Here is a 101,246-nt window from a genome sequence, read left to right as displayed (position 1 = left end):
GGGAAGTGGGGCGAATTATAGACTTCCAGAATCTGCCGTCAAGCACTGATTTAGCATTTCTATCAGGATGCTTAAAATCCCGGCTTATATATAGACGCCACCGAAACGAATGCGCAGTATATTGCCCAACACATAAAACAATACTTTCGCTTCCTGCCTTGGACGATGCCTTGCAATGAATGACCAGCCCCGCAGCCTAGCCTCGACCCTCTTCTCGGTTGGCCTTTTAATAATAGCCATGGCATCGATCCAGTCCGGTGCTTCCCTGGCCAAGAGCATGTTCCCGATTGTAGGAGCCCAAGGGACCACCACCCTGCGATTGATCTTTGCCAGCGTGATCATGCTGCTGCTATTGCGCCCGTGGCGCGCGAAGCTCACCGCCAAATCCTTGCGCACCGTCATCATCTACGGGATGGCGCTGGGCGGCATGAACTTCCTCTTCTATATGTCCTTGCGTACCGTTCCGCTCGGCATTGCCGTAGCCCTGGAGTTCACCGGGCCACTGGCAGTCGCGATCTACGCTTCACGTCGCGCCATCGACTTTTTATGGATCGCTCTCGCCGCTGTCGGCTTGCTGCTATTGATACCTACGGGAGCGACAACTGCCGGAATCGATCTGCTGGGGGCGGGCTATGCGCTCGGAGCCGGTGCCTGCTGGGCGCTGTACATTCTGTTTGGTCAGAAGGCCGGCGCCGATAATGGCGTAACGACCGCCGCACTGGGCGTCATGATCGCTGCACTCTTCGTTGCGCCCATCGGCATCGTCCATGCCGGTGCCGCTTTATTGACCCCATCGCTGATTCCCGTCGCCATCGGTGTGGCGATTCTTTCCACCGCCCTGCCCTACACCCTGGAGATGGTCGCCCTGACCCGGATACCAGCCCGCACCTTCGGCACCTTGATGAGCATCGAACCAGCATTCGGCGCACTCTCGGGGCTGCTATTCCTCCATGAATACCTTTCTTTGTCACAGTGGATGGCCATCCTGTGCATCATCATGGCTTCCGTTGGCGCAACCATGACCATGGGGAGTGCTGCCAAGCCTGCGGTCGCGGCAGATTGATACCGGATTTGACGAAGGTCTGGTATTTGCCGCTCAATTAGGCCATGTTTACGCCGCAACCCAGTGCCATACATGGACTTTTTCAGATAGGGATATCGGAGCCCGTCAAGCAAAGCGAACGCGGCCAGACCCGGGCACAAGACCCGGGCCGCCATAAGGACAGTAATGAAACGAATTTTGATACTGATCGCCGTACTGGCAGTTGCGGGCTGCGCGGCGACCTCGAAAACCCAGGTCAAACACGGCAAGAAAGGGCTGCATATCAACTGTTCAGGGCTCTCGTCCTCTTGGGACAAGTGCTACACCAGCGCTGCCAATTCGTGTGCGCCCAAGGGCTACAAGGTCATCGCAAAGTCGGGGGACGCCGTGGAAGAGCCAGGCGACTATCCGTTCGGCCTCAACCCGGCTGGCTACACCAGTCGCAGCATGATCGTCATTTGCAAATAGCTTGAGGCCGCCCGGCAATCTGGCGGCCAATCTCGTCCTGACTGGATTGCAGCACGGTTCGCTGAATATCCGCCGTGGCCAACATTCGCGCCACCACCAGCGCACCGATGCATTGCGACAGAATCGCCCACGCCAGACTGTCGCTGTCCAGAATCCGCGCCCAACTCTCCTGAAGCCGGCAAATCCAGATCTCTGCCTGCTGGCGCACCAGGAGGTCCGAGCGGGCAATCTCGGCGCCCAATGCAGGCAACGCACACCCGGACTCAGGCTGCTCGACATGGGCCATGCTCAGATAATGTTTGAGACAACGCTCAAGCCTGGCGCGATCCTGCTCACCATGCCCACCCAACCGCGCCAAGCTCTGGCACAGCTCTCGCTCGACGATCGCAGCGAACAGCTCGTCCTTCGACGAAAAGTGACTGTAGAACGCCCCTCCGCTCAAACCGATCGCCTTCATCAAACCGTCGACGCCGACCGTTGCAAAACCGGACTTCTTGGCTGACACCGCACTGCTTTCCAACAGCTTTTCTTTGGTTTCCAGCTTGTGATTGGGCGAGTAACGCATTGCCTTGTCCTCAGGATTGATCGCCTTGACGTTGGCCGGATCGTAGCATAACGTTCGTTCAGTTAACGATCGTTTACCAAAGGGATCTACCCATGAATAACAAGAAGGTCGTACTGGTTGTCGGTGCCGGGGATGCTACCGGGGGTGCCATCGCCAAACGTTTTGCGCAGGAAGGCTTCATTGCCTGTGTGACCCGCCGCAGCGCAGACAAACTCCAGCCACTGGTGGATGCCATCAAGGCCAGCGGCGGCGAAGCTCATGGCTTTGCCTGTGACGCGCGCAAGGAAGACGATGTGATTGCACTGGTCGAACAGATCGAAACCCAAATAGGTCCCATCGAAGCGTTCGTCTTCAATATCGGCGCCAACGTGCCGTGCAGCATTCTCGAAGAAACCGCCCGCAAATATTTCAAGATCTGGGAAATGGCCTGTTTTTCAGGCTTCCTCAACGCTCGCGAAGTGGCCAAGCGCATGGCGACACGCCAACGGGGCACGATTCTGTTTACCGGCGCCACCGCCGGCATGCGCGGCGCGGCGGGGTTTGCGGCGTTCGCCGGCGCCAAACACGGCATTCGCGCTCTGGCCCAAAGCATGGCCCGAGAATTGGGCCCCATGAACATTCATGTCGCCCACATCGTGGTCGACGGCGCCATCGACACCGACTTCATCCGCGACAGCTTCCCGGAAAAGTACGCCACCAAGGACCAGGACGGCATCCTCAACCCCGAGCACATTGCCGAAAATTACTGGTACCTGCACAGTCAGCCGCGAGACGCCTGGACTTTCGAGCTCGATCTGCGCCCTTGGAACGAACGCTGGTAAGCCTCCCCACAACAACAATCAAGCAGAGCGCATCGACCATGAGCAAAACCGTAGAGTTTTTCTTTGATCTAGGCAGCCCCGCCACTTACCTGGCCTACACCCAACTGCCGAAGATCTGCGCACAGACCGACAGCCAACTAATCTACATCCCGATCCTGCTGGGCGGCGTCTTCAAAGCCACCGGCAACGCTTCACCAGCGACCATCCCGGCCAAGGGCCGTTATATGTTTGAGGACCTGGACCGCTATGCCAAACGCTATGGCGTGCCACTGAAGTTCAATCCGCATTTTCCGATCAATACCCTGATGCTGATGCGCGCCGTCACCGGCATACAGTTGCGCCACCCGGAGCGTTTCCAGACATTTATAGATTGTCTGTTCAATGCGCTCTGGGTTGAAGGCCGCAGCCTCGATGAGCCGACTACCGTCGCCGCCGTATTGACGCAGAACGGTTTCGACCCGAACGAAGTGCTGGCCTTGACTGCCGATGAGGAAGTCAAAGCCGTCCTCAGGGACAACACCGAGAAAGCCGTGCAACGCGGTGTGTTCGGAGCACCCAGCATGTTCATCGGTAATCAGCTGTTCTTCGGCCAGGACCGGCTGGACTTCGTCGTCGAAGCCTTGAGTTAAATCTCGACCACCAATCGCCCTTGGGCTACTCCGCTTGCGAGCACGTCATAGGCAACCTCGGCAGTTTGCAACGTGAACTGCCGAGGATCGAGTAACGGTTTCAGTTGCCCGGCCTCGATCAACTGCGCCGCTTCCCGAAGTATCTGTCCGTGGCGCTCGCCGCCCTTGCCTGTCAGCAGCGGCAACAATGTAAACACCCCGGAATAGGTCGCCCCACGAAACGACAGTGGCGCAAGGCTGTGCTGCCCCCAACCGAGGCAGCTCACCACATGACCGTGATAAACCCGCGCAGCCTTGAACGATGCATCCAGCGTTTCACCGCCCACGGTGTCATAGACGATATCGAACCCCTCCCCTGCGGTGTGTTCAGCCACATACGCTTCAACCGAAGATGCGCGGTAATCGATGAAGGTCGCCCCGAAGCCTTCGATGATTGCCTGCTGCCCCGCCGATCCGGTGGCAAACACTTCAGCCCCGAAAGCCCGCGCGATTTGCACGGCCGCATGCCCGACCCCACCCGCTCCGCCATGAATCAGCACCTTCTGGCCGGCCTGCACCCGCGCACGATCCACCAAGCCTTCCCACGCGGTAATCAACACCAACGGCAACCCCGCCGCCTCACGCATACTCAGATTCGCCGGTTTATGCGCCAAGAGCCGAGCATCGACCACGGCGAACTCCGCCAGGGACCCTTGAGCCCCACCGATCCCGGTCGCCATGGCGTAGACCTCATCATCCAGCAGCCATCCACTTACCCCCTCCCCCAACGCCGCCACGGTTCCTGCCAGGTCCATGCCCAATACCGCCGGCAACGGCTGGCGAGCATGCGCGGCCTGACCCGAACGAATTTTCCCGTCCAACGGGTTTACCCCGCTGGCCTTGATCCTGACCAATACCTGCCCCACTCCGGGCACAGGCCGTTGAAGCGAAGCCAAGCGTAACGGCCCATTGGCCGAGTCAACCATCAGAGCGCGCATTTCCAATGAGTCAGTCATTTCGCAAGTTCCTGTAAGAAGTGAGTCACCCATCTTCCTGCAAGCCACTCATGCCGATAAGACGCTATATAGCTATAGTGACCATGCCCATTTGGCATCAATGAGAGATTCCGTGGACAAACTCAACGCAATGGCGATTTTCGTGCGGGTGGTCGAACGCGGCAGTTTTTCCGCCGTTGCCCGGGAATTGCACACCAGCCAGCCCACCATCAGCAAAGTGCTGCGCGCGCTGGAAACCGAGCTGGGTGGAAAATTGATTTCCCGCAGTACCCGGCAACTGTCTCTGACGGATGAAGGTCAGCGGTATTACAGCGAATGTCGACAGATCCTCGCTGCCGTCGACGCCGCGGAACACAGCTTTCAATCCGGTCGCGAAACTGTCGCCGGGAATCTGAGGATCGGCTCATCCGTGAGTTTCGGGCGCCTGCAAATTGCCACGCGGCTACCAGGCTTCCTCAATCAATACCCACAGGTGCAAATCGACCTGCAATTGAGCGATCAGAACCAGGACCTGGTCAGCGAAGGACTGGACGTCAGTTTCAGGATCGGCGAATTGGGCGACAGCGGTCTGATCGCTCGCCACATTGGCACCACACATCGGGTAACCGTCGCAGCACCTGACTACCTCAAGCACTACCAAACGCCACAAACACCACAAGACTTAAGCCAACACAATTGCCTGCAATTCAACTTGCTGAACAGTCAAAACCTGTGGGTTTACGAGAGGCAGAACCAGCGCCACGAGGTGCGGATCAGGGGCAATGCACAGAGCAACAATTCCGAGGCTATCCGCGAAATGGTGCTGGGAGGATTGGGGATTGCGCTGTCACCGGTGTGGTTGTTCAGCGAGGATCTGAAGGCCGGACGCGTCATCGCAGTTCTGCAGGACTACACCGCGCAGCCACTGCCGATTCATGCCGTATCCCCGGCCAATCGTCGCCAATCCGCCAGGGTCAACGCGTTTGTCGACTACATGAGCCAGGCGCTGGCAACAGCGCCTGAACTCAAACCGATCAGATAGCCGCCGTCCGGGTGTTCAACCACTCCAGGGCGGCACCGTCGAGCAACGAACTCAAGCGCTCGCGCACTTCAGCGTGATAGCCGTTGAACCACTGTTTCTCGTCTTCAGTCAGCAACGACGGTTCCAGGCAGCGGGTGTCGATCGGGCACAGGGTCAGGGTTTCGAATTTCAGGAATTCGCCGAACTCGCTCTTGCCTGCTTCACGGTTCAACACCAGGTTTTCGATCCGCACACCCCAGCGACCCGGACGATACGTCCCTGGCTCGATGGACGTGATCATCCCCGGCTGCATCGCGGTTTGCGGTGCCGCGGCGGCTTGATAGGCAATCACTTGCGGGCCTTCGTGAACGTTCAGGAAATAACCGACGCCATGACCGGTGCCGTGGCCGTAATCAACGCTCTCGGCCCATATCGGCGCGCGGGCGATGGCATCCAGCAACGGCGACAAAATGCCCCGAGGGAATTGCGCACGGGACAATGCAATCACCCCCTTGAGCACCCGCGTGCAGTCGCGCTTCTGCTCATCGGTTGGCGTGCCGACCGGCACCATCCGCGTGATATCGGTGGTGCCGCCCAGGTATTGGCCGCCGGAGTCGATCAGCAACAGGCCATCGCCTTCGATCACCGCGTGTTCTTCTTCGGTGGCGTGGTAGTGCGGCATCGCGCCATTGGCGTTGAACGCGGCAATGGTGTTGAAACTCAGCGACACATAATCCGGGCGCCGGGTGCGGGCCGCGGTCAGGTGTTCGTCAATGGTCAGTTCGGTGATGCGCTCACGGCCCCAGGCCGATTCCAGCCAGGCGAAGAATTCGCACAGCGCCGCGCCGTCCTGCTCCATGGCCCGGCGAATGTGTTCAGCGTCGTCCAGGCTTTTCCGGGATTTGGCCAACGTGGTCGGGTTCAGCCCTTCCAGCAGTTTTACGCCGCCGTCCAGGTTATCCAGCAAACCGGCGGTGACACGGGCCGGATCAACCTGCAGGCTCGCACCGCTCGGCACGGCGCGCAGGGCATCCGCCACTTCGCTGTAATCACGCAGGGTCACGCCATCCTGTTCGAGGATGCCGCGCAGTTCGGCGCTGACTTTGCTCAGGGCCACAAACAAAGTGGCCTGCTGCTGATTGATCAAGGCGAAGGACACAAACACCGGGTTGAACGACACATCGCCGCCGCGCAGGTTGAACAGCCAGGCGATGTCGTCGAGGGTGGCGATGAAATGCCAGTCGGCACCGCGCTCTTTCAACACTTCGCGCAGCGTGGCCAGTTTCTCGCCACGACTGACCGTCGCTTGCGGCGGCAAGTGTTGATAAATCGGCTCGTTCGGCAGGCTTGGGCGGTCGCTCCAGACTTCACTCAGCAGGTCGATGTCAGTGCGCAAACGAGCACCGCGCTCTTCGAGTTTGCCGCCGAGCGTGCGCGCCGAGGCCACCGCCATCACCGCGCCATCGACGGCAACGACGCCGCCTTCAGGGGTTTGATCGGCCAGCCAGTCCAGCGGACCAGGTTGACCCGGTTGCAGCTTGACCAGTTCGATGCCGCTGCCCTTGAGTTCCTTACTCGCTTGTTCCCAGTAACGGCTGTCGGCCCAGACACCGGCGAAATCCGGCGTAACAATCAGGGTGCCCACCGAACCGTGGAAACCCGACAGCCATTGCCGACCCTGCCAGTAACCCGGCAGGTATTCGGACAGGTGCGGGTCGGCCGACGGCACCAGCAGGGCGTGAATGCCCTCCCGGCTCATCAGCTCACGGGTTTGCGCCAGGCGCTGGGGTACCAATCCATGGGTCAAAGGCTGCGTGCTCATCATGTCTCCTGCTAACCACTTCATCATTATTGTTGAGTGCCGATCTGAGTCGGCGCTTTAACGGCTTATTGCCAGAACGCCGGGGCGCTGGCATTGGCCGCTTTAATCAGTTCGATCGCTTGGTCAATGTCCTGCTCGGTGGTGAACCGCCCGAGGCTCAAGCGGATGGTGCGACCGGCCGAGCGGGCGTCGTGCCCCAGGGCGAGTAACACATGGGATGGCGCATTGCTGGCGGAATTGCAGGCCGAGGTCGCGGAAAACGCAATCGAATGGCCCAGCGCCGCCGCGTTGAATTCGCCTTCGCCGAAGGTCAGGCTCAGGGTGTGGGGAATGCGTTGGGTCGCGCTGCCGTTGAGGCGCACGCCGGGCAGGCTCAACAGGTGTTCGAGCAAGCGTTCCCGGAGATGAACGATGGTGGCTTTCTCGTCATCAAACAAGCTCGCCGCCAGCGCAAACGCTTCGCCCATGGCCACGATCTGGTGCGTGGCCAGGGTGCCGGAACGCAAGCCGCCCTCGTGACCGCCGCCGTGGATCTGAGCCTGCAACCGCTGTTGCGCTCGCGGGCCGACATACAGCGCGCCGATGCCTTTGGGGCCGTAGATCTTGTGCGCCGAAAACGACATCAGATCCACCGGCCATTCGGCCAGGTCGATCGCGACTTTACCCGCGCCCTGTGCGGCATCGACGTGAAACAACGCGTCACGATTACGCACCACCTGACCGATGGCCGGGATGTCGTTGACCGTGCCCAATTCGTTATTCACCAGCATCAGCGACACCAGAAAGGTGTCATCGCGCATCGCGGCGCTGACCGCTTGCGGGGTGATCAGGCCTTCAGCGTCCGGCACCAGATAGGTCACCGCCACGCCGGCGTCCTGCAATTGTTTCGCGGTGTCGAGAATCGCCTTGTGTTCAATCTGGCTGGTAATGATGTGGCCGCCGGACACGCCTCGGGCCTGGGCGACGCCCTTGAGCGCCAGGTTATTCGATTCGGTGGCGCCGGAGGTCCAGACAATCTGCTCGGCCTGCGCTCCTACCAATTCGGCCACCTGCTGACGCGCCTGCTCGACCGATTGTCGGGCCTGCTGGCCAAACGCATGGGAGCTGGACGCCGGGTTACCGAAATTGCCGTTGAAACCCAGACACTCGACCATAACCTTGATGACCCGCTCATCCACCGGCGTGGTGGCGGCGTAGTCGAAATACAACGGACGTTTATTCATAAAAAGACTCGCAGAGCGTGTTCCGGGATCAGGAGGCTCGTAGCTGAATAGTTCAAAGCGTCGCCTTGTGGGCGACGCCGAATTATCCGCACGTCAGCAATACCTGATCGGAGGCCGTTAAAGAAGAACAACTTCATTTAAAAGTGCGTAGGAACGCTCCTGAAGTCGAGCTTAACAGGCATCGGCCAACCGGTTGAAGCAATGCGTCAGCTAAAGCTTTCAATCAACAACGGATACAGCGAAGCCACCAGCAGCAAAGCCATGCCCCAGTTGAACACGCGCAACCAGCGGCGATCCTTCAACACATTGCGCAACAGTGTGCCGCAACCGGCCCAGACGCCGACACTCGGCAGGTTGATCAAGGCAAAAACCGCAGCAATCACGATCACATTGGTGAAATACCCCTGCATCGGCGTGTAGGTGCTGATGGCGCCAATGGCCATGATCCAGGCCTTGGGATTGACCCACTGAAACGCCGCAGCGCTGAGGTAGCTGATCGGTTTGCTCTCGCCCTTCTCACTCTCGGACACCGGCCCCGAGTGAGCGATTTTCCACGCCAAATACAGCAAATACGCCGCGCCGACGTAACGCAACACGGTGTAGAGCAATGGATAGGTTTGAAACACCGCGCCCAAGCCAAAACCCACCGCAACCACCAGCACGAAAAAGCCGCAGGTGATGCCGAGCATATGGGGAATGGTGCGGTTAAAGCCGAAGTTCACGCCCGATGCCAGCAACATGGTGTTGTTCGGGCCGGGGGTGATCGAGGTGACGAGGGCAAACAGGGCAAAGCCCAGCAGCAGATCGAGCGAGAGCGTCATCGGTGGCAGTCCGTCAGGGTCAGTCAGGTATTGACCCTATCGCACGCCTTGCGGGAAACCCACGGACAGTTGGGTAAAAGTTCGAGCGGTACAGTCGCGACTCAGCTTGGACGACCGTGAAGGTGTACGGCCCGCTCAGCGTTCATCTCGCCTTGGCTATCAAAGCCAAACGACTTCTGTGGCTGGCCGAGCAATGCGGCTTTTTTCGCGTGGTATTCCTCAAAGGACAAGCCCTGGCGGTTCAAGGCTTCCAGCGCCAGTTCCTTGGTTTCTTCGGCGGTGTAGGGGCGCAATTCCGGCGAAACATGGCTGGCACAGCCAGCGAGGACTGAAGCGGCGAGCAGCAAGGAAACAGCGAGTAAACGATTCATGGGGAGCGTCCTGACAATCTTGTGTTTGGCGATGGGTGAAGGCTACGCCCGGCCCGCGCCGGGCAGAAATCAACGCTCTCGATAGTGGGTATCAGGATCAAAAGTTCGCCACCTGCATATTCAATAAAGATCTATAAATATCTTTTAATGATCTTTTACGGAATAACAACAAGCCTTTATAACAACTGCATCGCTTCGCCCGCTGTTGCCCATGCAACTGTTCGCCTGGCAACAGTCATTCAACAAATGGCCCTGCTAATCGCACAGTCGCCATCGAAGGTAGCGCTGAAAGCCCCGGAATACGGGGCTTCGAAGGATTGGTACAGGTCTTGCTCAAGCCCAGTGACTCTTCACTGCTCCCTGAGCAACTGTTTAAAAAGGAACTGATCATGTCGCGTCCATTGAAAGTCGTTGCCCTCTCCGGCGGTACCTGGCGTCCGTCCCGCACCTTGGTGCTGACCCAAGCGCTGTTGGCCGAACTCGGTGAGCAATTGCCGATCGAGAGCAAGCTGATCGAACTGGGCGACATCGCCCGACCACTGGGCGCCGCCCTCGCTCGTCAGGAACTGAGTGCCGAGATCGAAGCCGAGCTGCAAGCCATCGAAAGCGCTGACCTGCTGATCGTCGCCGCGCCGGTTTATCGCGGTTCCTACCCGGGCCTGCTCAAGCACCTGTTCGACCTGATCGACCTCAATGCGCTGATCAACACCCCGGTGTTGCTGGCCGCCACCGGTGGCAGCGAGCGCCATGCGCTGGTGCTCGATCATCAGTTGCGGCCGCTGTTCAGTTTCTTCCAGGCCCTGACCTTGCCGATTGGCGTCTACGCCACCGAAGCCGATTTCTCGAATTATCAAATAACCAGTGAGCCCTTGAAGGCCCGCATTCGTCTTGCTGCAGAACGCGCCGCGCCACTGTTTGGCGTGCACCCCAAAAATCTGCTGAAAATCGCTTAAGGATCTCTTCATGGATGTTTTCTGGTTTCTGCCCACCCACGGCGACGGCCATTACCTGGGCACCACCCAGGGCGCCCGCCCGGTGACGCTCAACTATCTGAAACAAGTGGCCCAGGCCGCTGACAGCCTCGGTTACCACGGTGTGCTGATTCCCACCGGGCGCTCCTGCGAAGATTCGTGGGTGATCGCCTCGGCGCTGGTGCCGTTGACCGAACGCCTGAAATATCTGGTGGCGATTCGTCCGGGGATCATCTCGCCGACCGTCTCGGCGCGCATGGCTGCGACCCTGGATCGTTTGTCCAATGGCCGCCTGTTGATCAACGTGGTGACCGGTGGCGACCCGGACGAAAACCGTGGCGACGGGATTTTCCTCGATCACAGCGAACGCTACGAAGTCACCGACGAATTCCTGCAGATCTGGCGTCGGGTGCTGCAAGGCGAATCCGTCGACTTCGAAGGCAAACACCTGCAAGTGCAAAACGCCAAGGCTTTGTATCCGCCGGTGCAGAAACCCTATCCGCCGCTGTACTTCGGTGGTTCTTCCGAAGCGGCCCATGAACTCGCCGCCGAGCAGGTCGACGTGTACCTGACCTGGGGCGAGCCACCGGCCGCCGTGGCGCAAAAGCTTGCCGATGTGCGTGAGCGTGCCGCGCGTAACGGGCGCACGGTCAAGTTCGGGATTCGTCTGCATGTGATCGTGCGTGAGACCGCCGAAGAAGCGTGGAAAGCTGCGGACAAACTGATCGAGCACATCAGCGACGAGACCATCGCGGCGGCGCAGAAGTCGTTCTCGCGGTTTGATTCCGAAGGTCAGCGACGCATGGCGGCGTTGCATGACGGGCGTCGCGACAACCTGGAAATCGCCCCTAACTTGTGGGCCGGTGTCGGCCTGGTGCGCGGCGGTGCCGGGACCGCACTGGTGGGCGATCCGCAACAAGTGGCGGCGCGGATCAAGGAATACGCGGACCTGGGAATCGAGAGTTTTATCTTCTCCGGTTATCCACACCTTGAAGAAGCGTATCGCTTTGCCGAACTGGTGTTCCCGCTGCTGCCGGAGCCGTATGCCAGCCTGGCCGGACGTGGCGTGACCAACCTCACCGGGCCGTTTGGCGAAATGATTGCCAATGATGTGTTGCCGGCAAAAGCCACAGCCTGATCCCAGCCGCCGGATCTGGCTCCCTGTAGGAGCTGACGAGTGAAACGAGGCTGCGATCTTTTGACTTTAAAGATCAAGATCAAAAGATCGCAGCCTCGTTTCACTCGTCAGCTCCTACAGGGGGTCGATTGACATAGAGGAACCCCCGCGTGACGGCCAAACCACAAAGCGCCCTGCTCTCTCCCTTGCACACCGCCCGCCAATTGGCGGCGGAGTTTGCCCTGACCGCCGTCGAGCGCGACGAACGTGGCGGTACGCCCAAGGCCGAACGTGACGCCCTGCGCCACAGCGGCCTGCTCGCGCTGAGCATTCCCACCCAGTACGGCGGCCTCGGCGCCAGTTGGAGTGAAACCCTGACCATCGTGCGCGAGTTCGCCAAGGTCGACAGTTCGATTGCGCATGTCTTCGGTTTCCATCACCTGATGCTCGCCACCGTACGCCTGTTCGCCAAACCCGAGCAATGGCAGCCGTGGTTCGAGCAAACCGCGCGCAAGAACTGGTTCTGGGGCAACGCCCTGAATCCGCTGGACACCCGCACCGTGGTGAAAAACCTCGGCGGCTGGCGCGAGTTTTCTGGCAAGAAAAGCTTCTGCTCCGGCGCCAGCGATTCGCAAATGCTGATCGCCTCGGCGGTGGATGAAACTGCTGGCGGCAAGTTGTTGATCGCGGCCATCCCCAGCGGTCGCAGCGGCATCACCCTGCATAACGACTGGAACAACATGGGCCAGCGCCAGACCGACAGCGGCAGCGCCACGTTCGAACGGGTGCGCGTCGAAGAGTCGGAATTGCTGCTCGATCCGGGTCCGTTGAGCACCCCATTCGCCTGCCTGCGGCCCTTGATCGCGCAGCTGACCTTCACCCACATGTTCCTCGGCATTGCCGAAGGCGCCTTCGAAGAAGCCCGGCAATACACCCTGACCGAAACCCGGCCCTGGCATAAATCCTGCACCCAGGATGTGCGCGAAGACCCATATGTACTCGCCCATTACGGCGAATTCTGGGTAGCCCTCGAAGGCGTTCGTTTGCTGGTGGAACGCGCCGCCGACCTGCTCGACAAGGCCTGGGCCAAAGGCCCGAATCTCAGCGCCGAGGAGCGCGGGCATCTGGCGACGGCGATAGCCACGGCCAAGGTCGCCGCGACCCGCAATGGCCTGGAACTCTGTAGCCGTTTATTCGAAGTGACCGGCGCACGGTCAACCCACGCCTCGCTGCGGCTGGACCGCCACTGGCGCAACCTGCGCACGCAAACCCTGCACGACCCGGTGGATTACAAACTCCATGAACTGGGTGACTGGGCGCTGAACCAGTCCCTGCCGATCCCGACTTTCTATTCCTGACCTTCTCTTCATGGAGCCTGCCATGCAACTGCTGACCCTACCGCCCTCGCCCGCCCTGGCCACATCGATCCGCGCCACCGCGCAAGTGTTCGAAGACCCGAAATCCCAAGCCTTGCTCGCGCATTTGCAACAGGTCGCCCCGAGTGAAGCCAGCGTGCTGATCATCGGTGAAACCGGCACCGGCAAGGAGTTGGTGGCGCGGCATATCCACAACCTCAGCGCCCGGCGCAACCGGCCGTTCGTGGCGGTGAACTGCGGCGCGTTCTCTGAATCCCTGGTGGAAGCTGAACTGTTCGGCCACGAAAAAGGCGCGTTCACCGGGGCGTTAAGCGCCAAGGCCGGGTGGTTCGAAGAGGCGGATGGCGGCACCCTGTTCCTCGATGAAATCGGCGATTTGCCGATGGCGATCCAGGTCAAGTTGCTGCGGGTGTTGCAGGAGCGTGAAGTGGTGCGCCTCGGCTCGCGTAAAAGCATTCCCATCGACGTGCGGGTGCTGGCGGCGACCAACGTGCAACTGGAGAAAGCCATCAACGCCGGGCATTTTCGCGAGGACTTGTACTACCGCCTCGACGTGGTCAGCCTGGAACTCAGCCCGTTGCGCGACCGCCCCGGCGACATCCTGCCGTTGACCCGGCATTTCGTCGAAGCCTACAGCCAGCGCCTCGGCTACGGCACCATCACCATCAGCAAAGAGGCCGAGCTGAAACTGCGCAGCTACAGTTGGCCAGGCAATATCCGCGAACTGGAAAACGTGATTCACCACACCCTGCTGATCTGCCGCAACGGCGTGATCGAACGGGATGACTTGCGCCTGTCGAACATGCGCATCGAGCGTCAGGACGATCATCACGGCAGCGTCGACGATTCACCGGAAGCCTTGCTCGACCGCGCCTTTCAAAAGCTCTTCGAGGAACAGGCCGGGGCGCTGCACGAAAAAGTCGAAGACGCGTTGTTGCGCGCGGCGTATCGCTTCAGCCATTACAACCAGGTGCACACTGCCGCGCTGTTGGGCCTGAGCCGCAACGTGACTCGCACGCGGTTGATCAAGATCGGCGAACTGGCGGTGAACAAGCGCCGGCCCACGGAAAATGTGCAGGGCGAGCGCTTGATGCAGTTGTCGATCTAGGTTCTTACCCGGAATGCACAAGGTTGCAGTGCAGCGCATCATCGTGACTGCGCTCCAGGCTGTGCAGCACCTGGAATGAACCGAAGGTCACGGTTTTCGCCTGATGGGCGCGGATCAGTTGCCAGAAATCCTGCTCGCCGCTTTCAAAGCGCTGGAACGCGGCTTCCCCGGCCTCGCGGGACTGCCATTGCAGGTAATTGAGCACCCGCCGGCCATCGTCGCTGGCCTGGATGCTCGCGCTCAGGAAACCACTGAAATCCTGGGCCAGGCGCTCGGTCTGCACAGACAGCGCCGAGACCAGTGCGGGTTGTTGATGAGGCTCGATCTCAAATTCGATCAATTGGGTGAAACTGCGGTTTTTCTCTGACGTTTGCATGAATAGTCCCCACTCACCTTGAAACCGAATCTTGCGATCCGAAGGCCTGCAGGGTAAAACCTCAAGTTAACTAGAGGTCAAGAGGCTTTTTCAGATGGTCACCCCGGAAAACCTGCACAAGGAACTCACCGTCGGCCAGGTGGCCGCTCGCAGCGGCGTGGCCGTCACCGCCCTGCACTTCTATGAAACCAAGGGTTTGATCAAAAGCCATCGTAACCAGGGCAACCAGCGGCGTTATCCCCGGGAAGTGTTGCGCCGGGTGGCGTTGATCAAGGTTGCGCAGCGGCTGGGGATTCCGTTGGCGGAGATTGCCGAGGCGTTGAAGGCACTGCCGGATAATCGTGCGCCGACGGCGGCGGATTGGCAGGTGATGTCAGCGCAGTGGAGCCAGGATCTGGATCAGCGGATTCGTCAACTGACCTTGTTGCGGGACCGGCTCAATGGCTGCATCGGCTGTGGGTGTTTGTCGATGGCGGCGTGTCCGTTGCGCAACTTTGGCGATGTGCTCGGGGAGCGTGGGCCGGGGGCACGGCTGTTGGAATCGGGGGTTGATCCGGAATAGCGGCGCGGCCTTCGCGAGCAAGCCCGCTCCCACAGGGGATTTGTGAGCGCCACAGATCCAGTGTGGGAGCGGGCTTGCTCGCGAAGGCGTCCGCCCAGTCAGCGAAAGTCTAGAACCCCGGCGCAATCTGCCCTTTGTAACGGGTCAGGATGAACTGCCGAACCTCATCGGAATTCAGCGCCTTGGCCAGTTTCTGAATCCGCGGGTCGTTGATGTTGTCCGGGCGGGCGACGAGGAATTCGATGTACAGGCTCTTGCCCTTCTCGACAATCAACGCGCTGTTGGTGTCGATCCCCGCCTCCAATGCGTAGTTGGCAAACACAAACGCCAGATCCACCTGGCTCACCGACCGCGCCAGCAAGGCACCTTCCAGCTCACGAATCTTCAGGTGTTTCGGGTTGTCGATGATGTCGCGCTGAGTGGCCAGGGTGTTGCTCGGGTCCTTGAGTTTGATCAGCCCCGCTTCGTGCAGCAGCACCAGCGCACGGCCGGTGTTCACCGGGTCATTGGGGATCGACACCGTGGCGCCGTCCTTCAATTCGCTGATGTTTTTGATCTTGGTCGAGTAAGCGCCGAACGGTTCGATGTGCACGCCGACCACCGGCACCAGATCGGTGTGGCGGGTCTTGTTGAAATCATCGAGGAACGGTCGGTACTGGTAATAGTTGGCGTCGAGGTTTTTCAGCGCCAGTTGTTGGTTGGGCTGGATAAAGTCGGTGAAGACTTTGATGTCCAGGTCCACGCCTTCCTTGGCCAGGGTCGGTTTGACGAATTCGAGAATCTCCGCGTGCGGCACCGGAGTGGCGCCGACGATGAGTTTTTCGTTGGCGTGAACGCTGATCGACAGGACGGCAGCCAGAATGGCCAGGGTCTTTTTCATGCTGTGCTCCAAGGCAGATTGAGTGGCCGTCGTGGGGCGGACGTGGGGCCTGATTGTTTTGTTGAATCGAATTTTTAACGTCGGCTGTAGCGCGCCACCAATCGGTCGCCGGTCATTTGCAGGGCTTGCACCAGAATCAGCAGCAACACCACGGTGACCACCATCACGTCCGTTTGAAAACGCTGATAGCCGTAGCGGATCGCCAGGTCGCCCAGCCCGCCGCCACCGATCACCCCGGCCATCGCCGTGTAATCCACCAGCACAATCGCGGTGACCGTGACCGCCGCCAGCAACCCGCCCCGGGCTTCCGGCAGCAAGGTGTGGAGGATGATTTGCCACGTGGTGCCGCCCATGGCCTGGGTCGCTTCCACCACGCCGCGATCGACTTCGCGCAACGCGGTTTCCACCAGCCGCGCGAAGAACGGCGTGCAACCCACCACCAGCGGCGGAATCGTCCCCGGCACGCCCAAAGAAGTGCCGACCAGCAACGTGGTCAGGGGAATCAGCACGATCAGCAAAATGATGAACGGCAGCGACCGCAGCATGTTCACGATCACCGACAACACCCGGTAAACCCCGGCCGCTTCATGCAACTGGCGCTTGCCGGTGAGAAACAGCACCACGCCCAACGGCAACCCGAGCAACACGGTAAAACCGAGGGCAGCGCCGAGCATGGTCAGGGTGTCGAGACAGGCCTGGGCGATGTCGGCCCAATAGATGTTTTTAAACCACTCGGCCATGGTCACGACCAGTCGTGGCGTGGCGGTTTGACGCCGTTGAGCAGCCAGTTGCCAACCACGTGATATTTCCAGCGCACCGGATCATGCAACGTGTGAACCCGCGCGTTGCGCCAGTGACGGTCGAAGTTGTGCTTCTTCAGGGTCGAGCGGGTGCCGCCGAGTTCGAAGAGTTTGTTGCTGGCCTCGATGGCGATTTCGGTGGTCAGCACTTTGGCCTTGGCCACGGCCAATGAAGCGCGGGCGACGTTGTCTTCATCCGGTGCCGGACGCGCCGCATCCAGCGCCCAGCCGGCCCGTTCGAGCAAGGCTTCGGCGGCTTCCAGGCGAATCTCCAGACCACCGACCTGAATGATGGTCAACGGATCTTCGCTGGCCTTTTCCACCCCCGCATCGATCCATGGCCGGGCGAATTGCTGGACGAAGGCGATGGTGTCGCGCAGGGCCGCGCGGGCGATGCCGGCGTCGATGGCGGCGGTGGTCAGTTGCGCGAACGGACCGGCCAGGGTCGGGCTTTCGTAGGAGCGATAAGTCGGGAAGACATTGAACGGCAAGACGTACAGGTCCTCGGCCAACACCGTGCCGCTGGACGTGGTGCGCTGGCCGATGCTGTCCCAATCGTCGACGATCACCAACCCTTTCGTGCCGCGCTCGACGAACGACAACTGACCCTTCTCATCTTCATCCACGGCCAGCACCGCCAGCCAATGGGCGTAGAGCGAACCGGTGCAGTAACCCTTACGCCCGTTGATCACATGGCCATCACCATAACGGCGGATCGTCGCCTGGATGTCCTGCACATTCTTGCCGCCGGTTTCCGACAAGGCATTGGCAAAACGATGCCCTTGCAGCGCAAGGCCGAAGAAATGCGCTTGCTGCTCCGGCGTGCCTTGCAGGCGAATGTCTTCGAGCAGGCAATAGTGGTTTTGCGGGATCTGCCCCAGGGATGGATCGGCCGCCGAAATGATCGCAATCACCTGCGCCAGCACCGCGTAGGAGACCTGCGCGCCGCCGAATTCCTTCGGCACGCTGATGCCCCACAAACCGCTGTTGGAATACAGATCGACGATCTGCGCAGGCACGTGGCGACTGCGGTCGCGTTCGGCGTCCTGCTCCAGCAACACGGCAGCCACACGCTCGGCGACCCGCAGGGCTTCGGCTTCGTCGGCGATTCGATGGGCGGCAGGCGGGTTGATCGGATAAACGGCAGATTCAGGCATACAAGACTCTCGACAACAGGGTTTTGAGAGAGTCATTGCAGCTTCTGTGCCGACTGTGTCAGCCAATGTTTTCGGGGGTTTACTCGGGGTTCATGGTGATAAAGCCGAGCAATCTGCTGCTTCACTGTTGATGGCTGAACAGTGGCGTTTTTGCGCCGAACATTGGTAGGAGCTGCCGAAGGCTGCGATCTTTTGATCTTGATGTTTCGTCGGCATCGACGACGCCAAGGTCAAAAGATCGCAGCCTTCGGCAGCTCCTACTATATTTATTCGCTTGAAATATCCTTTTTCCATAACAAAAACAGGGAGAACCGTTATGAGCGTCAAACCCATTCCAGAGGGCTATCACAGCATCACCCCCTACCTCGGCATCCAGAAGGCCGCCGAAGCCATCGATTTCTACAAAAAAGCCTTCAACGCGATTGAAGTGATGCGCCTGAGCATGCCCGACGGCGGCATCGGCCACGCTGAACTGCGCATCGGCGACTGCCCGATCATGCTCGGCACACCGTGCGATCAAGGGCCGTTGAGCAACCCGGACAGCTCACCGTCCGTGGGGCTGCATTTGTATGTGACCGATGTCGACAAGTCCTATAAACAGGCGATTGCCGCCGGTGGCACGGTGGTGTCCGAGGTCAAGGATCAGTTTTACGGCGACCGCTCGGGGACCTTGAAGGATCCCTATGGGCATTTGTGGTTTCTGGCGACGCGCAGGGAGGATCTGACTCAGGAACAGATTGAGCAGCGGGCGAAGGAGATGTTTCAGCAGGGTTGAAATTTTCAGCGCCTGACCGGGCCTCTTCGCGAGCAAGCCCGCTCCCACATTTGATTTGTGGCGTACACAAATCCCCTGTGGGAGCGGGCTTGCTCGCGAAGGCGGCCTCCCAGACACCGTACGACCCTCGAACACACTTCATGAACAACCACCCCACGCTTTGCGCCTTGCCGTAACCGCTCAACAATTTCAGGATGCAGGCCACTACAACAAGGAGTCATTCCCCATGTTCGCCGGATTCCTGAAAGACCAGCGCCACGTCAACGGCGTGGACATTGCCTACCGCATCGGCGGCACAGGCCCGGGCCTGTTGCTGTTGCACGGTCACCCGCAAACCCACGTCATCTGGCACAAGATCGCCGAGCAACTGGCCGAGCATTTCACCGTGGTCGCCGCCGACCTGCGCGGTTATGGCGACAGCGGCAAGCCGCCGGCCAACGATCACCACACCAACTATTCGAAACGGGAAATGGCCAAGGACGGCGTCGAACTGATGAAGTCCCTGGGCTTCGCGCAGTTCTCGGTGCTGGCCCACGACCGTGGCGCCCGGGTCGCCCATCGCCTGGCGCTGGATCATCCGGCCACCGTGCAACGCATGGTGCTGCTGGACATCGCCCCGACCCTGTCGATGTACGCGCAAACCAACGAAGCGTTCGCCCGCGCCTATTGGCATTGGTTCTTCCTGATCCGTCCGGCGCCGTTGCCGGAAACCCTGATCGAAGCCGATCCCGAATCCTACCTGCGCAGCGTGATGGGCAGCCGCAGTGCCGGGCTCAAGCCCTTCACTCCGCAAGCGTTCGCCGAATACCTGCGCTGCCTGAAACTGCCCGGCAGCGCCCGGGGCATCTGCGAGGATTACCGCGCCAGCGCCAGCATCGACCTGGAGCACGACCGCGCCGATATCGACGCCGGCTGCGATTTGAACCTGCCACTGCTGGTGCTGTGGGGCGCTGAAGGCACCGTCGGCCGTTGCTTCGAGCCGCTCAAGGAATGGCAACGCGTGGCCACCGACGTGCGCGGCAAAGCGCTGCCGGCCGGCCATTACATCGCCGAAGAAGCCCCCGAGCTGTTGCTTACCGAAGCCTTGGCTTTCCTGCGCTGACAGCCGCAACAGCCTGACCTGAATCCACCTCCCACCGCGGGCCTTAACTGGCCCGCGCGGGATCGTCATGCCCAAAAACCGTCTCGAGATAATAAAAATGACAATCAGAAAACTGCTGGGAACCCTCTATGTGCAGGTGCTTATCGCCATCGCCCTGGGCATCGTGATCGGGCATTACTGGCCGCAGATCGGCATCGATCTCAAGCCGTTGGGTGACGGCTTTATCAAGCTGATCAAGATGATCATCGGCCCGATCATCTTCTGCACCGTGGTCTCCGGGATCACCAGCATGCACGACGTGAAGCAGGTGGGCCGGGTCGGTGGCAAGGCGTTGCTGTACTTCGAAATCGTCTCGACCATCGCGCTGCTGATCGGGTTGCTCGCGGCCCATGCGTTGCATCCGGGCGCGGGTTTCAACATTGACGTGAAGACCCTCGATACGTCGGCCATCGCCGGGTTTGTCGGCCAGGCCCAGCACGGTGAAGGCGTGACCGGGTTTCTGTTGCATGTAATTCCGACGACGTTTTTCGAGGCGTTTTCCCAGGGAGAAATCCTGCCGGTGTTGTTTGTGTCGGTGCTGTTCGGGATTGCCCTGGTGATGGTCGGGGAAAAGGGTCGGCCACTGGTCGGCATCATCAATCAGGCCAGCGAGGTGTTTTTCCGCATTGTCGGCATCATCAGTCGCGTGGCGCCGATCGGGGCGTTTGGCGCGATTGCGTTCACCATCGGCAAGTACGGCCTCGGCTCGTTGCTGCCGCTGTTGAAACTGATTGGCACGTTTTATCTGACCGCGTTTATTTTCGTCGCCTGCGTGCTGGGCAGCATCGCCCGTTACGCCGGGTTCAGCATTTTCAAGTTGCTGGCGTACATCAAGGCTGAATTGTTGATCGTGCTCGGCACCAGTTCTTCGGAATCGGCGCTGCCGCAGTTGATCCAGAAACTGGAAAGCCTCGGCGCGTCGAAAGGCGTGGTGGGCATCGTGGTGCCGACCGGTTACACGTTTAATCTGGACGGCACCAACATCTATATGACCCTGGCGGTGTTGTTCCTTGCGCAAGCGACCAATATCGATTTGACGCTGGAGCAGCAACTGACCTTGCTGGCGGTAGCGATGCTCACCTCCAAAGGCGCGGGCGCGGTGGTCGGCGCCGGTTTCGTCGCGTTGGCGGCGAGCCTGGCGGTGGTGCCGACCGTGCCGGTGGCAGCGATGGTGTTGATCCTCGGCGTCGACCGTTTCATGGCGGAATGCCGGTCCCTGACCAACATCATCGGCAACGCGGTGGCGGCGTTGGTGGTGGCCGCGTGGGAAGGTGAACTGGACCGCAGCAAAATGGCGCCGATTGCCCTCAAGCGCGGGCGCCATGCCCGGGCCGCTGCGGCGAAGGTTGCCGCTGAATAAATCCAACCAATGGCGATGCTATGCTGGCGGCTCATGCCGCCAGTGCTCGTTCTGTCATGACCCTCAAGAAAGACACCGTGCCCCTACCCGAAGACCTGCGCGTTCTGCTCACCGTCATCCGCAAAAACGGTTTCGCCGCGGCGGCCGATGAACTGGGACTGTCCCCTGCTTACGTTAGCAAGCGCATCCAGATTCTCGAAACCACCCTCGGTACTCGCCTGCTGCACCGCACCAGCCGCCGCATCGCCCTGACCGAAGACGGCGAGCGGGTGCAGCGCTGGGCCTTGCGCATTCTCGATGACTTCCAGCACCTGCATGACGAACTCGCCGACGCCCACGACAGCCCGCGCGGGCGTTTGCACTTGTGCAGCAGTTTTGGTTTCGGCCGCAACCATGTGGCGCCAGCGGTTTCGCTGCTGGCCGAGCGCTACCCGGAACTGGAGATTCGCCTGGACCTGTTCGACCGGGTGGTGGACATCGTCAGCGAAGGTTTCGATCTGGAAATCCGCGTCGGCGACGACATTCCCGGCCAACACATTGGCCGGCGTCTGGTGAGTAATCGGCGGGTGCTGTGCGCGGCCCCCGCGTATCTGCAACGCCACGGCACGCCGCAGGCCCTGGCGGATCTGGAACAGCATCATTGCCTGGTGATCAAGGAGCGCGACAACGCGTTCGGCATCTGGAACCTGGAACGTGACGGAACTCAGGAAAGCGTGCGGGTCAGCGGGCCGTTGTCGTCGAATAACGGTGAGATTGTCTTGCAGTGGGCACTGGACGGGCGTGGGGTGTTGCTGCGCTCATTGTGGGATGTGAAACCGTTGCTGGAGCAAGGGCGGCTCGTGCAGGTGCTGGCGGATTACACCCAGAGTGCGAATGTGTGGGCGGTGTACCCGACGCGGTTGGCGTATTCCGGGAAGCTGCGGGCGTGTGTGGAGTTTTTGCAGGAGCATTTCAAGGTGTTGTCGGTGTAGCAGGTCAAGATCAAAAGATCGCAGCCTTCGGCAGCTCCTACCGGTGTACACAAAACCCTGTAGGAGCTGGCGAAGCCTGCGATCTTTTCCTTCAAGACAACCAGGGATTCGCGGCCAGATGCTCGCGTTCGAAGTCCTTGATCTGTTCGCTGCGCTGCAATGTGCTGCCAATGGCATCAAGCCCCAGCAACAACGCAGTCTTGCGCAAGGTGTCGATCTCGAACGGAATGACTTGGCCATCGTTCAAGCGAATCTGCTGAGCCTCCAGATCGACGCTGATTCCAGCGCTCTCAGGCTGGCTGACCACCTGCCCCAACCGCTGCAACACCGCCTCGTCCAGCGTAATCAGCAACACCCCATTGCGCTGGCAGTTGTCATAAAAAATCCCGGCGAAGCTCGAGCCGATCAGCGCCCGAATCCCCATCTGCTTCAAGCCCCACACCGCGTGTTCCCGGCTCGAGCCGCAGCCAAAATTCGGCCCGACCACCATGAAACTCGCGCCCTGCCAGGCCGGTTGATTCAGAACGAATTCAGGATTAAACGAACCATCCGGCAAAAACCGCAGGTCGAAAAACAACCCTCGATCCAGCCCGGCGCGGTCGATGCCCTTGAGGAATTGCTTGGGCATGATCACGTCGGTGTCGATGTTCGCTGCCAGCATCGGCGCGGCTTTGCCACTGACCTGGGTGAAGGGTTGCTGGCTCATGCGCGTTCTCCAAAGTGGCGGATGTCGGTGAGGCGACCGGTGATGGCAGCGGCCGCGACCATCGCCGGGCTCATCAAATGCGTGCGGGCGCCGGCGCCCTGGCGGCCTTCGAAATTGCGGTTGGTGCTGGAGGCGCAGCGGTCGCCGGGGGCGAGCACGTCGTCATTCATCGCCAGGCACATCGAGCAACCGGACTGGCGCCATTCGAACCCGGCGTCGATAAAGATCGCCGCCAGGCCTTCGGCTTCGGCCTGATCCCGGACTTCGGTGGAGCCAGGCACGATCATCGCTCGCACATGCTCGGCGACGTGTTTGCCGCGCACCACGCTGGCGGCGTCGCGCAGGTCTTCGATGCGCGCGTTGGTGCAGGAACCGATAAAGGCATGGCTGATGACGATCTCGCTCAGCGGCATGCCGGCCTCCAGGCCCATGTAGTTCAGGGCGCGGCGCATGTCCTGGCGCAGGATCAGGTCGCTGACGTCTTGCGGATCCGGGACTCGCGCGCCAATCGGTGAGGCCTGATCAGGGCTGGTGCCCCAAGTGACCATCGGTTCCAGAGCGCTGGCGTCCAGATAAACCTCGCGGTCGAATTGCGCATCCGCATCGCTGTGCAAACTGCGCCATTTCTCGACGGCCCGGTCCCAAAACTCGCCTTTGGGTGCGCGGGGTTTGTCTTTCAGATACGCAAACACCTTCTCGTCCGGCGCCATGAATGCACCGCGAGCGCCCGCCTCCACCGCCATGTTGCAGATGGTCATCCGCGCCTCGACGCTCAACGCATCGATGGTCGAACCGCGAAATTCGATGGCGTAGCCCGTGGCACCGGAGGCACCGATCTGGCCGATCAGCGCCATGATCACGTCCTTGGAAGTCAGTCCAGTGGCCAGTTCGCCGTCGACGGTCACGCACAGGCTTTTCAGGCGTTTGTAGACCAGGGTCTGGGACGCCAGCAGGTGTTCGATCTCCGAGGTGCCGATGCCGAAACCGAACGCGCCGAGGGCGCCATAGGTGGTGGTGTGACTGTCACCGGCGGCGATGACCATGCCCGGCAGGATGAAGCCCTGTTCCGGGGCGATCACGTGTTCGATGCCCTGGCGCTTGTCGAGGATATCCAGCAGTTCGATGCCGAAGTCCCGGCAGTTTTCCGCCAGGTACGACACCTGCCGCGCCCCGCCGGCATCCGGCATCGCGGCGATGCGTATCGGGGCCGTCGGGTTGACGTGATCGACCACGGCCAACGCGGTTTCCGGGCGCCAGACCTCGCGCCTGGCCTCGCGCAAACCGCTGAAGGCTTGCGGGCTGGTGTATTCGTTGATGACTTGGCGATCGATGTACAACAGGACGTGGCCCTGGTCATCGAGGCGACACACCGTGTGGGAATCGATGTGTTTGTCGTAGAGGGTTCTTGCTGGGGTCATGGAAGTACTCGCTCAGAGGACAGTACGCTGCAGGCGTCTGAGTTCCATCTTAAGGAGCGGGGGTTGGCCATCAATGGCTGGAGAGTGATGGCTTGGAACATGGTTCGTGTTGGATCGCGCTCCCGAGTGAACACATATCCCCCTGTGGGAGCGGGCTTGCTCGCGAAAGCGGTGGGTCAGGCAAAGTGATGCTGACGGACACGACGCCTTCGCGAGCAAGCCCGCTCCCACAAGGGATCAGGGTAATTAGCGAACGCGAAACATTTACTTTCATATAAGCCTTCGGGATTTCCGTTGCTCATCCGTCTTATCTAGATGCAGCCCGGCCGCGTAGGCAAAAGCCACGGCCGGGCCTTTCAAGGACCATCGCGCTGCGAAGCCCGCAGTAGAGGCCCTTTCATCGAAACAAGACCTTTAATCATGTCGAAGAAATCCCGCTCCAAACTCTGGTTTCTCGTCCATAGCTGGCTGGCCTTGCCGATCTGGTTTTTCGTGTTGATCGTCTGTGTCACCGGGACCCTGGCCGTTGTCAGCCAGGAGATCGTCTGGCTGACCAACCCGCAAATGCGCGCCAGCCCGCCGTCGGACGATGCGCCGCGACTCAGTTACGACCAGATCCTCGCGGCCATGAAGCAAGCCGAACCCCAGACCCTGGTGCAATCGATCAAGCGGCCCGACGAGTCGCACTTCGCCCTCGACGTGGGCGTCACTTATCCCGACGGGCGCTCGACAACGGTCTACGTCAACCCGTACACCGGCGTGATCCAGGGCATCGCGCCGGCGTTCAACTTCAAACAATTCACCCGCGCCTTGCATGGCTGGTGGCTGGTGCCGTTCACCAATGGCTACAGTTGGGGCTGGTACCTGGTGTCGTTCCTCGGCCTGCCGCTATTGGTTTCACTGATTACCGGGCTGGTGGTCTACAAGAAGTTCTGGAAAGGCTTCTTCAAGCCGACCTTGCGCTTTCGTCACGGCGCGCGGATTTTCTGGGGCGACTTTCACCGCCTCAGCGGCATCTGGTCGATCTGGTTCATCGCCGTCATTTCCGTTACCGGCCTGTGGTTTTTGATTGAAGCCCTGCTGTACGACAACCAGATTTCCATCTCCAGCGAGCCGGTGATTCCGGCCATGTCCCGTGAAGCGGTGCCGCTCTCCGCTGACGGCTCGCCGCCACCGCGCATCGATCTGGATCGCGCGATTGACATCGCCATGCAGAAAATCCCCGGGCTCGAAGCCAGTTTTGTCAGCCTGCCGGGCAATGGCTACAGCCACCTCGATATCGGTGGCCGTGGTTGGTATCCGCTGATGTTCCAGACGGCGACCATCAACCCGTACAACGGTGAAATCGCCGCCTCGCGCCTGCTCTCGGACCGCACCGCACTGGAGTTCGTCACCGAGTCCATGCGGCCGTTGCACACTGGGGATTTCGGTGGCCTGTGGATCAAGCTGATCTGGTTCTTCTTCGGTCTGGTGCTGAGCATGATGGTGCTCAGCGGCCTGCTGATCTGGACCAAACGCACCGCTCTGGCGACCGCCAATGCGCTCAAGCGCAGCCACAAAAAACAGCAGGGCGCCACAGCGCAACTGATCCGCGAAACCTCGGAGGCCAGCCTGTGAGCCAAACCACCGTCGTCCCGCAGCCCTCGCGCCTGAGTGTGTTCTGGCACAAATGGCGTTTCCACCTGAACATCCTGTTGCTGCTGATCCCTTTGGGGTTCATGCCCAAATACTTCAACGAAGCCGCGCTGTTTCGGGGCGACAGTGGCTTGGGCGAACACGAAGTCGGCGAGATCCAGGTCGGCCCATGGAGCCTGCGCCTGGCTGAGCTGCGCGACGAAGCACCGCGCCCGGACGGCGCCGCCAGTCACCTGAAAGTCTTCAACGCCGCCCTGTGCAGCGCCTGTGTCGAACAGGTCAAGGCCACGTACCTGCGCATCGGCAAGCCCCGCAGCCTGCGCGCCGCCGGGGTGATTTTCTTCGGCACGCCGTACCGCATGGGCGCGTCGTTGCCCGTGCCGGTCAAAACCCCGGCCGACGCCGAACTGTGGATCACCATGGAAGGCTGGGACGGCAGCATGCACCAGGCCTCGATCCCCCTGAGTCAGGCATCCCCGGCCACCATTGCCTGGCTGAACAAACAAGGAGGCAAACCATGATCAATCTTTCTCGCCCGTTGCGCGCCACCCTGCTGGTGCTCGGCGCCGGTTTCAGCGCGAGCGCCCTCGCCCACAACCCGATGTGCGAATGCAAGGCCATCGACGCCGAGCAGATTAAATGCACCGGTGGTTTCTCCGATGGCAGCGGCGCACCGGGCGTGACCCTGGACGTGATCGGTTACGACGAAACCATTCTTGTGCCGGGCAAACTCGGCACCGACTCGACCCTGGTCTTCAAGAAACCCGCCGCCGAGTTCTACGTGCTGTTCGACGCCGGTCCCGGCCATGTGGTCGAGATCGACCAAGCCGACATCGAGGCGCCCTGATCATGAGCACACCCACTACCCAAGTCGTGCGCCCGGCCGGTGCCGGTCATGAAACCCTGTATGTGTTGCTGTTGTGCCTGTTGATTCTCGCGGTGGCGGGTTCGGTGGTCGCCTGGCGCCATGAGTCCCAGGCCGTGAGCACCATCAGCAGCCATCAACTGGATGCGCGCCGCGACCTGAGTGCTTCCGAACAAGGCATCTACGCCGATTTGCGGGTGACCCTGGACGAGATTCACTTGCTGCGCCAGGAGCAAACCACGCTGCCCACGCCGGAAGCATTGGCGGATGAAGGCTTCGCGCCGTTTGCCCAGGACGCCAGTTCCGTCAGTCGCGGCGGCCATGCCTGGCAGTTGCTCAGCGCCAAGGCCTATTTCGGTCAGAGCCAGGCGCCGAGCGTGGCCGGTTCGTTTCTGATGCGCCTGACCGCTGACGACGATGCCCCGGACGTCTGGCTCAATCGCGGCAAAGCCCTCACCGCGCCGGCCGACCTGACTGATGCCGCGCTGGAAAGCGCGGGCTGGCAGCAGATCGTCGCGCAATTCGATGCCGGCGTAACGCGCCAGCACCGGCACTGAACCCTCGCCTTCACCCGAGAGAAGACCGCTTTCCCATGCCTATTTCAGCTCATCGTTCGTTTTTGCGCCTGCTGGCGGCTGGCCTGTGCGCCTTGCTGCTGGCGCCGCTGGCCAGCGCCGATCAGGCCAAGCGCCTGCGCATCGGCATCACCCTGCACCCTTATTACAGCTACGTGGCCAACATCGTCGGCGACAAGGCCGAAGTCGTGCCGCTGATCCCGGCCGGTTTCAACCCCCACGCCTACGAGCCGCGCGCGGAGGACATCAAGCGCATCAGCGGGCTGGACGTGATCGTGCTCAATGGCGTCGGCCATGACGACTTCGCCGACCGCATGATCGCCGCCAGCGAAACCCCGAATATCCCGGTGATCGAAGCCAACGAAAACGTGCCGCTGCTGGCCGCCACTGGCACTGCCGCACGCGGCGCCGGCAAAGTGGTCAACCCGCACACTTTCCTGTCGATCAGCGCCTCGATTGCCCAGGTCAACAACATCGCCCGGGAACTCGGCAAGCTCGACCCGGACAACGCCAAGACCTACACCCAGAACGCCCGCGCCTACGGTAAACGCCTGCGGCAGATGCGTGCCGACGCTCTGGCCAAACTGACCCAGGCGCCGAACGCCGAGTTGCGGGTGGCCACGGTCCACGCCGCCTATGACTATCTGTTGCGCGAGTTTGGCCTGGAAGTCACCGCCGTCGTCGAACCGGCCCACGGCATTGAACCGAGCCCGAGCCAGTTGAAAAAGACCATCGATCAGCTGCGGGAACTGGACGTGAAAGTGATCTTCTCGGAGATGGATTTCCCGTCCACCTACGTCGACACCATCCAGCGTGAATCCGGGGTCAAGCTGTACCCGCTGTCGCACATTTCCTACGGCGAATACACCGCCGACAAGTACGAAAAAGAAATGACCGGCAACCTCAACACCGTGGTGCGGGCGATTCAGGAGTCGGGGTCATGACGGCGAAAGAAAGCATCAGTTCGAATAACCCCGAATCCCCTGTGGGAGCGGGCTTGCTCGCGAATGCGGTGGATCAGTCAACATTGATGTCGACTGACACGACGCCTTCGCGAGCAAGCCCGCTCCCACAGGTTTTCGGGCCGACTCTGGATTTTGCGCAGGTCTGTCTGACCCTGGGCCGCACGACGATCCTCGACCAGGTGACCTTCCAGGTCCAGCCCGGCAGCATCCACGCACTGGTCGGCCCGAACGGTGGCGGCAAGAGTTCGTTGATCAAGACCCTGCTCGGGCAGATGCCGCACCAGGGTCGCCTGAGCCTGCAATGGCCAGGCACTCCCGGCACCATCGGCTACGTGCCCCAGGCGCTGGAGTTCGACCGTGGCTTGCCGATGACCGTCGACGATTTCATGGCCGCGATGTGTCAACGGCGTCCGGCGTTTCTTGGCTTGAGCAAACATTACGCGGCGGCGATTGGCGAAGCGCTGGAACGGGTCGGCATGCAGGACAAACGCAAGCGGCGCATGGGCGCGCTATCCGGTGGTGAACGCCAACGGGTGTTGTTGGCCCAGGGGCTGATCCCGGCGCCACAATTGCTGGTGCTCGACGAACCGATGTCGGCTCTCGATGAAGCCGGTATTCAGGTGTTCGAACGGCTGCTCGGCGACTGGCGCCAGAGCGGCATCACCGTGCTGTGGATCGAGCATGACCTGGAAGCCGTCGGGCGTCTGGCGGATCGGGTCACCGGGCTCAATCGCCGGGTGCTGTTCGACGCCACGCCGCAACAGGCGCTGACCCCGGAACGCTTGCTGACCCTGTTCTCGACCCATCCCCGGAGCGCTGTCTGATGAGTTACGAAGCCTTTCGTTTGATGGTCCAGGGCTGGGCCTCTTCCGGTTATCTGCCGGAAGCGCTGGCCTATGGATTTGTGGTGAATGCGCTGCTCGCCGGATTGCTGATCGGACCGGTGCTCGGTGGTCTGGGCACGCTGGTGGTGGTCAAGCGCTTCGCGTTTTTCTCCGAAGCGGTGGGTCACGCGGCGTTGACCGGCGTGGCCATCGGCATCCTCCTCGGCGAACCCTACACCGGGCCGTATGGCAGCCTGTTCGGTTACTGCCTGTTGTTCGGCATTTTGCTCAACTACCTGCGCAACCGCACCGGGCTGGCGCCGGACACGCTGATCGGGGTATTTCTCTCGGTGTCCCTGGCGTTGGGCGCGAGCCTGCTGTTGATTCTGGCGGGCAAGATCAACGTGCATATTCTGGAAAACGTGCTGTTCGGTTCGGTGCTGACGGTCAATGGCAATGACCTGCTGGTGCTGGCCATCGTCGGTTCGCTGGTGATGGCCCTGGCCTTGCCGCTGTACAACCGCATCATGCTCGCCAGTTTCAACCCGCAACTGGCGGCGGTGCGCGGGGTCGCGGTGAAGACCCTGGATTACCTGTTCGTGATTCTGGTGACCCTGATCACCGTCGCGGCGGTGAAAGTCATCGGCGCGATCCTGGTCGGTGCCCTGCTGGTGATTCCGGCGGCGGCCGCGCGCTTGCTCAGCCAGTCGCTGAAGGGGTTTTTCTGGTGTTCGGTGGCGATTGCGACGGTCAGCACGTTGTGCGGGATTCTGGCGCCGATTGTCTTCGACCTGCCGATCCCGTCCGGTGCCGCGATCATTCTGGTGGCCGGTATCGCCTTCGCCCTCTGCGCCATCGCGCGCGGTGTCGTTCCAAGTCTGAAAGGGAACCTCGGATAAATGTCTTTTACTCTGCGTCAATTGAGCCTGGCCGTGGCCCTGTGCGGGACAGCCTCCTTCAATGCGTTGGCTGGCGACAGCTTTGAACCGATGCGTCTGGTGGCCAATCATGGGGTCGGTAATACCGCCCTCTTCGCCTCGTCGTCAGCGCACAAAACGCGGGTCTTGGCGTCGCTGCCGATCACCTATGGCCTGGGCACCGTGCTGCTGGACGGCACCGATGTCGCCATCGAGCGCGCGGCACCGGCCAACCTGCCCGGCACCCGGCAGACCGCTTATTTCATCGGGCGTGGCGCGGCGGAGCTGAGCAAACTGGCGGCCGACGCCGATGCGGTGATCGGCCTGCGCTCGTTGTGGCCGGACGATCCGCTGTACCCGAATGCCCGTCGCAGCAATATCCGCATCATCGAAATCGACGCCGCCCGCCCGGTGGACGGCGCGCTCGCCGGCATCGCCGTGCAGCCGGGCAACAAGGTCGATGGCTTGAACAGTCAGCCGTGGTTTTCCAGCAACAACATGGGACGCATGGCGGATGTGATAGCGGCGGACCTGGTGCGCCTGGCCCCCGAGGCCAAGCCGAAGATCGAAGCCAACCTGGCCGTACTCAAACAGCGTTTGCTCAAACTCAGCGCCGACAGCGAAGCGCGACTGGCCAGTGCCGACAACCTCACGGTGATGAGCCTGAGCGATCACTTCGGCTACCTGGTAGGCGGGCTCAACCTGGAACTGGTCGGCCTCGATGCCCGGCCGGATGCCGAGTGGACCCCCGAAGCGCTCAAGCAATTGGGCGCGACGCTCAAGGACAACGACGTGGCCGTGGTGTTGCACCATCGCCAGCCGTCGGAGGCGCTGAAAGCGGTGATCAGCGAGGCCGGGAGTCGGTTGGTGGTGTTGAGTACCGACGGGGCAGATCCGGTGGCTGAGTTGGAGGGGAATGTGGATTTGCTGATCAAGGGGTTGAGTGGGGCTTAAGACCGCGTCATCGTTCTTCGCGAGCAAGCCCGCTCCCACAGGGGATTTGCGTTGCGCCACCGATCCAATGTGGGAGCGGGCTTGCTCGCGAAGACGGCCGGACAAACGACAAAAATTCCAGGCAAAAAAAACCGCTGTCCGTTACCCGGATCAGCGGTTTTTTTATGCGCAGTGACTTCAGTGAGCCACTGCCGCCTGCTCTTCCATCTTCTGGCGCAAGCTCAGCGGACGCATATCAGTCCAGGTTTCTTCGATGTAGGCCAGGCATTCTTTCTTCAGGCCACTTTTGCCCACGGTGCGCCAGCCTTGTGGCACGGCTTTGTAGTCGGGCCAGATCGAGTATTGCTCTTCGTGGTTGACCACGACCTGAAAGAGGATGTCCTCGCGGTCGAATACTGACGTCATGCTGTCTCTCCATCGCTGTAGGGGTGGGCTGCACGGCGCGTGCAGCCGGTATGTAGAAGGAACGTTCGAGGCGCCGGAAAATTTAGAGGCTGGCCGTGGCCGCCGCCAACGCCCGACCAAAAATCTCCGCGACCCGGTCGATTTCCGTGGCGGTGATCACCAGCGGCGGCAGGAAGCGCACCACTGCGCCATGTCGACCGCCGAGTTCGAGGATCAAGCCGCGCTTGAGGCATTCGCGCTGCACCAGCGGCGCCAGGCGACCGAATGCCGGCGGATGGCCCTGCACGTCCGGCGTGCCGCTCGGGTCGACCAGTTCGACGCCGAGCATCAGGCCGCGACCGCGAATATCACCCAACTGCGGGAAGTCCCGTTGCAGGATGCGCAGGTGTTCACTCAGGCGTTCGCCCATGGCGGCGGCGTGTTCGCAGACGTTGTTGTCTTTCAGGTAACGCATCACCGCCGAACCGGCGGCCATGGCCATCTGATTGCCACGGAACGTCCCGGCATGCGCACCCGGCAGCCAGGTGTCGAGCCAGTCGCGATAAACCACCACCGCCAACGGCAGACTGCCGCCGATGGCCTTGGACAGCACCACCACGTCCGGAATGATCCCGGCGTGTTCGAAGGCAAACATCTTGCCGGTGCGGGCAAAACCGCTCTGAATTTCATCGACGATCAGCGCCACGCCAGCCTGCTCGGTGATGCGTCGCAAGCCGCGCAACCAGTCGAGATCCGCCGGAATCACCCCGCCCTCGCCCTGCACCACTTCAACGATTACCGCCGCCGGCAATTGCACGCCAGCCTCCGGATCATTGAGCAGGTTTTCCAGGTAGTTGAGATTGACCTGCACCCCTTGCGCGCCACCGAGGCCGAACGGGCAGCGGTAATCGTAAGGGTACGGCATGAACTGCACGCCGCTGCTGAGCAAGGCGCCCAAAGGCTTTTTCGGCCCCAGGCTGCCCATCAGACTCAATGCGCCCTGGCTCATGCCGTGGTAACCGCCCTGGAACGACAACACGGTGCTGCGCCCGGTGGCGGTGCGCACCAGTTTCAGCGCGGCTTCGACAGCGTCGGTGCCAGTAGGGCCGCAGAACTGAATCTTGGCTTCAGCCGCCAATGCCGGGGGCAACAAACCGAACAAGTCCTGGACGAACTGATCCTTGACCGGCGTCGTCAGGTCGAGGGTGTGCAGCGGCAGTTCATCGGTCAGCACTTGCTGGATCGCTTCGATCACCACCGCGTGGTTATGCCCCAGCGCCAGCGTCCCGGCGCCGGCCAGGCAATCGATGAAACGACGGCCCTCGACGTCTTCGACATAAATGCCCTTGGCGCGCTTGAGTGCCAGGGGAATGCGTCGCGGGTAGCTGCGGGCATTCGATTCCTGCTGGTTCTGACGGGCCAGCAGCGGCGATTCGTTGAACTGGTAAAGCGTCTCGGCAGGCGCCGGGGCAACCCGGGCCGGCTGATCTTCGATAAGGCTGGTAGCGACTGACATCTCTCGACCCCTCAATACGCTGTGGATAGTGACCAAAACTGCACACCGGGCAGGTGCGCGTTCCGGTCACGGGGCGCACTTGCAGGTTTTCCTGTTCTGGAAACGCATCAGAGGCTTGAGGATTTAGACCCGCGATCAGCTTTCTATGAAGGTGGCGTCAGTGCCTTATGCATGGGAATGGCGTGCAACCCCGCCACACTGAAGGTTTCAGCGCAGGCGCGATAACCCAGGTGCCGATAAAAGGCTTCGCTGGTGCGGGTGCTGTTGAGTCGAACCTGGTGCAAATCCTGATCGCACAACCAGGCTTCCAGGTCGTGAATCAAGGCCTGCCCGGCGCCACGGCGAAACCATTCCGGCTGCACGTAGCAGAAGGCGATCTTGCCGCTGCTCGCGGCCATGGCGACACCGATCGGTTTGTCCTGAAGCAAGGCAATGTTCAGGTACAACCGTTGGTCGGCCAGCCAGGCGTGGATGTGTTCGGTGGTTTTGTTGTGGGTCCAGGCGGCGACGATTTTCGCGTCGTTGCGATGGTCGAGCACGCAACCGACCCGAATCGAACGCTCGACGATCCGGCTGATAATGCCGGCGTCGGCCGGAGTTGCCTTGCAGATGTGCAGGGGTGCATCCATGGCGCTGCTACCTCAATCCATTGAGTCAAAGCTGCGGGGGAAGATAGCCCTGCCGGCGCCTGGATGGCTAATGGAGAGAAGTTACATTTGATGTGCAACCGAGATCCCCGTAGGAGCTGCCGAAGGCTGCGATCTTTTGATCTTGTTTTTGAGAGCAAGATCAAAAGATCGCAGCCTCGTTTCACTCGACAGCTCCTACAGGAGGAATGTGGGGTTGGTTAGATGGTTTGCAGCGGCATCGTCAATTCGACCCGCAACCCATCCGGCCGACTGTCGAAATGCAACGTACACGCACACCGCTGAACGATCGCCTGGACAATCGCCAGCCCCAACCCGCAACCGGTGCTCTGGCCGTTGCGCCAGAAACGTTGGGTCAGGTGTTGCAGGTCATCGGCGGCAATCCCCGGCCCATGGTCGCGGACCACGAAGCGCACGCGGTTGCCGGTGGTTTCCAGGCTCAACTCCACAGCCCCGTCACTCGGGGTGTGGCGCAGGGCGTTGTCCAGCAGGTTGCGCAACGCGGCAATCGACAGCACCGCAGGCATTTGCACCGGGGCGGCCGAACATTTCGTCGGAGGTTGATACTTGATGCGTTGGCGATCACCGCTGGCGGCATCCTGAATCGCCAGTTTCGCCACTTGTTCGGCGCTGCATTGCACGCCGTCATCGAACGACAAGCTGCCCTCGACCCGCGCCAGCAGCAGCAATTGTTCAAGGGTGCGGTGCAGACGGTCGGCGCCCTCTTCGGCCCGGGCCAGGGATTGATCCCGAGCCGCGCCATCGGTCATGCGTGCCACTTGCAGGTGGGTCTTGATCGCGGTCAGCGGGCTGCGCAATTCGTGGGCGGCGTCACCGGTGAGGCGGCGTTCGCGTTCGATGGTCCGGCCGATGCGCTGGAACAGTTGATTCTGGGTATCGAGCAACGGTTGCAACTCGCTGGGCAGCGGCTGAATCTGCAACGGTTCGAGCGAGTCGGCGCTGCGGCGCATCAGGGCATCGCGCATGCGATTGAGCGGCGCCAGACCCTGGCCGATCCCGAGCCAGAGCAGGCACAGACACCCGAGCAGCGCCACGCCCACCGGCACGGAGGCGGCCAGCAGGATCGACATGTTCAGGGCTTCGCGTTCGGTCTGCCGGTCGGCGGTAGTGATCCGCAGATCGCCGCGCGCCAAGGTGAAACTGCGCCACGGCGCGCCATCGATCATTTGGTCATGGAAGCCCATTTTCTCGGCTTCGAGGGTTTGCTGCGGGTCGGTGTGACTGCGCGCCAGGATTTCACCGCGCAACGAACTGACCTGACACGCCATGCCACCGGGGACATTCAATTGCTCCGCGCTGAAATGCGTGCCCTCGCCCTTGGTCGGCAACGCCGGCAATTGCTCCATCAGGCCGGCGACCATACGCGCCGAAGCCACCAGCCGCTGGTCGAGGGAAAACATCATCTGGTTACGCAGGTCGCTGAGCATCCAGGCCGCCGCCAGGGCCCAGATCAGCGCAAAAGCGGCGCCGAGGGTCAGGCTCAGGCGCAAACGCAGGCTCATCACTTCGATTGATCTCCGCCATCCGCCGGCCCGAGGCGATAGCCCAGGCCACGCACCGTTTCGACGATGCCATTGCCGAGTTTACGCCGCAGGTGATGGATATGAACGTTGAGCGCGTTGCTTTCCAGTTCGTCGTTGAAACCGTAGACGCTGTCCTTCAATTGCTCGGTGGACAACACCCGGCCACGGTTGTGCAGCAAGGCCTGCAACAGCGACTGCTCGCGGCGCGACAAGTCCACCGGTTGGCCGGCGAGCAAGGTTTCGCGGCTGCTTGGGTCATACGTCAGGGCGCCGTGCTCGATCAGGTTGACGCTGCGCCCCGCTACTCGGCGCAGCAAGGTGTGCAGGCGCGCCGCGAGTTCACGCAGGTCGAAGGGTTTTAGCAGGTAATCGTCGGCACCGGCCTGCAAGCCATCGACCCGGTCCGTGACCGAATCCCGGGCCGTGAGGATCAGCACCGGAATCTCCAGACCGTTGTGGCGCAACTGCTGCAGCAGCTTGAGGCCGTCTTCGTCCGGCAACCCGAGGTCGAGCACCATGACGTCGAACTCGGCGACCTTGAGCATCGCCCGGGCGGCGGACGCCGTGGCCACATGCTCCACGGTCAGGCCTTGGGCGGTCAGGCCGGCGACGATGCCGCTGGCGATCAACTCGTCGTCTTCGCAAACCAGTACGTGCATGGGAGCTCCATGAGCAAAAACGTGAGTCAAGCAGGTGAGTATTAAGGGGCAATTATGGCAACCCCGCTGACGGACGAGAAGCTCGCTGGTCGAGCCGTACCGATCACGCGAAAAAACCGTCGCGTCAGTCTCGATTTAAACGGTTACCGCTGGGCAACTTTACGCTAATCACGTCGACTCATCGGGTTTAAAAAAAGAAACATATTCCCATTACCACTAAAACAATAAACATCGTATAAATTCACCACTCGCAAAGTTAATGCCACACCACTAACGAAAGGATTCACTCGATGCCAACACTTAAAAACTTTGTCGCTGTCGACTGGCGCGCAGGCAAAGATAAAATCTACTTCTTTTTCAAAGACCATAATACTTACAGCCGATTCGACATTGGCGACAACCGGGTTCCGGACGGCTACCCCGCAGACGTCAGCTTCGGTGATTGGCACGATTTTCACATACATGCCAAAAACATCAGATTCGGCTTCACTACTACCCATTTCCAAGAAGAGGATATGCTCAACTACGATCAGGATTTTCTATGGTTGTTTTATTACGATGACAGCCGCACGCCAATGGTCTGCAAATACTATCAAGACGACGACAAAGTGATAGGGATCTCTCGTGTTGCCGATACGATATGGAAACCGCTTCTTGATTATTTTGACGATATCACCGCTGGCACATGGTGGCACAGCCCTGCCCCCCGCAAGCTATCGTTCAGATTCCTCATGAAAGACGGAAACTCGCTATTCCTAAACTGGAATCTACCGCACGGTCCTCGTTCGATTGACGACTGGGCCCATGAAATACTGCTTCAACCCATCACTGAAGAAACATGGCCTGGTCTGGCGCCCTACAAGGACCGGGTCATTACCGCTGCACAAAACGACAGGACACTGGCCGACAGCTATTACTATATTTTCCTGACGAATAACGAATACATCACTTACAACATCCAAAAGAACAAAGTCGAATACGGCCCGTATCAAATCAATGAAACCACTTGGCCGGGCCTGCTTTTTGAAGACGATGAAAGCGGCTGGGAAATTGATAATGATTGAACATCACCACTTCAAGCCTTAAACCCCACAATCAAACTGAAAGAAATCGGTTCATGCGTGAATTAAAAAACTTTGTTGCCGTCGATTGGCGCGCGGGCAAAGATAAAATCTTCTTCTTTTTCAAAGACAGTAATACTTACAGCCGATTCGATATCGGCGACAACCGGGTACCCGACGGATACCCTGCTCCGATCAGCCACAGTAACTGGCATGATTTTCATGTCCATGCCAAAAACCTGAGATTCGGCTTCACTACCACGGATATCCACGTAAGGGCTAACACCTTCAACTTCGATCAGGACTACCTCTGGCTCTTTTATGTCGATCGCCAAATACCGATGGTTTGCAAGTACGACCAGGACAATGACAAGGTTGTCAGCATCGAAACAGTTGATAATTCGATGTGGAGCCTCCTTGGCTACTATTTCGATGACATCATCGCAGGCACATGGTGGACGGACTCCGCCGACAGCATGGCACAGTTCCGTTTTCTCATGAAAAATGGTCAATCCCTGATTCTTGACTTGAACATATCCCCTTTCAACTTTGATGCTTACTACGAGGGGCATCCGACATTGAAAGTGGTCCCCATCAACAACACGACCTGGCCCGGCCTGGAACCGTACAAGGACCGGATCATTACTGCCGTACAAAACGACCGGGCATTTGTCGACAGTTACTACTACATCTTCCTGACCAATAACGAGTACATCACTTACAACATCATGGAAGATCGAGTCGAGTATGGTCCGTATAAAGTCAGCGAGAAAACCTGGCCGGGGCTCTTGCGCGACTGACTCTCGCTGACGCGACGACCCGGCGGCGGTTAATCATCGGTTAATCGCCGCCCACCATTGTGCAACTCACTTGCACCGGGACAAGGCTTACCCATGCGTCGACTGTTTTTCCTCTTTGCTCTCTTGATCTCGGGTCTGGCCCAGGCCGGGACCAATCCGTTCGAGACCAAACCGGAGTTCCTCCCAGTCGAGCAGGCGTTTGTCTTCACCTCTGAACGCCTGGACACCGGTGAAACCCAGCTGTTCTGGCAGATCGCCGACGGTTATTACCTGTATCAGAAGCGCTTGAAATTCGATGGCCTGGCTGCGGATCAGCAGCCCGTGTTGCCTGTGGGCGAGTCTCATAGTGATGAGTTCTTCGGTGAACAACAGGTCTATCGCCAAGGCCTGGAACTGAAGATCCCGGCCGGTGCCACCGGTCAGATCAAGGTCGGTTTCCAGGGCTGTGCCGATGCGGGCCTTTGCTATCCGCCACAGACTCAGATCGTGGACTTGGGGAAAGCGGCGGCGACGTCGGTTGCAAATGAAGCCCCGGACCAGGCCCTGGCCAGCAACCTGCAACAGCGGGCGCTGGGCTGGAGTTTGCTGGTGTTCTTCGGCCTCGGCCTGCTGCTGGCGTTCACCCCTTGCACCTTACCGATGCTGCCGATCCTCGCCGGTTTGATCGTCGGCAGCGGCGCCACGCCCAAGCGTGGTTTTGCCTTGGCCACCAGCTATGTGATCTGCATGGCGCTGGTGTACGCGGCGATGGGCGTTCTGGCTTCCCTGCTGGGGGCGAACCTCCAGGCGTTGTTGCAAAATCCATGGTTGCTGGGCAGTTTCGCGGCGATTTTCGTGCTGCTGGCGTTGCCGATGTTCGGCTTCTTCGAACTGCAATTGCCGGTGGCGTTGCGTGACAGACTGGAAAACGTCTCGCGCAATCAACGCGGCGGCAGTCTGATCGGCGCCGGGGTGCTCGGGGCGTTGTCCGGCCTGTTGGTCGGCCCGTGCATGACCGCCCCACTGGCCGGTGCCCTGCTCTACATCGCCCAGAGCGGCAATGCGCTACATGGCGGGCTGATTCTGTTCGCCATGGGCATTGGCATGGGCATACCGTTGTTATTGCTGGTCACCGTCGGCAATCGTTTTCTGCCCAAGCCCGGCGCCTGGATGAACCTGCTCAAAGGCGTGTTCGGTTTCCTGTTCCTCGCTACTGCGCTGCTGATGCTGCGGCCGGTGCTGGATCAATCCCTGTGGGTCGGCTTGTGCGGTGCCCTGCTGCTGATCGCCGCTTACAGTGCCTGGAAGCAATCGGAAGGTTTCGGCCGCGTCGCCCAAGTGTTCGGCGCCAGCTCACTGTTGCTCGGGGTGTGGGGCAGTCTGCTGATGGTTGGTGCGGCCGGCGGCAGCGATGATCTGTTCAAGCCGTTGCAGGTTTACACCGCCGCTCGCTCAAACAGTGCGCCTGTCGGCCATGACGCGTTCGCCACGATCAAGGACCCCGCCGCCCTGCAACGGGAACTCGACGATGCCCAGGCCCAGGGCCAGTGGGTGTTGCTGGATTACTACGCCGACTGGTGTGTGTCGTGCAAAGTCATGGAAAAACAGGTCTTCGCCAAACCGCAGGTCCTGGACGCGTTGAAAGACGTGCGCTTGCTCCGGCTGGACGTGACCGCCGACAATGCCGCCAGTCGCGAGCTGCTCGGCCGCTACAAAGTGCCGGGGCCGCCAAGTCTGTTGTGGATCGGTGCCGATGGCAGCGAACGCCGTAGCCAGCGCATCACCGGTGAGGTTGATGCCGAGACTTTCCTGCAACGCTGGACCACCACCCGAGATGCCCGTTAATGCTGACCTTTACCCTCGGCACCTTTGCCATCGCGCTTAATCATCTGCTGCTGATCAGTGCCCTGGCGCTGGCGACCTTCGTCGGCTGGCGGGTGGCCAAGCGTGGCGGCGATAACCCCGAGTCGGTGCTGTTCAGCCTGTTCCTGCTGGGCATGCTGGCGGCACGGATCAGTTTCGTGATCGCCTACTGGACGCACTATCGCAACGATCCGTGGCAGATCATCGACCTGCGCGATGGCGGTTTTCTCGCCTGGCCGGGGGTCATCGTACTGGTGCTGGCGGCGGTGTATCGCGGCTGGCGCCGACCGGGTCTGCGCCGACCATTGGGGTTCGGGGTCGGCAGCGGCCTGCTGTTCTGGTTGCTGGCGACCTTTTCCCTGACGATCTACGAACAAGGCACGCGCCTGCCGGAGATCACCCTGCGCAATGCCGCCGGGGAAACCGTGCAACTGGCCGATTATCAGGGCGGCCCGCTGGTCATCAACCTCTGGGCCACCTGGTGCCCACCGTGCCGCCGGGAAATGCCGGTGCTGGAAAACGCCCAGCAACAGCGCCCGGACCTGACGTTCCTGTTCGTCAATCAGGCCGAAAGTATGCAGAGCGTCAGCACCTTTCTGGAAACCCAGGGCCTGAGCCTGTCCAACGTGCTGTTCGATGGCAGTGGCCGTTTGGGTGAGGCCGTCGGGTCCATGGCGTTGCCGACTACGCTGTTCTATAGCAACGACGGTCGCCTGCTGGGCAGCCATCTGGGTGAATTGTCGGAAGCCAGCCTGGCCCGCGCCCTGGAAAACTTCGACGCCCCCACTCCCGCCACAAGGAAATTGCCATGCCCCGCCTCCGCCACCTGCTGACGCTGACCCTCGGCGCCGCCCTGCTGCACCTGCCGTCGGCGCAGGCTGTTGAAGAATTGCCCGAGGCCATCAAGAAGATCGAAGCCAAGGGCGCAAAAATCGTCGGCCAGTTCGATGCACCCGACGGTTTGCGCGGTTACGCGGCGCAATACCAGAACCGTGGCATAGCGCTGTACCTGACCCCGGATGGCAAGCACGTCCTGCTCGGCAACCTGTACGACGCCGACGGCAATGACCTGAGCAGTGCGCCGTTGCAGAAACTGGTCTACGCGCCGATGTCCAAGGAAGTCTGGGGCAAGATGGAAGCGAGCAACTGGATCGGCGACGGCAACAAGGACGCACCGCGCGTGGTGTACCTGTTCAGCGACCCGAACTGCCCATACTGCAACATGTTCTGGGAACAGGCGCGGCCGTGGGTCAAGTCCGGCAAGGTGCAATTGCGGCACATCATGGTCGGCATCATCCGCGAAGACAGCCCGGGCAAATCCGCCGCGTTGCTGGCGGCCAAAGACCCGAGCAAAGCCCTGGAAGACCATGAGAAATCCGGTAAGGCCAGCTCGCTTAAAGCGATGAAAGACGTGCCACCGGCCATCGAGGCAAAACTGGCGGCGAACATGCAGTTGATGGAAGACCTTGAGTTGCAGGCGACCCCGGCGATTTTCTACATGGACGACAAGGGTGAATTGCAGCAACAGCAAGGCGCGCCGTCGCCGGACAAGTTGTTGAAGATTCTTGGGCCTAAGTGAACTCACTGGCCTCTTCGCGGGCAAGCCTCGCTCCTACATGAGATCGCGTTCCCCTGTAGGAGCGAGGCTTGCCCGCGAAGGCGTCAGAACGATCGACTAATTCCTCTCAGCCAAAAACCCCAACAAAGCCTCCGTCACAAACTCCGGATTCTCCAGATTGGAAATATGCCCCGCCTCCGGCACCAGCACACACGGGCAACCGATCAACTCGGCCATTTCCCGTGCTTCCGATGGCGGTCGCGGCTTGTCCTGATCGCCACACATCACCAGCGTGGTTTCAGGACTCAACTCGCCCAGACGCGGCAACAGATCATCCCGCCCAAACGTAATCCGCCCCATCGGCACGATGCTTTCGCGCAGTCGCTCCGCCGGCAGCGCCGCCAATGAAGCGCGGAAATCCTGATACAGCGCCGACTGAGGATCGATGCCCGGGCGGAAGAAGATCGGCACCACGATGTCCAGCAGTTGCGGCGAGATGACGCCGGTGTCTTCGATCTGTTTGAACAGCGAGAAATAGTATTGGCGAGTCGGCTCCGGCTCGACACCGACATAGGTGTCCATCAGCACCAGGCCGTTGAGCCGCTGCGGTGCCGACAGCGCCAAACGCACGCCCCACATGCCACCGACCGACAGGCCGACCAGGGTGACGCGATCGATGTCCAGGTGATCGAGCAGCGCCAAGGCCTGGCGAGCGATGTCATCCAGCGACGTCGTACCGTCGGGCAGTCGCCCGGATTGACCGTGGCCCCAGAGGTCCAGGGCAATCACCCGGTAGTGCTGCGACAGCGCGGCAATCTGCGGCGCCCACATGGCCTGATCCCACAGGTAACTGCCCGCCAGCAGCACGGCCGGGCCGGTACCTTGGTCGGTGTAGTGAAGGGGTTGTCCGTCTATTGTTGCGAAGGGCATCGAGTGTCTCCTTTGTGAAGGGGTCTACCGAAAAAGCCCTGGCAGGCTGAACCGCATGGGTTTCACAGTCAACCTTGTTGAAGATCAAAAGATCGCAGCCTTCGGCAGCTCCTACATTGGAATGCGTTCTCCTGTAGGAGCTGGCGCAGCCTGCGATCTTTTGCCTTTAAAGCCCCTCCAACTCCGCCATCAAGTCATTCAACCGATCCACCTTCTCCTCGGTCATATCACTCGCCGCCAACCCGTCGATGTACTCAGCCAATTCCTCCACCGTGCTGCATTCGAACATCGCCCGCAGCGGCACATCCCGTTGCAACGATTTCTGCACCCGCGAAGCAATCTGCGTCGCCAGCAGCGAATGGCCGCCCAGTTCGAAGAAGTTGTCGCGAACACCGACTTTCTCCACTTTCAGCACCTCGGCCCATATATCGGCCAGGGTCTGCTCCAGTTCATTGCGCGGCGCCTGGTAGTCCTGGCTCTGCAACTGGCCGATCTCCAGTGCCGGCAAGGCTTTGCGATCCAGTTTGCCGTTGGCATTCAGCGGCAGTTTGTCGAGCCACAACCAGTGCAGCGGCACCATGTATTCCGGCAGTTCGGCGCGCAGGCGTTGTTTGATGCGTTCCAGTCGCTCGCTCGGGTTGAGCGCAGAATCCGCCGCGACCAGATAGCCAACCAGATGCTTGCCGTTGACGCCTTCCTGCACACCCACCGCCCCATCGCGGACTTCCGGTTGTTCGTGCAGCCGCGCCTCGATTTCCCCCAACTCGATGCGGTAACCGCGAATCTTCACTTGATGGTCGATGCGCCCGACGTATTCCAACACGCCGTCACTGCGCCGCCGAGCCAGGTCGCCGGTGCGATACAGACGATCACCCGGCTCGCCAAACGGGTTCGGCACAAACACCTGGGCGGTGCGCAACGGATCGCTGACGTAACCGCGACCGACACCCGTACCCGCGACGCACAACTCACCCACCGCGCCCAGCGGCACCAGTTCCAGCGCGCCATCGAGCAGGTACAAACGGTTGTTGTCGGTCGGCGTACCGATCGGCAAATAGCTGCCGCGAGTCGAGGCCATATCGACGCGGAAGAACGCCACGTCATCCGAACATTCCGCCGGCCCATAGGCGTTGACCAACCCGATGTCCGGGTAGCGCAACAGCCATTGGTGCGCCAGTTCCGGCGGCATCGCTTCGCCGGTCGGCAACATCCAGCGCAAACCGTCGAGGCTGATGCGGTCCTGGGCGAGCATGCCCTGGATCAGCGACGGCACGCTTTCCAACACGGTAATGCCCTGGCTTTGCACGTGGGCCAGCAAACCTTGCGGATCGTGGGCGACGGTGTTCGGCACGATGTCCACTCGCGCGCCGAACAGCGGCGCGGCGAGGAATTGCCAGACCGAAATATCGAAGCTTTGCGACGCGGTCTGCGCGATCACATCCGCAGCGCTAAGGTTCAGGTACGGCACCTTGCTCAACTGGTTATTCAGCATGCCGCGCTGCTCAACCATCACACCTTTCGGCAACCCGGTGGAGCCCGAGGTGTAGATCACGTAGGCCAAGTTATCCGGGGCGCTGTAGATGCCCGGGTTTTGCACCGACGCATCGCTCGCCTGCACGTCTTCCCAGACCAGCAACTTCGGCCGATGGGCGCAGGCAAACTCTTCCAGCAACGCGACGGCTTGCTCGTGACAGGCCTGGGTGCAGACCAGCAATGGCGTGCGGCTCAGGTCGATGATGCGGCTCAAGCGCTGACTCGGCAGCCCCGGATCCAGCGGCAGATAACCGGCACCAGCCTTGAAGCTGCCAATGATCATGCCGAGCAAGTCGAGGTTACGTTCGGCGAGCAACGCCACCGGTTGATCCCGCCCGACACCCGCTGCAATCAACGCGTGGCCGAGGCGGTTACTGCGCTGGTTCAGCTCGACGTAACTGTGCAAACGGTCGAGGCAACTGGCGGCAATCCGTTGTGGATGCTGCGCAACCTGGGCTTCGAACAGTTCGACGTAGCTTTTTTCCAACGGGTACTCATGCTCACTCTGGTTGCAGCCATGGACCAGGAAGTCCTGTTCCTCGGTGCCCAGCAGCGGCAAGTCGGCCATGTCGCCATGGAAGCCTTGCACCAGCGCCAACAGCAGTCGCTTGAACTCGCCGAGCATGCGCTCGACCGTGGTTTCGTCGAAATAACGCTGGTCGTAGGAGATATGCAAACCGAGGTCATCCCCCGGATAACACACCGCCGTCAGCGGGAAGTTGGTGTGGGTGCGGCCCGAGTCCGAGGTGGCGTTGAGGCTTTGCGCACGGTCCAGCACCGAGACTTCCACCGGGGCGTTTTCGAACACGAACAGGCTGTCGAACAGCGGCTGGCCTTTCGGCAATTCGCTGTTTTCCTGGATCGTTACCAACGGCAGGTATTCGTATTCGCGCAGTTGCATGTTGCTGTCGAGCAAACCGCTGAGCCATTGGCGAACGCTGACACGCTGATCGTCTTCGGGCATTTTTACCCGCAGCGCGATGCTGTTGATAAACAGGCCGACGGTGCGCTGCATCTGCGGCATGTCCACCGGGCGCCCGGCGACGGTGACGCCGAACAGCACGTCGCGATCACCGCTCAAGCGCCGCAGCACCAAGGCCCACGCCGCTTGGGCGAAGGTGTTGATGGTCAGTTGATGGGCCTGGGCCAGTTCACGCAATTGCGCGCCATCACGGGCGTCGAGCCGGGTGTAGCGGTCGCCAACGATCATGCCGCCGCTGTCACCCGCATGTTCACGCAGGAACGGTCGGTCACTCGGAATCGGTGTGGTCCGCTCGAAGCCTTGCAGGTTGGTTTTCCACCACTGCCGCGCTTCGGCCAGGCTCTGGCGTTGCAGCCAGCCAATGTAGTCGCGATAACGCGGCGGCACGGCGAGTTGCGCGTCCCGGCCTTCGCCGAGGGCCATGTAGATTTCGAAGAAATCGTTCATCAGCAGCGAGCGGCACCAGGCATCGATCAGGATGTGGTGGTTGCTCATCATGAACCAGTAGCGCGCCGCGCCGACCTTGATCAGGCGCAGGTGGAACGGTGCCTGGTTGAGCAAATCGAACCCGGCTTCGCGCTCGCTTTTCAGCAATGCTTGCAGCTTCGGTTCTTGCTCGATGTCGGCAATCGCGGTCCAGTCGAGGTACTCGATCGGCGTGCTGCCCGGTTTGTGGATCACTTGCAGCATGTCTTCGCCGACGTTCCAGCAGAACGACGCGCGCAAGGCTTCGTGTCGGGCGATCACCGCTTGCCAGGCCTGGGCGAAACGCTCGGGGTCGAGTTCGCTGTTGATGCGGTAGCGGTCCTGCATGTAGTAGAGCCCGGTGCCCGGTTCGAGCAAGGTGTGCAGCAACATGCCTTCCTGCATCGGGGTCAGCGGGTAGACGTCTTCGATCACGGCGGCCGGAATCGGCAGCGCATCGAGTTGCGGCTGGGTCAACCGGGCCAGCGGGAAGTCCGACGGCGTCAGGCCACCGGCCCCGTCCTGCAGGCAGTGTTCGATCAGGCTGTGCAACTCGCCCAGATAAGCGTCGGCCAGGTCACTGATGGTTTGCGGGTCGTGGCGCTCGGCGCTGAAGGTCCAGCGCAGCACCAGTTCACCGCCGTAGACCTGACTGTCGACGCTCAATTCGTTCGGCAGCGGCGCATGAGGATCATGGGCCGCGCCGACCGGTTCATCGAGCGGCCGGAACAACGCGTCCGCGCCGAAGCTCCGGTCGAACTGGCCAAGGTAGTTGAAGGTGATCGGCGCCACCGGCAACGCAGCCATGGTCTGGCGGCACAGGTCATCGGCGAGGTAACGCAGCACGCCGTATCCCAAACCTTTGTGCGGCACGCCGCGCAGTTGTTCCTTGATCGACTTGATCGAGTCGCCCTGCCCTTGCGCTGGCACCAGACGCAGCGGATAAGCGCTGGTGAACCAACCGACGGTGCGGGTCAGGTCGATCTCGTCGAACAGGGTTTCGCGACCGTGGCCTTCGAGTTGAATCAGCGCCGATTCGTGGCCGCTCCAGCGGCACATGACCCGGGCCAGTGCGGTCAGCAGCAAGTCGTTGACCTGCGTGCGATACGCGCTCGGCACCTGTTGCAGCAATTGCCGGGTGCGCTCGGCGTCCAGGCGCACGCTGACGGTTTTTGCATGGCGATTCTGCTGGCCGCCCTGCGGGCGATCACACGGCAATTCAACGCTCGGCCCGGCCAGTTGCAACTGCCACCAGCTCAGTTCTTCACGCAGGGATTCGCTGCCGGCATAAGCCTGCAAGCGTGCGGTCCAGTCCTTGAAGGCGCTGGTTTTCGCCGGCAGTTTCACCGACTGTCCAGCGTCGAGCTGACGGTAAACCGTTTGCAGATCGTCGAGTAAAACGCGCCACGACACACCGTCTACCACCAAGTGGTGAATGGCAACGAACAAACGTTGCTTACCCTCTGGACCATCGACCAACAGCACCCGCATCAGCGGGCCGTGTTCGAGGTCAAGGCTGCGTTGGGCATCGGCGAACAGCGCGGTGCATTTGTCCATCGACGCGACGCGGACCTGCCACAGCACCGGCGTGTCTTTCACCGCTTGGTGCGCGGCGTGCCACTGGCGATCTGTTTCCGTGAAACGCAGGCGCAAGGCGTCGTGTTGCTCGATCACCGCCAGCAGCGCTTGCTCCAGACGATGGGGTTCCAGCGCCACGGTCGGCTCCAGTAGCAACGCCTGGTTCCAGTGCTGACGCTCGGGGATATCGGTGTCGAAGAACCAGTGTTGGATCGGCGTCAAAGCGGATTCGCCGGTTAATAAACCTTGCTCGGCGGTGACTTGTTCGGTGCGGGTCGCGACGGCAGCGAGGGTTTGCACGGTCTGGTGCTGGAACAGATCCCGAGGACTGAAGTGGATGCCCTGTTGCCGTGCGCGACTGACCACCTGAATCGACAGGATCGAGTCGCCGCCGAGTTCGAAGAAATTATCGTTAAGACCGACCTGCGCGACGTTCAGCACTTCGCACCAGATCCCGGCCAACGTCAGCTCAAGTTCATTGCTCGGCGCCACATAGTGCTGGCGGTTCAGCTCCGGGTCCGGCGCTGGCAGTGCACGGCGGTCGAGTTTGCCGTTGGCGGTCAACGGCATGCTCGCCAGCAGGATCAGGTGCGTCGGCACCATGTAGTCCGGCAGTTGGGATTTGAGGTGCGCCTTCAACGCGTCGCGCAGCGCGGCTTGTTGCGCTTCGTCCTGTTCGGCGACCTCAGTCACCAAATAGCCAACCAACTGTTTGCCGCTCGGCGCATCCAGTGCCAGGACCACGGCTTCACGGATGGATTCGTGCTCCAGCAGACGGGTTTCGATCTCGCCCAGTTCGATGCGGAACCCCCGGATTTTCACTTGATGATCGATACGGCCAAGGTACTCGACCAAACCGTCGGCACGCTGGCGCACCAGGTCACCGGTGCGGTAGATACGCCCGCCATTGTCGGCAAACGGATCCGCCACAAAACGCTCGGCCGTCATCCCCGCGCGCTCGTGATATCCCTGGGCCAGGCCGGCACCGCCGACGTACAACTCGCCGGTCGCGCCTTGGGGCACCAAGGCCAGGTCGGCGTCGAGGATGTAGGCCACGCGGGCGCCGATTACGCTGCCGATTGGCACGCTGCCGAGGCCTTCTTCCAACACGTCCGGCGCCAGACTGGCCAGCGGCATGACCACGGTTTCGGTCGGGCCGTAAGCGTTGAAGAACACGCTCGGGGTGAACGCCGCGCGAATCCGCGCCAGGTGTTCGCCGGTCAGGGCTTCGCCGCCAGTGATGATCATGCGCACCGGCAGGGTTTCGCCCTGGGTCGCCAGCCATTGCGCCAACTGACTGCCGTAGCTCGGGGTGAAGCCGAGAATGTTGATCTGATGCTGACGAATCAGGCCGCAGATTTCTTCCGCGTCCCACTGACCTTGAGCACGCAACACCACTTGCGCGCCGCTCAACAGCGGCACCAGCAGACGCTCGGTGGCGGCGTCAAAGTTGATCGAATAGAAGTGCAGTTCGCAGTCGTCGGGGCGCATGCCGAAACGGTCGATCACGGCTTGGCAGTGCATGGCGATTTCGCCATGGGACACCACCACGCCTTTCGGTTTGCCGGTGGAACCGGAGGTGTAAATCAGGTACGCCTGATGCTGCGGCAGACTGATAAACGGCAGCTCGATGGCCGGGTAGTTGGCCAGTTCGGCGGCGTCGTCTTCCAGGCACCAGCGGGCCACAGTCGCGGGCAATTCACCGAGGGCATTGAACATGGCTTTGTCGCTGAGCAGAAGACCGATGCCACTGTCTTCGATCATGTAATGCAGGCGATCGAGCGGGTATTCCGGGTCCAGCGGCACGTAGGCGCCGCCGGCCTTGAGGATCGCCAACAGTCCGACAACCATTTCCAGCGACCGCTCCAGCGCCAGGCCCACCCGAACCTGCGGGCCGACACCGCGTTCGCGCAGCATCCAGGCCAGGCGATTGGCGCGGCTGTCGAGTTCGGCGTAGCTCAAGGTTTCGCCAGCAAACGTCAGGGCCGGCGCATCTTTGCGGGCCAGAGCTTGCTCGCTGAACAGGTGATGAATGCACTGGTCCAGACGATGCTCGCCCGGCTCGATGCCGAGGCTGTTCAGCAGGTTTTTCTGCTCCGTCACTTCCAGCAACGGCAACTCGCTGAGGCGTTGTTGCGGATCGGCCAACAAGGCTTCCAGCAGATTGCGCCAGTGCCCGGCCATCCGTGCAATGCGCGGTTCGTCGAACAAATCGGTGCTGTACGTCAGGCAGCAGCCCAGGCGATGGTCGAGGTCGGTGACTTCCAGGTTGAGGTCAAACTTGGTCGCCCGGGCATCGTTGGCCAAGTACTCGACGGTCATGCCGGCCAGGGTGCGGCTCTGCTGGAATTCCCAGCGCTGCACGTTGCACATCACCTGAAACAACGGGTTGTACGCGGCGCTGCGCGGTGGCTGCAAGGCTTCGACCAAGTGATCGAACGGCAGGTCCTGATGCGACTGGCCTTCGATCACGGTGTGGCGCACCTGCTCGAACAACTCACCGACTGACATCTGCCCGTCGAGCTGGCAACGCAAAACCTGGGTGTTGAGGAACGCGCCGATCAGCCCTTCGCTTTCCGGACGAATACGGTTGGCCACCGGCGCGCCGATGCGCAAATCGGCCTGGCCGCTGTAGCGGTAAAGCAGCACAGAAAGTGCGGCGGTCATGGTCATGAACAAGGTCAGGCCATTTTGCGCATTGAAGGCGCGAACCCGGGCCGCGAGGTCATCACTCAGGTCAAAACGGAACAGCTCACCCTGGTGGCTTTGCACCGGCGGACGCGGACGGTCGGCGGGCAATTCCAGCAGCGGATGTTCGCGGCCCAATTGCGCGGTCCAATAGTCGAGCTGACGTTGACGCTCGCCGGACTCCAGCCACTGACGCTGCCAGACGCTGTAATCCAGGTATTGCACCGGCAGCGGTTCCAACGGCGATTCGCGGTCATCGACGAACGCTTCGTAGAGCGCGCTCAGCTCACGGGCGAAGATGTCCATCGCCCAACCTTCGGTGACGATGTGGTGCAGGGTCAGCACCAGATAGTGTTCCTGCTCGGCAGTCTTGACCAGGCAGGCACGCAGCAGCGGGCCGGTTTCCAGATTGAACGGGGTGTGCGCTTCGCTATCCGCCAAGGCCTGCACTCGTTGCTCGCGCAGCTCGGCGTCGAGGGCCGAGAAATCCTTCCAGTCCATGCGCATACCCGTGTCGGCATGCACCTGTTGCCGGGCCACGCCATCGACACTCGGGAACGTGGTGCGCAGGGTTTCGTGGCGGATGATCAGCGCTTGCAGCGCCGCTTCGAAACGCCCGACATCCAGCACCCCACGCAGCCGCGCCATGCCGCCGACGTTGTAGGCCGGGCTGTCCGGCTCCATCTGCCAGAGGAACCACATGCGCTGCTGGGAATAGGACAGCGGCACCGCTTGGCTGCGATCGACTTTCTCGATTGGCGGCTGTTGGTTGGTTTTGCCACTGGCCTGAATCAACGCGACCTGTTCCGCGAACGCCCCCAACTCACTGTTTTCGAACAGCGCACGCAGCGGCAATTCGACGTCGCAGGCCTGACGGGTGCGGGAGATGATTTGCGTCGCCAGCAGCGAATGGCCGCCGAGGGCGAAGAAATCGTCGCGCAGACCGATTTGCTGCTGGCCCAACACTTCGCGCCAGATGCCGGCGATTTGTTGTTCAAGGGCGGTGACCGGTTCGACGTGTTCGCGGACCTGCCACTGCGGTTCGGGCAAGGCGCGACGGTCGAGTTTGCCGCTTGGGCTCAAGGGCATTTCGTCGAGACGCATTAACTGCGCCGGGACCATGTATTCCGGTAACTCGGCGGCCAGCGCGGTTTTCAGGCGTTGTGTTTGAACCTCAATGTCTTCGGCGGAATCCGTTGAGGTGTAGTAACCAATCAACTGCCCGCCAGCGGCCGTTTCGCGCACCAGCACCACGGCTTGGGCGACGCCGTCCTGGGCCAGCAAACGGGCTTCGATTTCTTCCGGCTCAACCCGGAAGCCGCGCAATTTGACCTGCTGATCAAGGCGCCCGAGGTATTCGATCACGCCATCAGCGGTCCAACGCGCCCGGTCGCCGGTGCGGTACAAACGCGCGCCCTGCTCGCCCAGTGGATCGACCACAAAACGTTCGGCGGTCAGGGACGGACGACCGAGGTAGCCTCGGGCCAAACCGATACCGCTGATGCAGAGTTCACCCGGCACACCGGCCGGCACGGGATTGAGGTCGCTGTCGAGTACGCGGCAAATCACATTGCCCAGCGGCCGGCCAATCGGCGAACGCTCGCCATCAGCGGTGGTGCAATGCCAATGGGTGACGTTGATCGCGGTTTCGGTCGGGCCGTAGCGGTTGTGCAGTTGCACGGAGGGCAGTTGTTCCAGCACGCGGTTGCGCAGTTCGGCGGGCAAGGCTTCGCCGCCGGAAAATACCCGACGCAGACTGGTGCATTCGGCGGTCAGCGGTTCCTCAATAAACAGCGCCAGCAGGGGTGGTACGAAGTGCAGCGTGGTCACGCCGTATTGCTGGACCAATTGCGCAATGCGATGGGGATCGCGATGTTCGCCGGGGCCAGCAATCAGCAAGCGGCTGCCGGTGATCAGCGGCCAGAAGCATTCCCACACCGACACGTCGAAACTGATCGGCGCTTTTTGCATCAGCACGTCGGTGTCGTTCAGGCGATACGTGTTCTGCATCCACTGCAAACGTTCGGCGAGGGCGGCGTGGGTGTTGCCGACGCCTTTCGGTTGGCCGGTGGAACCCGAGGTGTAAATCACGTAGGCCAGGTTGTCGCCGTGCAAGTGCAGACCCGGTGCCTGGCTTGGCCAGTTCTCCAGGTGCAAGGCGTCCATGGCGATCACGCTGACGCCGTCAGTGGCCGGCAAGCGGTCGAGCAATTCAGTCTGGGTCAGCAGCAATTCGACGCCGCTGTCGCTAAGCATGTAGGCCAGGCGTTCGGCCGGGTAATCCGGGTCCAGCGGTACGTAGGCGCCGCCGGCCTTGATGATCGCCAGCAGGCCGACCAGCAATTGCGGCGAACGCTCGGCGGCGATGGCCACGCACACGTCCGGGCCGACGCCTTTGTCGCGCAGGTAGTGGGCCAGGCGATTGGCCTGGGCGTGCAATTCGGCGAAGTCGAGTTGGCCACCGTCCCAGATCAGCGCGGTGCGCTCCGGGGTTTGGCGCAGTTGTTCATTGAGCAATTCCGGCAGCCATTGGCTGGCCGGTGTGCACGGGGCCACGCTCCATGAGGCTTGCTGATCGTGCTCGCTTGAGGTCAGCAGTTGCAGGTCGCCGATGGCCTGTTGTGGTTGTGCGCAAACCTCGCGCAGCAGGTTAGTGAAGTGCTCGGCCAGGCGCTCGATGGTTGCCCCATCGAACAGTTCGCTGGCGTAGTCGAAGGACAGGCTCAAGCGCCCGTTGCGATCTTCTTCGCTGTGCAATTGCAGGTCGAACTTGGCTTCGCGGCTGTGCCACGGCAGCTCTTCGGCGAGCAGCCCCGGCAAGCGGCGCAGTGCGCTCAAATCCCGCTGCTGGTGGTTGAACATGACCTGGAACAAACCGGACTCACGCGCCTGTGGGAACGCTTCAAGCAGTTGCTCGAACGGCAGATCCTGATGAGCTTGCGCGCCCAACGCCGCTTGACGGGTTTGCGCCAGCAGCTCAACGAATGGCAGGCGTGAATCGACCTCGGCGCGCAGCACTTGGGTGTTGATAAAGAAGCCGATCAGCCCCTGGGTTTCCAGGCGCGGACGGTTGGCATTCGGCACGCCGATGCGGATGTCGCGCTGGCCGCTGTAGCGGTGTAGCAGGCTCTGGAACGCGGCGAGCAACAGCATGAACGGCGTGGCTTCATGCGCCTGGGCGGTCTGGCGAATCGCATCGCTCAGGCTCACGCCCAGACGCACGGTGTGGCGGGCGGCGCTGTGGACGTGCTGCGCCGAGCGCGGATGATCAATGGCCAGGCTCAGCACCGGATGCTCGTCGCCCAACTGGTTTTTCCAATACATCAGTTGTCGCTCGCCCTCGCCCTGCGCCAGCCATTGGCGCTGCCAACTGCCGTAATCGGCGTACTGGGTCGGCAATGCCGCAAGCGTGGCTTTCTGGCCTTGGGAAGCGGCGGCGTACAGTCGCGAGAACTCGTCGATCAGCACGTTCAGCGACCAGCCATCGGCGATGATGTGGTGCATCGTCACCAACAGTTGATGGTCCTCGTCATCAAGGCGCACCAGCGACACCCACAGCAACGGGCCCTTTTCCAGATCGAACTGGGTGCGGGCTTCGTCCTCGCGGATTTGTTGCGCGCGCAGTTCACGCTTGTCGACGGGTAAATCGCTGATGTCGATCAGTTGCAGGTTGAATTCACTGGCCGCATCGATCCGTTGCAGGGCCACGCCGTCACGTTCGAAGAAACGCGTGCGCAGGGATTCGTGGCGTTCGATCAACTGCTGGAAACTGGCGCGCAACGCGTCTTCGTCCAGCTCGCCACGCAAACGCAGGGCGCCGGGAATGTTGTAGGCGCTGCTCTGCGGGTCGAGTTGCCAGGTGATCCACAGACGGTTTTGCGCCAGGGATTGCGGCATCGCTTCGCTGCGCGACAGCGGCGTGATCGCGCCTTGGGCGAGGCCGCCGTCCTGTTGCAACCGGGCGACGGCCTCGGCGAAGGCGCCGAGGGTCGGGGCTTCGAACAGCAGGCGCAGGTTCAGCTCCAGACCCAGTTCTTCACGCAAGCGCGCGACCACTTGCGTGGCGGCGATGGAGTTGCCGCCGAGCAGAAAGAAGTGGTCATCGGCGTTGACCTGTTTGACGCTGAGTTGCTCGCACCAGATCGTGGCGATCAGGCTTTGCAGCTCGGAAGCGGATTGCGTCGCGGCTTCGCTTTTAACCTCTGCCGACGGGAACAGCGCGTAGCTGTCGAGGCTGCCGTCCGCCAGGCGATTGCGGCACGCCGAGCGTTGCAGTTTGCCGCTGGAGGTCTTTGGCAACGCGCCCGGATTGAGCAACACCACCACGCTCGGCGCTTCCTGATACGCCTCGGCCACCGCTTGGCGGATGGCTTTGATCAATGCGTCGGGCGGGAGGATTTTCTGCACGCTGCGGCTGATTTCCGCAGCAATGCCGATGCCTTCCTGGCCGTCGATAGTCACTGCGAACGCCGCGACACGCCCCTTGCGCACCACTTCCACTTCGCGCTCGACGGTTTGCTCGATGTCCTGCGGATAGAGGTTGTGGCCGCGCACGATCAGCATGTCTTTCAGGCGTCCGGTGATGAAAAACTCACCTTCACGCTTGAAGCCCAGATCGCCAGTGCGCAGCCAGGTGCGACCGGCGTGCTGGACGAAAGTCTTGGCGCTGGCCTCGGGGTTGCGCCAGTAACCATGGGCGATGCTCGGCCCGGTGGCCCAGACTTCGCCGACGGCGTTGTCGGCCAGTTCGGTTAAAGCAACAGGATCGACAATCAGCACCGCATGCTCCGGCTGGCTGATGCCGCAGCTCATGATCGCCGCGCCCTCGCCCGCTTCGGCACGGTTTTGTGCCAACACCTGGTCGTCCACGCGCAGGTTGCCGATGCCCTGGCCGCGCGGCGTGCCAGCCACGAACAGCGTGGCTTCCGCCAGACCGTAAGACGCCATGAAGTTGTCCGGGGTGAAGCCGCACGGGGCGAATTTCTCGGCGAAGCGTTCCAGGGTGTCGAGGCGAATCGGCTCGGACCCGGAATACGCCACGCGCCAGCCGCTCAGGTCGAGGCGTTCCAGCGCCGATTCGCTGACCCGCTCGCTGCACAGTCGATAGGCGAAGTCCGGCCCGCCGCTGATGGTGCCGCCGTATTCGCTGATCGCTTCGAGCCAGCGCAGCGGCCGACCGAGGAAGTACGCCGGCGACATCAACACACACGGCACACCGCTGAAAATCGGCTGCAACAGACCGCCGATCAGGCCCATGTCGTGGTACAGCGGCAACCAGCTGACGATCACGTCGTCCGGGTTCAGGTCGATGCCGAAGCCGTGGCGGATCAACAGTTCGTTGGCCACCAGATTGCCGTGGCTGACTTGCACGCCTTTAGGCAATGCGGTGGAACCGGAGGTGTATTGCAGGAAGGCGATGTGGTCGTCTTCCAGGTTCGGCGCGATCCAGCGTCCGGCCAGATTGCTGTCGAGGGTATCGACGCAAAGCAGCGGCGGCGCGCCTTCGATTTGCAGCAAGGCGTCGCGCAGGCTGGCGCTGGTCAACAGCAGACGCGGTTCGGCATCGCTGATGATCGACAGCAGGCGCTCCTGGTGATGACGCTTGGTCGATTCCGGCGGATAGGCCGGCACGGCGATGACACCGGCATACAGACAGCCAAAAAACGCCGCGACGTAATCCGGGCCACTGGGAAACAACAGCACCGCGCGATCGCCAAATCCGGCCTCGGCCTGCAAGGCGCCGGCAATGGTCCGAGCCCGCTGGTCCAGCTCGGCATAACTGAGGACGACAGCCTGATCCGGGGTTTCAGCGAGAAAACGCAAAGCCACGCGATCCGGCGTCAGGGCCGCGCGGCGCTGGAGGGCTTGGACCAGAGTGCTGGGGAGTTCGAACGCGTCGGTCATGAGGTTTCCTGCCTGAATTCGGCTTGCAAGTTGGAATCGGTTTTCCTACGTCACGCTCATACAAATGGCGTGCAGGGCGCGGTCTTCGCCGACCGCGCAAGGCTTGGGAATGCTGTTTTGGCCGGGACGTGTCCGGAACCATTCACCAATGAGAACGATTGATGTCTTGAAATAATTAGTCGGCAGGCTTCAACCCCAACAGGGCCGGGCGCGACAGCGTGTCGCAGTTCGCACTCTGCACTTTTGTGGAGCATTAATTCTCTTTCTCAATTGACAATCATTATCATTCAACATAATTTGTCGCTCGATGTGTAGGACGCCTCCGAACCGCTTGTCGTCCCGCAACCCTATTTGCAGCAAGGTGATTTCCATGACGGAACAAGTATCCACAAGCAGGTGCGATTCACCGCTACTTCAGGCCTTTGTCGACAACCGACTGATTCTGGTCAAAATTGCAGCCCGCATTACTGGCTGCCGGTCGCGGGCTGAAGACGTGGTGCAAGATGCGTTCTTCCGGCTGCAATCGGCGCCGCAGATCACCTCTTCATTCAAGGCTCAGCTCAGTTACCTGTTCCAGATCGTGCGCAACCTGGCGATCGATCACTACCGCAAACAGGCACTGGAGCAGAAGTATTCAGGCCCGGAAGAGGAAGGTCTGAACGTGGTGATCCAGGGCGCTTCGCCAGAAACCTCGCACATCAATTTCTCGACCCTGGAACACATCGCCGACGCGCTGACCGAGCTGCCCAGCCGCACGCGCTACGCCTTCGAGATGTACCGCCTGCACGGCGTGCCGCAAAAGGACATCGCCAAGGAACTCGGCGTCTCGCCGACCCTGGTGAATTTCATGATTCGCGATGCGCTGGTGCACTGCCGCAAGGTGTCGGGCAGTCGGGCGGATACGTTTGCCCGGCGTTGATATCTGAGATTTTCGTTGCCCCAATCGCGAGCAAGCTCGCTCCCACAGGTTCAGCGCAAACCCTGTGGGAGCGAGCTTGCTCGCGATGGCGTACTCAAGACCGCAACGGATCTTGAGCCCTACGCCTCAGGCCAACCTGCACCGATCAAAAAACCGCTCACGCCCCAACACCATCAGCGCCGCCCGCTTGTGCGGGAAGTCGAACTCTTTTTCGCAGTGGAAACACTGGTTGTGCATGTACCCGATCATCTTGGCGTTATCGGCGCGAGGCTCGGCGACCACGCGCTGGGTGCGCGGATCGTCGAGAAACAGGTAATGCACCAGCGCTGACAGCCAGCTCGCCACTTTGTGCGGGCCGCGATGCGCCTCCTCCCCCACCAACATGTGGATGCCGCGGTCGTAATCACCAGCGTCATAGAACGGTGCGATGCGATCCTCCTTGGCCCAGTAGGCTTCAAAGTAAGCGAACGGCTGATCATCGAAACAACCGATCAACGTCAGGGTGTGCGGGTCCGCATCGAGCTTGTTCAGGTACTCGCGATGCTTCTCGAGGCTGCCCTGCTCTTCCCAGAAACTGGCGACTCGCGGGCTGTTCTGCCAGCGATTGAAGCGCGGCAGGTCCTGTTCGATTTCCACGCTGCGCAATGAAATCCACGCGCCGAGGCGTGCGTCGAAACGTCGATAGACTTCACCCCGGGGTTTGGCCGGACGCAGAGGATGACGCTTGCCGGCGCTAATGATCATTTGCTGCGGATAAGTGTCGGTCTGCGATTGCCCCAGCCACGGCTGCGGCAACTGCCAGAACAGCGTGCGCTCGCAGCGGTACTCGCCGGGTTTTTCGGTCGGGATCAATAAACCGCTACGCAGGGCTTCGGTCGGCGCTTCGCCAAGACGCCAGGTCAGGCGCTGGCAATCCGGATCCCGGGCAAACAGCCAATAGCACGCCGCCCAGAACGCCTGACCGGGAGGCAGGCCGAAGCGCTCCTCAACCTCGATGTGCAACTCGGGCTCGCGGGACAGACGCAAACGAATCAGCGGCTGCCCTTCCAGGCTGAGGCTCAGCCGGCTTTCGGTTTCATCGGCTACAAGACTGCGCCCTGACGGCAACGCCAGCGCAGTCAGGTCATTCAGATTGGACATGGGTCGGGCTCACAGTAATCGTCGACAGTTCAACGATGTGACGTGAGCCGGGGCGGGAAATTTAAGCGAAGGGGTTAAATCCGCGATCTGTTGCACATTTCACGGCTTGGGCACCGGCACCACGGCGATCTTGTATGGCTCGAAAATCTTCAGCATCTGGCCATTGTCGCGCAAGCCTTGCAGCAACTTGCTGAACGCCGGGCCACTGATCGGCGCGCTCGGGCTCAGGAGTGCGTAGTGGTGGTAGACCTGATCGATGCGCTGGGACACCAGCAACTCATCGGCGACTTTCTCGTTGCGCAGCAGGTAATCGCTCAGGTAAGAGCGCGTGACCAACGCAATGTCCGCGCGATCACGCAAGACCATCAGCAGGTTGCTGTCATGGGAATAGGTCAGCGTGGCGTTGTAATTCTGTGCGAGGAATTTCGGGTCGGCGTTGAAATTGGCGAATTCGTAGTGATAGCCGCTGAACAGGGCCAGACGCTTGCCTGCGAGGTCGGCAAAGTAGCTCTGCTGACGATCGGGTTTGCGTTGCGCGACAAAAATCTCGGCGTCTTCCAGGCCCATGTCGACGGTGGTGTGAGGAATGTCTTTCCAGCCCCACTCCGGGTTCTCGAAGATCGCCATGTCCACCCGGCCCTGCTTGAAATCACCGAAACGCCGGGGAATGGAGGTCGGCACCAGCACGAATTGGTAATCGGTTTGCAATTGATTCAAGGCTTCGACCAATTGCGGCAACAAACCGGTGTCGGCGCCGGACTCCGGGCGCACGGTGTAAGGCGGAAAATGCGCGGCACCGACGCGCACCTGTTGCGCCGCCTGGGACGGCAACACCCATAGCACCGCAAGTGCCGCCAGCAAAAGCCGCGAGACCGTCCAACTTGGCGAAGACATCAAAACAACCCACTCCCCGGAAAAATACGCATCAATGCATTCAAGCTAGGCGGTTTCGCCTACTTAGCCAGTTTATCGTCGAGATAGACGGCTTACTGCTTCTCTTCCAGCACCAGAATCAGTGCCTCTTCAGCCAATTGTTCAAGGCTCATGCTGCCGCCGGCGCGAAACCAGGTGGTGGTCCAGGACAAGGCGCCCGTCAGGAAGCGCCGAGTGATGAACACATCGCCGCGGATAAACCCGGCGTCCTTGGCCTCCCCCAGCACGTGCAACCAGATTTCTTCATAAATGTCCCGCAGGGCCAGCACATGGACTTGCCCTTGCGCGGACAACGAACGCCATTCGTAGACCAGCACCGCCATCGCTTCGCCGCTGCCGCCCATGATCGACTGCAATTCGCAACGGATCAGCGCCAGCACCCTCTCACGCACGTTGCCAGCCTCGGCCAGGGCGGCCTGCATCAACGCGGTGTTGTAACGAATGGTTTCTTCCATCACCGCGCGCAGGATCTCGTCCTTGCTTTTGAAGTGATGAAAAATACTGCCCGACTGAATGCCCACCGCACTGGCCAGATCCCGCACCGTGGTGCGTTCATAGCCTTTATTGCGGAACAGGTGAGCCGCCACTTGCAGCAGTTTGCCACGGGCACTGTCCGGGTCGGTCAATTGGCCGTTGTCGACCAATTCGCGCATCACCCTCAGGGCTTTTTGCTCGTCCACCCGTTCTCTCCTACAGTCGTTCAGTCAGATGCGCCGCTCGCCGCTAAAACAGCGGGGTTGCGCGGGCAATTTAAGCTGGCCGGGGCGACCAAGCAAGCGCTTGGGGTGAAGATATTTTGGGCGTTTACAAACCAAGCGCTTGCTTGGTAGTCTCGAAGCACTTCTGTCGGAGCTGAGCATGGAGTTGACTGTGCCAAAAACCATCCGCATCGGTTGCGCCAGTGCCTTCTGGGGCGACACCTCGACCGCCGCCGCGCAATTGGTAGCAGCCGGGCGCCTGGACTATCTGGTGTTCGATTACCTGGCCGAGATCACCCTGTCGATCATGGCCGGCGCGCGGATGAAAGATCCCCAGGCCGGCTACGCCAGCGACTTCATTGACGTCCTCGGCCCTTTGCTGCCGCAACTCGCCGAGCAGAACATTCGCGTCATCAGCAACGCCGGTGGAGTCAACCCGCAAGCTTGCGCCGCCGCCCTGCAAGCGGCGTGCGACAAAGCGGGTGTGGCGCTGAAGATCGCCGTGTTGCTGGGCGATGACCTGCAACCTCAATTCAAATCGCTCAGCAGCCAAGGCATCCGCGAAATGTTCAGCGGCGCGCCGTTGCCGCCGATGTGCGTGTCCACCAATACGTATCTCGGCGCGCCAGGCATTGTCGAAGCCTTGCGCCTGGGGGCAGACATCGTGATCACCGGGCGGGTGGTCGACAGCGCCGTGGTCAGCGCCGCGCTGGTGCATGAGTTCGGCTGGTCGTGGCACGACTACGACAAACTGGCCCAGGCCGCACTGGCCGGGCACATCATCGAGTGCGGCGCGCAGTGCACCGGCGGCAACTTCACCGATTGGCGCGAGGTGCCAGACTACGAGCACATCGGCTTTCCCATCGTCGAAGTCAGCGCCGACAGCCAGTTCATCGTCAGCAAACCCGAAGGCTCCGGCGGGCTGGTCACGCCGCTGACCGTCGGCGAGCAGATGCTCTATGAGATCGGCGACCCTCGGGCCTATCTGCTGCCGGACGTGGTCTGCGATTTCAGTCAGGTCAAACTTCAACAGCAGGGCAAAAACGCGGTGCAGGTGCACGGCGCCAAAGGTTTGCCGCCGACGGATCAATACAAGGTCAGCGCCACCTACCCGGACGGTTTCCGCTGCACCGCCAGTTGCCTGATCGCCGGGATCGATGCGGTGGACAAGGCCCGGCGGGTCAGCGAAGCAATCATCAACAAGACGTCGGAGATTTTCAGCCAGCGCGGCTGGGCGCCTTATAGCGAAGTGAATATCGAATTGCTCGGCAGCGAGGCCACCTACGGTCCTCACGGCCAACGCCAGGACAGCCGCGAAGTGGTGATCAAACTCGCCGTGCGCCATCCGAGCAAACAGGCGCTGATTGTGTTCTCCCGGGAAATCGCCCAGGCCGCCACCGGCATGGCCCCGGGGTTGACCGGGATCGTCGGCGGCCGGCCGACGGTGTATCCGCTGATCCGGCTGTTCTCGTTCCTGATCGACAAAACCACCTGCACGCTGGAGATTGATCTCAAGGGTCAACGCCATCCGTGCGTCCTGCCCGCCCTCGATGCGCTCGACCCCGCTGATTTGCCCGTGCCGTTTGAGCCACCCAAACCCACCGGGCGCGCCGACGCCAGTGTCGCGCTGGTCAAACTCGCGGTGGCCCGCTCCGGCGACAAGGGCAACCACAGCAATATCGGGGTCATGGCGCGTCAGCCGCAGTTTCTGCCGTGGATTGCCGAAGCGCTGACGCCGGAGGTGATCGTCGACTGGATGAGCCACGTGCTCGACCCGGTCCACGGACGTGTCGAGCGCTGGTATTTGCCCGGCACCCACAGCTTGAATTTCCTGCTGGAAAACGCCCTCGGCGGTGGCGGCGTGGCCAGTCTGCGGATCGATCCGCAAGGCAAAGCCTTCGCCCAACAATTGCTGGAGATGCAGATTCCGGTGCCCCAGAGCATTGCCGACCAGGTCAACTAGAGGACCGCTGCCATGGCTTACGACTCGATTTTCAAACCCGATCTGTTCGCTGGCCAAACCATCATTGTCACCGGCGGCGGCAGCGGCATCGGCCGTTGCACCGCCCACGAACTGGCGGCCCTCGGCGCCCATGTGCTGCTGGTGGGACGCAATGCCGACAAACTGAGAAACGTCGCCACCGAGATTGCCGAGGATGGCGGCAAGGCTGACTGGAAGACCTGTGATATCCGTGAGGAAGAAGCGGTCAAGCATCTGGTCAGCGAGTTGATCCGTCTGTTCGGACCGATCCACGGGCTGGTCAACAATGCCGGCGGACAGTTCCCGTCGCCACTGGCCTCGATCAATCAAAAGGGTTTCGAAACCGTGATGCGCACCAACCTGGTGGGCGGTTTCCTGATGGCCCGGGAAGTGTTCAATCAGTCCATGAGCAAACACGGCGGGGCCATCGTCAACATGCTCGCCGACATGTGGGGCGGCATGCCCGGCATGGGCCATTCGGGTGCGTCGCGCTCGGGCATGGACAACCTGACCAAGACCGCTGCGTTCGAATGGGGTTACGCCGGGGTGCGGGTCAACGCGGTGGCGCCGGGATGGATCGCCTCCAGCGGCATGGACACTTACGAAGGTGCGTTCAAGGCAGTGATTCCGACATTGCGCGAGCATGTGCCGCTGAAACGGATTGGCACTGAATCGGAAGTCAGCGCGGCGATTGTGTTCCTGCTCAGCCCGGCAGCGGCGTTTGTCAGTGGCAGTACGCTGCGCATCGACGGTGCGGCGAGCCTGGGCGGTCGGGCGTGGCCGATCCACAAAGCGCAGAACAGTGAGTCGTACAACGGTTTCCACCGCGCGTACTTACCCGATGTACTGCGGCCCGACGTGCTCAAGGACAAGGAATAAGCCATGCCGGTGATCGAGTCCCAGATCGACCCGTTCAGCGAACAGTTCGCACAAAACCGCGCGGCGATGCTGGTGGGTATCGAACACGTCCGCCAACTCGAACAGAACCTGCTGAACAAAGCCGCCGAAGCCAAGGCCAGGTTCGACAAACGCGGCCAATTGTTGCCCCGTGAACGCCTCAACCTGCTGCTCGATCCCGGCGCACCGTTCCTCGAACTGGCGAGCCTGGCCGGCTATAAATTGCACGACGACAAGGACGGCAGTTCCGCCGGCGGCGGCTTGATTGCCGGGATCGGTTACGTGTCCGGCGTGCGGGTGCTGGTGGTGGCGAACAACAGCGCGATCAAGGGCGGGACCATTTCCCCCAGCGGCTTGAAAAAATCCCTGCGCCTGCAACAGATCGCCATGGAAAACAAACTGCCGGTGATCACTCTGGCCGAAAGCGGCGGCGCCAATCTCAATTACGCCGCCGAGATTTTCATCGAAGGTGCGCGCAGCTTTGCCAATCAGGCGCGGATGTCGGCCATGGGGTTGCCGCAAATCACCGTGGTCCACGGCTCGGCCACGGCGGGCGGCGCGTATCAACCGGGTTTGTCCGATTACGTGGTGGTGGTGCGCGGCAAGGCCAAGCTGTTTCTCGCCGGCCCGCCGCTGCTGAAAGCCGCCACCGGCGAAGTCGCCACCGATGAGGAACTGGGCGGCGCCGAGATGCACGCTCAAACCGCCGGCACGGCTGAGTACCTGGCGGAGAACGACGCCGACGGTGTGCGTCTGGTGCGCGAGATTGTCAGCTCGTTGTCGTGGAACGAGCATCTGCCGTGGCTGCCCGAGCCGCAGTGGAAAGAACCGCTCTACCCCATCGACGAATTACTGGGCCTGATCCCGGACGATCCGAAAAAACCCTACGACGTGCGCGAAATCATTGCCCGGATCGCCGATGCGTCGAACTTCCTCGAATTCAAGAGCGAGTTTGATCAGCAAACCATTTGCGGTCACCTGAAAATCCAGGGTCGCGCCTGCGGCTTCATCGGCAACAACGGCCCGATCACGCCCAAGGGCGCGAGCAAGGCTGCACAGTTCATTCAGCTGTGCGACCAGAGCCAGACGCCGCTGCTGTTTTTCCACAACACCACCGGGTTCATGGTCGGCACCGAGTCGGAACAGCAAGGCGTGATCAAGCACGGCGCGAAGATGATTCAGGCGGTAGCCAATGCCCGGGTGGCGAAATTGACCATCGTCGTCGGCGGTTCCTACGGCGCCGGCAACTATGCGATGTGCGGCCGCGGCCTCGACCCGCGCTTCATCTTCGCCTGGCCCAACAGCCGCACCGCCGTAATGGGCGGCGCCCAGGCCGGCAAAGTGCTGCGGATCGTCACCGAGGCCAAACAGCTCAAGGATGGATTGGTGCCGGACCCGAAAATGCTCGACATGCTGGAGCAGGTCACCGCGCAGAAACTCGACAGCCAGTCCACCGCGCTCTACGGCAGCGCCAGTTTGTGGGACGACGGGTTGATCGATCCGCGGGACACCCGGACGTTGCTCGGGTATTTGCTGGATATCTGCCAGGAGGCCGAGGTTCGGCCGCTGCAAGCCAATAGTTTTGGTGTCGCCCGCTTCTAAGCGGCGCTCAGGAGAACAATAAAAATGATCTTCACCCAGGAACACGAAGCACTGCGCCGTACCGTTCGCCAATTCGTCGATCACGAGATCAACCCGCACGTCGAGGAATGGGAAAAGGCCGGGCGTTTTCCGATCCATGAGCTCTTCCGCAAGGCTGGCGACCTCGGTCTGCTGGGCATCTCCAAACCCGAAAAATTCGGCGGCATGGGCCTGGATTACAGTTATTCGATCGTCGCCGCCGAAGAGTTCGGCACCATTCATTGCGGTGGGATCCCGATGTCCATCGGCGTGCAGACCGACATGTGCACCCCGGCCCTCGCCCGCTTCGGCTCCGATGAGTTGCGTGAAGAGTTCCTGCGTCCGGCGATCACCGGCGAGCAGGTCGGCTGCATCGGCGTCTCGGAAGTCGGCGCCGGTTCCGATGTCGCCGGGTTGAAAACCACCGCGCGCAAGGACGGCGACGATTACGTGATCAACGGCAGCAAAATGTGGATCACCAACTCGCCGAGCGCCGATTTCATCTGCCTGCTGGCCAATACGTCCGACGACAAACCCCACGTCAACAAGTCGCTGATCATGGTGCCGATGAACACGCCAGGCATCAGCCTGAGTTCGCACCTGGACAAGCTCGGCATGCGCAGTTCGGAAACCGCCCAGGTGTTTTTCGATAACGTGCGCGTGCCGCAGCGCAACCGCATCGGCCATGAAGGTGCGGGGTTCATGATGCAAATGTTGCAGTTCCAGGAGGAACGTTTGTTCGGCGCGGCGAACATGATCAAGGGCCTGGAATATTGCATCGACAGCACCATCGAGTACTGCAAGGAGCGCAAGACGTTCGGCAATGCGCTGATCGATAACCAGGTGATTCACTTCCGCCTGGCCGAACTGCAAACCGAGATCGAATGCCTGCGGGCGCTGGTCTACCAGGCCACCGAGCAATACATCAAAGGCCAGGACGTCACGCGCCTGGCGTCGATGGCCAAACTCAAGGCCGGGCGTCTGGGCCGGGAAGTCAGCGACAGTTGCCTGCAATACTGGGGCGGCATGGGCTTCATGTGGGACAACCCGGTGGCCCGGGCCTATCGCGACGTGCGGCTGGTGTCGATTGGCGGTGGCGCCGACGAAATCATGCTGGGGATCATCTGCAAACTCATGGGCACCCTGCCGGGGAAAAAGAAATGAACAGCCTGCCGGTTTGCCAGACGCTGTTGCTCGAACTCCATAACGGCGTGCTGCACATCACCCTTAACCGCCCGGAAAGCCGCAACGCCATGAGCTTGCAGATGGTCGCCGAACTGCGCGCGGTACTGGCGGCAGTGCGCGATGACCGCGCGGTTCGCGCCTTGGTGATCGGCGGTGCCGGCGGGCATTTCTGCGCCGGCGGCGACATCAAGGACATGGCCAACGCCCGTGCTCAAGGTCCGGACGCCTATCGCGATATGAACCGGGCGTTCGGCGCGTTGTTGCAAGAGGTGCAACACGCCCCGCAAGTAGTGATCACGGTGCTGCAAGGCGCGGTGCTGGGCGGTGGTTTCGGTCTGGCTTGCGTCAGCGACGTCGCGCTGGCGGATCATCAGGCGCAATTCGGTCTGCCGGAAACCAGCCTCGGTCTGCTGCCGGCGCAGATCGCGCCATTCGTGGTCCAGCGCATCGGCCTGACCCAGGCCCGCAGACTGGCCCTTACCGCAGCGCGGTTCGATGGCACCCAGGCACGGCGCATGGGCCTGGTGCATTTTGTCGAGCATGACCCACAAGCCCTGGCCGAACGCCTCGAAGAAGTATTGGCCCATGTGCTGTGTTGCGCGCCGGGGGCGAATGCGTTGACCAAAAAACTGCTGCTGGCCAGTGCCGGGCAGCCCTGCGATGAACTGTTGGATCAAGCGGCCGGGTGGTTCAGCGAAGCCGTAACCGGGGCGGAAGGGATCGAGGGGACCATGGCCTTTGTGCAGAAGCGAAAACCGGGATGGGCCTCCTAAAATGCATCGCGAGCAAACCCGCTCCCACAGGGGAACGCATGCCAAATGTGGGAGCGGGCTTGCTCGCGAAGAGGCCCTGAAATTCACCGCAAGAACCAAGGGAAAGACCGATGCCCGGACTGAACAAAATCCTGATCGCCAACCGCGGTGAAATCGCCTGCCGCATCCAGCGCACCGCCCAGGCCCTGGGCTACCGCACCGTCGCCGTGTTCAGCGACGCCGACGCCGATGCCCTGCACGTTCAGATGGCCGACGAAGCCGTCAACATCGGCCCGGCCCCGGTGCAGCAGTCCTACCTGAACATCCCGGCAATCATCGAGGCCGCCCGCCGAACCGGTGCCGATGCGATCCACCCCGGCTACGGCTTCCTCTCGGAAAACGCCGAATTCGCCCTCGCCTGCCAACAGGCCGGCATCACCTTCATCGGCCCCAGCCCCGAAGCCATTGAATTGATGGGCAGCAAACGCCTGTCGAAACTCGCCATGATCCAGGCCGGTGTACCCTGCATCAACGGCTATCAAGGTACCGAACAGGACGACGCGACCCTGGCCCGCGAAGCCCGGCGCATCGGCTATCCGCTGATGATCAAGGCGAGTGCCGGCGGTGGCGGGCGTGGCATGCGCCTGGTCCACGACGCCAATGATCTGCTGGAGCAGTTGCGCACCGCCCGCTCCGAAGCCCTGAGCGGATTTGGCAGCGATGAACTGATCCTCGAACAGGCGCTGATCGATCCGCGCCATGTCGAGGTTCAAGTGTTCGGCGACCAGCACGGCAACCTGATCTACCTCGGCGAGCGCGATTGTTCGATCCAGCGCCGACACCAGAAAATCATCGAAGAAGCGCCCTGCCCGGTGATGACTGCTGAATTGCGCCGGGCGATGGGCGAAGCGGCGCTCAAGGCTGGACGCGCGGTGAACTATGTCGGCGCCGGCACGGTGGAGTTTCTGCTGGATGCGCGCGGGCAGTTTTACTTTCTGGAGATGAACACCCGGCTGCAGGTGGAACACCCGGTAACCGAATTGATCACTGGCCTGGACCTGGTGGCCTGGCAACTGCACGTTGCCGAAGGGCTACCGCTGCCGCTACGTCAGGATCAGGTGCAGCTCAACGGGCATGCGATCGAAGTGCGCCTGTACGCCGAAGACCCGGCCCAGGGTTTCCTGCCACAGACCGGGCATATCGAGGCCTGGGAGCCGGCGTTGCAAAACGGAGTACGCATCGACCATGGCCTGCTCGAAGGCCAGCACGTCAGCCCCTTCTACGACCCAATGCTCGGCAAACTCATCGCCCACGGCGCCACCCGCGAAGAGGCTCGGCGCAAGCTATTGCGGGCGGTGCAGGACAGTGTGCTGCTGGGCGTGCAAAGCAATCAGCGCCTGCTCGCCGGCTTGCTGCAGCACCCACAATTTATCAGCGGCGAATTCAGCACCGGGTTTATCCCGACGCACTTCGCCGAGCATTCTTGTCTGCATGCCCACGCCCCGAGCGCCGAAGAACTGGCCATCGCGACGGCGCTGCTCTATCACGCGTCAGCCCGGCATCACCTTGCCCCGTTGGCCGGTTGGCGCAACAACGCGAGCGTACCGCTGCACTATCGCATCGGTGTGGAAAACCAGGACTGGGCGGTGGAGCTGAACGCGGAACCTGGTGAACCGTACCGGCTACAGGTCAACGATCGAATGCTTGTATTGAAGATCATTCACTGCGACGGGCATCAGGCCACCCTGGAAATCGACGGCATTCGCCAACGCCACGCCTATCGCCTCGACGCCGGGCAACTCTGGTTGTTCACTCGCCCCGGCAATCTGCGGCTGGTGGATCGCACGCAAATGGCGGTGACCAGTCAGGTCAGCGTCAGCTCCGGTACGCTCAAGGCGCCGATGGACGGCGCGATCGTCGACGTGCTGGTCAGTGAGGGCAGCACCGTCAGCAAAGGACAACTGTTGGTGGTGCTGGAGGCCATGAAAATGGAGCATCCGCTGAAATCCGGCATCGACGGCGTGCTCAAACGCTTGCAAGTCCGGGTCGGCGATCAGGTCAAAAATCGACAGATTTTGCTGGAGGTCGAATAAGGCGCTAGGCGGATCCGCCGGGTTTGGCTACGCTCAAGCCCTATCAGGACGCGGATACCAGGAACCCTGCGATGCCTCACTGGTTGGTCATTGATCTGGAAGCCACCACCGATGAGGGCGGCTGGCCAGTCACAGAGATGGAAATCATCGAAATCGGTGCCACCCTGGTGGACCGAAAAGGCCGGGAGCTGGATCAATTCCAGCGCTTCGTACGCCCGACGCGCCGGCCATTGCTGACGCCGTTTTGCCGCGAATTGACCCACATCACCCAGGCCAATATCGATACCGCGCAGCCGTTGACCGAAGTCTGGCTGGCGTTCGAGCGTTGGCTGGTGCAGCATCATTCGCGCCTGGAAGGTTGGGCCAGTTGGGGCGATTACGACCGCAAACAATTGGTTCAGGAATGGCAGCGTCTGCAACTCAACAGTTTTTTGAGCCAGGTGTCGCACATGAACCTCAAGCAGCGTTTCGCCAAGGCGCGGCGACTGGAACGCCCGCTGGGGCTCAACGGTGCGCTGCAACTGGCCGGCATGCAGTTCAACGGCCAGCAGCACCGGGCGCTGGAAGATGCCCGCAATACCGCGCGGTTATTACCACTGGTGCTTCCTATCTAGGAAGGTGACGGCGCAAGGGCCGTTGTGCATACTGGCCGGCCCTTTCAAGCCCTTTTTTCGAGGAATCGCCCATGTTTAAAGTCAACGAGTACTTCGACGGCACCGTCAAGTCGATCGCCTTTGGCACTGCTGAAGGTCCGGCGACCATCGGCGTCATGGCACCGGGCGAATATGAATTCGGCACCAGCCAGCGTGAAATCATGCACGTGGTGACCGGCGCCCTGACCGTCAAACTGCCGGACAGCAGCGACTGGGAAACCTTCGCCGCCGGCAGCCAGTTCAATGTGCCAGCCAACAGCAAATTCCAGCTGAAAGTGGCCGTCGACACCGCTTACCTGTGCGAATACCGCGGCTAAAACCCTGGGTTTTCACAGCGACAAAAAATGCCCGTGTCCTTGGACACGGGCATTTTTCGTTCAAAGTCTTTTATTCGAGAACTGTCACCGGCATGCCGACTTCAAGTCGACCATTGCTGTCGTTGACCAGATTCTGGCCGAACATCGCGCCATCCGCTTCAGCCCGATACTTCTGAAGCGTGGCCAGTGGCTCGCGATCATCGCTGCGCATACCGGTTTGCGGATCGATGGTGGTCAGGATGCAGCGCGAGCACGATTTGACCACGCGGAACTCGACGTCGCCGATGCGAATGCGTTTCCAGCCGTCCTCGGCATAGGCTTCACTGCCTTCGATCACCAGATTGGGCCGGAAGCGCAGCATCTCCAATGGCCGCCCGACTTTGCTCGACAAGTCCTGCAACGATGCCTGACCAATCAACAGCAGTGGAAAGCCGTCTGCAAACGCAACCTGATCGTCGTCGTTGCCATAGCCAGATTCTGTCATGCGTGCGCGATCCAGCGGCACTTGCACCAGCCGCGTCGGCTTGCCGATAAATTGACTGACCCAGGCAGCCGCCGCGTCGCCGGCATCCGGCACACGCAAGGTGTCGCGCCAAATGGTCACGCCACGCAATTCGGCATCGCTGCCAGGCAAGGCGATATCGATCGGCGCTTGGCCCGACGCGCTGAGGGTTAAGCCACCGTCGCCATTCCACAACGCCGACAACTGGCTCATCTGCGCCACCGCGCGTTGAGTCAGGAAGCGCCCGCTGGCTTCGTCTACCAGCATCCAGCGTCGATCACCGTCCAGGCCCAGTTTGTCGAGGCTGACCTGTTGCAGGGTCTCGCCCTTGCCGGATTTCAACGGATAACGATAAAGCGCGCTCAGACGCAGCATGGCCAGCTCCCTGGTGGGCAAAAAAGGCCACCCTATACGAGCTTGATCGCCGAATCAAAGGCAAAAAAAACCTGTGGGAGCGGGCTTGCTCGCGAAGGGGCCCGATCAGTCAACATTGGTGTTGAATGACACACCGCCTTCGCGAGCAAGCCCGCTCCCACAGGGATTACATCGTGATCAGGCAGGCACTTCGTCAAGCATCAGGCGCTGGCGCACCACGTCAACCAGCTTGTCCGGCTGGAACTTGGAGAGGAAGTTGTCGCAGCCGACCTTCTTCACCATCGAGTCGTTGAAGCTGCCGGACAACGAGGTGTGCAGGACCACGTAGAGGCCACGCAGGCGCGGGTCGTTGCGAATTTCGGTGGTCAGGCGATAGCCGTCCATTTCCGGCATTTCCGCGTCGGTGAAGATCATCAGCAGTTTGTCGGTCATGGACACACCGGTATCGGCCCAGCCTTTGAGCATGTTCAGCGCCTTCAGGCCGTCGCTGGCGATGTGCATCTTCACGCCCAACTGGCCGAGGGTGTCGCGCAGTTGCGAGAGCGCCACATTGGAGTCGTCCACCAGCAGCACTTCACGGCCACGGGCCCGCTCCAGCACCGGATCATCGAGTTTGTCCTTGGACACCTTGGCGTTGTACGGGACGATTTCGGCGAGGACTTTTTCCACGTCGATGATTTCCACCAACTGGTCGTCGACCTTGCTGATGGCCGTCAGGTAATGCTGGCGACCGGCACTGGTCGGCGGCGGCAGGATGGCTTCCCAGTTCATGTTGACGATGCGGTCCACGCCGCCGACCAGGAACGCCTGCACCGAACGGTTGTACTCGGTGACGATAATCGTGCTGGTGGGGCTTGGTACCAGGGGACGCATGCCGATGGCCTGGGACAGGTCGATGACCGGCAGCGTCTGGCCGCGCAGGTTGACCACGCCGCAGACAAACGGATGGCGCTGGGGCATCAGGGTCAGTTTCGGCAGTTGCAGCACTTCTTGAACTTTGAAGACGTTGATCGCGAACAATTGCCGCCCGGCCAGCCGGAACATGAGAATTTCCAGGCGATTCTCACCCACCAGTTGCGTGCGTTGGTCTACCGTGTCGAGAATGCCGGCCATTAATGACTCCTGGGCTTGTTCTGATGAATTCACTAAAGAGGGTTATCGGCTGTTATTGCCGGACCTTGACCCCCAGACAAAATGCCATGTTCAGCCATTGATGTCACATTAACATCATGCTTTACTGGCCTCGTGATTTTCATCACGCTTCATTCCCCGCCGCGCGACCTCGGTTTGCACGTTAGGTTCCCCTGCGTAAGGGATTCCCCTAGTAACAATCAGGCCCAACCTGATATTCGCAATATCCAATAGCCATTAATGTGACGCCATTCTCATTGCATGAACGGAGTCAGGCTTTTGTGTGCGATCGCAGGTCAGTGGCCCTCCACCCTCTCGAGTTCTCCAGCGTGCGCAATAGCTCGCCGGGGTGCGCTCGCGCAAAATCTCGTGATCATCGGCACACACGACATTCCCTCATCTGACATGACGTTGTGGAGATAAGCATGCCGAACGAACATAAAGAGGGAACTCAAGGGCTTCCGGAGTTTCTTGTCGAGGCTGAAGCACTCCTGGCCAAATCCGAGGAGTGCCTCAGCCATTTGCAACTGATCAGCAATGATTCGGACGCCATCGACTGCATGCTCAGCACTCTGCTCAAACTGGCCAACAAGGCGGATGCCTTGGCGCTGGAAACGATTTCGGAGTTTTCGCTGCATATTCATGGTTTGCTGAACCACGCCCAACATCATCACATGGCCTTGCACGAGCAAGCCTTGGGTGCGCTGAAAGATTGCTTTTCACTGCTCGCCTGGCAACTCGAACTTATTGATCCGAAAACCGGCCAGTTGGGCCTTGATGACAGCGAGCAGATATCGCTGATCGAAGCCCTTGCCTTTCAGGTCGGACAAAGCCGCTTTCAGCCGGCCGTGCACTCCAAACCGCTTACCCTCGTGACCTTCTCGGAACGGCAAGCTTAATTTGGACGGGCAACTTAGGTGCCGTCTGATTTGCTTGTTTTCCTGGCCCGTCTCAGTTACTTGAATATGCATGTCGCATTTGAATATTTCATACCTGTCAACGACCGTTCTAAATAAAATAATTATTTCTGTCAAATCAGGACTATCGGTCTTGCTCTCAGGTTATACCTGACGACAAAAATAGAGCGCCAATTACGCTCAATATCCTCGCATGACAATAACCACACTTTTTCCATTATGGAACCAACGTCCAGAATGTCTGAATTCCTGACTGTCCGGACATATATAGCAAACGCGACCAACGGTATCTTAGGTGGTATTATGCCGCCCATTAGTTGGCTTCAATTAATGGCACCGTGATTCCAGATGAGAGCAGCCCGCTAAACTTCAAGGCGGGATGTCGCCCTCTGGTTTGCCCTGTTGAAGCCGGTGATTTACACAATAGTTTTTCAGACAGAGACCCGTCAGCCACCATGGCAGGTCTGCCCGCAGCGAACATCCATTGGCTCCATCTGCTATGTACGCCAGCCTCAAGTCAATTACCACGTGGCCCCCTTCCCGAGAAAACGCGCGTCGGTTCACGCTGCTGCTGTGTACCTGCTCGGCGCTCGGCAGCTTGCTGGTTTATGGTCTGTCCACGCGCCTGCCGGCGAGTCTGCTGCTGCTCAACCTGGCCGCACTGGCCTGTGTCTGGGTCGGGCATCGCCTGTCACGCAAGTCGATCAAGTTTCAGCCTCAAGAGTTGGCCGACCGGCTTCTGGAAGTACAGGAAAACGAACGCCATCGGCTCAGTCGCGAGTTGCACGACGATATCGGCCAGTTGCTGACCGCAGCAAAACTTCAAAGTGAATGGCTCAAGCGCCGACTGCCCGAAGACCTGCAAGGCCAGTGCTCGGTGCTGTGCGACACCCTGGAAGAAACCTTGACCAAGGTGCGCGACGTCTCGGCCATCCTCAACCCGAGGCAACTGACCAGTCTTGGCCTGGAAGCCAGCCTGCGGGCACATTTGCTCAAGACCCTGGCCAATACCTCGGTGCACTGGAGCCTGGAATGCCATCAGCGCCTGACCGGTATTCCGGAGGAAATGGCCGTGGCCGCCTTCCGGATCACCCAGGAAGCGGTGACCAATATATTGCGCCATGCCGAGGCCGGGAATTTGCTGGTGCGTGTACAACGTTTGCCTCAAGGCCTGACACTGCTGATCAGCGACGATGGCCTGGGCTTTGCGCCCGCGGTAAACCCGGGGCGTGAGGGGCAACGCGGAATGGCCGGGATGTCGGAACGGATCGATCAATTGGGCGGGACCTTGACCGTGACCAGTGAACCGGGCAAAGGCACTCAAATCGAAGCACTTTTCCCCTGGGCGCCCCGTGCGCTCGAGCGGGCCAGTACGAATAAGGTTATGCGTTGACTTGTAACTTACTTCTAGTGGATGACCACTCGCTTATCCGGGCAGGCGTGCGCGCTCTGGTGCTGGATATTCCCGGCTACGCAGTCGTAGGCGAGGCCAATGACGGCTCGCAACTGCTGGAAATGGTCGAGCAACTGTCCCCGGACATCGTTCTGCTGGATATCTCCATGAAGGAGACCGGCGGCCTCGAGGCCTTGCAGCGACTCAAAAAGGTTCGCCCGCAGAGCAAGGTGCTGATCCTGTCGATGCACACCGACCCGACATTGATCATGCAGGCCCTGGAATCCGGAGCCCATGGCTACCTGCTCAAGGACACCACGGCCACCGAACTCGAACATGCCCTGGACGCCTTGCGCAATAATGAGCGCTACTTGAGCCCGGCCATCGCCCACACCGTGATCAACCAGGCGCTGACCCGCACCCAGAAAAACCAGGCGCCCATCCCCGACACCCACAACCTGACCGCTCGCCAACTGGAAATCCTGCGGCTGATCGTTCGCGGCAAATCCACCCGGGAAATCGCCAACGGCCTGGGCCTGAGCATCAAGACCGTCGAAACCCACCGTTCGCAGATCATGAAACGCTTGCAGATCTACGACGTGGCGGGCCTGGTGCTGTTCGCCGTGCGTGAGCAAATCATCAGCCTGGACGATTGACGGCTGGCGACGCGCCCAGCAGCGGCGAGTTCGGCGGCAAGTGCACGCGCAACGCCGCCGGACGTGCCTCGAAACGCAGGTCGTCGCCCTCCAGGGGTTCACCATCGAGGTTGATATGCAGGCCTTCCGACACCTTGATCTCGACCCACGGTAAACGGGCCCGCACAAACATGTTGTCGATGCCGAAGCCATCGGTCAGCAAATTCTTCAATGTCCCGACCACCTCCTGCGGTGCCGGCAGAATGCTGATGTCCAGCAATCCGTCGTCGACCAGCGCCTCCGGGCACAACACCCTGCCGCCCCCGGCCTGTCGGCCATTGCCGATGCCCAATGCCAGCAACTCGCCACGCCAGTGAAAGTCCGGCCCCTGCAATTCGCCATAGGCGGCATGCAATTCACTGAAGCGCGACAGTCCCGTGAACAGATACGCCGCGCCGCCCAGGATCTTTTTCAGGTCCTCCGACGTATTGGCCGTGACGTTACTGCCAAAACCGCCAGTGGCCATGTTCAGGAAAACCTGGCCACCGACCGTTCCCAAATCGATGGCGCTCGGGGAGCTGTCCAGAAGCTCCAGCGCCTGAGCGGGTTCCAAAGGAATACCGGCGGCGCGCGCAAAATCGTTGGCGGTGCCCAACGGCAACAGCACCAGGCTGGCCTCGTTCGTATGGGCCGCCATGGCTTCGGCGATATCGCGCAAGGTGCCGTCACCGCCACCGGCAATCACCTGCCGGTAACCGGCGGCCAGCGCTTCATCCACCAGACGCCGGGCATCGCCGGCCTCCCAGGTCAGCCGAACGGCCAGCTCCCATCCTTGCTTGCGCTTGCCTTCAACGGCCGCGCGGACTTCCTCGTTGAGTGCCTGCTTGCCATGCAGAATCAACAGCGCCTTGCGCTCACTCATTGTTGTCACTCCCATGATTGGAATCCATATGGGAGATGTTGACCTCACAGACACCCAAAAAAGTCAGCGGAACCTGAATTAATTCAGGTCGCGACGCCTTGCGTCCTACAGAGCGGTATTTTTTCTTACAAAACGTGAGGAATCGGCTCAATTGACCGAGCCGGGTGATTGGTACACCGTTGGGGCCGGTTGTCTTCAACCCTCAATCTACCCACACACAAGGATGTGCATGCAATGAATGGAAACGCATTAAGGGCTCACCAGGCTGAATTCAAAAACAGCGCAAAACCCACCGGAGAAGTTGATATGGAACCTCGCGTCGTTGAGCTGGAGACACACCTCAAATACATCCGCAGAGACATGGATGAAGTGCGGGGTGACGTCAAATCCATCAAACACCGACTGGCCTACTTGGCCGGTGCCGCCGCCGTGATTCTTGGCCTCCTGGGATGGGTCGCCAACAGCCGGTTCGATCAGGTCGTGACACTCCTGGCTCACTAAGCGACATGGCTGGACGCAAGGCCCGACTCGATCAACCGGGCTTACGTCGGCGTGAATCAGCCCAAGACTTCACTCAGAGGGATGAAATTGACGAAGTCACCCTCGATCAACGTGCGGTCTTCAAGCACTTCCACCAAGCCTTCAGCCCAGGCGGCGCTGCGCAGTACGCCAGAACTCTGATTCCTGTAGAGGGTTGCCCGACCCTTTTCAAGGCGCCCGCGCAGGTACTCCCGTCGATTGCCGGCCTTGGGCCAGACAAACCCTGCTGGCACCGGAAACTGCAGCGGTTCGACGTCCTGGACACCTTGACGGCGCAGGAGATAAGGCCGAGCCAGCAAGGCAAAGGTCACCAGGGTTGACGCCGGGTTACCCGGCAGGCCAATCACCGGCACGCCACGGAAATGCCCGAACGTCAGCGGCTTGCCGGGTTTGATGGCGAGTTTCCACAGTGTCAGCTCGCCCTCTTCGCGCAAGGCAATGCCCAGGAAGTCGGCTTCACCCACTGACACACCGCCAGTGGACAGAATCAGGTCGACATTGGTCAGTTCGCCCAAGCGAGCGCGGGTCACCGCCAGATCATCCACCAGGATCCCAGCATCAATTACCTCGCAGCCCAAACGCTGCAACCAGCTGCAAAGCAACACGCGATTGCTGTTGTAGATCTGTCCCGGACCCAACGCCTGACCGGGTTCGATCAATTCATCACCGGTGGACAGCACCGCCACACGCACCTTGCGCACCACCGCCAGTTCCGCGCATCCCAGAGATGCCGCCAACCCTTGCTCGATGGGGCCAAGGCGCGTGCCGGCCGACAAGACCAACTCACCCACAGTGGTTTCCTGGCCCTGGGGACGAATGTTCTGGCCGGGCGTCATGGCTTCAGTGAAAACCACACGCTCATCCGCCTGGACCTCAGCGTTCTCCTGCATCTCGACACAGTCGGCACCAGCAGGCACCGGCGCACCGGTAAAGATTCGTGCGCAGGTCCCCGGCTGCAACGGTTGCGGGGCCTGGCCAGCGAAAATCTTCTGGCTGACCACCAACGGTTCACCGCTCCAGTCGGCAACGCGCAAGGCATAACCGTCCATGGCGCTGTTGGGCCAGGGCGGTAAATCCAGCGTCGAGATCAGATCCTCCGCCAACACTCGGCCTTGAACCTGGGCCAACGGCAAGCGCTCGGTTTCACGAATCGGTGCCGCTTCAGCCATTTCCAGCAAACGTGCCAGCGCCACCTCGACCGGCATCAAGCTGCCGGTCTTGCCCGGCTTACCCACGGGATTCACAGGGTGCCGCCTGTTTCAGGTGAGGGACGAAATTGCACGGGCGGTGCCGCGAATCCAGTTGCTCGGCAAGAATGCCATCCCAGCCGGTACGCACGGCGTTGGTCGAACCCGGCAAGCAGCAAACCAGCGTGCCGTTGGCCAAACCAGCCAATGCCCGGGACTGCACGGTCGAGGTGCCAATGTCCGCCACGGAAATCTGCCGGAACAACTCACCAAAACCATCGACCTGCTTATCCAGCAGGCAACTCACCGCTTCCGGTGTACTGTCGCGGCAGGTGAACCCGGTGCCGCCGGTGATCAGCACCACTTGCACTACATCGTCGGCAATCCAGTTGGCGACTTGCGCACGAATTTTGTACAGGTCATCTTTAAGCAGCACCCGTGCCGCGAGGTTGTGACCGGCAGCGCTCAGGCGGTCGACAAAGACCTGGCCGGAGGTGTCGGTTTCCAGGGTGCGGGTATCGCTGACCGTCAGTACCGCGATGTTGAGCGGTGCGAAAGGTACATCAGCCTTGGCTTTCATAGGCTCGTCCAGTTGTAGGGAAAACAGCCCGGTGTTATATCACAGCGCCTCAATTTTTTGCCGCCCCCATGGAGAGCTGCCATGACGTCAAATACCCCGTTGCCGACCTGTTCAATTCTGCTCCTGGCGGGTGGCCGTGGCCAGCGCATGGGTGGTCAGGACAAAGGGCTGATCGAATGGCACGGCGAACCGCTGATTGCGCATCTGCACCGCAAGACCCGCGCGCTGAGCGATGACCTGATCATCTCCTGTAATAGAAACCAGGAAACCTACGCGCCCTACGCCGACCAACTGGTGGTGGACGATCACGCCGGTTTTCCCGGGCCGCTGGCCGGTATCCGTGCGGGTCTGAAAGCCGCCCGCCATTCGCATTTGCTGGTGTTGCCCTGTGATGTGCCGCGTATCGATGCCGCGCTGCTGCAAGGCATGCGCGAAACCGCCGCACAGCATCCGGACAAGCCCCTGATGCTGCGCCACGGCGATCATTGGGAGCCCTTGCTGTGCATTATTCCCGTTGCCCTTTCCCTTGCGTTCGAAAACGCCTGGAACGAAGGCGAACGCAGTCCCGGCCGAATCATGCGGCAATTGGGCGCAACTGCCCTGCAATGCCCGGACAATGACCCTCGGCTGGCCAACCTGAACACACCCGAACTGTTAAGTGCACATAAGTGTGTGTCAGACTGACACGAGAAGGAACTTGCGCCAGCCGCATACGTCTACACGTTTAGTAACCAAAAGAATTCATATTCGGAGACACACTCATGACTCAACGGACCCTCGCCACTTTCATGCTCGCACTGGGCCTGGCCACCCTCGCCGGTTGCTCGTCGCCAACAGTGATCACCTTGAATGACGGTCGTGAAATCCAGGCCGTCGACCAGCCTAAATACGATGAAGAGTCGGGTTTCTACGAGTTCGAACAGCTAGACGGCAAGCACACCCGCGTCAACAAGGATCAGGTTCGCACTGTTAAAGAGTTGTAATCTTTACAGCGACAACCGGATACACAGAAGCCCGCTATCAAGCGGGCTTTTTCATGGCTGCGCAACAGTGCGGCGCCTGATCACCACTGCAAGGTGATGGTGCTTTCAAAGGCGCGTTCCTGCCCCGTCACCGGGTCCACAAAGCGCAGCCCCTGGGCCAGCAGTTTCAAGGGGTTGGCATAGTCATCCTCGACGTCCTTGAGTACCTGCGGATAGAACGGATCATTGCAGATGCTGGCGCCCAAGGCCGTCATGTGCACCCGCAACTGATGCTTTTTGCCCGTGACCGGGTAGAGCCCGTAGCGCCAGAGTTCGCCGTTTTTCTCCCGGACCTCGACCGCCGTCTCGGTATTGCTGACGCCCGGCCCTTCCTGCATGCGGAAGAACGGTTCGCCGTCCACGAGGCGGCTTTTATGCACCAACGGGAAGGACAACTCAGGCAACGCCCGAGCAATCGCCTCGTAGCGTTTTTCAATCTGGCGCGTCGGAAACAACGATTGATACGCCGAGCGTGTCTGCGGATTGGCCGAAAACAGCACCAGCCCCGCTGTATGCCGGTCAATACGATGCAAAGGCACCAGATGCGGGTTATCCAACCGGTGGATCAGCCGCCGCAGCAGTGTTTGCTCCACGTATTCACCAGCCGGTGTCACGGGCAGGAAATGCGGTTTGTCCGCGACCACCAAGTGTTCATCGGCATACAGGATCGACTCGACCACCGGGATCGGCTTCTCGTCTGGCACTTCACGGAAATAGTGAATCCGCAGGCCTTCCTTGTACGGCAGGTCCAGGGCGATCGGCTGGCCATGGCCGTCGAGGACTCGGCCGCGAGCGATGCGGTCCAGCCATTGTTCACGCCCGATAGCGCCGAAGTGCTCGCACAAGCAGTCGAGCACGGTCTGCCACGGGCCTGGTGGCAAGTAGAGGGTGCTGGCCTGGCTGTGTGCAGCGGAAAACGATGAAGTGGACATACGAACGCTCTAACCCTCAATACAGGGCGGCATTATCCAACAGCGGCCGAATCGAACCTAGCGGAGATTCCTCAAGCCGGAATCGACTGCGTCCGCGCCGCCGCTTCGGTGAATTCCTTGAGCCAGCGCAACACATCCACCGCTTCCCAGCGGCCAGGATCGTAAAGCGCGTACATCAAGCCCTGATACCCCACGACGTCCAGTTGCCGGTGATAGCCCGCGCGCTGGAACAAGGCTTCGATCTCGGCGAAACAGGTGTTGAAGTGCAGCTTGTTGAAGGGGGTTTTGCCTTCGGTGACCAAGCCATCCAGTCGCAGTTCGAGGACTGCCTCGCGCACCACGTCGATCGACATCCGGTTCACGCTGTTCTTCAATTGTTCGACATTGACCACGGTTCATCCCTCTGACTAGCGGGATCACCTGGCCAAATCCGTAATAGGAGGACGCAGGGCAGGCAATCCGAATAACTGTATGAACATACAGTAACCGAATAACCTGATTTTCGCCAATGGCGGAACTCGTCACCGCGACGGGTGGGGACACTCAGCGCAAGAACGCCACGACTTGTTCGCCATCGAAGGGCCAATCGAGTTCAGCGCCGGTATCGAGGCGCCGCAACACCGGGATCCGCAGGCCATAGTCTTCGACCCAGCCTTCGTTTTCCGCGATATCGACCAACTCCACCATCAAACCGTGATCGACCATAGGCATCATTATGGCTTCGGCAACTTCACAAAGATGGCAACCCAGGGTGCCAAACAGCCGACATTCAGGAGGCATGACAAACAGACCCGATAAAGTAAGCGCTCATTCTAGGCCCCGTCGCCACAAACCGTCGAGCCAATGCCCTTGAGGCCTGCAGACGTCCAGGTCAGTCAATTGCAAAAGGTTTCGGCAATTCCCTGACGCATATCATTTGCGCGGAATCCGCTTTGCGCGATGCTCTGGACTTTTTTTGCCTCTACGCTTGGGTAGCCCGACCCCATCACCGGAGTTTTCAGTGTTTGCCAATCTGTTGATCATCCTCGCCTCCTCCCTGGTGGTCATTGCGCTGTTCCGGCGTTTGCGCTTGCCGCCGGTGCTCGGCTACCTCTGCGTGGGCCTGATGGTCGGACCCACGGCGCTCGACTGGGTCAACGAAAGCGACGAACTGCCGGACCTTGCCGAGTTGGGCGTGGTGTTTTTGCTGTTCTCCCTGGGGCTCGAATTTTCCCTGTCGAAAATGCTCGCATTGCGCCAAGTGGTGTTCGGCCTCGGCAGTCTGCAAGTGTTGGGTTCGGGGATGCTGCTGGGGGCCTTGCTGATGCTGTTCGGCGTGTCGGTCACCCCGGCGCTGTTGCTCGGTGCCGGTCTGGCGTTGTCATCCACGGCGATTGTCAGCAAGGAATTGGGCAGTCTTGGGGAGATTTTCAGCAGCCACGGCCAGAACGCCATCGGCGTGCTGCTGTTCCAGGACGTGGTGGCGGTGTTGCTGCTGACCCTGGTGCCGGTGTTCGCCGGCAGCAGCGATCAATCCTGGTATTGGGCGCTGCCCCTGACGTTGGCCAAGACCGTTTTGCTGTTTGTTGGCCTGCTGCTGGCCAGTCGCTGGTTGCTGCCCCGACTGTTTCAGGAAGTGGCCGCCTCCCGCTCAGCCGAACTGTTCGTGCTGCTGGCCCTGGTGATTGTGCTGCTGACCGCCTGGCTCACGCATTTGATGGGCCTCTCCCCTGCTCTCGGCGCGTTCCTGGCCGGCATGCTGCTCGGGGAAAGCCATTACCGGCATCAGATCGAGGCGGATATCCGGCCGTTCCGCGACATCCTGCTCGGATTGTTTTTCGTCAGCATCGGCATGCTGATCGACTTGCAGCTGTTTGCCAGCCATGGCTTGCTCATCCTTGGCCTGACCCTCGGGTTGCTGCTGATCAAGGGCAGTGTGGTTGCGCTGCTGGTCAAATGGCGCGGCAGCGATGGCGAAACCGCGTGGCGCAGTGGCCTGGCGCTGGCTCAGGGTGGAGAGTTCTGCTTTGCGTTAATGGCGCAGATGCAGCAGAACAAATTGATGCCTGCCGACCTCGGTGGTCTGCTGCTGGCCGCGACGTTCTGTTCGATGCTGGTCACGCCGCTGTTGCTGCGCGCCGCGCCAAGCATCGCCGCGCGCCTGCACCGCAAACCCAATGAGGAAGCAAAACTCGAGGAAATCAGCGCGCTCAACGCCGGGTTGCACGGCCATGTGGTGATTTGCGGTTATGGCCGCGTGGGGCAGTCCATTGGCCGTTTTCTGCACAACGCACAACTCACTTACATCGCCCTGGACAACGACCCGGTGCGGGTTCAGGAAGCAGCCGCCGGTGAAAGCAGCGTGCACTATGGCGACTCACGTCGCGGCGAGTTGCTCGCCGCCGTCGGGCTGGAACGTGCGCGCTTGCTGGTGATCGCGGTGGACCAGACTGACATCGCCTTGCTGATTCTGAAGGAAGCGCGTCGATACAACCCGAGCGTGCCGATCCTGGTGCGCACCCGGGACGACAGTCAGTGGGCCGAATTGAAAGCGGCCGGCGCCAATGAAGTGGTGCCGGAGTTGCTGGAGTCGAGCCTGATGCTCGCCTCCCATGCGCTGATCATGCTGGGTTTGCCGGCGCATCAGGTGCAGGAGCGCGTCGATCAGGTCCGGCATGATCGCTACAGCTTGCTGCATCGGTTTTATCCCGGTGCTGATGATGAGGAAAACTAGTCCTGGCTCACGGCGCCGATCTTGTGCACCGACAAGTCAGCGCCGTAATACTCTTCTTCCTGACTCAGGCGCAAACCGTGGAATGCCTTGATCGTGCCGTACACCGCAAAGCCACCGGCCAGGGCCACGATCACGCCCAGCGAGGTGCCGATCAACTGACTGATCAGGCTTACACCGCCCAAGCCGCCCAGCGCCGTCTGGCCGAAGATGCCGCACGCGATCCCGCCCCAAACGCCGCACAAACCGTGCAACGGCCAGACACCCAGCACATCGTCGATATGCCATTTGCCCTGGGCCGCGGTAAAGCACCAGACGAACAATGCCCCGGCGATCGCACCGGTCAGCAGCGCGCCCACGGGGTGCATCAGATCGGAACCGGCGCAGATCGCCACCAGCCCGGCCAGCGGGCCGTTATGCAGGAAGCCCGGGTCATTGCGTCCGACGATCAGCGCCGCCACGGTGCCGCCGACCATGGCCATCAGCGAATTCACTGCGACCAGGCCGCTGACGCCTTGCAACGTCTGCGCGCTCATGACGTTAAAGCCGAACCAGCCGACGATGAGAATCCACGAGCCCAAGGCCAGGAAGGGAATGCTCGACGGCGCGAACGCCACCAATCGACCGTCGCGATAACGTCCGTTCCGGGGCCCCAGCAACAGCACCGCCGCCAGCGCCAGCCAACCGCCCATGGCGTGGACCACCACGGAACCGGCAAAGTCATGGAAGCTGGCGCCAAAGCGCTGCAGCAACCAGGCTTGCACACCGTAGTTGCCGTTCCAGATCATGCCCTCGAAAAACGGGTAGATGAACGCCACGATCAACGCCGTCGCGCACAGCTGCGGAACGAAGCGTGCACGCTCGGCAATGCCACCGGAAATGATCGCCGGGATCGCCGCCGCGAAGGTCAGCAGAAAGAAGAATTTCACCAGACCGTAACCGTGATCGGCATTGATCACCGCCGCCGGTTGCATGAAAGTGACGCCGTAGGAAATCCAGTAGCCTATAAAGAAATACGCCAACGTCGAAATGGCGAAGTCGCTGAGGATTTTCGACAAGGCATTGACCTGGTTCTTTTGTCGTACCGTGCCGACTTCCAGAAACGCGAAACCCGCGTGCATGGCCAACACCATGACCGCACCGATCAAAATGAACAACGTATTGGAGCTGTGGACCAGACTGTCCACAGCGCTTTGCAGATTATCCATGGGGTTGGCAGACCTGAAGGCTAAAAGAGCACCAAAGCAGTTCGCGCAGGCAATCGACGCACCAAATTGCGGCCCGCCGGAATCAACGTGTTGATTCCAATGAACCGCTTTGGCGCACAAGGTCATCACCTTTGCGCGGGTTTCGATTATTTGAGTTATGGTTTTGCTCAAATCATGCCCAGCAACAGCGCAACGGCGCAGGCTGACGCACCATGACATAGCAAAAGTTGTACCAGTCATTTGTACTGAACCTTCGCCCAAGGCTCATACTCGAACGCATCAGAAGCCACTTACGGAGATTTACCCATGGCCAGCATCAAGGCAAAGACTGCTCAAGAAATCCTGATGAACGATTTTCAGACCCTGGTCAGCGATACCGAACGGTTGCTGGAACACACCAAATCCATCGCCGGCGATCAGGCCGATGAATTGCGTGACCAGATCCACGACAGCCTCTTGCGTGCTCGCGAAACCCTGAAACTGACCGAAGACTCGCTGCGCCAGCGCGGCCAGGCAGCGGTCACCGCGACCGAAGATTACGTTCAGGCCAACCCGTGGCAATCGGTCGGCATCGCTGCTGGCGTGGGCTTCCTGATTGGCCTGCTGGCCACGCGTCGCTGATATGACTATCGGCGAATCCGGCCCGTCCGCGACGGGCACAAGCGCTTCCTCGCGGCGACTGGGTGCAGCATTTCTAGGCTTGCTGCACAGCCATGTCGAATTGTTCGGCATCGAATTGCAGGAACAGAAGGCCCGCACCGTCAGCCTGTTGCTGTTTGCCGGCCTGGCGCTGGTCTTTGCCTTGCTGTTGCTGGTGGGGTTGTCGACGCTGGTGTTGATCCTGTTTTGGGACACCTATCGCCTGGCCGCGATCATCGGGCTTTGCGTGTTCTACACCCTTGCGGCGATTTTCTGCGGGATGCGTCTCAAGGCTGCGGTATTCGATGAGTCCTCGCCCTTCCATGGCACCCTGGAAGAATTGGCCAACGACCGGGAGCGCCTGCTGCCATGAGCCTGCCTGAATTGCCTCACAACAGTTCGCGCACCGAAATGCGCAAGGCGTTGATCCGCTTGCGCATGGAAATGCATCGCCAGGAAATCCGCCACGAATCCGCACAATTGCTGCAACCCCTGCAGCGAGTGCGCGGGATGACGCAAAACCTGCAAGACGGTTTCGGCATCAAGCACGCTCCGCTCTGGGGCATGGCCGCCGTGACCCTGCTCGGTTTTCTGACCGGCAAGGGCGCCAAGAACGGTGGCGTCAGCAGTCTCACGCGCCTGGTGCAACTGGGCACCAGCCTGGGGCCGCTGATCAAGCTGGTGCTGCAGGGTTCCTCGAACAAACACTGATCAGTCACTATCTGGCTGCATTCTTGCAATGCCACCGGGATTGAACCTCTTTATCGAGGGGTTCAATCCTGCATGCCTACCCGGCCTCAGGCTCAATCCAAAAACAAAACCTCACTAAGGAGGCCTCGTGATCGACGGGCAACCGCTCGCCTGCTTTCAGCCGTTCATCGATACCGCCACCGGCCGTATCGCGGGCGTCGAAGCATTGGGTCGACTGCGCCAGGCCGATGGTCAATTGACTTCCGTCGGGCCGCTGTTCGCCGACCCGCGAACCCCCGCCATCGCCCTGCGTCGCCTCGACCGGCAGATTCGCGATAATGCCTTGAGCCGTTTACATGAAGCCCCTGCGGACTGGTTTCTGAGCTTGAACATGTCGCCGCGCTGGATCAGCCGCTTGCGTCCGGATCAGGCCCTGCCCAGTCTCAAGCAACTGGCCAGACACGGGGTCGATCCGCAACGCATCGTCTTCGAGATCACTGAACTGGGTGGCGACAGCCAGCGCCTGGCCGACGTCGTGGCACGATATCGCCAGGCCGGCGCGCGGATCGCCATCGATGACTTTGGCGCCGGTTACTCACAACTCGATCGCGTGCTGGCCCTGCAACCCGACATTCTCAAGCTCGACATGCGCCTGTTTCAGGCCGCCGCACTGGGCGGGCCGAGCAGCGAAGTGGTCAAGGCCCTGGCGCTCATGGCCGAAAAAACCGGGTGCTGGATCATCGCCGAAGGCGTGGAAACCGAAGCTCAGCTGAATTTCGCTCTGGAGTGCGGTTCACGTTATGTGCAGGGATTTCTGTTCGCCCGGGCGCAAACCGATTTCTTTGCCACCGACGCTTTCGTCGACCAGTTCGCGCAACTGCGCCAACGCTATGTTCAGCGCAAGCTGATTGAGCGCGGGCAACTGATGGTCATGCGCCGGCAGCTCAGCGAGCTGATGGCGATTCTGCAGGATTGGGCCCAGGCCCGCGCGCCCATCAGCGCCCTGCCCCAGCTCGACGCGTTTCCCTGGCTGTTGCGCTTCTACCAATGCGATCGCCACGGCACGCAGCTGACGCCCAACCTGGAATGGCGCAACAATCGCTGGGAAGCCGACGACCGCTACCTGGGCCACAACTGGTCATGGCGCCCGTACTTCTATCACCTGCTGGCCGAAGGCTGGGATGAGCGGCGGCTAACCCTGTCCAACACCTACCGCGATGCCACCAGTAACCAGTATTGCCTGACGGCGGGACAGTTTTTCGACAACGGCGAGCGACTGCTGCTTATCGATATCGACGCCGCCGGCCTGTAGTTCCGCTTGCAGGCACTGATGCGAACCGGGAAGCTAGGGCATCAGTCACTTGACGGAGAGAACCAGCCTTGGATTGGCAAACCCTGCTTACTCGCGAACGCCTCGGAAAGCCTGTGCACAGCCCGGAAGAACTCGGCCGCAGCCCTTTCCACAAAGACCACGACCGCATCATTTTCTCCGGTGCGTTCCGCCGCCTGGGGCGCAAGACTCAAGTCCATCCGGTGTCCAGCAACGATCACATCCATACGCGCCTGACCCACTCGCTGGAAGTCAGTTGCGTCGGCCGCTCCTTAGGCATGCGCGTGGGCGAAACCATCCGCAGCGCCCTGCCCGAATGGTGCGAACCGAGCGATCTGGGCATGGTGGTGCAATCCGCTTGCCTGGCCCATGACATCGGCAATCCACCCTTCGGCCACTCCGGCGAAGACGCGATTCGTCATTGGTTCCAGCAGGCCGCCGGGCGTGGCTGGCTGGATGCGATGAGCGAGGTCGAACGCAACGACTTCCTCAATTTCGAAGGCAATGCCCAGGGCTTTCGCGTGCTCACCCAACTGGAATATCACCAGTTCGACGGCGGTACGCGCCTGACTTACGCCACCCTGGGCACCTACCTGAAATACCCGTGGACGGCCAAGCACGCCGATTCCCTGGGCTACAAGAAGCACAAGTTCGGCTGCTACCAGAGCGAACTGCCGCTGCTGGAACAGATCGCGCACAAACTCGGCCTGCCGCAATTGGAAGAACAACGTTGGGCTCGTCATCCGCTGGTGTACCTGATGGAAGCCGCCGATGACATCTGCTACGCGCTGATCGACCTTGAAGACGGCCTGGAAATGGACTTGCTGGAATACGCCGAAGTCGAGTCATTGCTGCTGGACCTGGTGGGCGACGACATTCCGGAAACCTATCGCCTGCTCGGTCCGCAGGATTCCCGTCGGCGCAAACTGGCGATCCTGCGCGGCAAGGCCATCGAGCACCTGACCAACGCCGCCGCCCGCGCTTTCGTCGAGCAACAGGACGCTCTGTTGGCCGGCACGTTGCCTGGCGATCTGGTGGAGCACATGCACGGCCCCGCCAAGCGTTGCGTGCTGAATGCCAAGGACATGGCGCGTAAAAAGATCTTCCAGGACAAGCGCAAGACGCTGCACGAAATCGGCGCCTACACCACCCTGGAAATCCTGCTCAACGCCTTCTGCGGCGCGGCGCTGGAACAGCACAACGGGCGCACGCCGTCCTTCAAGAGCCGCCGCGTACTCGACCTGCTGGGTAACAACGCGCCCGATCCCAATGGCCCGCTGCATACGTCATTCCTGCGCATGATTGATTTCATCGCCGGCATGACCGACAGCTATGCCAGCGAAATGGCCCAGGAAATGACGGGGCGCTCAGTCCACGGATAAAAGCCCCTGAATCAGCCGCGTCAGATCTTTCTGAGCGGCTGATTGAGCGGCCCGGCCTTCAACTGCATTTCAACGCACACAGAATCCCCCTACAGGTTGCGCTGAGCAAACTGATCGATTACCCGGCTGAGTCACGGAATAATCAAGCCCTCACTGCTGGAGGCGTATTCCGTTTCATGCAAACCCCTATATTGAAAAACGACTGGCGCATCTTGCTGGTGGAAGATCATCCCTTTCAGCTCATGGCCACTCAGTGCCTGCTGGAGAATTTCGGTTTCACTCAACTGACCGCCACCGACAGCGCCGCAGGCGCCGTGCAAAAGATGCTCGGAGCGAGGCAGCCATTCGATATTCTGCTGTGCGATCAATGCCTGCCCGACCTGCCCGGGCTTGAGTTGATCCAGTTCGCCAGTCATCGGGGAATGATCAGGCAAGCGATACTGCTGAGCAGTTTGACGGCCCTGGAACTGGACGGGCTTGAGCAGCAGGCCAGTGAACACCGATTACCGCTGTTGGGCTGCTTGACCAAACCGCTGAAACAATCCGACTTCAGAGATTTGTTGACCTTGGCCCGGGCATAAGAACAAGCGAACTTCCGGCCGTTGCAACACACCATTGAATGCTGCGTGTAACTTGCACTGTAAACATCATCAAATTCCGATTACACAATCGGAACTTTCACGCTTCCTCATGCAAAACCTAGTTGATACGTAGTCCTATTCTTTTTCATTTGTAGGAATCGTCCTATATTGCCGCTATAGACCCGTCCGTTCATGCGCCCTCTCAATTAACTGAGCTAAGGTGCGCGCTTTATTCGCGCACGTATGGGACTGGATTATGAACTCCGTTTTTATTGTCGACGATCACCCCGTCATCCGCCTTGCTGTCCGGATGTTGCTGGAACATGAGGGTTATAAAGTCGTGGGCGAAACCGATAATGGGGTCGATGCGATGCAGATGGTTCGTGAATGCATGCCCGATTTGATCATTCTCGACATCAGTATTCCCAAACTTGACGGACTGGAAGTTCTCGCCCGTTTCAATGCCATGAGTACACCGCTGAAAACACTGGTACTGACCGCTCAATGCCCGACACTCTTCGGTATTCGCTGCATGCAGTCTGGTGCCTCGGGGTATGTATGCAAACAGGAAGACCTCAGTGAACTGGTGAGCGCCATCAAGGCCGTACTGTCGGGTTACAACTATTTCCCCAGCCAGGCCTTGAACCCTGTGCGCCCGGATGACGTCCGTTACGCAGAACTTGAACTGTTCAAATCCGTCAACGACCGCGAACTGATGGTATTGCAACTTTTTGCCCAAGGCCGCACCAACAAGGAAATCGCCAAAGGCATGTTCCTGAGTAACAAGACTGTCAGCACTTACAAAAAACGACTCATGCAAAAACTCAAGGCCAAATCCCTGGTAGCACTCATCGAGATGGCAAAACGTAACGCGTTAGTGTGAGAAACAGGATGCCCCTTCGCATAAAGGACTATCTAATAACATTGAGCGCAGGTGTATGCCTGAGCACTTCAGTGTTCGCCACGCACGCCGCCGTCGAGAACTACGCCCTGCTCAGCCGTTCAACGGTCGGACACGTGGAAGTCCAGCTGGATAAATCGCAACGGCAATGGGTCCATAACAAGCGCGAACTGATACTGGGCACATCGGCCCCGGACTACCCGCCTTTTGACCTGACTGTCAGCGGCCGTGACTATGAAGGTTTCACCGCGGACTATGCCGGGATCCTCGCCCAGGCCACGGGTTTGCCGGTCAAGGTTCAGCGTTTCGCCTCGCGTCATGCCGCCATCGAGGCGCTGGAGCAGGGTGAGGTCGACCTGCTCGGCACGGCCAATGGCTTCGAAGCACACAACGCCGACATTGTGCTTTCTGAGCCCTATGCCGTGGATCAACCGGTCCTGGTGACACGCGAGGGCGAAACCCGATCGCTGACCGATGGCCTCGCCGGGTTGCGATTGAGCATGGTGTATCACTACTTGCCGCGGGAGGAAGTGCAGGCGCTTTACCCGAAAGCGATCATCACCGATTACCCCTCCTATCAGAATGCAATCAACGCGGTGGCCTTCGACCAGGCTGACGTCTTTCTTGGCGACACCATTTCCGCCCACTACATGATCAATAAGGGTTACCTGAACAACATCCGCATGGCCAATTTCGGTAAACACGAAGCCCACGGCTTCAGCTTTGCGCTGCACAAGGGCAATCCGGAGTTGCTGCAGATCGTCAACGCGACCCTCAAGGCCGTCCCCACCAGCGAACGGGAAAACATCGCCAAGCGCTGGAGTGCCGGCAGTGACATTCTGCTCACCGATCAAAAGCTGCAACTGACTGACCGCGAAGAGCGCTGGCTGGCGCAGCACCCGGTGGTGCGCGTCGTGGTCAACGAAGCGTTTGCACCACTGACGTTTTTCGACAGCGACGGCAACTTTCGCGGCGTCACCGCCGACCTTCTGGAACTGATCCGATTGCGCACCGGGTTGCGCTTCGACGTCCAGCGCAGCCGTGGCGACGATCAGATGATCGCGTTGGTCAAAGGCAATCAGGCCGACCTGATCGCCGCGCTGCTCCCGACTCCTCAACGGGAAACCCAGCTGAATTTCAGCCGCCCCTACCTGGAAAACTCCTTTGTACTGCTGACGCGCAAAGCCGCCGACAGCGCGACCAGCCTGTCGCAGCTACAGGACAAACGCCTGGCCATCGCCCAAGGCAATCCGCTGCTGGACTACCTGCGCAGCGAGTTTCCGCGCATTCACCTGATTGAAACGCCGGACACCTTCCACGCCGTGGAATTGCTCGCCGAGGGCCAGGTAGAAGGTGCCGTCAATTCACTGGTCATTGCCAACTACTTCATTTCGTCGCGCATCTTCGAACACAAATTGCAGATCAGCACCACCATCGGCACCCAGCAGGCGGCGTTTTCCCTGGCCACGGCGCGGGGCGCCACGGAACTGAGTTCCATCATCGATAAAGCACTGCTGAGCATCGCTCCGGAAGAACTGGGCGTCATCAACAGTCGCTGGCGCGGGTACTCGGCGGCCTCGGAAAAAACCTGGAATAACTTTCACCGGGTGTTCTACCAGATTGTGGTGGTCGCCAGCCTGCTGTTGCTGATTTCCATGGCCTGGAATGCCTGGATGCGGCGCCAGATCAACCAGCGCAAAGCGGCTGAGCGCGCGCTGAACGATCAGTTCGAATTCATGCGCTCGCTGGTCAACGGTACGCCTCACCCGATTTATGTGCGTGATCGCCAGGGCTTGTTGCAAAGCTGCAACGACAGTTACCTGGAGGTTTTCCAGGCGAAACGCGAAGACGTGATCGGCAAATGCGTGATGCCGGGTAACATGAACAACGCCTTCGAAGCCCGGGAATATCAGGCTGACTATCAGCGCGTCGTGGCCGAAGGTACGCCGTTGATCCTTGACCGCCCACTGCACATCGGCGGCCGTCGGCTGACGATCTATCACTGGATTCTGCCCTACCGTGATTCGAGCGGTGAAGTGCAAGGCATCATCGGCGGCTGGATCGACATCAGTGAGCGGCGACAACTGTTCGATAAGTTGCGGGCTGCCAAAGAGCAGGCCGACGAGGCCAACCGGGCCAAAAGTACGTTCCTGGCCACCATGAGCCACGAAATCCGCACGCCAATGAACGCGGTGATCGGCATGCTGGAGCTGACCCTCAAACGCATGGATCAAGGGAATCAACATCGCTCGTCCATCGAAACCGCCTACAGCTCGGCGAAAGACTTGCTGGAGTTGATCGGCGACATTCTCGACATCGCCCGGATCGAATCCGGGCGCCTGAGCCTGAGCCCGGAGCGCGTCAACCCGGGGGATATCGTGGCCTCGGTGGTCAGGATTTTCGACGGACTGGCCCGGCAGAAAAACCTTCGCCTGGTGTTGACGTTCAATCCTTCGCAGCCACCTGTCGATGTGATGCTGGACCCGCTGCGCTTCAAGCAGGTGCTGTCCAACCTGATCAGCAACGCCATCAAGTTCACGGAACAGGGCGAAGTCCGGATTACGGTCAATCTGCTCCCAAGCGATGAGACCGACCATACGCGACTGCAAGTGCAGGTTCAGGATACGGGAGTCGGCATCAGCGAACAGGATCAGCAGCGTCTGTTCGAGCCCTTCGCCCAGGCCGACAACACCGGGCAATTGGCCAGGGGCGGCGCGGGACTCGGTCTGGTGATCAGTCGCAACTTGTGCGAAATGATGGGGGGCAGCCTGCAACTGCACAGTCGCCCGGGGGTGGGCACTCAGGTCAGCCTGTCCCTGGACCTGGCGACGCTGGCACCGGCGCAGGCGCAGGATCGGGTTGAACCGCCCATCCCCACCACCAGCACGCCCCTGAACGTACTAGTGGTCGACGATCATCCCGCCAATCGGTTGCTCATGTGTCAGCAACTGGAATACCTGGGGCATCGATTTACCGGTGCCGGTGACGGTCAGGCCGGGCTGGAGGCCTGGAAGAACGAGGCCTTCGACCTGGTGATAGTCGATTGCAACATGCCGATCATGAATGGCTATGACCTGGCCCGTGCCATTCGCCAGCATGAACAGTTGGAGCAACGTCCGCCCTGCACCGTCCTGGGGTTTACCGCCAACGCGCAGCCGGAAGAAATACAACGCTGCAAGCACGCAGGAATGAACGATTGCCTGTTCAAACCCCTCAGCCTGTCGGCATTGAGTCAGTGGGTCGAAAGCATCAAACCGGCGGTCCGTGAACAGCCGTTCAATCTGGACGGACTGGACCTGTTGACGGGCGGCAACCCGGAGATGGCCCAGCGCCTGATGGCCGAACTCTTGAGCAGCAATCGACTGGATCGGCAGGAGCTGCTGGCCCTGTCCAGACTCGATGATCGCCAGGCCCTGCTCGACCTTGCACACAAAATCAAAGGCGCGGCCCGCATCGCCCAGGCCTGCCGATTGATCGATTGTTGCCAGGCGCTGGAAAAAACCTGCCATGACCCGGCGACCGCGGATGAGGTCGCCCAATGCGTCAACGCCATGAACCAGGCCATGCTCGAACTGGAGCGCGCGTTACTGCAACAGATAGGCCTCAACGCCAACAGCAAAATGGCGGAGCCTTAACTATGCTTGGACGCTGAGCAGTGCGTAACCACTATGGAGAGACCCGTAATGCCCAGCCCACTGCGCCCGGATCAACGCCGGTTTCCCCTGCACGTCCATATCAGCGTCATGTTCACCTTCCTGCTGTTGCTGACCGGCGTGGTGCTGGGCATTTTCAATTACGGGCAAACCACGCAGATCATTCTGTCCAGCAGTGAAAAGCTGTTCAACCGCATCGAGCAGGATGTGCGGCTGGACCTGCAATCCACCTACGAGCCGATTGGTCATCTGCTGAGCCTGCTGGCCGACCTGCCCGCCACCCAGGCCCCGGCACTTGAGCCGCGCCTGGCGTTGCTCAAGCCGTTCAGCCAGTCGCTCAAGGACAACCCCAACCTGGCCTCGTTGTACCTGGGCTACGGCAATGGCGATTTCTTTATGGTCCGACCGTTGCGCACGGATGCCCTCAAGGCGCTGCTCAATGCCCCGGACGCGGCGGCCTACCAGGTGTGGAGCATCGAGCGCCACGGCAACGGCAATCAGCTCGTCTCCCAATCCTTGTTCTACGACCTGGCCCTGAACCTCATCAGCCGCCAGGACGTTGCCGACGAAACCTACGATCCGCGGACCCGTGCCTGGTTTACCAGCGCTCGCGCGCAGGCGAACCAGATCACCACCGAACCCTACATTTTTTTCTCCACCCATAACGTCGGCACCACACTGGCCCGGCGCAGCGGCGACGGTGCGGTGATGGGCGCCGACCTGACCCTGGCCGAGCTGTCCGCGACCCTGGCCAAACACGTCGTCACCCCCAGCACCGAGATCGTGCTGTTCGATGCCGAGGGCAATGCCGTTGCCTATCCCGACAGTCGCAAACTGATCATCGACGACCAGACCGCCCGCCTGAGTAAAGCCGCGGACCTGAGCCCCGGCCTCGGCGCCCTGCTCGCCAGTCCGCCAGCGGGCAATCGCCTGAACGTCGGCGGCCGGCAGTGGATCGTCGCCCGCAGTCACATGCAGGAGGGCGGCCCCCAGGGTTTGCAAATGGCAATGCTGGTGCCCGAGGATGAACTGCTCGTCGATGCCTACCGCATGCGCTGGCAAGGGGCGTTGATTACTCTGGCCACGTTATTGCTGTGCCTGCCGGTGGGTTGGCTGACGTCGCGGATTCTGGTCAAGCCCCTGCGTGCACTGGTGAAGGAGGCTGACGCGATTCGCAGTTTCGATTTCAACTTTCCCGTCAGCCGCCGCTCGCCGGTGCTGGAAGTCGATCAATTGGGCGTGTCGATGACACGGATGAAGGACACCCTGAGGAGTTTTTTCCAGATCACTGATAGCCTGTGCGCCGAGACGCGCTTCGTGCCCTTGCTGCAGCGGGTGTTGTTTGAAACGGTAAAAATCGCCCAGGCCCAGGCCGGCCTGATCTACTTGCGTGAAAGTGATGGCGATCGCATCGAACCCCATGGCCTGGTGATCAACGGCACCTCTCAGCCCTTGCCGTCGTTCGACATTCAAGGACACGAATTGCAGAACCCGCAGAGCCCATCGTGGCTGCTAGATCTGTCGAATGCGGACAATGTGGTCACCAGTCTCGGTTTCGAACAGGCCGGGGATTTGCAAAAAGTCCTGCTGGCCATGCAGAGCCCGCGGGTGCATCTGATCGGCATTCGGCTGCGTAACCGGCACAACGAAACCGTGGGTCTGTTGATCCTGCTGCTGGCGGACAGCGGCAGCCAAAGCGACCTGGAAAAACTTCGCCCGGATCGCATCGCGTTTCTGCAAGCAGTGTCCGGCGCCGCGGCGGTGAGTATCGAAAGCCAGCGTCTGCAAGCCAAGCAAAAACAATTGCTCGATTCCTTCATTCAACTGCTGGCCGGCGCAATCGACGCCAAGAGCCCCTACACCGGCGGCCATTGCCAGCGCGTACCGGCGCTGACCTTGATGCTCGCCCAGGCAGCCGCGGCCAGTCAGGCGCCGGCGTTCAGCGGTTACCAACCCACCGAAGATGAGTGGGAAGCCCTGCACATTGCCGCCTGGCTCCACGATTGCGGCAAGGTCACCACGCCCGAATATGTGGTCGACAAGGCCACCAAACTGGAAACCCTGAACGACCGCATCCACGAAGTCCGCACCCGTTTCGAAGTGCTCAAGCGTGATGCCTGGATCAACTATTGGCAGGCCATTGCCCTGGGCGGCGAGGAGCAGCACCTGGCTGAATTGCGCAATGCTGTGCTGGCGGGACTGGATGATGACTTCGCCTTTATCGCCCGCTGCAATCTGGGCGGCGAGGCGATGGCCGAGGCCGATCTCAAACGCCTGAACCTGATCGCCCAACGGACCTGGACCCGAACCCTGGATGACCGACTCGGGGTTTCCTGGGAAGAAAACCGTCGCCAGGCGCGCACCCCGGCGCCGACACTGCCGGTCAGCGAGCCGCTGCTGACGGACAAACCCGAGCATCTGCTGGAACGTGCCGAAGGCGAGCTGATCCCGGCCGACAACCCCTGGGGTTTCAAGCTCGATGTGCCGCACTACAAATACAATCGCGGCGAGCTCTACAACCTGAGCATTTCCCGGGGCACCCTGACCCGCGAAGAGCGCTACATCATCAATCACCACATGGTGCAGACGATCCTGATGCTCAGCCACCTGCCATTCCCCGGCCACCTCAACAACGTGGCGGAAATCGCCGGTGGCCACCACGAAAAAATGGACGGCACCGGTTATCCGAAACAGTTGAAACGCGAGGACATGAGCCTGCCGGCACGGATGATGGCGATTGCCGATATTTTCGAAGCGCTGACCGCGGCGGATCGTCCGTACAAGAAAGCCAAGTCCTTGAGCGAAGCGCTGGGCATCATGGCGACGATGTGCCGTGACGCCCATATCGACCCGGAATTGTTCGGGCTGTTTATCAACGAGCAGATTTACCGGCAGTACGCCGAGCAGTTTCTCGACCCGAAACAGATCGATGCCGTGGACCCGGCGAGTCTGCTGGCAAAGGCTGGTTTGAGCTAACGACGGTCAACTCAAGATGTGAACGCCACAACCCCTGTGGGAGCGAGCTTGCTCGCGATAGCGGACTCACTGGCAATACATGTGTTGAATGTAAGACCGCCATCGCGAGCAAGCTCGCTCCCACAGGAATGCATTTCACCTGACAGGAAGCTCTGAAAGGATAATCAGCAATCAGTCAGGCGCAAGAAAATTGCCGCCAGTTGCTCAATACCCGCCTGATCATCAGCGGTGAAACGCGCCAGTTTGGGGCTGTCCAGATCCAGCACACCGATCAGTCGGCCGTCCTTGACCAGTGGCACCACCAGTTCGCTGTTCGACGCGCTGTCGCAGGCAATATGTCCGGGAAATGCGTGCACATCTTCGACCAATTGGGTCTGCAAGGTCGCCGCTGCCGCCCCGCACACACCGCGACCGAACGGAATCCGCACACAGGCGATCTGCCCCTGGAACGGGCCGAGCACCAGCTCTTCGTTGCGATTGAGGTAGAAACCGGCCCAGTTCAGATCATCGAGCTGATTGAACAAAAACGCGGAAAACTGTGCGGCGTTGGCGATGAAATCCCGCTCGTCCGCCAGCAACGATTCCAGTTGTGCGTGCAGCATGCCGTAGCCCTCGAGGCCCTGGCCGCTTTGTTGTAAATCGATCATGCCTTGTGCTCCAACAACTTCAGTCCAACCCAATAACGCGCGAATTGATAAGCGCAACGGCCGTTGCGATTACCCCGGCCCGTGGCCCAACGGACCGCGAGGATATCCAGCTCTTCAGTGCGCTGCCAGGCCAGGCCGGCCTTGTCGGCCAATTGTCCGATCCAGTGCTCGACCACATTAAGGAAGTGCTCCTGGGTAAACGGATAGAACGACAGCCACAGCCCAAACCGGTCCGACAATGCAATCTTGTCTTCCACCGCTTCGCTCGGGTGCAATTCGCCGTCAACGCGTTTCCAGTTTTCGTTATCGCTTTCCTTTTCCGGCACCAAGTGGCGGCGGTTGGACGTGGCGTACAGCAGCACGTTGTCCGGCGCTTGTTCAAGGGAGCCGTCGAGCACGCTCTTGAGCACCCGGTAATCGCCTTCGCCCGACTCGAACGACAGGTCATCGCAGAACAGCACGAAACGCTGGGGCAATTTGGCGATCTGCTCGACGATACGCGGCAAGTCCGCCAAGTGATCGCGCTCGATCTCAATCAAGCGCAAACCGGCCGAGGCATGCTCGGCCAGCAGCGCGCGAACCAGCGATGATTTACCGGTGCCGCGCGAGCCCCAGAGCAGTGCGTGGTTGGCCGGCATGCCGTCGATGAATTGTTGGGTGTTACGCCCCAGTTGTTCCACCTGACGATCGACACCGATCAGGTCGGTCAAACGGGTGTCGAGGCTGACTTGCAGTGGCAACAGAAAACCGCTGCGACCCTCGCGCTGCCAGCGCGCGGCCAGGCAATGGTGCCAGTCGATGGTTTGCCGAGGGGCCGGCAGCAGGGGTTCGATACGGGCCAGAACGGCATCGGCGCGTTCAAGAAAAGCATTCAATCGGGAATCCACGTCTTCTCCTCGGGCACGTTTCACAGTAATGATGGCGACAGGGCAACTCACAACAACCGGCCCCTCGAATCGGGGCGGCACGGGAACATCAGTATCCATGCATGATCGACTATGCTTGAGCAGCGAAGGGAAACGGAAGTGGTTCAACACCCCATGGATATCAAGTTCACCCACCGGCTGTCATACAAGCAAGCCCGGCTCACTGTGCTGGTCGGTTTTATACTGGGCACCCTGCTCAGTCTGGTGCAAATAGGCATCGATTATGCCAGCGAAGACGCCTCCATCAACCGCGAAATATTGTCTTTGCTGGAAATCAGTCATAACCCGGCCTCACGCATCGCCTACAACATCGACGCCGAGCTCGCCCAGGAACTGACGATGGGCCTGTTGCGCTCGCCGGCGATCATCAGCGCGCAGTTGACCGATAACAACAATACGGTGCTGGCCAGCGTCAAGCGCCAGGGCCTGCAAAGCGGTTATCGGGTGATCAGCGACTTTCTGTTCGGCGCCAACCGGCAGTTCGAAGACCGGCTCTTCCTCGACCATTTGCCCGATGAATCCCTCGGCACCTTGCAACTGGAGGTCGACACTTACTCCTTCGGCAGCCGTTTCCTGCGCCGGGCCGAAGTGACCCTGCTCAACGGTTTCGCTCGCAGCCTGATCCTGACCGGGATTCTGCTGGCGTTGTTCTACGTGATGCTGACCAAGCCACTGGTGCGGGTCATCCGCGAACTCAGTGGGCGTGATCCGCGCAGCGCGGAACCGACATGGCTGGAGTACCCGGCGGGGCATGAAAACGATGAAATCGGTGTGCTGGTCAAAGTGGCCAATCAACAATTCGAAAACATCGCCACCGAAATCCAGCAACGACGCAACGCCGAAAACCGCCTGACCGATTACCTCGGGCAACTGGAAAACATCGTCTCGGCCCGCACCGCCGAACTCAAGGCGATCAACACTCGACTCAGTCAATCCAACCAGGAACTGGAAGTCGCCCGCAGTACCGCACTCGACATGGCTGAAGCGCGTTCGGCGTTCCTGGCCAACATGAGCCATGAAATCCGCACGCCGCTCAACGGCCTGCTGGGGATGATCGCGCTCTCGCTCGACGGTCCGCTCAATCCCGAGCAACAGCAGCAACTGTCCATCGCCCATGACTCGGGCAAAGTGCTGGTGGAACTGCTCAACGATATTCTCGACCTGTCGAAATTCGATGCCGGGCAACTGGAGCTCGAACACATTCCGTTCGACCTCGGCTCACTGATCGAGGACACCGCCAACCTGCTGTCGCAGAACGCCGCGCCCAGCGTCGAACTGGCTTGCCTGATCGATCCGCAGTTTCCGGCGCTGGTGCTGGGCGACCCGACCCGGGTCCGGCAGATTGTCAGCAACTTGCTGTCCAACGCGCTGAAATTCACCCGTTTCGGGCGGGTCGATGTGCGGCTGTCAATGTTCGAGGATGGCGTGCGCATCGAGGTGTGCGACACCGGGATCGGGATCGCCCAGGACGCTCAGGTGAAAATCTTCCAGCCCTTTACCCAGGCCGGCGCCGGCATTACCCGGCAGTTCGGCGGCACCGGGCTGGGCCTGGCCCTGACGTACAACCTCTGCGAAGCCATGCAAGGTCGACTGACGATCAGTTCCGAAGCCGGGTTCGGCAGCCAGTTCTGCGCCGACCTGCCGCTGCCGTGCCACACCCGCGCCATTGCACCTGCGCCGCTGCAAGGCAAGGTCATCGCGATTACGTCGGCCAGCAGTGGCCTGGCGGAACTGCTGAAAGGCCTGCTGCCGTTATGGGGACTCGACTATCAGCAGCGTTCCATTGAAGACTCGGTGCTCGGCCTGGATCCCGATGTCTTGATCACCGACTGCCCGGAATGCCTGTTCGGCCTGCGCCCCACGCTGACGGCGCCGATTCTGCTGGTGACCGCCTATGGCAGTTTCATGCCCAGCGAAGAAGCCGCCGCTCTGGCGCCCTTGCAGCAACAGGCGCGGCCATTGGCCCGCAATGCGCTGTATCAGACGCTGCGCCGGATCTTGCAGCCGGAAACCGCCACGAACAACGACGCCCGACTCAACGCCCTCACTCCACAACGTCGCGGTCGGGTGCTGCTGGTGGAGGACAACCCGGTGAATCAATTGGTGGCCAAGGGCATGCTTGGCAAACTTGGCTGCGAGGTGGTGGTTGCCGCCCATGGCGCCGAAGCCCTGGATCAACTTGAGCTGAGTGAGTTCGATCTGGTGCTGATGGACTGCAACATGCCAGTGATGGACGGCTACGAAGCCAGTCGGCACATCCGCCGCAGTGGGCGCTGGCCGCAGTTGCCGATCGTCGCCCTGACCGCCAACGCCATGTCCGAAGAACGCGAACGCTGCCGTGTGGCGGGTATGAGCGATTACCTGGCCAAACCCTTTCGCCGGGAGGAACTGGCCGCCCTGCTCGACTTGTGGATACCGACTACGACAGCGCTTTGATCTGCCCCAATAGTTGATCCAGGCCTTCGCGCAGTTCATTCAGGCGATTCAGGTCCACGCCGCTGTCGCACAGCAGCCGCGCCTTGAGCGGCCCTACCTGCTCACGCAAGGCCTGACCGGCGGGCGACAGACTCAGGTGCACCTCACGCTCATCCCGCGCCGAACGCTGGCGCTGGACCAATTGCAGTTGCTCAAGTCGCTTGAGCAACGGCGTGAGGGTGCCCGAATCCAGCGCCAGGCGTTCGCCCAAGGCCTTGACGGTCGGCTGCTCCGGGGCCTCTTCCTGCCATTCCCACAACACCAGCATTGCCAGGTATTGCGGGTAAGTCAGGCCGAGCTGATCGAGCATCGGCTTATAGCCACGGATCACCGCCCGGGACGCGGCATACAGCTTGAAGCAGAGCTGGCTATCGAGTTTCAGGGAATCGGCGGACACGCTGTTCATTTCAGCAGTGCTTCGATCTCGGCGGTCAAATCCTGCGGCTTGGTCGCCGGGGCGAAGCGCTTGACCAACTGGCCGTCCTTGCCGATCAGGAACTTGGTGAAGTTCCACTTGATGCCTTGGGAACCCAGCAGGCCCGGCGCGCGTTTTTTCAATTGAACGAACAGCGGATGGGCGTCGGAACCGTTGACATCGATCTTCTTGAACAGCGGGAAGCTGACACCGTAGTTCAGCTCGCAGAACTCAGTAATCGCCCCTTCGTTACCAGGCTCCTGCTTGCCGAACTGGTTGCAGGGAAAGCCGAGCACCACCAGGCCTTGATCCTTGTAGGTCTGCCACAGTTCTTCCAGACCTTTGTACTGCGGGGTGAAACCGCATTTGCTGGCGGTGTTGACTACCAGAACGGCTTTGCCGGCGAAGTCGGACAGGGTTTTCTGTTCACCCTTGATGGTGGTGACCGGGATGCTCAGCAGGTTGTCGCTCATGGTTTGGGCTCCAGATGCAGGAAGAAGCGTCAAACATAGTAAGCAATTGAATTGTGTGCAATCTAAATTATTGAACACTGATCATCTGTAGGAGCTGCCGAAGGCTGCGATCTTTTGATTTTGCTTTTTTCGAGATCACTGAAGATCAAGATCAAAAGATCGCAGCCTTCGGCAGCTCCTACAGGGCTCGCATTACGTGCGGGGAACGAGGTCCAGGCACACCGAGTTGATGCAGTAACGCAAACCGGTCGGTGGCGGGCCATCCGGGAACACGTGCCCCAGGTGTGCGTCGCATTTGGCGCAGACCACTTCGGTGCGGATCATGCCGTGGCTGACGTCGCGGATCTCGACCATCGCACTGTCGCCGATCGGCGCGTAGAAGCTCGGCCAGCCGCAGCCGGAATCGAATTTGGTCTTGGAATCGAACAACGGCTCATCGCAGCAGATGCAGTGGTAAACGCCGTCGGTCTTGGTGTCGTTGTACTTGCCGGAGAACGGCCGTTCTGTGCCCTTGAGGCGACAAACGTTGTATTGCTCTGGATCGAGCATCGCCTTCCATTCTTCCAGGGTTTTATCCAACTTTTCCATCGTCACACCTCAGCAGCTGAAAAAGCCCGATCTGTACCTTTTCCACGGATCGGGCGGCACGTATGATTGCGCCTCGTCAAACGCCAGTCTGGCAGCCAGACCCCGCGCATTCAAACGGATTATGAGTGTCGCCACTGAAGGCGTCAGGCCTGTGTGAATACGCAGGATTCCCAGTACGGTTGTCCATCCGCCGCCTGGATCGTTCATTTTCGGGAACACATCGCCATGCAGGTCAGCAAATCGAACAAGCTCGCCAACGTCTGCTACGACATTCGCGGCCCAGTGCTCAAGCACGCCAAACGCCTGGAAGAGGAAGGCCATCGCATCCTCAAGCTGAACATCGGCAACCCGGCGCCCTTTGGTTTCGAAGCGCCGGATGAAATCCTCCAGGACGTGATCCGCAACCTGCCGACCGCCCAGGGCTACAGCGATTCCAAAGGCCTGTTCAGCGCGCGCAAAGCGGTGATGCAGTATTACCAGCAGAAGCAGGTCGAAGGTGTCGGCATCGAAGACATCTATCTGGGCAACGGCGTGTCCGAGCTGATCGTGATGTCGATGCAAGCCCTGCTCAACAACGGCGACGAAGTGCTGGTGCCCGCTCCCGACTATCCACTGTGGACCGCCGCCGTGAGCCTGGCCGGCGGCAACCCGGTGCACTACCTGTGCGATGAAGGCGCCGACTGGTTCCCTGACCTGGCCGACATCAAGGCCAAGATCACCCCGAACACCAAGGCCCTGGTGATCATCAACCCGAACAACCCGACCGGCGCGGTGTATTCCAGGGAAGTCCTGCTGGGCATGCTCGAACTCGCCCGCTCGCACAACCTGGTGGTGTTCTCCGACGAGATCTACGACAAGATCCTCTACGACGATGCCGTGCACATCTGCACCGCTTCGCTGGCGCCGGACCTGCTGTGCCTGACCTTCAACGGGCTGTCCAAGTCCTACCGCGTGGCCGGTTTCCGTTCCGGCTGGATCGCGATTTCCGGGCCGAAACACCACGCCCAGAGCTACATCGAAGGCATCG

At 60.6% G+C, this 101,246-nt stretch carries 91 protein-coding genes and 1 pseudogene (1 of these 92 cut by a window edge); 54 read left to right on the top strand and 38 right to left on the bottom strand.

Annotated elements, in window-relative coordinates:
* Positions 1-175: 175 nt before the first annotated feature.
* Together rhtA and HB680_RS23450 are read left to right on the top strand one after the other, a co-directional pair.
* The gene (gene rhtA, locus HB680_RS23455) at positions 176-1,063 is read left to right on the top strand and encodes a threonine/homoserine exporter RhtA (protein WP_213940846.1); all 888 of its coding nucleotides are present in this window, start codon (positions 176-178) and stop codon (positions 1,061-1,063) included.
* A gap of 165 nt (positions 1,064-1,228) precedes the next feature.
* Positions 1,229-1,510 carry a hypothetical protein gene (locus HB680_RS23450; protein ID WP_041069802.1) on the top strand — a complete coding sequence of 94 codons (282 nt, stop codon included), beginning with the start codon at positions 1,229-1,231 and terminating at the stop codon, positions 1,508-1,510.
* On the opposite strand, the gene HB680_RS23445 is transcribed toward HB680_RS23450, so the two are convergent.
* The gene (locus tag HB680_RS23445) at positions 1,497-2,075 is read right to left on the bottom strand and encodes a TetR/AcrR family transcriptional regulator (protein ID WP_213940845.1); all 579 of its coding nucleotides are present in this window, start codon (positions 2,073-2,075) and stop codon (positions 1,497-1,499) included. The genes HB680_RS23450 and HB680_RS23445 overlap by 14 nt on opposite strands.
* Positions 2,076-2,167: 92 nt before the next feature.
* Here HB680_RS23445 and HB680_RS23440 point away from each other — a divergent pair, with 92 nt between their 5' ends.
* Together HB680_RS23440 and HB680_RS23435 are read left to right on the top strand one after the other, a co-directional pair.
* Positions 2,168-2,896, top strand: a complete 729-nt coding sequence (locus HB680_RS23440) for an SDR family oxidoreductase (RefSeq protein ID WP_213940844.1) — start codon at positions 2,168-2,170, stop codon at positions 2,894-2,896.
* Positions 2,897-2,934: 38 nt separating this feature from the next.
* Positions 2,935-3,525, top strand: a complete 591-nt coding sequence (locus HB680_RS23435) for a 2-hydroxychromene-2-carboxylate isomerase (RefSeq protein WP_213940843.1) — start codon at positions 2,935-2,937, stop codon at positions 3,523-3,525.
* Here HB680_RS23435 and HB680_RS23430 read toward each other — a convergent pair.
* A complete protein-coding gene (locus HB680_RS23430) occupies positions 3,522-4,520 on the bottom strand; it encodes a zinc-dependent alcohol dehydrogenase family protein (RefSeq protein WP_213940842.1) in 999 nt (332 codons plus the stop codon). The two genes, HB680_RS23435 and HB680_RS23430, sit on opposite strands and share 4 nt — an antisense overlap.
* A gap of 100 nt (positions 4,521-4,620) precedes the next feature.
* Between HB680_RS23430 and HB680_RS23425 the strand changes: the two genes are divergently transcribed.
* Positions 4,621-5,541, top strand: coding sequence for a LysR family transcriptional regulator (locus HB680_RS23425; RefSeq protein ID WP_213940841.1), 921 nt, complete (start codon positions 4,621-4,623; stop codon positions 5,539-5,541).
* Here HB680_RS23425 and HB680_RS23420 read toward each other — a convergent pair.
* The 4 genes from HB680_RS23420 to HB680_RS23405 all read right to left on the bottom strand — a co-directional run bounded on the left by HB680_RS23420 (position 5,534) and on the right by HB680_RS23405 (position 9,757).
* Positions 5,534-7,342: an aminopeptidase P family protein gene (locus HB680_RS23420; RefSeq protein ID WP_213940840.1), complete on the bottom strand. Its 1,809-nt coding sequence runs from the start codon at positions 7,340-7,342 to the stop codon at positions 5,534-5,536. The two genes, HB680_RS23425 and HB680_RS23420, sit on opposite strands and share 8 nt — an antisense overlap.
* A gap of 65 nt (positions 7,343-7,407) precedes the next feature.
* The gene (locus HB680_RS23415; RefSeq protein WP_213940839.1) at positions 7,408-8,565 is read right to left on the bottom strand and encodes an aminotransferase class V-fold PLP-dependent enzyme; all 1,158 of its coding nucleotides are present in this window, start codon (positions 8,563-8,565) and stop codon (positions 7,408-7,410) included.
* Positions 8,566-8,771: 206 nt separating this feature from the next.
* Complete coding sequence (locus HB680_RS23410) at positions 8,772-9,386, bottom strand: LysE family translocator (protein ID WP_213940838.1); 615 nt, start codon at positions 9,384-9,386, stop codon at positions 8,772-8,774.
* 101 nt (positions 9,387-9,487) lie between these two features.
* Positions 9,488-9,757 carry a hypothetical protein gene (locus HB680_RS23405; RefSeq protein ID WP_213940837.1) on the bottom strand — a complete coding sequence of 90 codons (270 nt, stop codon included), beginning with the start codon at positions 9,755-9,757 and terminating at the stop codon, positions 9,488-9,490.
* A gap of 389 nt (positions 9,758-10,146) precedes the next feature.
* On the opposite strand from HB680_RS23405, the gene msuE reads away from it, so the two are divergent.
* From msuE to HB680_RS23385, 4 genes are all read left to right on the top strand, one after another.
* Complete coding sequence (gene msuE / locus HB680_RS23400; RefSeq protein ID WP_123510419.1) at positions 10,147-10,710, top strand: FMN reductase; 564 nt, start codon at positions 10,147-10,149, stop codon at positions 10,708-10,710.
* 10 nt (positions 10,711-10,720) lie between these two features.
* Positions 10,721-11,866, top strand: a complete 1,146-nt coding sequence (gene ssuD, locus HB680_RS23395; protein WP_213940836.1) for an FMNH2-dependent alkanesulfonate monooxygenase — start codon at positions 10,721-10,723, stop codon at positions 11,864-11,866.
* Positions 11,867-12,015: 149 nt separating this feature from the next.
* The gene (locus HB680_RS23390; protein ID WP_213940835.1) at positions 12,016-13,203 is read left to right on the top strand and encodes an acyl-CoA dehydrogenase family protein; all 1,188 of its coding nucleotides are present in this window, start codon (positions 12,016-12,018) and stop codon (positions 13,201-13,203) included.
* A gap of 22 nt (positions 13,204-13,225) precedes the next feature.
* Entirely contained in the window at positions 13,226-14,329 is a 1,104-nt protein-coding gene (locus HB680_RS23385; RefSeq protein WP_213940834.1) for a sigma-54 dependent transcriptional regulator, read from the top strand.
* A gap of 4 nt (positions 14,330-14,333) precedes the next feature.
* Here HB680_RS23385 and HB680_RS23380 read toward each other — a convergent pair whose 3' ends face one another.
* Positions 14,334-14,705 (bottom strand): antibiotic biosynthesis monooxygenase, encoded by a 372-nt coding sequence (locus HB680_RS23380; protein WP_213940833.1) that lies wholly within the window; start codon positions 14,703-14,705, stop codon positions 14,334-14,336.
* A 94-nt stretch (positions 14,706-14,799) separates the two neighbouring features.
* On the opposite strand from HB680_RS23380, the gene soxR reads away from it, so the two are divergent.
* Positions 14,800-15,267, top strand: coding sequence for a redox-sensitive transcriptional activator SoxR (gene soxR, locus HB680_RS23375; RefSeq protein ID WP_213940832.1), 468 nt, complete (start codon positions 14,800-14,802; stop codon positions 15,265-15,267).
* Between the two features lie 109 nt (positions 15,268-15,376).
* On the opposite strand, the gene HB680_RS23370 is transcribed toward soxR, so the two are convergent.
* From HB680_RS23370 to HB680_RS23355, 4 genes are all read right to left on the bottom strand, one after another.
* Positions 15,377-16,147, bottom strand: a complete 771-nt coding sequence (locus HB680_RS23370) for a MetQ/NlpA family ABC transporter substrate-binding protein (RefSeq protein ID WP_213940831.1) — start codon at positions 16,145-16,147, stop codon at positions 15,377-15,379.
* Between the two features lie 74 nt (positions 16,148-16,221).
* A complete protein-coding gene (locus tag HB680_RS23365; protein WP_213940830.1) occupies positions 16,222-16,887 on the bottom strand; it encodes a methionine ABC transporter permease in 666 nt (221 codons plus the stop codon).
* A 2-nt stretch (positions 16,888-16,889) separates the two neighbouring features.
* A complete protein-coding gene (locus HB680_RS23360) occupies positions 16,890-18,104 on the bottom strand; it encodes an SfnB family sulfur acquisition oxidoreductase (RefSeq protein WP_213940829.1) in 1,215 nt (404 codons plus the stop codon).
* Between the two features lie 90 nt (positions 18,105-18,194).
* On the bottom strand, positions 18,195-18,431 hold the full coding sequence (locus HB680_RS23355; protein ID WP_213940828.1) for a hypothetical protein: 237 nt from the start codon (positions 18,429-18,431) through the stop codon (positions 18,195-18,197).
* Here HB680_RS23355 and HB680_RS23350 point away from each other — a divergent pair.
* From HB680_RS23350 to HB680_RS23335, 4 genes are all read left to right on the top strand, one after another.
* Entirely contained in the window at positions 18,421-18,879 is a 459-nt protein-coding gene (locus HB680_RS23350; protein ID WP_213940827.1) for a VOC family protein, read from the top strand. The two genes, HB680_RS23355 and HB680_RS23350, sit on opposite strands and share 11 nt — an antisense overlap.
* Positions 18,880-19,105: 226 nt before the next feature.
* Positions 19,106-19,981, top strand: a complete 876-nt coding sequence (locus HB680_RS23345; protein ID WP_213940826.1) for an alpha/beta hydrolase — start codon at positions 19,106-19,108, stop codon at positions 19,979-19,981.
* A gap of 97 nt (positions 19,982-20,078) precedes the next feature.
* Positions 20,079-21,380 carry a C4-dicarboxylate transporter DctA gene (dctA, locus tag HB680_RS23340; protein ID WP_213940825.1) on the top strand — a complete coding sequence of 434 codons (1,302 nt, stop codon included), beginning with the start codon at positions 20,079-20,081 and terminating at the stop codon, positions 21,378-21,380.
* 20 nt (positions 21,381-21,400) lie between these two features.
* Entirely contained in the window at positions 21,401-22,351 is a 951-nt protein-coding gene (locus HB680_RS23335; RefSeq protein WP_213940824.1) for a LysR substrate-binding domain-containing protein, read from the top strand.
* 91 nt (positions 22,352-22,442) lie between these two features.
* Here the strand turns inward: HB680_RS23335 and leuD are convergent, their stop codons facing one another.
* Positions 22,443-23,057, bottom strand: a complete 615-nt coding sequence (leuD, locus tag HB680_RS23330; RefSeq protein ID WP_213940823.1) for a 3-isopropylmalate dehydratase small subunit — start codon at positions 23,055-23,057, stop codon at positions 22,443-22,445.
* Positions 23,054-24,475 carry a 3-isopropylmalate dehydratase large subunit gene (gene leuC / locus HB680_RS23325; RefSeq protein WP_213940822.1) on the bottom strand — a complete coding sequence of 474 codons (1,422 nt, stop codon included), beginning with the start codon at positions 24,473-24,475 and terminating at the stop codon, positions 23,054-23,056. The genes leuD and leuC overlap by 4 nt, the downstream gene beginning before the upstream one ends.
* Before the next feature lie 420 nt (positions 24,476-24,895).
* Between leuC and HB680_RS23320 the strand changes: the two genes are divergently transcribed.
* Genes HB680_RS23320 through HB680_RS23300 form a run of 5 tightly spaced genes read left to right on the top strand, consistent with a single transcriptional unit; the run spans position 24,896 to position 28,494 of the window.
* Positions 24,896-26,092: a PepSY domain-containing protein gene (locus HB680_RS23320; protein ID WP_213940821.1), complete on the top strand. Its 1,197-nt coding sequence runs from the start codon at positions 24,896-24,898 to the stop codon at positions 26,090-26,092.
* Positions 26,089-26,631, top strand: coding sequence for a thiamine pyrophosphate-binding protein (locus HB680_RS23315; RefSeq protein WP_213940820.1), 543 nt, complete (start codon positions 26,089-26,091; stop codon positions 26,629-26,631). Before HB680_RS23320 ends, HB680_RS23315 begins: the two co-directional genes overlap by 4 nt.
* Positions 26,628-26,957: a hypothetical protein gene (locus HB680_RS23310; protein ID WP_213940819.1), complete on the top strand. Its 330-nt coding sequence runs from the start codon at positions 26,628-26,630 to the stop codon at positions 26,955-26,957. Before HB680_RS23315 ends, HB680_RS23310 begins: the two co-directional genes overlap by 4 nt.
* Positions 26,958-26,959: 2 nt before the next feature.
* On the top strand, positions 26,960-27,532 hold the full coding sequence (locus tag HB680_RS23305) for a DUF6162 family protein (RefSeq protein ID WP_213940818.1): 573 nt from the start codon (positions 26,960-26,962) through the stop codon (positions 27,530-27,532).
* A gap of 35 nt (positions 27,533-27,567) precedes the next feature.
* Positions 27,568-28,494: a metal ABC transporter substrate-binding protein gene (locus tag HB680_RS23300; RefSeq protein WP_213940817.1), complete on the top strand. Its 927-nt coding sequence runs from the start codon at positions 27,568-27,570 to the stop codon at positions 28,492-28,494.
* Positions 28,495-28,533: 39 nt separating this feature from the next.
* Here HB680_RS23300 and HB680_RS32905 read toward each other — a convergent pair.
* Positions 28,534-28,623: pseudogene (locus tag HB680_RS32905) on the bottom strand (metal ABC transporter ATP-binding protein); the annotation flags it as partial.
* Between HB680_RS32905 and HB680_RS23295 the strand changes: the two are divergent.
* Genes HB680_RS23295 through HB680_RS23285 form a run of 3 tightly spaced genes read left to right on the top strand, consistent with a single transcriptional unit; the run spans position 28,581 to position 31,210 of the window.
* Positions 28,581-29,339 (top strand): metal ABC transporter ATP-binding protein, encoded by a 759-nt coding sequence (locus tag HB680_RS23295; protein WP_213940854.1) that lies wholly within the window; start codon positions 28,581-28,583, stop codon positions 29,337-29,339. The pseudogene HB680_RS32905 and the gene HB680_RS23295 overlap by 43 nt on opposite strands.
* Entirely contained in the window at positions 29,339-30,238 is a 900-nt protein-coding gene (locus HB680_RS23290; RefSeq protein ID WP_213940816.1) for a metal ABC transporter permease, read from the top strand. The genes HB680_RS23295 and HB680_RS23290 overlap by 1 nt, the downstream gene beginning before the upstream one ends.
* The gene (locus tag HB680_RS23285) at positions 30,239-31,210 is read left to right on the top strand and encodes a zinc ABC transporter substrate-binding protein (protein WP_213940815.1); all 972 of its coding nucleotides are present in this window, start codon (positions 30,239-30,241) and stop codon (positions 31,208-31,210) included.
* Between the two features lie 177 nt (positions 31,211-31,387).
* On the opposite strand, the gene HB680_RS23280 is transcribed toward HB680_RS23285, so the two are convergent.
* The 5 genes from HB680_RS23280 to HB680_RS23260 form a co-directional block, all read right to left on the bottom strand.
* Positions 31,388-31,615, bottom strand: coding sequence for an MbtH family protein (locus HB680_RS23280; RefSeq protein WP_007990131.1), 228 nt, complete (start codon positions 31,613-31,615; stop codon positions 31,388-31,390).
* Positions 31,616-31,697: 82 nt separating this feature from the next.
* On the bottom strand, positions 31,698-33,110 hold the full coding sequence (locus HB680_RS23275; RefSeq protein ID WP_213940814.1) for an aspartate aminotransferase family protein: 1,413 nt from the start codon (positions 33,108-33,110) through the stop codon (positions 31,698-31,700).
* A 143-nt stretch (positions 33,111-33,253) separates the two neighbouring features.
* Positions 33,254-33,739, bottom strand: coding sequence for a GNAT family N-acetyltransferase (locus HB680_RS23270; protein WP_213940813.1), 486 nt, complete (start codon positions 33,737-33,739; stop codon positions 33,254-33,256).
* Positions 33,740-33,957: 218 nt separating this feature from the next.
* Positions 33,958-35,283 carry an ATP-binding protein gene (locus HB680_RS23265; protein ID WP_213940812.1) on the bottom strand — a complete coding sequence of 442 codons (1,326 nt, stop codon included), beginning with the start codon at positions 35,281-35,283 and terminating at the stop codon, positions 33,958-33,960.
* Positions 35,280-35,960 carry a response regulator gene (locus HB680_RS23260; RefSeq protein ID WP_213940811.1) on the bottom strand — a complete coding sequence of 227 codons (681 nt, stop codon included), beginning with the start codon at positions 35,958-35,960 and terminating at the stop codon, positions 35,280-35,282. Before HB680_RS23260 ends, HB680_RS23265 begins: the two co-directional genes overlap by 4 nt.
* Positions 35,961-36,250: 290 nt before the next feature.
* Here HB680_RS23260 and HB680_RS23255 point away from each other — a divergent pair, with 290 nt between their 5' ends.
* The 5 genes from HB680_RS23255 to dsbG all read left to right on the top strand — a co-directional run bounded on the left by HB680_RS23255 (position 36,251) and on the right by dsbG (position 41,242).
* Positions 36,251-37,024, top strand: coding sequence for a hypothetical protein (locus tag HB680_RS23255; RefSeq protein WP_213940810.1), 774 nt, complete (start codon positions 36,251-36,253; stop codon positions 37,022-37,024).
* Between the two features lie 53 nt (positions 37,025-37,077).
* On the top strand, positions 37,078-37,821 hold the full coding sequence (locus tag HB680_RS23250) for a hypothetical protein (protein WP_213940809.1): 744 nt from the start codon (positions 37,078-37,080) through the stop codon (positions 37,819-37,821).
* 93 nt (positions 37,822-37,914) lie between these two features.
* On the top strand, positions 37,915-39,645 hold the full coding sequence (gene dsbD, locus HB680_RS23245; RefSeq protein ID WP_213940808.1) for a protein-disulfide reductase DsbD: 1,731 nt from the start codon (positions 37,915-37,917) through the stop codon (positions 39,643-39,645).
* The gene (locus HB680_RS23240; protein ID WP_213940807.1) at positions 39,645-40,496 is read left to right on the top strand and encodes a TlpA disulfide reductase family protein; all 852 of its coding nucleotides are present in this window, start codon (positions 39,645-39,647) and stop codon (positions 40,494-40,496) included. Before dsbD ends, HB680_RS23240 begins: the two co-directional genes overlap by 1 nt.
* Positions 40,472-41,242: a thiol:disulfide interchange protein DsbG gene (gene dsbG, locus HB680_RS23235; protein WP_213940806.1), complete on the top strand. Its 771-nt coding sequence runs from the start codon at positions 40,472-40,474 to the stop codon at positions 41,240-41,242. Before HB680_RS23240 ends, dsbG begins: the two co-directional genes overlap by 25 nt.
* A 96-nt stretch (positions 41,243-41,338) precedes the next feature.
* Here dsbG and HB680_RS23230 read toward each other — a convergent pair whose 3' ends face one another.
* Positions 41,339-42,151 carry an alpha/beta fold hydrolase gene (locus HB680_RS23230; RefSeq protein ID WP_213940805.1) on the bottom strand — a complete coding sequence of 271 codons (813 nt, stop codon included), beginning with the start codon at positions 42,149-42,151 and terminating at the stop codon, positions 41,339-41,341.
* A gap of 166 nt (positions 42,152-42,317) precedes the next feature.
* On the bottom strand, positions 42,318-55,301 hold the full coding sequence (locus HB680_RS23225) for a non-ribosomal peptide synthetase (protein ID WP_213940804.1): 12,984 nt from the start codon (positions 55,299-55,301) through the stop codon (positions 42,318-42,320).
* A gap of 370 nt (positions 55,302-55,671) precedes the next feature.
* On the opposite strand from HB680_RS23225, the gene HB680_RS23220 reads away from it, so the two are divergent.
* Complete coding sequence (locus tag HB680_RS23220) at positions 55,672-56,220, top strand: RNA polymerase factor sigma-70 (protein ID WP_054614033.1); 549 nt, start codon at positions 55,672-55,674, stop codon at positions 56,218-56,220.
* Between the two features lie 126 nt (positions 56,221-56,346).
* Here the strand turns inward: HB680_RS23220 and HB680_RS23215 are convergent, their stop codons facing one another.
* The 3 genes from HB680_RS23215 to HB680_RS23205 form a co-directional block, all read right to left on the bottom strand.
* On the bottom strand, positions 56,347-57,360 hold the full coding sequence (locus tag HB680_RS23215; protein WP_213940803.1) for a GNAT family N-acetyltransferase: 1,014 nt from the start codon (positions 57,358-57,360) through the stop codon (positions 56,347-56,349).
* Between the two features lie 99 nt (positions 57,361-57,459).
* Positions 57,460-58,254, bottom strand: coding sequence for an ABC transporter substrate-binding protein (locus HB680_RS23210; protein WP_213940802.1), 795 nt, complete (start codon positions 58,252-58,254; stop codon positions 57,460-57,462).
* Positions 58,255-58,346: 92 nt separating this feature from the next.
* A complete protein-coding gene (locus tag HB680_RS23205; RefSeq protein ID WP_213940801.1) occupies positions 58,347-58,973 on the bottom strand; it encodes a TetR family transcriptional regulator in 627 nt (208 codons plus the stop codon).
* Between the two features lie 190 nt (positions 58,974-59,163).
* On the opposite strand from HB680_RS23205, the gene HB680_RS23200 reads away from it, so the two are divergent.
* The 8 genes from HB680_RS23200 to HB680_RS23165 all read left to right on the top strand — a co-directional run bounded on the left by HB680_RS23200 (position 59,164) and on the right by HB680_RS23165 (position 68,489).
* Complete coding sequence (locus HB680_RS23200; RefSeq protein WP_213940853.1) at positions 59,164-60,954, top strand: acyclic terpene utilization AtuA family protein; 1,791 nt, start codon at positions 59,164-59,166, stop codon at positions 60,952-60,954.
* A 12-nt stretch (positions 60,955-60,966) separates the two neighbouring features.
* Positions 60,967-61,851: an SDR family oxidoreductase gene (locus tag HB680_RS23195; protein WP_213940800.1), complete on the top strand. Its 885-nt coding sequence runs from the start codon at positions 60,967-60,969 to the stop codon at positions 61,849-61,851.
* A gap of 3 nt (positions 61,852-61,854) precedes the next feature.
* Positions 61,855-63,471, top strand: coding sequence for an acyl-CoA carboxylase subunit beta (atuC, locus tag HB680_RS23190; RefSeq protein ID WP_213940799.1), 1,617 nt, complete (start codon positions 61,855-61,857; stop codon positions 63,469-63,471).
* Positions 63,472-63,495: 24 nt separating this feature from the next.
* The gene (gene atuD, locus HB680_RS23185; protein WP_213940798.1) at positions 63,496-64,653 is read left to right on the top strand and encodes an acyl-CoA dehydrogenase family protein; all 1,158 of its coding nucleotides are present in this window, start codon (positions 63,496-63,498) and stop codon (positions 64,651-64,653) included.
* Positions 64,650-65,447 (top strand): enoyl-CoA hydratase-related protein, encoded by a 798-nt coding sequence (locus HB680_RS23180; protein ID WP_213940797.1) that lies wholly within the window; start codon positions 64,650-64,652, stop codon positions 65,445-65,447. The genes atuD and HB680_RS23180 overlap by 4 nt, the downstream gene beginning before the upstream one ends.
* A gap of 110 nt (positions 65,448-65,557) precedes the next feature.
* Positions 65,558-67,519 carry an acetyl/propionyl/methylcrotonyl-CoA carboxylase subunit alpha gene (locus HB680_RS23175; protein WP_213940796.1) on the top strand — a complete coding sequence of 654 codons (1,962 nt, stop codon included), beginning with the start codon at positions 65,558-65,560 and terminating at the stop codon, positions 67,517-67,519.
* Between the two features lie 71 nt (positions 67,520-67,590).
* Complete coding sequence (locus HB680_RS23170) at positions 67,591-68,133, top strand: exonuclease domain-containing protein (protein WP_213940795.1); 543 nt, start codon at positions 67,591-67,593, stop codon at positions 68,131-68,133.
* Positions 68,134-68,204: 71 nt separating this feature from the next.
* Entirely contained in the window at positions 68,205-68,489 is a 285-nt protein-coding gene (locus HB680_RS23165; protein WP_054614024.1) for a pyrimidine/purine nucleoside phosphorylase, read from the top strand.
* A gap of 70 nt (positions 68,490-68,559) precedes the next feature.
* Here HB680_RS23165 and HB680_RS23160 read toward each other — a convergent pair whose 3' ends face one another.
* Together HB680_RS23160 and HB680_RS23155 are read right to left on the bottom strand one after the other, a co-directional pair.
* Positions 68,560-69,366: an MOSC domain-containing protein gene (locus HB680_RS23160; protein WP_213940794.1), complete on the bottom strand. Its 807-nt coding sequence runs from the start codon at positions 69,364-69,366 to the stop codon at positions 68,560-68,562.
* A 177-nt stretch (positions 69,367-69,543) separates the two neighbouring features.
* A complete protein-coding gene (locus HB680_RS23155; protein WP_213940793.1) occupies positions 69,544-70,479 on the bottom strand; it encodes a chemotaxis protein CheV in 936 nt (311 codons plus the stop codon).
* A 443-nt stretch (positions 70,480-70,922) separates the two neighbouring features.
* On the opposite strand from HB680_RS23155, the gene HB680_RS23150 reads away from it, so the two are divergent.
* From HB680_RS23150 to HB680_RS23140, 3 genes are all read left to right on the top strand, one after another.
* Complete coding sequence (locus tag HB680_RS23150; RefSeq protein ID WP_213940792.1) at positions 70,923-71,396, top strand: hypothetical protein; 474 nt, start codon at positions 70,923-70,925, stop codon at positions 71,394-71,396.
* Positions 71,397-71,913: 517 nt separating this feature from the next.
* Positions 71,914-72,807, top strand: a complete 894-nt coding sequence (locus tag HB680_RS23145; protein ID WP_213940852.1) for a sensor histidine kinase — start codon at positions 71,914-71,916, stop codon at positions 72,805-72,807.
* Positions 72,804-73,463 carry a response regulator transcription factor gene (locus HB680_RS23140; protein WP_213940791.1) on the top strand — a complete coding sequence of 220 codons (660 nt, stop codon included), beginning with the start codon at positions 72,804-72,806 and terminating at the stop codon, positions 73,461-73,463. Before HB680_RS23145 ends, HB680_RS23140 begins: the two co-directional genes overlap by 4 nt.
* Here the strand turns inward: HB680_RS23140 and yegS are convergent.
* Positions 73,447-74,364: a lipid kinase YegS gene (yegS, locus tag HB680_RS23135; RefSeq protein ID WP_213940851.1), complete on the bottom strand. Its 918-nt coding sequence runs from the start codon at positions 74,362-74,364 to the stop codon at positions 73,447-73,449. The two genes, HB680_RS23140 and yegS, sit on opposite strands and share 17 nt — an antisense overlap.
* A gap of 234 nt (positions 74,365-74,598) precedes the next feature.
* Between yegS and HB680_RS23130 the strand changes: the two genes are divergently transcribed.
* The gene (locus tag HB680_RS23130; protein WP_256735607.1) at positions 74,599-74,865 is read left to right on the top strand and encodes a hypothetical protein; all 267 of its coding nucleotides are present in this window, start codon (positions 74,599-74,601) and stop codon (positions 74,863-74,865) included.
* 56 nt (positions 74,866-74,921) lie between these two features.
* Here the strand turns inward: HB680_RS23130 and glp are convergent, their stop codons facing one another.
* The gene (gene glp, locus HB680_RS23125; RefSeq protein ID WP_213940850.1) at positions 74,922-76,109 is read right to left on the bottom strand and encodes a gephyrin-like molybdotransferase Glp; all 1,188 of its coding nucleotides are present in this window, start codon (positions 76,107-76,109) and stop codon (positions 74,922-74,924) included.
* A 22-nt stretch (positions 76,110-76,131) separates the two neighbouring features.
* On the bottom strand, positions 76,132-76,671 hold the full coding sequence (gene moaB / locus HB680_RS23120) for a molybdenum cofactor biosynthesis protein B (RefSeq protein ID WP_213940789.1): 540 nt from the start codon (positions 76,669-76,671) through the stop codon (positions 76,132-76,134).
* A gap of 81 nt (positions 76,672-76,752) precedes the next feature.
* On the opposite strand from moaB, the gene mobA reads away from it, so the two are divergent.
* Together mobA and HB680_RS23110 are read left to right on the top strand one after the other, a co-directional pair.
* Complete coding sequence (gene mobA, locus HB680_RS23115) at positions 76,753-77,355, top strand: molybdenum cofactor guanylyltransferase MobA (protein ID WP_213940788.1); 603 nt, start codon at positions 76,753-76,755, stop codon at positions 77,353-77,355.
* A gap of 77 nt (positions 77,356-77,432) precedes the next feature.
* A complete protein-coding gene (locus tag HB680_RS23110) occupies positions 77,433-77,654 on the top strand; it encodes a YgdI/YgdR family lipoprotein (RefSeq protein ID WP_213940787.1) in 222 nt (73 codons plus the stop codon).
* 80 nt (positions 77,655-77,734) lie between these two features.
* Here HB680_RS23110 and HB680_RS23105 read toward each other — a convergent pair whose 3' ends face one another.
* The 3 genes from HB680_RS23105 to HB680_RS23095 all read right to left on the bottom strand — a co-directional run bounded on the left by HB680_RS23105 (position 77,735) and on the right by HB680_RS23095 (position 79,405).
* Positions 77,735-78,625 (bottom strand): pseudouridine synthase, encoded by an 891-nt coding sequence (locus tag HB680_RS23105; protein ID WP_213940786.1) that lies wholly within the window; start codon positions 78,623-78,625, stop codon positions 77,735-77,737.
* Positions 78,626-78,696: 71 nt separating this feature from the next.
* Entirely contained in the window at positions 78,697-79,017 is a 321-nt protein-coding gene (locus HB680_RS23100) for a transcriptional regulator (protein ID WP_213940785.1), read from the bottom strand.
* Between the two features lie 151 nt (positions 79,018-79,168).
* Positions 79,169-79,405 (bottom strand): glutaredoxin family protein, encoded by a 237-nt coding sequence (locus tag HB680_RS23095; RefSeq protein ID WP_213940784.1) that lies wholly within the window; start codon positions 79,403-79,405, stop codon positions 79,169-79,171.
* Positions 79,406-79,625: 220 nt separating this feature from the next.
* On the opposite strand from HB680_RS23095, the gene HB680_RS23090 reads away from it, so the two are divergent.
* Positions 79,626-81,338: a monovalent cation:proton antiporter-2 (CPA2) family protein gene (locus tag HB680_RS23090; RefSeq protein ID WP_213940783.1), complete on the top strand. Its 1,713-nt coding sequence runs from the start codon at positions 79,626-79,628 to the stop codon at positions 81,336-81,338.
* On the opposite strand, the gene HB680_RS23085 is transcribed toward HB680_RS23090, so the two are convergent.
* Positions 81,335-82,543 carry an ammonium transporter gene (locus HB680_RS23085; protein WP_213940782.1) on the bottom strand — a complete coding sequence of 403 codons (1,209 nt, stop codon included), beginning with the start codon at positions 82,541-82,543 and terminating at the stop codon, positions 81,335-81,337. The genes HB680_RS23090 and HB680_RS23085 overlap by 4 nt on opposite strands.
* A 306-nt stretch (positions 82,544-82,849) precedes the next feature.
* On the opposite strand from HB680_RS23085, the gene HB680_RS23080 reads away from it, so the two are divergent.
* From HB680_RS23080 to HB680_RS23040, 9 genes are all read left to right on the top strand, one after another.
* Entirely contained in the window at positions 82,850-83,164 is a 315-nt protein-coding gene (locus tag HB680_RS23080; RefSeq protein ID WP_133838233.1) for a YqjD family protein, read from the top strand.
* A gap of 1 nt (position 83,165) precedes the next feature.
* Positions 83,166-83,555: a phage holin family protein gene (locus HB680_RS23075; RefSeq protein WP_213940781.1), complete on the top strand. Its 390-nt coding sequence runs from the start codon at positions 83,166-83,168 to the stop codon at positions 83,553-83,555.
* Positions 83,552-83,893, top strand: coding sequence for a hypothetical protein (locus tag HB680_RS23070; RefSeq protein WP_213940780.1), 342 nt, complete (start codon positions 83,552-83,554; stop codon positions 83,891-83,893). The genes HB680_RS23075 and HB680_RS23070 overlap by 4 nt, the downstream gene beginning before the upstream one ends.
* A 127-nt stretch (positions 83,894-84,020) precedes the next feature.
* Positions 84,021-85,184 carry an EAL domain-containing protein gene (locus HB680_RS23065; RefSeq protein WP_213940779.1) on the top strand — a complete coding sequence of 388 codons (1,164 nt, stop codon included), beginning with the start codon at positions 84,021-84,023 and terminating at the stop codon, positions 85,182-85,184.
* A gap of 68 nt (positions 85,185-85,252) precedes the next feature.
* On the top strand, positions 85,253-86,584 hold the full coding sequence (locus HB680_RS23060) for a deoxyguanosinetriphosphate triphosphohydrolase (protein WP_213940778.1): 1,332 nt from the start codon (positions 85,253-85,255) through the stop codon (positions 86,582-86,584).
* Positions 86,585-86,760: 176 nt separating this feature from the next.
* Positions 86,761-87,165: a response regulator gene (locus HB680_RS23055; protein ID WP_213940777.1), complete on the top strand. Its 405-nt coding sequence runs from the start codon at positions 86,761-86,763 to the stop codon at positions 87,163-87,165.
* A gap of 256 nt (positions 87,166-87,421) precedes the next feature.
* Entirely contained in the window at positions 87,422-88,048 is a 627-nt protein-coding gene (locus HB680_RS23050; RefSeq protein ID WP_213940776.1) for a response regulator transcription factor, read from the top strand.
* An 8-nt stretch (positions 88,049-88,056) separates the two neighbouring features.
* Complete coding sequence (locus tag HB680_RS23045; protein WP_213940775.1) at positions 88,057-91,701, top strand: transporter substrate-binding domain-containing protein; 3,645 nt, start codon at positions 88,057-88,059, stop codon at positions 91,699-91,701.
* A gap of 48 nt (positions 91,702-91,749) precedes the next feature.
* A complete protein-coding gene (locus HB680_RS23040) occupies positions 91,750-94,695 on the top strand; it encodes an HD domain-containing phosphohydrolase (protein ID WP_213940774.1) in 2,946 nt (981 codons plus the stop codon).
* A 164-nt stretch (positions 94,696-94,859) separates the two neighbouring features.
* Here HB680_RS23040 and HB680_RS23035 read toward each other — a convergent pair whose 3' ends face one another.
* Positions 94,860-95,342 (bottom strand): GAF domain-containing protein, encoded by a 483-nt coding sequence (locus HB680_RS23035; RefSeq protein WP_054052060.1) that lies wholly within the window; start codon positions 95,340-95,342, stop codon positions 94,860-94,862.
* Positions 95,339-96,229, bottom strand: coding sequence for a DUF815 domain-containing protein (locus HB680_RS23030; RefSeq protein WP_213940773.1), 891 nt, complete (start codon positions 96,227-96,229; stop codon positions 95,339-95,341). The genes HB680_RS23035 and HB680_RS23030 overlap by 4 nt, the downstream gene beginning before the upstream one ends.
* Before the next feature lie 153 nt (positions 96,230-96,382).
* Between HB680_RS23030 and HB680_RS23025 the strand changes: the two genes are divergently transcribed.
* The gene (locus HB680_RS23025; RefSeq protein WP_213940772.1) at positions 96,383-98,704 is read left to right on the top strand and encodes a response regulator; all 2,322 of its coding nucleotides are present in this window, start codon (positions 96,383-96,385) and stop codon (positions 98,702-98,704) included.
* On the opposite strand, the gene HB680_RS23020 is transcribed toward HB680_RS23025, so the two are convergent.
* The 3 genes from HB680_RS23020 to msrB form a co-directional block, all read right to left on the bottom strand.
* Complete coding sequence (locus tag HB680_RS23020; protein WP_213940771.1) at positions 98,688-99,149, bottom strand: MarR family transcriptional regulator; 462 nt, start codon at positions 99,147-99,149, stop codon at positions 98,688-98,690. The two genes, HB680_RS23025 and HB680_RS23020, sit on opposite strands and share 17 nt — an antisense overlap.
* Positions 99,146-99,631, bottom strand: a complete 486-nt coding sequence (locus tag HB680_RS23015; protein WP_213940770.1) for a glutathione peroxidase — start codon at positions 99,629-99,631, stop codon at positions 99,146-99,148. Before HB680_RS23015 ends, HB680_RS23020 begins: the two co-directional genes overlap by 4 nt.
* Before the next feature lie 192 nt (positions 99,632-99,823).
* Positions 99,824-100,219: a peptide-methionine (R)-S-oxide reductase MsrB gene (msrB, locus tag HB680_RS23010; RefSeq protein ID WP_213940769.1), complete on the bottom strand. Its 396-nt coding sequence runs from the start codon at positions 100,217-100,219 to the stop codon at positions 99,824-99,826.
* 225 nt (positions 100,220-100,444) lie between these two features.
* On the opposite strand from msrB, the gene HB680_RS23005 reads away from it, so the two are divergent.
* Positions 100,445-101,246, top strand: the 5' portion of a protein-coding gene (locus tag HB680_RS23005; protein ID WP_123409453.1) for a pyridoxal phosphate-dependent aminotransferase. Its footprint extends 410 nt past the window's final position; only the first 802 of its 1,212 coding nucleotides appear in the window; it begins with the start codon at positions 100,445-100,447; its stop codon lies off the right edge, out of view.

Source organism: Pseudomonas sp. dw_612 (assembly GCF_018449725.1).
Lineage (GTDB): Bacteria > Pseudomonadota > Gammaproteobacteria > Pseudomonadales > Pseudomonadaceae > Aquipseudomonas.
Note: the sequence above shows the minus strand (reverse complement) of the source record. Positions and strands in the feature narration are given on the sequence as shown.

Bases quoted from the DNA above. Each gene is read 5' to 3' on its own strand.
- rhtA (WP_213940846.1), top strand. From the start codon at position 176: ATGAATGACCAGCCCCGCAGCCTAGCCTCGACCCTCTTCTCGGTTGGC.
- HB680_RS23450 (WP_041069802.1), top strand. From the start codon at position 1,229: ATGAAACGAATTTTGATACTGATCGCCGTACTGGCAGTTGCGGGCTGC.
- HB680_RS23445 (WP_213940845.1), bottom strand. From the start codon at position 2,075: ATGCGTTACTCGCCCAATCACAAGCTGGAAACCAAAGAAAAGCTGTTG.
- HB680_RS23440 (WP_213940844.1), top strand. From the start codon at position 2,168: ATGAATAACAAGAAGGTCGTACTGGTTGTCGGTGCCGGGGATGCTACC.
- HB680_RS23435 (WP_213940843.1), top strand. From the start codon at position 2,935: ATGAGCAAAACCGTAGAGTTTTTCTTTGATCTAGGCAGCCCCGCCACT.
- HB680_RS23430 (WP_213940842.1), bottom strand. From the start codon at position 4,520: ATGACTGACTCATTGGAAATGCGCGCTCTGATGGTTGACTCGGCCAAT.
- HB680_RS23425 (WP_213940841.1), top strand. From the start codon at position 4,621: ATGAGAGATTCCGTGGACAAACTCAACGCAATGGCGATTTTCGTGCGG.
- HB680_RS23420 (WP_213940840.1), bottom strand. From the start codon at position 7,342: ATGAGCACGCAGCCTTTGACCCATGGATTGGTACCCCAGCGCCTGGCG.
- HB680_RS23415 (WP_213940839.1), bottom strand. From the start codon at position 8,565: ATGAATAAACGTCCGTTGTATTTCGACTACGCCGCCACCACGCCGGTG.
- HB680_RS23410 (WP_213940838.1), bottom strand. From the start codon at position 9,386: ATGACGCTCTCGCTCGATCTGCTGCTGGGCTTTGCCCTGTTTGCCCTC.
- HB680_RS23405 (WP_213940837.1), bottom strand. From the start codon at position 9,757: ATGAATCGTTTACTCGCTGTTTCCTTGCTGCTCGCCGCTTCAGTCCTC.
- msuE (WP_123510419.1), top strand. From the start codon at position 10,147: ATGTCGCGTCCATTGAAAGTCGTTGCCCTCTCCGGCGGTACCTGGCGT.
- ssuD (WP_213940836.1), top strand. From the start codon at position 10,721: ATGGATGTTTTCTGGTTTCTGCCCACCCACGGCGACGGCCATTACCTG.
- HB680_RS23385 (WP_213940834.1), top strand. From the start codon at position 13,226: ATGCAACTGCTGACCCTACCGCCCTCGCCCGCCCTGGCCACATCGATC.
- HB680_RS23380 (WP_213940833.1), bottom strand. From the start codon at position 14,705: ATGCAAACGTCAGAGAAAAACCGCAGTTTCACCCAATTGATCGAATTT.
- soxR (WP_213940832.1), top strand. From the start codon at position 14,800: ATGGTCACCCCGGAAAACCTGCACAAGGAACTCACCGTCGGCCAGGTG.
- HB680_RS23370 (WP_213940831.1), bottom strand. From the start codon at position 16,147: ATGAAAAAGACCCTGGCCATTCTGGCTGCCGTCCTGTCGATCAGCGTT.
- HB680_RS23365 (WP_213940830.1), bottom strand. From the start codon at position 16,887: ATGGCCGAGTGGTTTAAAAACATCTATTGGGCCGACATCGCCCAGGCC.
- HB680_RS23360 (WP_213940829.1), bottom strand. From the start codon at position 18,104: ATGCCTGAATCTGCCGTTTATCCGATCAACCCGCCTGCCGCCCATCGA.
- HB680_RS23350 (WP_213940827.1), top strand. From the start codon at position 18,421: ATGAGCGTCAAACCCATTCCAGAGGGCTATCACAGCATCACCCCCTAC.
- HB680_RS23345 (WP_213940826.1), top strand. From the start codon at position 19,106: ATGTTCGCCGGATTCCTGAAAGACCAGCGCCACGTCAACGGCGTGGAC.
- dctA (WP_213940825.1), top strand. From the start codon at position 20,079: ATGACAATCAGAAAACTGCTGGGAACCCTCTATGTGCAGGTGCTTATC.
- HB680_RS23335 (WP_213940824.1), top strand. From the start codon at position 21,401: ATGCTGGCGGCTCATGCCGCCAGTGCTCGTTCTGTCATGACCCTCAAG.
- leuD (WP_213940823.1), bottom strand. From the start codon at position 23,057: ATGAGCCAGCAACCCTTCACCCAGGTCAGTGGCAAAGCCGCGCCGATG.
- leuC (WP_213940822.1), bottom strand. From the start codon at position 24,475: ATGACCCCAGCAAGAACCCTCTACGACAAACACATCGATTCCCACACG.
- HB680_RS23320 (WP_213940821.1), top strand. From the start codon at position 24,896: ATGTCGAAGAAATCCCGCTCCAAACTCTGGTTTCTCGTCCATAGCTGG.
- HB680_RS23310 (WP_213940819.1), top strand. From the start codon at position 26,628: ATGATCAATCTTTCTCGCCCGTTGCGCGCCACCCTGCTGGTGCTCGGC.
- HB680_RS23305 (WP_213940818.1), top strand. From the start codon at position 26,960: ATGAGCACACCCACTACCCAAGTCGTGCGCCCGGCCGGTGCCGGTCAT.
- HB680_RS23300 (WP_213940817.1), top strand. From the start codon at position 27,568: ATGCCTATTTCAGCTCATCGTTCGTTTTTGCGCCTGCTGGCGGCTGGC.
- HB680_RS23295 (WP_213940854.1), top strand. From the start codon at position 28,581: ATGTCGACTGACACGACGCCTTCGCGAGCAAGCCCGCTCCCACAGGTT.
- HB680_RS23290 (WP_213940816.1), top strand. From the start codon at position 29,339: ATGAGTTACGAAGCCTTTCGTTTGATGGTCCAGGGCTGGGCCTCTTCC.
- HB680_RS23285 (WP_213940815.1), top strand. From the start codon at position 30,239: ATGTCTTTTACTCTGCGTCAATTGAGCCTGGCCGTGGCCCTGTGCGGG.
- HB680_RS23280 (WP_007990131.1), bottom strand. From the start codon at position 31,615: ATGACGTCAGTATTCGACCGCGAGGACATCCTCTTTCAGGTCGTGGTC.
- HB680_RS23275 (WP_213940814.1), bottom strand. From the start codon at position 33,110: ATGTCAGTCGCTACCAGCCTTATCGAAGATCAGCCGGCCCGGGTTGCC.
- HB680_RS23270 (WP_213940813.1), bottom strand. From the start codon at position 33,739: ATGGATGCACCCCTGCACATCTGCAAGGCAACTCCGGCCGACGCCGGC.
- HB680_RS23260 (WP_213940811.1), bottom strand. From the start codon at position 35,960: ATGCACGTACTGGTTTGCGAAGACGACGAGTTGATCGCCAGCGGCATC.
- HB680_RS23255 (WP_213940810.1), top strand. From the start codon at position 36,251: ATGCCAACACTTAAAAACTTTGTCGCTGTCGACTGGCGCGCAGGCAAA.
- HB680_RS23250 (WP_213940809.1), top strand. From the start codon at position 37,078: ATGCGTGAATTAAAAAACTTTGTTGCCGTCGATTGGCGCGCGGGCAAA.
- dsbD (WP_213940808.1), top strand. From the start codon at position 37,915: ATGCGTCGACTGTTTTTCCTCTTTGCTCTCTTGATCTCGGGTCTGGCC.
- HB680_RS23240 (WP_213940807.1), top strand. From the start codon at position 39,645: ATGCTGACCTTTACCCTCGGCACCTTTGCCATCGCGCTTAATCATCTG.
- dsbG (WP_213940806.1), top strand. From the start codon at position 40,472: ATGCCCCGCCTCCGCCACCTGCTGACGCTGACCCTCGGCGCCGCCCTG.
- HB680_RS23230 (WP_213940805.1), bottom strand. From the start codon at position 42,151: ATGCCCTTCGCAACAATAGACGGACAACCCCTTCACTACACCGACCAA.
- HB680_RS23225 (WP_213940804.1), bottom strand. From the start codon at position 55,301: ATGACCGACGCGTTCGAACTCCCCAGCACTCTGGTCCAAGCCCTCCAG.
- HB680_RS23220 (WP_054614033.1), top strand. From the start codon at position 55,672: ATGACGGAACAAGTATCCACAAGCAGGTGCGATTCACCGCTACTTCAG.
- HB680_RS23215 (WP_213940803.1), bottom strand. From the start codon at position 57,360: ATGTCCAATCTGAATGACCTGACTGCGCTGGCGTTGCCGTCAGGGCGC.
- HB680_RS23210 (WP_213940802.1), bottom strand. From the start codon at position 58,254: ATGTCTTCGCCAAGTTGGACGGTCTCGCGGCTTTTGCTGGCGGCACTT.
- HB680_RS23195 (WP_213940800.1), top strand. From the start codon at position 60,967: ATGGCTTACGACTCGATTTTCAAACCCGATCTGTTCGCTGGCCAAACC.
- atuC (WP_213940799.1), top strand. From the start codon at position 61,855: ATGCCGGTGATCGAGTCCCAGATCGACCCGTTCAGCGAACAGTTCGCA.
- atuD (WP_213940798.1), top strand. From the start codon at position 63,496: ATGATCTTCACCCAGGAACACGAAGCACTGCGCCGTACCGTTCGCCAA.
- HB680_RS23180 (WP_213940797.1), top strand. From the start codon at position 64,650: ATGAACAGCCTGCCGGTTTGCCAGACGCTGTTGCTCGAACTCCATAAC.
- HB680_RS23175 (WP_213940796.1), top strand. From the start codon at position 65,558: ATGCCCGGACTGAACAAAATCCTGATCGCCAACCGCGGTGAAATCGCC.
- HB680_RS23170 (WP_213940795.1), top strand. From the start codon at position 67,591: ATGCCTCACTGGTTGGTCATTGATCTGGAAGCCACCACCGATGAGGGC.
- HB680_RS23165 (WP_054614024.1), top strand. From the start codon at position 68,205: ATGTTTAAAGTCAACGAGTACTTCGACGGCACCGTCAAGTCGATCGCC.
- HB680_RS23160 (WP_213940794.1), bottom strand. From the start codon at position 69,366: ATGCTGCGTCTGAGCGCGCTTTATCGTTATCCGTTGAAATCCGGCAAG.
- HB680_RS23155 (WP_213940793.1), bottom strand. From the start codon at position 70,479: ATGGCCGGCATTCTCGACACGGTAGACCAACGCACGCAACTGGTGGGT.
- HB680_RS23150 (WP_213940792.1), top strand. From the start codon at position 70,923: ATGCCGAACGAACATAAAGAGGGAACTCAAGGGCTTCCGGAGTTTCTT.
- HB680_RS23145 (WP_213940852.1), top strand. From the start codon at position 71,914: ATGTACGCCAGCCTCAAGTCAATTACCACGTGGCCCCCTTCCCGAGAA.
- yegS (WP_213940851.1), bottom strand. From the start codon at position 74,364: ATGAGTGAGCGCAAGGCGCTGTTGATTCTGCATGGCAAGCAGGCACTC.
- HB680_RS23130 (WP_256735607.1), top strand. From the start codon at position 74,599: ATGAATGGAAACGCATTAAGGGCTCACCAGGCTGAATTCAAAAACAGC.
- glp (WP_213940850.1), bottom strand. From the start codon at position 76,109: ATGCCGGTCGAGGTGGCGCTGGCACGTTTGCTGGAAATGGCTGAAGCG.
- moaB (WP_213940789.1), bottom strand. From the start codon at position 76,671: ATGAAAGCCAAGGCTGATGTACCTTTCGCACCGCTCAACATCGCGGTA.
- mobA (WP_213940788.1), top strand. From the start codon at position 76,753: ATGACGTCAAATACCCCGTTGCCGACCTGTTCAATTCTGCTCCTGGCG.
- HB680_RS23110 (WP_213940787.1), top strand. From the start codon at position 77,433: ATGACTCAACGGACCCTCGCCACTTTCATGCTCGCACTGGGCCTGGCC.
- HB680_RS23105 (WP_213940786.1), bottom strand. From the start codon at position 78,625: ATGTCCACTTCATCGTTTTCCGCTGCACACAGCCAGGCCAGCACCCTC.
- HB680_RS23095 (WP_213940784.1), bottom strand. From the start codon at position 79,405: ATGCCTCCTGAATGTCGGCTGTTTGGCACCCTGGGTTGCCATCTTTGT.
- HB680_RS23085 (WP_213940782.1), bottom strand. From the start codon at position 82,543: ATGGATAATCTGCAAAGCGCTGTGGACAGTCTGGTCCACAGCTCCAAT.
- HB680_RS23080 (WP_133838233.1), top strand. From the start codon at position 82,850: ATGGCCAGCATCAAGGCAAAGACTGCTCAAGAAATCCTGATGAACGAT.
- HB680_RS23075 (WP_213940781.1), top strand. From the start codon at position 83,166: ATGACTATCGGCGAATCCGGCCCGTCCGCGACGGGCACAAGCGCTTCC.
- HB680_RS23070 (WP_213940780.1), top strand. From the start codon at position 83,552: ATGAGCCTGCCTGAATTGCCTCACAACAGTTCGCGCACCGAAATGCGC.
- HB680_RS23055 (WP_213940777.1), top strand. From the start codon at position 86,761: ATGCAAACCCCTATATTGAAAAACGACTGGCGCATCTTGCTGGTGGAA.
- HB680_RS23050 (WP_213940776.1), top strand. From the start codon at position 87,422: ATGAACTCCGTTTTTATTGTCGACGATCACCCCGTCATCCGCCTTGCT.
- HB680_RS23045 (WP_213940775.1), top strand. From the start codon at position 88,057: ATGCCCCTTCGCATAAAGGACTATCTAATAACATTGAGCGCAGGTGTA.
- HB680_RS23040 (WP_213940774.1), top strand. From the start codon at position 91,750: ATGCCCAGCCCACTGCGCCCGGATCAACGCCGGTTTCCCCTGCACGTC.
- HB680_RS23035 (WP_054052060.1), bottom strand. From the start codon at position 95,342: ATGATCGATTTACAACAAAGCGGCCAGGGCCTCGAGGGCTACGGCATG.
- HB680_RS23025 (WP_213940772.1), top strand. From the start codon at position 96,383: ATGGATATCAAGTTCACCCACCGGCTGTCATACAAGCAAGCCCGGCTC.
- HB680_RS23020 (WP_213940771.1), bottom strand. From the start codon at position 99,149: ATGAACAGCGTGTCCGCCGATTCCCTGAAACTCGATAGCCAGCTCTGC.
- HB680_RS23015 (WP_213940770.1), bottom strand. From the start codon at position 99,631: ATGAGCGACAACCTGCTGAGCATCCCGGTCACCACCATCAAGGGTGAA.
- msrB (WP_213940769.1), bottom strand. From the start codon at position 100,219: ATGGAAAAGTTGGATAAAACCCTGGAAGAATGGAAGGCGATGCTCGAT.